At 39.8% G+C, this 102,133-nt stretch carries 67 protein-coding genes, 1 rRNA gene and 1 riboswitch; of the genes, 54 read left to right on the forward strand and 14 right to left on the reverse strand.

Annotated features, from left to right (window positions below; genetic code table 11):
* Window positions 1–117 precede the first annotated feature (117 nt).
* Window positions 118–234: ribosomal RNA gene (rrf, locus tag PH210_RS22700) — 5S ribosomal RNA — on the forward strand.
* Window positions 235–456: 222 nt separating this feature from the next.
* On the opposite strand, the gene PH210_RS22705 is transcribed toward rrf, so the two are convergent.
* Window positions 457–762 carry a DUF4359 domain-containing protein gene (locus PH210_RS22705; protein ID WP_289988642.1) on the reverse strand — a complete coding sequence of 102 codons (306 nt, stop codon included), beginning with the start codon at window positions 760–762 and terminating at the stop codon, window positions 457–459.
* 351 nt (window positions 763–1,113) lie between these two features.
* Between PH210_RS22705 and PH210_RS22710 the strand changes: the two genes are divergently transcribed.
* The 10 genes from PH210_RS22710 to PH210_RS22755 all read left to right on the forward strand — a co-directional run bounded on the left by PH210_RS22710 (window position 1,114) and on the right by PH210_RS22755 (window position 26,103).
* Window positions 1,114–2,040: a CPBP family glutamic-type intramembrane protease gene (locus PH210_RS22710; protein WP_289988709.1), complete on the forward strand. Its 927-nt coding sequence runs from the start codon at window positions 1,114–1,116 to the stop codon at window positions 2,038–2,040.
* A gap of 469 nt (window positions 2,041–2,509) precedes the next feature.
* A complete protein-coding gene (locus PH210_RS22715; RefSeq protein WP_289988643.1) occupies window positions 2,510–7,405 on the forward strand; it encodes a 5'-nucleotidase C-terminal domain-containing protein in 4,896 nt (1,631 codons plus the stop codon).
* 469 nt (window positions 7,406–7,874) lie between these two features.
* Window positions 7,875–12,053: a S8 family serine peptidase gene (locus PH210_RS22720; protein ID WP_289988644.1), complete on the forward strand. Its 4,179-nt coding sequence runs from the start codon at window positions 7,875–7,877 to the stop codon at window positions 12,051–12,053.
* A 205-nt stretch (window positions 12,054–12,258) separates the two neighbouring features.
* Window positions 12,259–12,678: a VanZ family protein gene (locus tag PH210_RS22725; protein ID WP_289988645.1), complete on the forward strand. Its 420-nt coding sequence runs from the start codon at window positions 12,259–12,261 to the stop codon at window positions 12,676–12,678.
* Between the two features lie 354 nt (window positions 12,679–13,032).
* Window positions 13,033–17,250, forward strand: coding sequence for a S8 family serine peptidase (locus tag PH210_RS22730; protein WP_289988646.1), 4,218 nt, complete (start codon window positions 13,033–13,035; stop codon window positions 17,248–17,250).
* 425 nt (window positions 17,251–17,675) lie between these two features.
* Window positions 17,676–20,510 carry a glucosaminidase domain-containing protein gene (locus tag PH210_RS22735; protein ID WP_289988647.1) on the forward strand — a complete coding sequence of 945 codons (2,835 nt, stop codon included), beginning with the start codon at window positions 17,676–17,678 and terminating at the stop codon, window positions 20,508–20,510.
* 126 nt (window positions 20,511–20,636) lie between these two features.
* Window positions 20,637–22,388: a M14 family zinc carboxypeptidase gene (locus PH210_RS22740; protein WP_289988648.1), complete on the forward strand. Its 1,752-nt coding sequence runs from the start codon at window positions 20,637–20,639 to the stop codon at window positions 22,386–22,388.
* A 153-nt stretch (window positions 22,389–22,541) separates the two neighbouring features.
* The gene (locus PH210_RS22745) at window positions 22,542–24,422 is read left to right on the forward strand and encodes an NTP transferase domain-containing protein (protein WP_289988649.1); all 1,881 of its coding nucleotides are present in this window, start codon (window positions 22,542–22,544) and stop codon (window positions 24,420–24,422) included.
* Complete coding sequence (locus tag PH210_RS22750) at window positions 24,406–25,377, forward strand: DMT family transporter (protein ID WP_289988650.1); 972 nt, start codon at window positions 24,406–24,408, stop codon at window positions 25,375–25,377. Before PH210_RS22745 ends, PH210_RS22750 begins: the two co-directional genes overlap by 17 nt.
* 33 nt (window positions 25,378–25,410) lie before the next feature.
* Window positions 25,411–26,103: an NTP transferase domain-containing protein gene (locus tag PH210_RS22755; protein WP_289988651.1), complete on the forward strand. Its 693-nt coding sequence runs from the start codon at window positions 25,411–25,413 to the stop codon at window positions 26,101–26,103.
* A gap of 493 nt (window positions 26,104–26,596) precedes the next feature.
* Here PH210_RS22755 and PH210_RS22760 read toward each other — a convergent pair whose 3' ends face one another.
* Window positions 26,597–27,502 (reverse strand): nuclease-related domain-containing protein, encoded by a 906-nt coding sequence (locus tag PH210_RS22760; RefSeq protein ID WP_289988652.1) that lies wholly within the window; start codon window positions 27,500–27,502, stop codon window positions 26,597–26,599.
* Window positions 27,503–27,675: 173 nt separating this feature from the next.
* Here PH210_RS22760 and PH210_RS22765 point away from each other — a divergent pair, with 173 nt between their 5' ends.
* The 7 genes from PH210_RS22765 (at window position 27,676) to PH210_RS22800 (ending at window position 38,389) form a co-directional block, all read left to right on the forward strand.
* Window positions 27,676–29,169 (forward strand): glucosaminidase domain-containing protein, encoded by a 1,494-nt coding sequence (locus PH210_RS22765; RefSeq protein ID WP_289988653.1) that lies wholly within the window; start codon window positions 27,676–27,678, stop codon window positions 29,167–29,169.
* A 335-nt stretch (window positions 29,170–29,504) separates the two neighbouring features.
* Entirely contained in the window at window positions 29,505–30,251 is a 747-nt protein-coding gene (locus tag PH210_RS29805) for a C40 family peptidase (RefSeq protein ID WP_354670011.1), read from the forward strand.
* A gap of 152 nt (window positions 30,252–30,403) precedes the next feature.
* The gene (locus tag PH210_RS22780) at window positions 30,404–32,440 is read left to right on the forward strand and encodes a leucine-rich repeat domain-containing protein (RefSeq protein WP_289988654.1); all 2,037 of its coding nucleotides are present in this window, start codon (window positions 30,404–30,406) and stop codon (window positions 32,438–32,440) included.
* Between the two features lie 283 nt (window positions 32,441–32,723).
* Window positions 32,724–34,001, forward strand: a complete 1,278-nt coding sequence (locus PH210_RS22785; protein ID WP_289988655.1) for a nucleotide sugar dehydrogenase — start codon at window positions 32,724–32,726, stop codon at window positions 33,999–34,001.
* Window positions 34,002–34,075: 74 nt separating this feature from the next.
* On the forward strand, window positions 34,076–34,783 hold the full coding sequence (locus PH210_RS22790) for a WecB/TagA/CpsF family glycosyltransferase (protein ID WP_289988656.1): 708 nt from the start codon (window positions 34,076–34,078) through the stop codon (window positions 34,781–34,783).
* A gap of 215 nt (window positions 34,784–34,998) precedes the next feature.
* Window positions 34,999–36,327 (forward strand): polysaccharide deacetylase family protein, encoded by a 1,329-nt coding sequence (locus tag PH210_RS22795; protein ID WP_289988657.1) that lies wholly within the window; start codon window positions 34,999–35,001, stop codon window positions 36,325–36,327.
* 163 nt (window positions 36,328–36,490) lie between these two features.
* Entirely contained in the window at window positions 36,491–38,389 is a 1,899-nt protein-coding gene (locus PH210_RS22800) for a metallophosphoesterase (RefSeq protein WP_289988711.1), read from the forward strand.
* 124 nt (window positions 38,390–38,513) lie between these two features.
* Here the strand turns inward: PH210_RS22800 and PH210_RS22805 are convergent, their stop codons facing one another.
* Together PH210_RS22805 and PH210_RS22810 are read right to left on the reverse strand one after the other, a co-directional pair.
* A complete protein-coding gene (locus tag PH210_RS22805) occupies window positions 38,514–39,980 on the reverse strand; it encodes an oligosaccharide flippase family protein (RefSeq protein WP_289988658.1) in 1,467 nt (488 codons plus the stop codon).
* A gap of 53 nt (window positions 39,981–40,033) precedes the next feature.
* Window positions 40,034–40,804: a LicD family protein gene (locus PH210_RS22810; protein WP_289988659.1), complete on the reverse strand. Its 771-nt coding sequence runs from the start codon at window positions 40,802–40,804 to the stop codon at window positions 40,034–40,036.
* 648 nt (window positions 40,805–41,452) lie between these two features.
* Between PH210_RS22810 and PH210_RS22815 the strand changes: the two genes are divergently transcribed.
* The 3 genes from PH210_RS22815 to PH210_RS22825 all read left to right on the forward strand — a co-directional run bounded on the left by PH210_RS22815 (window position 41,453) and on the right by PH210_RS22825 (window position 45,038).
* Window positions 41,453–42,826, forward strand: coding sequence for an O-antigen ligase family protein (locus PH210_RS22815; RefSeq protein ID WP_289988660.1), 1,374 nt, complete (start codon window positions 41,453–41,455; stop codon window positions 42,824–42,826).
* Between the two features lie 217 nt (window positions 42,827–43,043).
* A complete protein-coding gene (gene galU / locus PH210_RS22820; RefSeq protein WP_289988661.1) occupies window positions 43,044–43,928 on the forward strand; it encodes a UTP--glucose-1-phosphate uridylyltransferase GalU in 885 nt (294 codons plus the stop codon).
* A gap of 12 nt (window positions 43,929–43,940) precedes the next feature.
* Window positions 43,941–45,038, forward strand: coding sequence for a glycosyltransferase family 4 protein (locus tag PH210_RS22825; RefSeq protein ID WP_289988662.1), 1,098 nt, complete (start codon window positions 43,941–43,943; stop codon window positions 45,036–45,038).
* Between the two features lie 37 nt (window positions 45,039–45,075).
* Here the strand turns inward: PH210_RS22825 and PH210_RS22830 are convergent, their stop codons facing one another.
* Both PH210_RS22830 and PH210_RS22835 read right to left on the reverse strand, forming a co-directional pair.
* The gene (locus PH210_RS22830) at window positions 45,076–46,329 is read right to left on the reverse strand and encodes a glycosyltransferase (protein WP_289988663.1); all 1,254 of its coding nucleotides are present in this window, start codon (window positions 46,327–46,329) and stop codon (window positions 45,076–45,078) included.
* Between the two features lie 69 nt (window positions 46,330–46,398).
* Entirely contained in the window at window positions 46,399–47,721 is a 1,323-nt protein-coding gene (locus tag PH210_RS22835; protein WP_289988664.1) for a metallophosphoesterase family protein, read from the reverse strand.
* A gap of 282 nt (window positions 47,722–48,003) precedes the next feature.
* On the opposite strand from PH210_RS22835, the gene PH210_RS22840 reads away from it, so the two are divergent.
* On the forward strand, window positions 48,004–48,879 hold the full coding sequence (locus PH210_RS22840; RefSeq protein WP_289988712.1) for an N-acetylmuramoyl-L-alanine amidase: 876 nt from the start codon (window positions 48,004–48,006) through the stop codon (window positions 48,877–48,879).
* A gap of 50 nt (window positions 48,880–48,929) precedes the next feature.
* On the opposite strand, the gene PH210_RS22845 is transcribed toward PH210_RS22840, so the two are convergent.
* Entirely contained in the window at window positions 48,930–50,033 is a 1,104-nt protein-coding gene (locus PH210_RS22845; protein ID WP_289988666.1) for a hypothetical protein, read from the reverse strand.
* Window positions 50,034–50,045: 12 nt separating this feature from the next.
* Window positions 50,046–51,488, reverse strand: coding sequence for an MBOAT family O-acyltransferase (locus PH210_RS22850; protein ID WP_289988667.1), 1,443 nt, complete (start codon window positions 51,486–51,488; stop codon window positions 50,046–50,048).
* Between the two features lie 186 nt (window positions 51,489–51,674).
* On the opposite strand from PH210_RS22850, the gene PH210_RS22855 reads away from it, so the two are divergent.
* The 3 genes from PH210_RS22855 to PH210_RS22865 all read left to right on the forward strand — a co-directional run bounded on the left by PH210_RS22855 (window position 51,675) and on the right by PH210_RS22865 (window position 54,550).
* Window positions 51,675–52,787, forward strand: a complete 1,113-nt coding sequence (locus tag PH210_RS22855) for a glycosyltransferase (RefSeq protein WP_289988668.1) — start codon at window positions 51,675–51,677, stop codon at window positions 52,785–52,787.
* A 227-nt stretch (window positions 52,788–53,014) separates the two neighbouring features.
* A complete protein-coding gene (locus PH210_RS22860; RefSeq protein WP_289988669.1) occupies window positions 53,015–54,073 on the forward strand; it encodes a glycosyltransferase family 4 protein in 1,059 nt (352 codons plus the stop codon).
* Window positions 54,074–54,163: 90 nt separating this feature from the next.
* A complete protein-coding gene (locus PH210_RS22865) occupies window positions 54,164–54,550 on the forward strand; it encodes a GtrA family protein (protein WP_289988670.1) in 387 nt (128 codons plus the stop codon).
* A gap of 12 nt (window positions 54,551–54,562) precedes the next feature.
* Here the strand turns inward: PH210_RS22865 and PH210_RS22870 are convergent, their stop codons facing one another.
* Window positions 54,563–55,645: an LCP family protein gene (locus PH210_RS22870; protein ID WP_289988671.1), complete on the reverse strand. Its 1,083-nt coding sequence runs from the start codon at window positions 55,643–55,645 to the stop codon at window positions 54,563–54,565.
* 406 nt (window positions 55,646–56,051) lie between these two features.
* Here PH210_RS22870 and PH210_RS22875 point away from each other — a divergent pair, with 406 nt between their 5' ends.
* Together PH210_RS22875 and PH210_RS22880 are read left to right on the forward strand one after the other, a co-directional pair.
* Window positions 56,052–60,422 (forward strand): bifunctional 2',3'-cyclic-nucleotide 2'-phosphodiesterase/3'-nucleotidase, encoded by a 4,371-nt coding sequence (locus PH210_RS22875; protein WP_289988672.1) that lies wholly within the window; start codon window positions 56,052–56,054, stop codon window positions 60,420–60,422.
* A gap of 126 nt (window positions 60,423–60,548) precedes the next feature.
* Complete coding sequence (locus tag PH210_RS22880; protein ID WP_289988673.1) at window positions 60,549–61,613, forward strand: glycosyltransferase family 4 protein; 1,065 nt, start codon at window positions 60,549–60,551, stop codon at window positions 61,611–61,613.
* Between the two features lie 53 nt (window positions 61,614–61,666).
* Here the strand turns inward: PH210_RS22880 and PH210_RS22885 are convergent, their stop codons facing one another.
* Entirely contained in the window at window positions 61,667–62,308 is a 642-nt protein-coding gene (locus PH210_RS22885; RefSeq protein ID WP_289988674.1) for a YigZ family protein, read from the reverse strand.
* 279 nt (window positions 62,309–62,587) lie between these two features.
* Between PH210_RS22885 and PH210_RS22890 the strand changes: the two genes are divergently transcribed.
* From PH210_RS22890 to PH210_RS22935, 10 genes are all read left to right on the forward strand, one after another.
* A complete protein-coding gene (locus PH210_RS22890; protein WP_289988675.1) occupies window positions 62,588–63,721 on the forward strand; it encodes a sensor histidine kinase in 1,134 nt (377 codons plus the stop codon).
* Between the two features lie 17 nt (window positions 63,722–63,738).
* Window positions 63,739–64,422 carry a response regulator transcription factor gene (locus PH210_RS22895; protein ID WP_289988676.1) on the forward strand — a complete coding sequence of 228 codons (684 nt, stop codon included), beginning with the start codon at window positions 63,739–63,741 and terminating at the stop codon, window positions 64,420–64,422.
* Between the two features lie 113 nt (window positions 64,423–64,535).
* A complete protein-coding gene (locus tag PH210_RS22900) occupies window positions 64,536–65,381 on the forward strand; it encodes a DegV family protein (RefSeq protein WP_289988677.1) in 846 nt (281 codons plus the stop codon).
* A gap of 658 nt (window positions 65,382–66,039) precedes the next feature.
* Complete coding sequence (locus PH210_RS22905; protein ID WP_289988679.1) at window positions 66,040–67,032, forward strand: nuclease-related domain-containing protein; 993 nt, start codon at window positions 66,040–66,042, stop codon at window positions 67,030–67,032.
* Window positions 67,017–68,504: an ATP-dependent helicase ComFA gene (locus PH210_RS22910; protein ID WP_289988680.1), complete on the forward strand. Its 1,488-nt coding sequence runs from the start codon at window positions 67,017–67,019 to the stop codon at window positions 68,502–68,504. Before PH210_RS22905 ends, PH210_RS22910 begins: the two co-directional genes overlap by 16 nt.
* Before the next feature lie 175 nt (window positions 68,505–68,679).
* On the forward strand, window positions 68,680–69,396 hold the full coding sequence (locus PH210_RS22915; protein WP_289988682.1) for a ComFC family protein: 717 nt from the start codon (window positions 68,680–68,682) through the stop codon (window positions 69,394–69,396).
* Window positions 69,397–69,747: 351 nt separating this feature from the next.
* Window positions 69,748–70,296: a ribosome hibernation-promoting factor, HPF/YfiA family gene (gene hpf, locus PH210_RS22920; protein WP_289988683.1), complete on the forward strand. Its 549-nt coding sequence runs from the start codon at window positions 69,748–69,750 to the stop codon at window positions 70,294–70,296.
* Between the two features lie 136 nt (window positions 70,297–70,432).
* On the forward strand, window positions 70,433–71,278 hold the full coding sequence (locus PH210_RS22925; RefSeq protein ID WP_289988684.1) for a DUF1028 domain-containing protein: 846 nt from the start codon (window positions 70,433–70,435) through the stop codon (window positions 71,276–71,278).
* Between the two features lie 161 nt (window positions 71,279–71,439).
* Window positions 71,440–72,504: a DUF5667 domain-containing protein gene (locus PH210_RS22930; RefSeq protein WP_289988685.1), complete on the forward strand. Its 1,065-nt coding sequence runs from the start codon at window positions 71,440–71,442 to the stop codon at window positions 72,502–72,504.
* A gap of 188 nt (window positions 72,505–72,692) precedes the next feature.
* Complete coding sequence (locus PH210_RS22935) at window positions 72,693–73,127, forward strand: cytochrome-c oxidase (RefSeq protein ID WP_289988686.1); 435 nt, start codon at window positions 72,693–72,695, stop codon at window positions 73,125–73,127.
* Between the two features lie 181 nt (window positions 73,128–73,308).
* On the opposite strand, the gene secA is transcribed toward PH210_RS22935, so the two are convergent.
* Window positions 73,309–75,822: a preprotein translocase subunit SecA gene (gene secA / locus PH210_RS22940; RefSeq protein WP_289988688.1), complete on the reverse strand. Its 2,514-nt coding sequence runs from the start codon at window positions 75,820–75,822 to the stop codon at window positions 73,309–73,311.
* Between the two features lie 503 nt (window positions 75,823–76,325).
* Here secA and PH210_RS22945 point away from each other — a divergent pair.
* The 7 genes from PH210_RS22945 to PH210_RS22975 all read left to right on the forward strand — a co-directional run bounded on the left by PH210_RS22945 (window position 76,326) and on the right by PH210_RS22975 (window position 85,335).
* A complete protein-coding gene (locus tag PH210_RS22945; RefSeq protein WP_289988689.1) occupies window positions 76,326–77,714 on the forward strand; it encodes a cytochrome c3 family protein in 1,389 nt (462 codons plus the stop codon).
* A gap of 21 nt (window positions 77,715–77,735) precedes the next feature.
* Entirely contained in the window at window positions 77,736–78,896 is a 1,161-nt protein-coding gene (locus PH210_RS22950; RefSeq protein ID WP_289988690.1) for a cytochrome c3 family protein, read from the forward strand.
* A gap of 118 nt (window positions 78,897–79,014) precedes the next feature.
* Window positions 79,015–79,722 carry a tetratricopeptide repeat protein gene (locus tag PH210_RS22955; RefSeq protein WP_289988691.1) on the forward strand — a complete coding sequence of 236 codons (708 nt, stop codon included), beginning with the start codon at window positions 79,015–79,017 and terminating at the stop codon, window positions 79,720–79,722.
* 16 nt (window positions 79,723–79,738) lie between these two features.
* Window positions 79,739–80,701 (forward strand): 6-bladed beta-propeller, encoded by a 963-nt coding sequence (locus PH210_RS22960; protein ID WP_289988692.1) that lies wholly within the window; start codon window positions 79,739–79,741, stop codon window positions 80,699–80,701.
* 99 nt (window positions 80,702–80,800) lie between these two features.
* Window positions 80,801–81,913 (forward strand): cytochrome c3 family protein, encoded by a 1,113-nt coding sequence (locus PH210_RS22965; RefSeq protein ID WP_289988693.1) that lies wholly within the window; start codon window positions 80,801–80,803, stop codon window positions 81,911–81,913.
* Window positions 81,914–82,087: 174 nt separating this feature from the next.
* Entirely contained in the window at window positions 82,088–83,239 is a 1,152-nt protein-coding gene (locus PH210_RS22970; protein ID WP_289988695.1) for a cytochrome c3 family protein, read from the forward strand.
* A 230-nt stretch (window positions 83,240–83,469) separates the two neighbouring features.
* Window positions 83,470–85,335 (forward strand): cytochrome c3 family protein, encoded by a 1,866-nt coding sequence (locus PH210_RS22975; RefSeq protein WP_289988713.1) that lies wholly within the window; start codon window positions 83,470–83,472, stop codon window positions 85,333–85,335.
* A gap of 31 nt (window positions 85,336–85,366) precedes the next feature.
* Here PH210_RS22975 and PH210_RS22980 read toward each other — a convergent pair whose 3' ends face one another.
* Window positions 85,367–87,289 (reverse strand): SEC-C metal-binding domain-containing protein, encoded by a 1,923-nt coding sequence (locus PH210_RS22980; protein ID WP_289988696.1) that lies wholly within the window; start codon window positions 87,287–87,289, stop codon window positions 85,367–85,369.
* 268 nt (window positions 87,290–87,557) lie between these two features.
* Between PH210_RS22980 and prfB the strand changes: the two genes are divergently transcribed.
* From prfB to PH210_RS23030, 10 genes are all read left to right on the forward strand, one after another.
* Window positions 87,558–88,659 (forward strand): peptide chain release factor 2 gene (gene prfB / locus PH210_RS22985; protein ID WP_289988697.1). Its coding sequence is split into 2 segments (ribosomal slippage): window positions 87,558–87,629 and window positions 87,631–88,659, totalling 1,101 coding nucleotides; the frame shifts between segments, so codons are not numbered across the junction.
* A gap of 190 nt (window positions 88,660–88,849) precedes the next feature.
* Entirely contained in the window at window positions 88,850–89,716 is an 867-nt protein-coding gene (locus PH210_RS22990) for a YitT family protein (RefSeq protein WP_289988698.1), read from the forward strand.
* A 53-nt stretch (window positions 89,717–89,769) separates the two neighbouring features.
* Window positions 89,770–90,096, forward strand: a complete 327-nt coding sequence (gene cccB, locus PH210_RS22995; protein WP_289988699.1) for a cytochrome c551 — start codon at window positions 89,770–89,772, stop codon at window positions 90,094–90,096.
* Between the two features lie 484 nt (window positions 90,097–90,580).
* On the forward strand, window positions 90,581–91,267 hold the full coding sequence (ftsE, locus tag PH210_RS23000; RefSeq protein WP_289988700.1) for a cell division ATP-binding protein FtsE: 687 nt from the start codon (window positions 90,581–90,583) through the stop codon (window positions 91,265–91,267).
* Window positions 91,257–92,150, forward strand: coding sequence for a permease-like cell division protein FtsX (ftsX, locus tag PH210_RS23005; RefSeq protein ID WP_289988701.1), 894 nt, complete (start codon window positions 91,257–91,259; stop codon window positions 92,148–92,150). The genes ftsE and ftsX overlap by 11 nt, the downstream gene beginning before the upstream one ends.
* Window positions 92,151–92,358: 208 nt before the next feature.
* Window positions 92,359–93,657, forward strand: coding sequence for a murein hydrolase activator EnvC family protein (locus PH210_RS23010; protein WP_289988702.1), 1,299 nt, complete (start codon window positions 92,359–92,361; stop codon window positions 93,655–93,657).
* A 187-nt stretch (window positions 93,658–93,844) separates the two neighbouring features.
* A complete protein-coding gene (locus tag PH210_RS23015; RefSeq protein WP_289988703.1) occupies window positions 93,845–95,299 on the forward strand; it encodes a S41 family peptidase in 1,455 nt (484 codons plus the stop codon).
* Window positions 95,300–95,644: 345 nt separating this feature from the next.
* Window positions 95,645–96,838, forward strand: coding sequence for a PDZ domain-containing protein (locus PH210_RS23020; protein ID WP_289988704.1), 1,194 nt, complete (start codon window positions 95,645–95,647; stop codon window positions 96,836–96,838).
* A gap of 206 nt (window positions 96,839–97,044) precedes the next feature.
* A riboswitch (cyclic di-AMP (ydaO/yuaA leader) is annotated at window positions 97,045–97,185 on the forward strand.
* Between the two features lie 140 nt (window positions 97,186–97,325).
* A complete protein-coding gene (kimA, locus tag PH210_RS23025) occupies window positions 97,326–99,236 on the forward strand; it encodes a potassium transporter KimA (RefSeq protein WP_289988705.1) in 1,911 nt (636 codons plus the stop codon).
* 196 nt (window positions 99,237–99,432) lie between these two features.
* Window positions 99,433–100,026 carry an NADPH-dependent FMN reductase gene (locus tag PH210_RS23030; protein WP_289988706.1) on the forward strand — a complete coding sequence of 198 codons (594 nt, stop codon included), beginning with the start codon at window positions 99,433–99,435 and terminating at the stop codon, window positions 100,024–100,026.
* Window positions 100,027–100,068: 42 nt separating this feature from the next.
* Here the strand turns inward: PH210_RS23030 and PH210_RS23035 are convergent, their stop codons facing one another.
* Both PH210_RS23035 and PH210_RS23040 read right to left on the reverse strand, forming a co-directional pair.
* On the reverse strand, window positions 100,069–101,124 hold the full coding sequence (locus PH210_RS23035; RefSeq protein ID WP_289988707.1) for an ABC transporter permease: 1,056 nt from the start codon (window positions 101,122–101,124) through the stop codon (window positions 100,069–100,071).
* A complete protein-coding gene (locus PH210_RS23040) occupies window positions 101,121–101,846 on the reverse strand; it encodes an ABC transporter ATP-binding protein (RefSeq protein ID WP_289988708.1) in 726 nt (241 codons plus the stop codon). Before PH210_RS23040 ends, PH210_RS23035 begins: the two co-directional genes overlap by 4 nt.
* Window positions 101,847–102,133: the final 287 nt, after the last annotated feature.

The raw sequence follows: 102,133 nt of genomic DNA on the forward strand, positions 1-102,133 counted from the left end.
GGAGCTGACTGATACTAATCGTTCGAGGACTTAACCAAGTCATTAAGGTGAACTCGTTTTTACACTACTTCTTCTGCATTATCTAGTTTTGAGAGAATGAATTCTCAATTAAAATTGTCTGGTAATTATGGCGAGAAGGTCACACCCGTTCCCATACCGAACACGGAAGTTAAGCTTCTCAGCGCCAATGGTAGTTGGGGCACGCGCCCCTGTGAGAGTAGGACGTTGCCAGGCACGAAAAGGGACAGCTAATGAACGAGCTGTTCTTTTTTGTTTTCATTTCCAAATTTATTGAAGCGGTGGAGAAATCCAACGTTTTTTTGTGTCAAAAATTTCTTCCATTAATTCCTTCGCTAAATAAACACTTTTTTCCTTCTTCTACTGTCATCGGTAGGTCCAAGTGGAAAAAAATCGAATAACATCAAAAGGCCGAGTGGATTACCATTCGGCCTTTTATTATTGCTTATCAAAACTCGACAGCGGAATAAATTGATGAAAAATTCCAATAGATTTCACTTTTCCCATGCCTACATCGGAAAAATCGGTTTCATAAATAGAGAAAATAAAATAATCGGATTTTTTAGTGCCTGCATCGAAAATAGGTTTTCCAGCAAGTGAGAGAATGCCTTTTTGCAGCAGATTCGAGGACTTGTCCATCGTTTTGTGATTAATCCAGTCGATATATTCTGCTCGACCCGGATTGGTGGAAGATAAGACAAAAATCACTACAACTAGAAGAATAATAGAAGCAAACTGTTTCATTTTTTTAAGACCCCTATTCGTCATAAAATGTGTAAACTAGTATAAGATGTATTAATAATTTGGAAATGAACTCACACTGCTTGTACATTCTTATGTTAAAAGGGCAGAAAAAATGACGGTTAAATGATGAAATGGAAACAATATTTTGGTGATAATTGCCTGTCGGTATGTTAAATTATTACTATTATAATCTTGTAAAATGTTAAGGGGAATTGCCATGACAAGAAAATGGAAGTGGGCCATTGCCTGCTGCGTATTCCTGCTTTTATTTAACGGACTCGGAATCCTGGCAGCCAATATTCTTGGTAAGTAACAGGAGATTTTTCAAATCACAGGCAAGGAGTGACACGGATGACATCAAATTTAACAAAACCGATATCGAAAAAGTTACTCTTTGCAATGCTCATTGTGGCGGTTGGCGCTGAAGTCCTTCTTTATCTGGCCCGTTACAGCTATTTGGCCAGTACCCTGTATGATGCGGTCATGGTTTCATCTTTTTTTGTTGGCTGGAAGCTATACCGGCGGCTGGGTTATGAGAGTGTCCAACAGAAAACCAAGCGCCAGCGGATTCTACAATTCACCAGTGCTTTTCTGATTTTTTTCGTCGGCAGCACGATCATCAATATTTACTCCAGTGCGATGTTTACAGATTTCAACGATGATTATGACCAATATGTTGAAGATTATACCGATAGTCAGTCATTCGCAGCGGAAGACGATGAGGCAGTCGCAGCGGATGGTCCCGTTTGGGCCTTTTTTGATAAGGTCGATACGATTGGCGGGGATTTATATACGGATGCCCTCGCTGGTTTAGAAGAGGTATGGCGCCTATGTTATATCATTTTGCTGCTGATGGTGTTTAAAAAAGTATTCCGCCGCCGCTGGGAAAGCGGCTCTAGAGATATATTCCTGATGTTGGCCTTGTTCTTAACCTCAATTATCTTCGGAATTGACCATACATTGGATACGGAGCAGCCGTGGTCGATTAAATTAGGGGCAATCGTCACGTTTGGCAACATGGGTTTATTGTTGGGCCTCATCCTTCTATGGACACGAAGCCTGTGGTTAACGGTTATTGTCCACTCGCTTTATGATATCACGGCTACCTTGTCATGGTATTATATCGATTATGCATTAGAATTTTTTGCGCTTGTTGTTCTTTTTGTGCATGTGGTGCTGTTTTCAATGGAAAAGATGCATCAAAAGCGACCGGAACACCAGGTGGGTATGCAGGAACTATCAAATTTGCCCGAAGAAAAAGGTACGGAATCATTTTGATTCCGTACCTTTTTCTGTTTTTTTATGCCTTAAGAAAAAATTTTTTTCCGAGGTCTGTTCCAGACCTTTATGTAGGTATTACCTTCTTTACAGCGAAATACCTTAATCCCTATTAGTTTTAGGGGAGTGAATATCTCTTTCATATGCAAAAGCGGCATACTCTCAGCCTCCTAAAATAGTAGTTATTTCCATCATAACGGATTTGGAGGAATCAGGAAACTGATAAGACTCGATAATTATCGACTTGATTTCCCAGGAAATAACGATTTTTGACAAAATGCTTTGTAAAGATAAAGTAAGTATAGTGTGTTAATATGGTAAAATTGTTAAATTTTGTAGATTAGCAGTTTGTTTTAAAGTAGAATAGTAGGTGTACGACAAAGGTTACTAGAAGGGGGAATGCCTATTTAGTTTGTTTACTACCATTTAGTCGCAGGTATAAACATTCAAAAATGAGGAGGCGTAGAGATTGAGGTTTATTAAAAAACAGCTTTTTATTGTAACCACTATTTTAACATTATTAGCAAGCTACGTGTTGCCTTACCTTCATCATGCAAGTGCAGCAGAAAATTACATAACGGTAGCACAAGCCATTGCCAATAACTCTGGAACGGCAACCGTGAAAGGGTATATTGTCGGCTATGCGAAGTCAGGAACAAACTATCAAACGGCAGCACCTTTTCCAGATGATTTCAATTTTGGTATTGCCGATAGTGCAACTGAAACCGACCCGGCAAAAATCCTTCCAGTTCAAATAACTTCAGGCTTAAGAGCGGAGTTCGGGTTAAAAACGAATCCTGCGAATATTGGGAAGGTTGTATTTGTTACCGGAACATTAACAGCCTATTTTAGTGTTCCGGGATTAAAATCCCCAACTGCCATGAGCTTTACAGCTCCAGACGGAGGCGGCACTGTTGACCCGCCGCCAGTCCCAGAAGATGGCTTCAAAATCAGTGCCATTCAAGGGGAAAGCCATACTTCGCCATACAATGGCAAAAATGTTACTGGGGTGACCGGAATCGTCACTCAAGTGATGGACGCAAACAATTTTTACATGCAGGACCCATCTCCGGACAATAATCCGAAAACCTCCGAAGGAATCCTTGTTTACAAAAAAGCGCACGGCTTTGTGAAAGGCGATAAAGTGGCCATTGATGGATTAGTTAAGGAATGGGTCATCGATGGATACAGCGACAAGCTGGAAACGGATCTTCCTTCCACGGAAATCGATGCAAATGCAGGGAAAACTACTAAACTTGCGAGCGGACAAGAATTACCGCCTGCCCTCGTTTTTGGCAAGGACATCAATCCGCCGACACAAGTCGTTGATAATGACAAATTTGCCAGCTTCGATCCTGAGGAAGACGGAATCGACTTTTTTGAAAGTATTGAAGGAATGCGAGTGGCCATTGAAAATCCAGTCGCAGTTGCGCCGCAGAGATACGGCGAGGTTCCAGTCATAGCCGGGAAAGTGGATGGTAAGACCTATACAACTCCAGGAGGTATTCCGATTACAAAGGACAATATGAACCCGGAAAGACTGCACCTTCTGTTTGGCAACAAAAACTTTGTTTCTAAAACCGGTGATCGCTTTGATGGTACCGTTTATGGCGTTGTAACGTATACTTTCCAAAACTATAAAATTCTTACTGATGAAGCATCATTGCCAAAGCTGGTGGAAAGTGATTATAAGCAAGAGATAACGGATATCGTCAAGAAAGAAGATAGGCTGACTGTGGCTTCATATAACATGGAAAACTACACAAAAGCCGATGCAGCGAAAACAAATAAAATCGCCCAGTCCATTGTCCAAAACTTGAAAACACCTGACATTGTCGGTTTAGTAGAGGTTCAGGATAACAATGGTGAAACAGCAGGCGGGGGAACAGATGCTTCGCAAAACTACAAGGCGCTTATCGATGCGATTAAAGCGAACGGCGGTCCTGGGTATCAGTGGACAGATATTGCGCCGGTTGACAATCAGGACGGCGGCGCTCCAAATGGAAACATTCGTGTCGGCTTCATTTACAATCCTGATCGCGTTTCCTTAAAAGCAGGAGCAGCAAAAGGTACGGCCACTCAAGCTGTCGGCTATGAAAATGGCTCGTTAACCTTGAACCCAGGAAGAATTGATCCGGCTAATGCTGCGTTATCTTCCAGCCGTAAACCGATTGCTGCAGAATTTATGTTTAAGGGCGAAGACGTGATTGTCATTGCCAACCACTTTAACTCCAAGGGCGGCGACCAGCCGATTTTTGGAAAAAATCAACCGCCGGTACTGGGCAGTGAAGCGAAACGGGTGCAAATCGCCGGCATCGTGAACAATTTTATTAAAGATGTAAAAAGTAAAAATGCAGATGCAAATGTCGTCGTTCTTGGTGACTTGAATGACTTCGAATTCTCCAAGCCATTAACAGCATTAAAAGGGGCAGAATTAACAAACTTAATCGAAAAAGTTCCTGCACCTGATCGCTTTACCTATAGCTATCAAGGAAACTCACAAGTGCTTGATCACATGCTCGTGTCTAACAATCTAGCAGATCGTTCCGAAATTGACATCGTCCATTTGAATTCACCATTCACGGCCGCACAGGGACGTGTCAGTGACCATGATGCCGTACTAGGTCAGTTCAACCTGAAAACAGAAACGGCGCCTTCCGCACCTAAGGCCATTGACCTGTCAATCATGCACGTGAACGATACACATGCTAATGTGGAGCAGTATCCAAAGCTGACGACAGCAGTCAACCAAGTAAGAGGCGAGAAACCAAATGCCATGCTTGTTGACGCAGGGGATGTGTTTTCAGGAACACTTTACTTCAATCAATATCTTGGAAAAGCTGATTTAGGATTTATGAACACGCTTGGCTATGATGCGATGACATTTGGGAACCATGAATTTGATAAGGATTCTGCCACTCTGGCAAGCTTTATTCAAGACATGAAGTTCCCAATGTTAAGTGCAAACGTCAACGTAACCAATGATCCTATTTTAGGACCGCTTTTCAAAAATCAAATCAGTGACTCACCAAAAGGCGGCAATATTTATCCGGCCATCATCAAACCGGTTGATGGTGAAAAGGTCGGCATTTTTGGGTTAACAACGGAGGATACTTCTTACCTTGCCAATCCATCGGATAAGATTGTGTTTGAAAATGCAACAGAAAAAGCGAAAGCAACAGTTACGGAGCTTAAAGCAGAAGGAGTCAATAAAATTGTCGTCCTATCCCATCTAGGCTATGGACCAGACCAGGAGCTCGCAAAAGCGGTGGATGGAATTGATATTATCGTGGGCGGACATACCCACACGAAGCTTGATCAGCCAGTTGTAATTGAAAAAGCAGAACCAACCGTCATTGTTCAAGCGAACGAATACCTCAAATACTTGGGTGTATTAAATGTAAGCTTTGACGAAAATGGTGTGGTGACAGCACAGGACGGCAAGCTGATTGATTTGGGGCCAAATTCTACGGTTGTGCCTGATGCAGCAGCACAGGAGAAGGTTGACGAATTAAAGGCTCCGCTAGAAGAATTGAAAAAGACTGTCGTGGGATCTTCTAATGTTGTTCTAGACGGTGAGCGTACTAATGTACGTTACAAAGAAACAAACTTAGGTAACCTTGTCGCCGATGCGATGGCCCAGAGAGCGAATCAACTAGTGCCTGGTACCTTTATCGCGATGCAAAATGGCGGCGGCATCCGCGCCTCGATTGACCAGGGAGATGTCACGCTTGGCGAGATTTACACGGTTATGCCATTTGCTAACTTACTAGTTACATTAGATTTGACAGGAGCTGAAATCTGGCAGGCACTTGAACATAGTGTCAGCAAGGTGGAAAGCGGAGCAGGTCAATTCATGCAGGTTTCTGGTATTCAATTTAAATATGACCCTGCTAAACCTGCATTTGATAGAGTTTGGGACGTGAAGGTTAAAACTGCGAACGGCTTTGAGCCTATCGATTTGGCGAAAACCTATTCTGTCGCTACGAATGCGTTCGTTGCGGATGGCGGTGACGGTTATACAGTCTTCAAACAAGCGAAAACAGAAGGACGCATTCACGAACTGCTTCTTGTCGACTATGAAATTTTAACGGATTATTTTGCAAAGAATAGCCCGGTTTCTCCAACAGTTGAGGACAGAATCACGGCCGGAGCAGAGCCGCAGCCACAAAATGGCTGGGTGCAGGCAGACGGTAAATGGTATTACTATGAAAATGGGGTCCTCCATACTGGATGGTTAGAATTAGAAGGTAAAAAATATTATTTTAACCAAGATGGCGTGATGCAGACAGGCTGGATGAAACTTAATGAAAGCTGGTTCTACTTCGGCATAGACGGCGTCATGCAAACCGGCTGGCTAGCACTTAATGGAAACAAGTATTACTTGGGAACGGACGGTGTTTTAAAAACTGGCTGGGTAACAATTGAAAAGATAAACTATTTCTTCGGTCCAAATGGTGTCATGAAAACGGGCTGGGTTTATGCTGCTGGAAAGTGGTATTTCCTTGGTGCAGATGGTGCCATGCAAACCGGACTTGTTGAAATAAATGGCAAAAAATATTACCTCGGAACGGATGGGGTAATGCAGACTGGCTGGATCACAATCGAAGGAAATGTCTATTACTTTAATGCCAGCGGCACTATGCAAACAGGATGGCTCGATTTAGGCGGCAATCGTTATTATCTTGGAACGGACGGCGTTTTACAGACAGATTGGGTTGAAATCGAGGGCAACTGGCATTTCTTCGATGAAACTGGCGCCATGGTCACCGGCTGGGTACAAATTGACGATGAGTTCTATTATTTCGATCCAGATGGCATCATGGCAATTGGATTGAACTACATTGATGATGAACTTTATTATTTTGACGAAGATGGTGTAAATCAAATTGGCTGGGTCGATATCGATGGACAATGGTACTACTTTAACGAGGATACAGGGGCCTTAAAGCTAGGCTGGGTATTATCAAATAAAAAATGGTACTTCCAGGATGAAGATGGAATTGTAACAGGCTGGGTGAAGGATAAGGGTAAATGGTATTTCTTGCACTCAGATGGTGTTATGCAAACAGGCTGGGTGAAGGATGCCGGCAAGTGGTACTTCTTAGCCTCTTCTGGTGCGATGCAAACCGGCTGGATTAAACCGGATGGGAAATGGTATTATCTTGACGCTGCTGGTGCCATGAAAACTGGATGGGCCTATGTCAGTGGTTCCTGGTACTTCATGAATAACAGCGGCGTTATGCAATCCGGCTGGCTGTATACAGGCGGCAAGTGGTATTACTTATATGCAACTGGGAAAATGGCGAAAAACACCACGATTCAGGGCTATAGGCTCGGCGCAGACGGCGCTTGGATCCGCTGATAAACTCTTAATGAAACAGGCCAACTCTACTTAGTAGGGTTGGTTTTTCTATTTTAATATAGAAATAACATTCCCCAAACTGGAAATAGACATCTTGTTTTATTATTTAAAAACCCTATTATTATGCAATTCCGACATAATCAGATAACATGCCCCGCGTCTATTCTTTCAATTTTTACAAAAAGTTATCCTCAAAAATGTGACAAGATGAATCTATAAAAAACATGTAAATACAATTTTTTTCCCAATATGCCTTAAAGTGGAGACATAAACCCATATATGACTATAGTCGCACTCCTTTTTGTCGAAAATTGCGAAAAATACTTCTTCGTTCTCCGAATAATCTATTGCCAATTCTAGACAAAAATACTAAAATTATATTTGTATATTCCGACTTTTCTAACTTAATAGAAAAAGGGATAAACATATATGTAGAATTACATATTTCACATTAGGGGGGGAATCTTTAATGAGCAAAAAGAACCACAATAAGAAGCGCAAAATTGCTACATACGCATTAGCGTCAGCTCTAGTTCTGACAAACTTCGGTTTTGTTTCCCAAACAAATGCCGCGACTAATAAGCCAGGTGATTTAGAAGCGAAGCTTAAGCAATTCAAGCAAAATCAAACAAGAACATCATTTAAAAAAGCGGCAGCTAAAACTAACGCACGCGATAATCTTAAAGCGACTGACAAAGTTCGTGTCATCGTTGAGGTTGACGGACAAACTCCAGTTGAATATGCAACCCAGCAAGGTGTTCTATATAAAGAATTATCAGAAGATAAAAAATCTTCACTCGTTTCTAAAGCGGAAAGCCAGCAAAAATCTGTAAAGGCTAAAATCGCGGGTAAAGGTGTAGCGATTAAGTACAAGCAAAATTATTCCACGGCCTTCAATGGTTTCAGCGGTGAAATGACTTACGGCGACATCGCAAAGGTTGAAAGCGTTTCCGGTGTTAAAGCGGTTTACTTATCAAATGAGTATAAAAAGCCTGAAATGGAACCAAATCTAAAAACGAGCCACAATTTTGTTCAATCCCGGACAACTTGGAAAGATGCCGGATTTAAAGGCGAGGGTATGGTTGTAGCGGTAATCGACACGGGTGTGGATCCAAGCCACCGTGACTTTAAATTGACTGATTCTTCCAAAGAAGGATTAACAAAGAGTTCGGTTGATAAAATCGTTGCTGACAAGGGCTTAAAAGGTAAATTCTACACAGACAAAGTCCCTTATGGTTACAACTACTATGATCAAAACAACACCATCCTTGATTTAGGGCCTGGCGCAAGCATGCACGGTATGCACGTTGCTGGTATCGTAGCAGCAAACGGTGACGAAGCAAATGGCGGTGTTAAAGGGGTTGCTCCGGAAGCGCAAGTTCTTGCGATGAAGGTATTCTCTAACGACCCAATTTACCCATCAACATGGTCTGACGTCTATCTTGCAGCGATTGATGACTCTATTAAACTAGGTGCCGATGTTCTAAACATGAGCCTTGGTGATGTTGCTGCATTCTATCAAGAGAACGGAGCAGAAGACCTTGCAATTCAACGTGCAACAGCTAACGGAATCGTTTGTGCGATGTCTGCTGGTAACTCCAACCATATCGGCGACGGCTGGGATGACCCATATGCGCAAAATCCTGATATCGGTGTTGTAGGTGCACCAAGCTTAAATCCTGATGGTATTTCCGTTGCTGCTTCGGGTAATGAAGCATACTTGTATCAAACGAATGTTACGGTTGATGGCCTAGCAGGATTCACTGCATTAGGTAAGGGTATTGACGACTGGTCGAAGCTCTCTGCAGACAATGGCGGCAAACTTGAACTTGTCAGTCTTGGTGCCGATAAGCTTGGCTCTCCAGAAGACTACGAGGGTCTTGATGTAAAAGGTAAAGTGGTACTTGTTCCACGTGGTACTTTATCTTTCTTTGATAAAACTAAAAACGCAGCTGCAGCGGGTGCAGCAGGAATCATTGTTTACAATAAGACAAATGGAGTCTGGTTCGATAATCAAGGCGGTTGGGATGTTCCATTCATGTTGATTCCTGGTGCAGAAGGCGCTACACTTGAACAGCAAATCGCAAATGGACCAGTGTTCATCAATGTTGCTACAGCCAATAAGCAAGAAAGCCCTGAAATGGGTCGTATGACTAGCTTTACTTCATGGGGAACTACACCTTCTTTAGAACTGAAGCCGGAAATTACAGCTCCTGGTGGAAATATTTATTCTACCGTTAACAACAATCAATACGAAGTAATGAGCGGTACTTCGATGGCATCTCCACATGTTGCTGGGGGATCTGCTTTAGTTCAGCAATATTTACAAGGTGATGCCCGCTTCAAGGATCTTTCTGTTGCAGACCGCACGCATCTTGCAAAAGTATTATTGATGAACACTGCGCAAGTGATTAAAGACTTAAACGGCCAGCCGTTCTCACCACGCCGTGAAGGTGCAGGAATGATGCAAACATATTCAGCTGTGACAACACCTGCTTATGTTGTAAACAAAGCCAATGGCGCTCCAAAAGTAGAATTGAAGGATTTCCAATCTAAGCAATTCTCCATGACGTTCACAGTAAAAAACATCTCAAAAGACAAATCCGTGACTTACAATGTAGATACTAGCGTGTTAACAGATACTATTCAAAATTTTGGCAAGGACATTCCTGAATACAATGCACTAATTGCAGGTAATCTAGAAGGTGCAAAAGTCGAAGCTCCTAAAACTGTAACAGTTCCAGCTGGTAAATCAGTTGATTTTACAGTAAATGTGAATTTCACTAATGCAAAAATTCCTGGGCTTGATGCAGAAGGAAATAAGACACTTTTCGATTTAAGACCGAACATCTTTGTTGAAGGATCTGTTAATTTAACTGGCTCTGATGCAACTATTCCTAACTTAACTGTTCCATACGTAGGCTTCTATGGTCATTGGGATGAGCCGCAAATTGTAGATGGATTTAAAGATCTTGGTGAAGTTCGTTATTATGATTTAGAGTATGGCTTTAAAAAATATTATAAAATCCCAGATGGTTCTGATGTGTTAATGGATGATGAAGAATATTTCACAAAGCCAGTGCCTGAGAAGAATTTCTATGCTCTTTCACCAGATGGGGATAATTATCATGATAGCATGAACATACTTCCATCATTCCTAAGGAATGCAGCCGAAGTTCAATTTAACATTTTAGATAAGGATTTCAATCAAATTAAACGTGTGAAGTCTGAGTCAGATGTTATTAAAACTGCATTTGATGGTGGAAATGGTAATTTCTTTAACTATAAGGCTGACCGGGTATGGGATGGAAAAGTAAAAGGCGAACCTGTTAAAGACGGCTTGTACTATTATGAAATTAAATCAGTAATTGACTATGCTGGTGCTAAATGGCAATCGAAGAAGATTCCAGTTTATGTAGATACTACTAAGCCAGTGGTTGCTGCTACCTTTGATTCTGAGAAGCAAGCGGTAACTTGGAAGACAACTGAAAACGGATCTGGTGTTGAAAGCTACGATATTTATGTAAATGGTGAGCCTGTTGACTCTGTCGATGGCAAAGCAACTTCTTTCTCATTTGCAGGATTAGAAACACCTGTACCAGATAAAGCTGTTGTTGAAGTAATGGCTTGGGACTACGCTGGAAACGTCGGTACTGATACAGCTGCAAAAGGCGATGTGGATCTGCCATTAATCATTATCAGCGATGGTTCAAAGGATAGTACAGGAGAATACGTTCCAAATTCACCAGAGCCATGGGGAGCTTACAGTACAAAAGAAGTTCCTGTAAAAGGATTTGTTTCTGATGATACTGGTATTAAAGCCATTAAGGTAAATGGAAAAGACGTTGAATTTTCGCAAGGTGAAGATGGCAAGTTCTACTTTGATACTACTGTTAAGTTTGATAAGGATGGCTTATATGATGTAACAGTTGAAGCGACTGATCACTCTAATAAGTCCTTCTCAATTGCACGTAAAGTCTTTATCGATACAACAAAACCAGTGATTAACGTAAACGCACCTTCACGCGTAGATAAGAATGTGGACAAGGTTACCTTAAATGTGAACCTGCAAGATAACTTCCACTACTTAAGCTTCTATGTAAATGAAGATAATGAGTTTGAAGTTCCAAAGGTAAGCCCAATTGATGATATTCAACCATTGAATAAAAACTATTCCGTAACTGTACCTCTTATGGAAGGCGAAAACAAAGTAACCCTTAAGGCGAAAGACCTTTCTGGTAACGAAACAGTGAAGGAAGTTGTCATCAACCGTCAGGATGCTGTTGTACAGAAGAATGGCTGGAAAATGGAGAACGGTTTTTGGTTCTATTATGTGAACAATGTTAAAGCTACTGGCTGGGTAAAAGACGGCGGTAAGTGGTATTTCTTGAAGAAAGACGGCCAAATGGCTACTGGCTGGGTATTTGATGGTGGAGTTTGGTATTACCTAACTAAATCTGGCGATATGAAGACTGGCTGGTTATTAGAAGAGGGTAAGTGGTATTACCTAAACGCTAACGGTTCCATGGCAACTGGCTGGAAACTAATTAACGGCAAATGGTACTACCTAAACAAAAATGGCGTTATGGCTGCTAACACAACTGTTGATGGCTATAAGCTAGGAAAAGATGGAGCTTGGATTAAGTAATCATCAGATCCAATGAAGGCGAACAGATTATCATCTGTTCGCCTTTTCGCTTGATAAGCGTATAATTGTCGACTTTGAGAATTGTCCAGCTCCAGCGCCTAGCCCCTCGAGGTTTCTTGTCGGGGCTTACCAAGACGCTTCCGCTTTTCTTGTGTATACTTTTCACCTTCGGAGCCGAAAATGGATTCTGAAGGAGGAACCATTCATGAGAGTAATCTTTATCCTATCTTGGACATTATTGATTTTTGTTTTTACCTGTACCGCAAACTTCTCAGAATTGATGGCATCAGGAGCGGTTTACTTCGAGTGGGATGCGCACCCGCAATTTACTGAATTACTGGAACCCCTTCCTGTTAGTATAAACATGGGATTCATCATCCAAAAAGTAGGTCATCTAACCGCTTTTTTCATCTTAGCGCTATTACTTCAGACCAAAGTTCACTCGAAATTTGAGGTCTTTATTTTTGCGGCCTCCTATGCAATATTAACCGAGTTTCTTCAATTATATTTCACCAGGGACGGCAGGCTGTTTGATATCGGAATTGATAGTGCCGGCATACTCCTGTCAATTGCCATCGGCAGCTTCGTGAACGCAAGGAATTCAAAGGAAATCAGTCATTCCTAAATGAGGGAGTGGCTTTTTTCATGCCCATAACGGAGGAATTTTCCAGTTTATATCCAGCAAATGTTGAAAGTTTCGCAAAATCGGTAGTAAATTCCTGAAAATATGTAGTAAGTGCCCAAAAATGTGTCAAAAGCTCCTCGAAATATGTAGTAAGTGCCTAAAAACATGTCAAAAGCACCTCGAAATATGTCATAGGCTCAACCAGCACCTAATTAATTATTAATACCATTGACCCAAACCTCTTACTCTACTAAAATTAAATTAACATTTGGATTTTTCTAGCAAAAATGTAATTGACTACTAGAATAGAACAGTTTAAGTGTAAGTGGTGCCTATTAGGGGGGAAAATGGATTATGAGTCTAAAGTCATTAAAAAAGAGAAAAAAAATGACTACTTACGCGTTGGCGTCCGCATTGGTGTTATCTAATCTTGGTTTTGCGGCACCATCCAAAGCGGCAACAACACAAGCGCAGGTTCCAAAAAAAGATTACACTGCAATGGTAGAGCAATTTAAAAAGAAGCTAAATGTAAAAAGCGGCGAAAAGTTTCAACTAAAGAATAAGGTTAAGGATCAATTTAATGCACAGGACAAAGTCCGCGTGATTGTCGAGGTCGAAGGACAGACTCCCGTCGAGCTGGCTACCCAGCAGGGGAAATTATACAAAGAATTATCACAAAGCACAAAATCCTCTGTTAACGAAAATCTTGTCAAACAGCAAAAAACGGTAAAAGACAAAATTAAGGCTAAAGGAGTCAAGTTTACATACAAAAACCACTTTTCCACTGCCTTTAATGGTTTCAGCGGTGAAGTGCCATTTGGTGATATTGCCAAGCTTGAAGAAATTGACGGAATTAAACATATTTACTTGGCCAATGAATATAAACGTCCCGAAGAAAAACCAGATATGAAAACGAGCAAATCATTTATCCAAACGAGCCAAACATGGGCCGACGCCAAATTAAAAGGTGAGGGTATGGTGGTGGCGGTCATCGACACAGGCATCGACCCAACCCATAAGGATTTTGTCCTGACTGATCCGTCTAAAGAAGGTCTTACAAAGGATAATATAGCGGCGATTGTTAGCAAAGATGGGTTAAAGGGAAAATTTTTCACGGATAAAGTCCCATATGGGTACAACTACTTTGATCAAAACGACACGATTCTCGATAAAGGAGCTACGGGCATGCATGGTATGCATGTGGCTGGGATTGTAGCCGCTAATGGAAACGAAGAAGACGGCGGCATCAAAGGGGTGGCACCGGAATCCCAGGTGCTGGCGATGAAGGTTTTCAGTAACGACATCCTGTTCCCTTCCACATGGTCTGATGTGTACTTAGCGGCCATCGACGATTCGATTAAGCTTGGGGCCGATGTCCTGAATATGAGTCTTGGCGAAGTGGCTTCTTTTTATCAAGAGCAAAGTGCTGAAGATGTTGCGATTGCAAGAGCCACCAATAATGGTATCGTTTGTTCGATGTCAGCAGGAAACTCAAATACGATTGGTTTTGGCTGGGACAACCCTTTCTACAAGAATCCAGATATCGGAGTAGTTGAAGCACCGGGAATCAATCCTGACGCAATTTCAGTTGCGGCCTCAGGAAATGTGTCTATGGAATATCAGCATTCCCTCACGATCGATGGCGCAGAGGTTACTACCTTCACAGGGTATGGAATTGATGACTGGACTAAGCTTGCTTCAGAAAACGAGTCATTAGAGCTAGTAAGTTTGAATGGAGCACCTGGTTTTCCCGAAGACTACGAAGGATTGGATGTTACCGGTAAAATTGTTGTCCTCAAACGCGGTGATTTATCTCTTGCGGATAAAGCCTGGTTCGCCGCAGAGGCAGGTGCTGCCGGAATTATTGTCTACAATAGCGACGGCGAAACCCTTTATAAAAATCAAGGCGGCTGGGATATTCCATTTATGATGCTATCAGAAGAAGAGGGTGCTGCCCTTGAGACTGCGATTGAAGAAGGGCATACAACTCTTCACGTAGCTAAATCGGGTGAGCAGCTCGATCCGGAAACTGGCAGGATGACGGAATTTTCTTCATGGGGCACTACGCCTTCCCTTGAGTTAAAGCCGGAGATCACCGCTCCTGGGGGAAGAATCCTTTCGACGTTAAATGATAATCAATATGGGGTATATAGCGGTACGTCGATGGCAGCGCCGCATGTGGCCGGTGGTTCAGCGCTTGTACAGCAATATTTACAGAATGATACGCGTTTCAAGGGTCTTTCAGTAAGCGAACGCACCCATCTTGCCAAGACTTTATTAATGAATACGGCAAAAGTCATTGATGATGTTAGTGGAAAGCCATTCTCGCCTCGCCAGCAGGGTGCTGGGATGATGCAGACTTATAATGCGGTGAAAACTCCTGTTTATGTTGTTAACAAAAGTACTGGTACAGCGAAGGTTGAGCTGAAGGATTTTACCACTAAAGATTTCACCATGACCCTGAAAGCTAAGAATATTACAGATAAAGATGTGACGTATAATGTCAGAACGGATGTGTTAGCCGATACTCTTAAAGAGAATCCAGAAGGCGAAGCGCAAAACGCCTTGAATGAAGGGCGATTGCAGGGAGTGAAGTGGGATGGCCCGAGAACCATTACCGTTCCTGCAAACGGATCCAAAGATCTAATTATTCATGTTGATTTAAGTGAAGCAAAGGTACCTGCCATTGACGCAGATGGAAACAAAACGAGCGTCCCTTTAATGGAAGATATGTTTGTTGAGGGGTTTGTCCGATTAACAGATGCGGACAAGACCGCAGAAGGTAAAAAAGAGCTAAGTCCTGACCTGACCATTCCTTATGTTGGTTTTTACGGAAAGTGGGATCGTCCATCGATACTTGACGGCTTTAAGGATTTAGGGGAATCTCGTTTCTTTGATCTAACAGGATTGTTTGACGGGGAAGATGAAGAGGGGAATAAATATGAGGAGCCGGTGCATGATATGCTCTCCGATGACTGGTTCTTAGAACCTGTTCCTGAAAAGAATGTCTACGCATTCTCGCCAAATGGTGACTGGATGCACGATGATATTAATACGCTCCCATCATTTTTAAGAAATGCTTCAGATGTACAGTTTAATATTTTAGATGAAAATAAAAAATTGCTCCGCCGTGTAAAAACAGAAAAGGACGTATTTAAAAATTATTTTGATGATGGTCTTGGCATTCCTTTCTCCTACAACTATGACCGGACATGGGATGGAAAAGTGAATGGGAAAACAGTCAAGGATGGCTTGTACTATTATCAAATCAAGTCCGTCATTGATTATGCAGGAGCACAATATCAAACAAAGGATATTCCGGTATTGGTTGATACGACCGCACCGCAAATTGAAGCTAAGTATAACGAAAAAACCTCATCCGTTGTTTGGGATACCGTAGAAGAGGGCTCTGGGGTAAAGGCGTATGCCATCTTTGTTAATGGCGAATTCATTAATGAAGTCACGCCTGAAGTGAACCGCTATGTGTTGAAGGACCTGCCGGAAAATGCGATTGTTGATGTCCTTGCTGTCGACTATTCCTTTAACTTTGGCGGTGATTCGGTTCCGATTGGCGAGGTTGAGGACGCGGAACCACTGATTATCATTGATCCTTGGTCCACGATGCCATATGGTGCTTACAATGCTAAAGAGGTTCCAGTTGGGGGCTTTGTTATAGAGGATTTGGGTTTAAAATCTCTAACGGTAAATAATAAAGAAGTTTCGTTTTCGCAAACTGGACCTGGCATGTATTTCTATTCGACAACAGCTACCTTTGAAAAAGATGGGTTCTACGATATCATTGTGAAAGCGGTGGATAACGCTGGTCAGGCGTCGTCTATTTCCCGAAAAGTATTTATTGATTCAACGGCACCAATCATTGATGTGAAAGCGCCAAGCCTTGTCCCTGAAAGTGTGGATGAAATCACGCTTAAACTTAACCTGAAGGATAATTTTAACTATCTATCCTTATTCGTGAATGATAATCACGAATTTGAGAAGGCTGTTGTCGGCCCTGTTGATGTACTGGCACCGGCAAATGACTCAGTCGAAGTTAAGATTGCCTTAGAACCGGGGCAGAACAAGGTTAGCTTAAAGCTGCGTGACCTGGCAGGAAATGAAACCGTAAAAGAACTTTCCATCCAAAGGGCAAATGTCAATGGCTGGGTGAAGGAGAACGGTTTCTGGTATTTCTTAACCAACAGTGTCAAAACGACAGGCTGGGTGAAGGATAAAAATGCCTGGTATTACCTAAATGCCGATGGAAAAATGCAAACCGGCTGGTTAAAGTACAAAAACAAATGGTATTTCTTAAATAAAAACGGCGCGATGGCCGTCAATCAATGGGTTTACGAAAATCATAAATGGTATTTCCTGAGCGCAGACGGTACGATGCAAACAGGCTGGATTGCCCCGAACGGCAAATGGTACTATTTAAATTCCAAGGGTGAAATGGTAACCGGGTGGATTCAGCTGAGCGGCAAATGGTACTACTTCTACCAATCCGGCCAACTCGCCGTCAACACCACCATCAGCGGCTATAAACTAGGCAGCGACGGAGCTTGGATTAAATAATTTATGGTGTCTTTTATGGTGTCAGGCACCCCTTGTGGACACTTGTCCACGCGGGACGGACAGAGTGATCTGTTCGTCTTTTTTTGTTCCAATTATTAACTTGATATGACAATTTTGCTAAAAACGACACAATTTTCAATTTTTTGTTGAAAAAATGTGACAAAATGAGACAATATAGGTATACATAATTGATTGAATGAGAAAGTTGTCCTAGGAAGGATTGGCTAGCAGATTATTTACTAGATTTCCCATATCCATAAATTTGGAAGTTTAGTATAATCGTCATAGTGATATTTAAATTTAATTAATTAATTAATTAATTAATTTGACCTATTTTCCGCGTAACATCCTCATCCTTTAGCAACTTTTTCAAAAAGTAAAATGATAGTTTAATAGATAAAGAAATTTAAGTGGGGGGAAAGAGTTTGAAGAAAAAACGGATCACTGCTTTGGTCCTGGCAGGCATGTTGTTCTCCTCGTCTGCATCAGGTACTCAAGCGGCTGTGACCTATACATGGAAGTTTCAGAATAACAATTGGTATTACTATACTTCAACAGGCAAAGCTGTAACTGGCTGGATTCAATACAAAAACAGCTGGTATTATCTCGGAAGTAACGGGGTGATGAAGACCGGCTGGCTAAAGTATAACAATCAATGGTACTACCTTGATAAGAATACTGGAATTATGAAAACTGGCTGGCTCAAAGAAAATAATCTTTGGTATTTTCTGCAGCCGAGCGGTGTGATGAAGACTGGTTGGTTACTTAATGCAAACAGCTGGTACTTCCTCGACCAAAGCGGTGCCATGAAAATCGGCTGGATCGTAGATAAAAATGTAAAATATTACTTAAGCACAAGCGGAGCTATGGTCACCGGTCAAAAAATCATTGATGGTAACCCATATGTTTTTGCCTCCTCAGGTGCCCTTAATACTGCGCCGCTTACCGGCTGGTTCCGAGATGGAGCGTATGTAATGTATTTCGACCAGGACGGTACGGTGCATAAAGGCTGGCTGGCCGATGGTGATAAGAAGTATTATTTTGACCAGAATGGACAAGTTTATTCTGGCTGGCTGACCGAAAATGAAAAAAAATATTATTTCGCTAAGGACGGTACGATGCAGGTCGGCTGGATTAGCGATGGTGATAAACGCCTTTACCTTGGTGCTGATGGAGCGCTGCAAACCGGATGGCTCGAAGACGGCGGAAACTCCTATTATCTAGGAACAGATGGAGTCATGTTCAAGGGCTGGCTGACCGAAGGAGATAAAAAGTATTACTTCGGTTTGGACGGCGTGATGACAAAAGGCTGGAAAACCATTGATAGTGTACGCTATTATTTTGCTCAAGACGGAACACTAAAAACAGGCTGGCTGGCCGAAGGAGAGAATTCTTACTATCTCGGCACAGACGGCGTCATGTATAAAGGCTGGCTGACCGAAAACGATAAAAAGTATTACTTTGCTCAAGAGGGAACGATGACAAAGGGCTGGCAAACCATTGATGGAGCCCGTTATTACTTTGCACCGGCAGATGGCGTTATGCAGACAGGCTGGCTGCAAGATGGCGGCAGCACCTATTACCTTGGCACGGACGGTGCCATGTATAAGGGCTGGCTGACCGAAGATGAAAAAAGCTTTTACTTTGATTCAGAAGGAAAAATGCTGACTGGCTTGCAAACCATTGAGGACCAAATATACTATTTTGGTGCAGATGGCGTTATGCAAACTGGCGGCTGGATGCAAATTGAGAATAAAAAGTATTATCTTGGTACGGATGGTAAGGCCTTAAAAGGCTGGCTGACCGAAGGAGATAAAAAGTACTTCTTTGGTTCCGATGGAGCGATGGTAACCGGTTGGCTGACGGATGGCGGCAGGAAGTATTATTTTGATACGAATGGAATGATGATTTCCGGCTGGCTGGCTGCCGATGGCAAATCCTATTACTTTGGAGCTGATGGGGCTGCCCAAACTGGCTGGCTGGTCGATGGCGGTTATCGTTATTATTTTTCTGCTACTGGCGAGATGCAAACCGGCTGGCTGCTGGAGAATAATAAGTGGTACTATCTGAACAGCGACGGGAAAATGTCTACTGGCTGGGCATACGTCAATGGGAAATGGTATTGCCTGAACACAGACGGCATTATGCAAACCGGCTGGTTAACGGATAACGGCGCTACGTACTATTTAACCAAAAGTGGCGATATGTCTATTGGCTGGCTGTTTCTGGATAATAAATGGTACTATTTTGACGCTAATGGAAAAATGGTTACCGGCGAGCAAGTCATCGACGGCAAGACCTATAACTTTTTCGATAATGGTGTCTGGAACCCTGGTCCAGTTATAAAAACCACAACATATAACGTAACGTTGCAGCAAATGATTGACATGGAAATGCAAAAAAGTCCACAAACGGATAAATATCGAAACAGCCCGGCATATGTCAGCAGTACGTATGTATTAAAAGATGCCAAGGACCCAACAAAGGGTGTGGTCACTTCATCTACGTTAAATGTTCGCGAAGAGACAAATGCAACTTCCTTTGTTTTCGGTGCCTTAAAGCAGAACGCTCAAGTCCAAATTGTCGCAACTGTCGGTACCTGGTATCAAATCAAATATGACACATGGCGGAATGCGAAAGAATCGGATGTTTCTTATTATGTGAATCCAAATAACTTTAGTTCAACAAGTGCAGATTATTTCCAGTTCCTGCTCTTAAATAAGAGTCCTGGTGTCGATCCTCAGGATATCAATACAAAAGTCCTGGCTGGAAAAGGTGTTTTACAGAATATGGGCGCCGCGTTTATTCAAGCCGGCAAGCAAAACAATATCAATGAAGTATATCTCATTTCACATGCCTTGCTTGAAACCGGAAATGGTACCTCTCCACTATCAACTGGAAAAATTATCGTAAGTACGGTCGATGGTAAACCAGTAGAACCAAAAGCTGTTTATAACATGTATGGCATTAATGCCTTTGACAGCTGCCCAAATACGTGCGGAGCAGAATATGCGTATAAGCAGGGCTGGTTTACACCGGAAGCAGCGATTATCGGCGGTGCAGCTTACATTGGCAATGGCTATATTAACGCTGCCACCCCTCAGAACACACTTTATAAAATGAGATGGAACGCACTCAATGTGAATCATCAATATGCGACCGATATTGGCTGGGCAGTCAAGCAGGTCACTAATATCAAAAAAATCTATGATTCTTTAAGCTCGTATACTTTATATTTTGATGTTCCTGTATATAAATAGGACTAAAAGGACTGTGCGTTTGCACAGTCCTTTTGTCACTTTTTCTCGAAATTTGTCTATGATATTCTGAGAAATGGTGAAATTAGAGTTTCGTAGTTTCATATATTTTTATTTGGGAGATTGAGAATGAAAAAAATTTTGATTAACCTTTTACTGTTTAACCTATTGGCTTTTCCAATTGAAGCGGCGGCTGAGGAAACGGTAAATACAGGAGCAGTATCTCCTGGAAGCGAAAGTGTGCCAGTAAAAGATGAAACTTTAAATGGACAAACAAATGCCGATGCCAAAACTCCAACGGTTGATTCAAGCGAACAATCGGTTACTAAGGATTCCACTAGCGTAAAGGCAGAAGTTATGCCAGCTGGAAGATGGGTTGAGGAAAATGGAGTTACCTACTATTATATCGGTGAGGAAAGAGCAAAAGGCTGGATGGAAATCAGCGGACAAAGATATTATTTTGATCTTGAGTCTGGGGCTCTTCAGAAAGGTTTTTTTCAAGAAGGAGAGCAAACGTATTACCTTGATGCGCAAACTGGTGCCATGCAATTAGGCTGGGTTCTCATTGATGGGAAATGGTACTATTTCAATCCAGACTCAGGGGCCATGCAAACCGGCTGGATTAAGGACCAAAATACATGGTATTACCTTGATGAAAAAGGTGTTATGCAAACTGGTTGGTTACTTTATCAAAACCAGTGGTATTTTTTGAATAAAAATGGTGCGATGGCGACCGGCTGGGTGTTTGTGAATAACCAGTGGTATTATCTTAGACAAAATGGAATAATGCAATCTGGCTGGCTCTATAATCAAAACAATTGGTATTACTTGAAAGCCTCTGGTTCAATGGCAAAAGGGTGGCTGATGGTTGACGATGCCTGGTATTATTTTTATTCCAATGGAATAATGGCCAAAAATACGACGTTCCAAGGGTCCACGTTAGGAAGCAATGGTGCCTGGGTTGCCAATTTAGTGAATCCAAAGCAGACCTATTCCTACAATGACATGGCAGCAGACATTAATAAATTTCAAAAGAATTTCCCGGGTTTTATCAAGACTCAGATAATTGGAAAGTCAGTCGATGGCAGAAACATTTATGCGATAAAGCTGGGAAAAGGGAATAAAGAAATCTTTTTAAATGGCTCCCACCATGCCCGAGAGCATATGACCACGAATGTTTTAATGGAAATGCTAGATCAATATGCATCCTCGTATTCAGCAAATCGCAATTTCAATAGTTACAATGTTAAAGCTCTTCTCAATAAGGTTTCCATTTGGTTCGTACCGATGGTTAATCCAGATGGTGTCATGCTTGTCCAGGAAGGGCGCTTCACGGCGAAAAACCCCAACTATGTATTACAACTAAATGGGAACAAGACTGATTTTTCCTCATGGAAAGCGAATATCAGAGGGGTAGATTTAAATCGTCAGTATCCAGCGGACTGGGCGAACATTGCAGGTAACACAGGCAAGCCGTCCCCTGAAAACTTTAAAGGATATCAGCCATTAAGCGAACCAGAAGTACAGGCGGTTTACAATTTTACGAAAGCCCATCAGTTCAAAGCGGCTGTTGCCTATCACTCTTCAGGACGTATCCTTTATTGGAATTTCCATCAAGCTAAGGCAGAGTATGACCGAGATTATAAAATTGCCGTAAAGTACTCCAATTTAACAGGTTACAGTCTGGTTTTTCCAGGCCCTAATCCAAGCGGGGGCGGCTTTACAGATTGGTTTATTCAAGACATGAAGATGCCGGGCTTCACACCGGAAATTTCTACTCATACGTTTAGTAAACCAGTGCCGCTTGCTAATTTTGATACTATTTGGAAAGAAAATCAGGCAGCAGGACTTATGGTTGCACAGGAAGCACTAAATCTTTAATGGAGATGGATTATTCCATCTTCTTTTTTATTTCCTCTTTATATTGCGAATACTAACCACAAAACGACTTTTTTATTTACAGAATTTCTGGGCTGCGTTACAATGAAAATGCATTCAAATATTGAATTCATCAGAGGAGGGGGCCGACCCCATATGGAACAGCACTTACTTCAATTATTAGAAGCAATTAATAAAAATTCGAACATAAATCAAAAGAAAATGGCCGAGCTTTGCGGCATCTCTATCGGTAAGGTGAATTATTTAATCAATGATTTAACCCACGGGGACTTTATATATAGTGAAAAAAAAGGCAGAAATATCAGCTATTATTTAACCCAAAAAGGAATTGATTTTTTACAAAGCGGAATCGAAGCTTACCATCACAAAAAGGTTAATATCCATCAAGAACCATTAACGGAAATTAAACAGGCCGTGATTTTAGCAGCCGGTTTACGCAAGGAGTTCAACAAGCCGGCCGGACTAATGGAAATCGATGGCATCACACTCCTGCAAAGGAATTTGGATATCCTTCAGGAAAATGGCATCAACCATATCGTATTGGTTACTGGATACAATCCGGAAGCATTCAAGGATCATCCTGAATTCAGCCACATCCAGTTTGTCCATAATTCTAAATACAAATGGACTGGATCGATGGCATCCCTGGCAGCGGCTCAGCCATTTATCAATAGCGATTTTTTGTTAGTCGAGGATGATATTTTAATTGAAGAGCGGGCGATTAGAGAAATCCTGCAGCATCCGCAGCGTGACACGGTCCTGATCAGCAATGAAAGCGGCTCCGGAGACGAGGCGTTTGTCGAAATCCAAAATGGCTATCTTCATAAAATTTCAAAAGACGTTCATCAATTTAACCGCATCGATGGCGAAATGATTGGAATCAGCAAGATTTCCTATGATGTGTATTCTAAAATGGTCAGCGAATATCAACAAAACAATAGAAACCCACTTATACACTATGAATATATGCTGCTAGACATTTCCCGCCACTTCAATATTGGCTACTTAAAGATGCATAATCTGATTTGGGGCGAAATTGACACTCGGAAGCACTATGAAACAGTTATCGAAAAAACCTATCCGATGTTAAAACGGAAGGAAGCGGAATTCCGGGAAATTTTTATTAAAAGTCATTTAATGGAAGCTCTTGACCTTGCCTATGAGGATATCGAGGACATCCAGCCGTTCGGCGGCATGACGAACAAAAACTTTAAAGTCGTTATAAAGGGAAAAGAGTATGTGCTCCGAATCCCAGGCAATGGAACGGAATCGATGATTAACCGCCGTGAGGAAAAATTCAATGCCGCACTGGTAAGTAAATTAGGCATCGATACCGAGCTGCTGTATTTTAATGAAGAAACCGGCGTTAAGATTGCCGAACTGATTCCAAATGCCGAAACAATAAACAGCAAAATGGCAAAGCGCCAGGATATCATGGAGTTGTCAACGGCTAACTTTAGAAAGCTGCACAACTCGGGTCTTGAGATGGCTAACCGCTTTGATGTGTTTGAAAAAATGGACGAATACGAGCGATTGATGATTGAGGCGGGCGGACAGCCGTATCACCCATTTAAGGAAGTAAAAGAACAGGTTATGGTTCTGAAGCGAATTTATCAAGGAATGGATATAAAACTTACACCGTGTCATATTGACCCGGTGCCTGAAAACATGGTGAAAAGCGGCGAAGATAAGCTTTATCTCATTGACTGGGAATACAGCGGCATGAATGACCCAATGTGGGACCTCGCTGCACATTCCATGGAATGCAGCTTTACACCTGAAGAAGAGGAACTATTTTTATCCCTTTATTTGCAGCAGGATGAAATCCCGCTTGAAATTCAACAGCGAGTGCTGATGAATAAAATTTTCCAGGATTTCCTTTGGAGCACTTGGACCGTTATTAAAGAGGCGAAGGGCGACGACTTTGGCACCTACGGAATTGATCGCTTTAATAGATGTAGAGAGAATTTAAAACACGACTTAATTAGGGAGATGGCATATGAATATAAAAAATAAAGGATTACTTTTCGGATTGTTTTCCGGATTCACTTGGGCGCTCGACACGGTTTTAATCGGAATGGTTTTATCAAAAGCATTGTTCGTATCCTCTGATTTGGTGATTTTCCTTGCGCCGCTAGTGAGTACCTTTTTCCATGATTTATTGTCCAGTGTCTGGATGCTGATCTATATGACGATTAGAGGGGAAGTCAAGGTTCCTTTTCAAAAATTAACGACCCGAAGCGGACGGTTCGTCATGCTGGGCGCATTACTCGGCGGACCTATTGGTATGACAGGCTACGTGCTTGCGGTTAAGTATTTGGGTGCTTCCTTATCGGCTTCCGTTTCAGCCGTTTACCCGGCGATTGGTGCATTTTTTGCCTTTGTGATCTTAAAGGATAAATTAACGTTAAAAAACTGGATTGGACTTTTTATTAGTATTTTATTTATTTTCTTATTAGGCTTTGCAGGCGGCGAACCGTCACCAAGCTACATTCTTGGTTTCTCGTTTATCCTTTTATGTATTTTCGGCTGGGGGATGGAGTGTGTTATTCTTGCGTATGGTATGAAGGATGATGAAATCTCACCGGAGCAAGCGCTGCAAATTCGTCAATTGGTTTCAGCTGTTACGTACGGCGTGTTGATTTTACCATTTTTCAAGGCGTATCCGCTTGTGGGTGAAGTGTTCAAGAGCAGTGAGTTTTTCTTGATCGCGTTGATTGCCCTTTCCGGAACAGCCTCGTATGTATTTTATTACAAAGCGATTTACGTTATGGGTCCAACCCGTGCGATGGCCTTGAATATTACGTATGCTGCCTGGGCGATTCTGTTAAGCTTTATCATTTTAGGCACACCAATTACCTTTAAGCTTGTGTTCTTTAGTATAATGATTTTATTAGGATCCATTATTACGGTTGCCAGCCAAGAGGAACTCAAATGGATGAATGTTCTTAAAGGCAGGAAAACGGCGTAATAAAATTTTTAAAGAGGAAGGAATTACAGCTTAATGAGAGCAATTATTCTTGCAGCAGGGATGGGCACAAGATTACGTCCACTAACGTTGACAACACCTAAAGCACTTACTGTCGTAAACGGGAAACCAATGCTTGAGAGACAGGTGGAGTTTTTACAAGAAGTCGGCGTTTCGGAAATCATCGTGGTAACCGGCTACTTAGCGGAAAAGTTTGAGTATTTAAAAGAGAAGTACGGTGTGAAGCTCGTTCACAATGATAAATACGATGTTTATAACAATATGTACACGATGTATTTAGTGAGGGATTATCTGCCGGATTCATACGTCATTGATGGCGATAATTACTTGGACCGCAATTTCATGTTAAAGACACCAAAGACATCCATGTATTTCAGCGCCCGCAAGCCGGATTTTAAGGGTGAATGGATTATCCGTTACGATGATCATTATAAAGTAACCGATATCGAGGTTGGCGACGGTGATCATGAGTACATTCTTTGCGGCGTGTCCTACTGGTCCGAGCAAGATGGACGTTATATTGTAGGGAAACTTGAAGAAGCTGTCGAAGGCGGCAATTTTGTGGAGTTCTGGTGGGATGAAATCGTCAAGAATAACCTGCCTAACTTAAATGTCTACCTTCAAGAAATCCACCCTGATGACAGCTATGAAATCGACTCCGTAGCAGACCTTGAAAAAGTAAATAAATTGTTAGCAGCGAAAAAATAAACGGGCACTTGGTGCCGGTTTATTTTTTTTGTGTCCGAAGCATTTGAAAAAAGTGTAATTTTTGGTGGCTCCTAATGTCTGTTGTTATGAAAAAAGAGCTTAAGCGGTAATTAGGAGAAGGTCCAAATGCCCGTTAAGTTGAAAAAAGCACGCAAGCGGTAATTAGGAGAACGTCCAAAATCCCGTCGAGTTGAAAAAAGCACGCAAGCGGTAATTAGGAGAACGTCCTAATTACCGTCGAGGTGAAAAAAACAGGCAATCGGTAATTAGGAGAGCGTCCTAATACCCGTCGAGGCGAAAAAAGCAGGCAATCGGTAATTAGGAGAGTGTCCATATGCCCGTCAAGAAGAAAAAAACACGTAAGCGGTAATTAGGAGAGCATCCAAATGCCAGTCAATACAAAAAAAGCTTGGGTGTAGTAATTAATAATGGTCACACAAATGGAAGCTTCTCCGCGATCCTAAAAGAGGACTCAATTGCCTAGAATTTCAAATTACTCATAATAACAAAATCTTGTATTACCTTTAGTTGTAAGGTTTTGCTTTAAAATCCTTCTGATTGACTTAATAGAAACTTCCCCGTTGCACCATTCATGTACTAGGTTCGTGGTAATTTTCATCTCTGGAAAAAGCACTTTTAATTCCGAAACACCCCGAATTACAGCGGTATCAATAGCTTCTTCATGCCCACAATCAGCACAAACGCATTTCTTCTCACTGGCGGAAAACGACAATGAGTCGCAAGCACAACATGAAAGACCTTTTCGCAGTATCCCATAATTATATTTAGGACTATGAGTATATGGAGATTTTGTTATATGTAAAGAAATTAATTGGTCAGCTAACTTTTTGTGCCGGCTATTTAGTTTTGATGGAATCATATCTAACTTTTTCTTAAAACGATCAAGCTGCGTTGGAAAAATAATGGGCTCGTTTAGTGGGTTTTGATATAGGGTAAACGCGGGGTTAATAAAAATAACATTTGATTCAATATTAAAATGATATCCAAGATTATGGAGTAGTAGACGGAACAGTGATGTACTTCTTTTTAGCTGTTGTAAAGGATTCTTAATATCTTTTCGGGACATCGTGAAGAACTCTCCAGATTCAAAAATATAATCTCCCTCATGATTTTTAACATCCAACAGGTAAATAGTGTCTTGAAAAATAAGGGTAGTATCAATTTGGAATAGGGTGTTGTTAACCTCAAGCAATAAATCATTTAATACTAAGCATTCACTAGAAATTTTCTTAGTCAATAAATCAAACTTTACCTCCCCTTCATAGCCTTTTTTTAGAGTTAAATAATACTGTTTCTCATTTTCTGAAAGTACCATTCTTCCATCTAAATAATGAAGGATTTTTAACATTAAGGGTTCAGTACGAGGTTTATAAGCCATGTTTCACTTCCTTCCTAATTCACTATTAATCTTATAAAAAAACATCCGCGAAAAATAAAAAATGTATGAATATTCTATAACATTTCTTGGCAGCAATTGTCGAACTAAGGGTGGAAACCGTTGGAAAATATGATACTCTTATAGAGAGAATAATAGATTGAGAGGAGAAAAAAGTGAAAAAAGTAGTTTTTCGTAGTTTTTTAGTTGTCCTATTGTTGATGGGGATCTTTCATAGCAAGGCTTCAGCAGCACAAACAACAGCCGCATCAGTCCCGAACGAAATGAGTGTATTTGTCACAGAGCTGCCAGTTTATCGCAGTTATGAGGAACTATCGGATTTTCGAATTCATTTGGACCCGAATTATCAACCATATGCTGAATTGAAGTTTAACGACAAAGTAACCATCCTCAGTCAAAAAGACTATGCGGCTGAAATTCAAATGGCCGACGGCAGAACGGGCTGGGTACATAAAGACTATTTAACCAGTGACCTATCCAAACAAACCTGGCTTGTGAAGGAGTGGAGAAATGTCAGAGACAACCCTGCTACCCCTCCAACAAGTGGAAAAATCATTCCTAATCATTCAAAAGTATATGTCCTTGATTATGACCCGGCAAGTAATTATTTTAAGGTACGGACTGCAGATGGCCTACTAGAAGGCTGGATCTATGGTTTGTACTTGAAGGATGAATCATACAAACCAGGTGCAGGAAGCAATATTATTCCATATGAATTTGAAAATGAAGGAAAGGTCACAAACAATATTACGATTTTTACCCCCTTAAATACGAAAGCCAATGTTACGGTTAATCAACTTAATGAGTTTATTAACTATAAAACTGGATGGAAACCAACCTTAATGACGGGAATGGGTTCAGCTTATTTGGAAGCCCAAAATAATTACAGCGTCAATGCCATCTATCTTTTGGCACATTCCGGTCTTGAAACCAAATGGGGCACATCAGATATCGTGAAAACAAAATTCAATTTCTATGGAATTGGAGCAGATGATAATCAGCCTGCTGCCAATGCAGATACGTTTTCGGCAGCAAGAAGTGGAATCGTGGATGGGGCAAAATGGATCAATGAGAACTATATTAGTAGAGAAAAATCCAATGTAGATTATCCATTTTCACAGCCAACGCTTGATAATATGAGATTTAACCATACATTCCATCAATATTCAACAGACCAAGCATGGGCTGGAAAAATAGCTCAAATAACAAAAGAGTTTAATGCTTTTACGGCTAATGCAGGCTGGAAAAATTTAAACGGTGAATGGTATTTTTATAATAGCAACTGGGCACTCAAAACGGGATGGCTGCAATCAGGCGGCAAATGGTACTACCTCAATTCATCTGGCGTCATGCAAACAGGCTGGCAATATATTAGCGGCAAATGGTATTATTTAAATCCTGCTGGGGATATGAAAACCGGCTGGCTGAATTCTGGCGGCAAGTGGTATTTCCTTGATCAAAGCGGTGCCATGAAAACGGGCTGGGTAAGCACTGGAGGCAAATGGTACTACATGAACAACAGTGGTGTTATGCTAACAGGCTGGGTCAAGGTTAGCGGCAAATGGTATTACTTATACACTGACGGTCATATGGCGGCCAACACCACTATTGGCGGATACCGTCTAGGAAAAGACGGTGCGATGTTATAACCAAAGAACCACTCCTTTCAAATGAAAGGGGTGGTTTTACTATTAATGAATAATATATTTGAATTTATAGTCGATAAGTCTTTGTTTTATTTTTGACATATTTCATCGGTCCCCAGTAATCAATAGGATAAAAAGCATAAAACAGCTGTGTCGTAAAGCCTGTTTTTCTATTTTTTTTGACGTTTTTCTGAAAAATTCGATAATAAAGTCGAAAAAGGTCAATTTTTGAAACATTCCTGTAATAATATTAAAAAATAACTGTAAATTAAATCTATTAAATTTTATGAGATACTAGAATTAACAAAAAAGAGAGAAAAAGAAACACGGGGGTTATCATGAAGAAGTTAATAGTTACAGGTCTACTATCATGTTCTTTACTCTTGAGCGGATTAATCGGCGGACATAAAACAGAAGCGGCATCCTTTGGAGATACGGTTACAGATATTGCTCTTGATTATATTGGCGTACCATATGTATGGGGAGGAACATCTCCAAGCGGATTTGATTGCTCTGGATTTACAAGTTATACATATAAGAAAGCTGGGGTTACTTTACCACGAACTGCTGCGGACCAATACACAAAAGGACAAGCCGTTTCAAAAAGTAATCTAGTAGATGGCGATTTAGTTTTCTTTAGCACATATAAGGCTGGAGCATCGCACGTTGGAATTTACATAGGTGACAATAAATTTGTACATGCATCTTCTAATGGGGTTAAGGTCAGCTCTTTATCAGAGTCTTACTATACTAGAACCTATATTGGTTCAAAGCGGATTGGTAACACTAAATATGGCTGGGTACTATCGGAGGGCTCTTGGTACTTTTACAAAAACGATGTAAAACAGACTAGCTGGATAAAAGATGGGGCTACATGGTATTACTTAGATTCAAACGGTAAAATGAAAACTGGCTGGTTATTATGGGATAATAATTGGTATTATTTAGGATCTAGCGGTGCAATGCTAACTGGCTGGATTTATTCCGGCAGCCACTGGTATTTCCTAAACTCAGACGGCTCAATGGCCAAGAATACAACAATTGATGGATATGTAATCGGAAGCGACGGAGCTTGGATTAAATAAATTGTTTATAAAAAGCGAAACCACACTCAAGATGGTTTCGCTTTTTTTATGTTGAATTTATTATTTCTATTATTATAAATTATTTGATTTTTTCCATTTTATTCCGAATAATTTGATATAATGTACCTAGTAAATTTAGGGGGTTAATAGAGATGCAGAAATTTAGCAAGATCATGCTGGCCTCTGTTCTATCGCTTTCATTCATGGCTTCATTGAATACGAAAGCAGCCGAACAAACCAAAACGGTTACACAAACCGCGCCAGTCGCTGCCAAAACGGCAAAATGGATTAAAGAATCCTTTAAGCAAAAAGCACTCAATGATTTGCAGAGGCAACAACCAGGATTAAGTCAGCAAACACCAAACGCAGTCACACAAGGAACAAACGATGTGGTTACGTTCAAAGATACCAATTTGGCTAACGCTGTGCGTGAGGTTTTAGGAATCAACTCCTCAACACCCATCACCCAAGGTAAACTAGCAACTCTAACAGAATTAGATGCAACAGAATTAAACATTACGGATTTAACAGGTCTAGAATTTGCAGTAAATTTAAATTACCTTAATCTATCATTTAACAATATTAGCAATCTAACACCATTAAGCAAATTAACCAATTTAATGGATGTAGGTCTAGATCATAATAAGCTTGTTAACAGCAGTATAGGTTCACTTAACGGGCTTTCGCAATTACATTATTTAGATCTATCAAACAATATGATTAGTGACGCCTCAGGATTAACGAATTTGCCAGGCTTAGAATACTTAGGTTTGGGATATACCAAATTTGTGAACAGCACCCTGTCTACGCTTAACGGGTTAACAGTATTAAAATATGTAGATTTATCTGGTAATAATATAAGTGATTTCTCTGGGTTGAGCGAAGTACCACAATTAACAGGCCTAGGAGTTACAGAAAGCAACTTCACCGATCTTTCTTCTCTTAGCGGGCTGACAAACCTAGAAAATTTAGATTTAACAAACAATGGTATTACAGATATTTCCGCATTAAGCAGCCTTACGAACTTGACTTCTTTAACGCTTTGGGAGAATAATGTTACCGATCTTTCACCGATTGCTAATTTAACATCTCTGACCTCTCTAGACATAGAATCTAATCAAATTACGAACCTACAGCCATTAAATGGCCTAACAAATCTAGTGGACTTGTATATTTCATCAAATCCCGCATCTGATATAACACCATTATTAAATTTAGCTCAATTGCAATTTGTCTGGATGACGGAAATGCCAAATCTTGATTTGACTAAGGATTCAGGAGCCATGCAGGTAATCGGCGAGCTTCTAGCCAAGGGTGTTGATTTAATTTATGATGGCAACTATGACCCAGGAATCGAATATGGCTGGACAGTAGATGAAGACAGAAATCTCTACTACTACGATGAAGATGGCAATATGGTTACCGGCTGGTATAATATTGACGATGTGAGATATTATTTTGATCCGGTAACTGGTGTGATGGCCTCTTACAAATGGATTTTCGATGGCGGCAAATGGTATTACGTTGATGAAGAAGGTATGATGGTAACGGGTGGTGTTATGGAAATTGACAATGCCCACTACTTCTTTGATAACAATGGTGTCATGAAAACCGGCTGGGCCTATGACGGCTACTCTTGGTACTATTCCAACAGCAAAGGACAGTTGTTAACTGGCTGGCTCAGCCTTGGCGGAAAATGGTACTATTTAAAACCTAATTTTCAAATGGTAACAGGTGTATTTTTGGTTGGCAGCACACCATACTATTTTGATGGTAATGGTGTCATGAAAGCAAATGGCTGGTATTTCGATGGCACCTATTGGCATTATGCTAAGAGCAGCGGCACTCTATACAACAAAACCTGGCTACTTTATAAGAACAAGTGGTATTACTTCAATTCTTACGGCAACTCTGTTTCAGGCAGAAACCAAATCAACAATACGTACTATTACTTTAGTAAAAACGGTGCAATGGTTACTGGCTGGGTTAAACAAGAAAATTCTGCATACGATTATCGCTATTATAAAAGTAACGGAGCCGAGCTTCGCGGCTGGTTAAAATACGGTAAATATTGGTACTATTTTAACACGGATGGCTTAATGGTACACGGAGTTTATTTAACAATTGGCAAAGAAGTTCATTATTTTAACAATAATGGAGCTTGGGGCGGATCAAAACCAATTAATTAATATTTCAAATTAGCAGGCGGGAATTTTCCTTCCTGTTTTTTCTTTTTGTTTTCATACTCTATCCGGTCGCTTTTTTTTGAAAATATTCAACATTTTCGTGAACTTATGACAAAAGGAGCAAAATCCGACATCGTTCCCATCTGAGAGTTTCATTTACTTAAGTTTTTTGTTAAAATTAGTGAGGTAAAAATTTAATCGTCATACTTTTTGGTGGCTAGACTGCATCAATAAAGTAAAATATAAGCTTATAGGTTTTTAAAGCTTGGCAACGAAAGGAAGTCACTTGATGAATAAAATTTGTGTTATTGGCCTTGGTTATATCGGTCTTCCAACATCTGTTATGTTTGCCAACAACGGCATCCATGTTCATGGTGTGGACGTAAATTCTGCAGCTGTAGAAAAAATTCGAAATAAACAGCTTCATATTGAAGAGCATGGGCTGCAAGAACGCCTAAATGTGGCAATTGATAGCGGCAATTTTACCGTTTCAACTACACCAGAAAAAGCTGACGTATTTATTATCGCAGTTCCTTCACCAATTAACCCTGATAAAACGGCAGATATGAAATATGTCGAGTCCGCAACCAAATCAATTGTGCCTTTTCTTGAAAAAGAAAATCTTGTTATTCTGGAATCAACGGTTCCACCAAGAACAGTTGAGGATGTCATGATGCCGATTTTAAAAGAGAGCGGACTAGAAATGGGCACTGAATTGTTAATTTCCCACTCTCCAGAACGAGTTATTCCAGGACGGGTATTCGAAGAACTCGTCAATAACAGCCGTATTGTCGGCGGAATCAACGAAGAGTCGGCCGAAAAAACACGTGATCTGTACCGTGCTTTCGTAAAAGGCGAAATTTTCATAACTGATGCGACAACAGCCGAAATGGTGAAGGTTATCGAAAACACATATCGTGATGTCAATATTGCTTTTGCCAATGAACTTGCCCGTGTTAGTGAAAATATCGGGGTCAATGTGTGGGAGGCCATTAAGCTTGCGAATCACCACCCTCGTGTAAATATCCATCTGCCAGGTCCTGGTGTTGGCGGTCACTGTATCGCGGTCGACCCATGGTTCCTTGTCGAGCAGGATCCGGAAAATGCGAGAATCATTCATCTTGCACGTCAGACTAATGATTCCATGCCGTTGTTTGTTGCCAATAAAGTGAAAACCATCGCTGAGCAGCAACAAATTAAAAATCCGAAAATTGCCGTCTTAGGCTTGTCCTTTAAAGCGAATATCGATGACATGCGAGAAAGTCCGTCTGTAGAGGTTGTCCATCATCTAAAGGAAATGTACTTAGAGCTGACTGCTTTTGATCCGCATATTAAGGAGCAAAAATTGCCTCAGCAAGCCTTAAACCTTGAAGAGGCTTTACAGAATGCGGATATTGTTGTTATTTTGACAGAGCATGATGAATTTAAGATTTTAGATCCAAAGCAAATAGCGAATCTTGTGCGTTCGAAAATTGTGCTCGATACAAAAAATTGCCTTCCGCGCGATGCCTGGGTTAAAGCAGGTTTTGATGTCCGCGTGTTAGGTGATGCTAAACATAGTTAGGACTGAAATATTCACTGCGGCCAGAAACCTGAGCCGCAGTTCGTTCATATGTGAAGTCTAAAAGGTGGTACGTTATGAAGGAAAACTTTCTCGGGGTAGATGTCTGTAATTATGATTACGACCAGCTCGCCTCGTTATTAATGCAGGATATCGAAAAGAAGAAGAAGTCATTTATTGTGGCAATTAATCCGGAAAAAATCATGAAGGCCCAAGAAGATGAAGAGTTAAGAAAGCTTCTGAACCGCGCTGATTACCAAATTCCAGATGGAATTGGCGTTATATTGGCCTCAAAAATAAAAGGCGGCCAGGTAAAAAGCCGTGTAACCGGTATCGATATGATGCTAAAGCTTTGCAAGACAGCAACAGAAAACGGGAAACGGATTTTTTTGTTTGGTGGCAAGCCCGGAGTCGCTGATACTGCAAAAGCGGAGCTAGAAAAACAAATTCCCGGCATTCAAATTGTCGGTACGCTGCATGGCTATGAAAAAGACGAAAAGGTTGTTGTCGATACCATTAATCAACATAACCCGGAAATTATTTTTGTGGCATTAGGAAGTCCGGCACAGGAATATTGGATCGTCAATCACATGAACCAAGTTACACCATATGTTTTCCAAGGGGTGGGCGGTTCATACGATGTGATTTCAGGCAATCTAAAGCGGGCCCCGGAGCTGTTCCAGTCACTCGGCCTCGAATGGTTCTACCGTCTAATGAAAGAACCATGGCGCTGGAAAAGACAGTTGATTTTGCCGAAATTTCTGCTGAAAACCTTAAAAAAATAAAAATAAAAAGAGCAAAACGAGTCGAATTTAACTCGTTTTGCTCTTTTTATTTTTATTAATTTTTATTAATAAAAGGATAAAAAGATAAATTGAATAATATATATTAATCTATTAAAATAATAGTAATAACAGTGCTAAATTGCTATAAATTTAAATTAAATAGCTATAAAAACAATAGCGATAGTGCTAATAATACTAGTATTGGTGGTTTCAAAGTGAAGGCAATTAGGATAATGTTCATGTTGTTATTTTTATTTAGTAATCTTTTATTTTCCTTTGCAATTCCCTCTCATGCTGAAGAGGTTAAAGGTACACAGAAAGGGATTCCTGTTCTTTTATATCATCATATTTTAAAACTGAGTGAAAATTCTTCTCCTAATAACACAGCTGTGATTAACTTGGAAAAGTTTGAAGAACAAATGAAATATTTGAGTGACCAAGGTTATTACACTGCCTCTATATCTGAATTAGTTTCCTATATGAATGGGGAGAAAACACTTCCGGATAAAACTGTAGTGATTACTTTTGATGACGGGCATAAAACCAATTATTTATATGCCTATTCTGTTCTTAAAAAGTATGGTTTTAAAGCTGTAAGCTTTTTGATAACAAATCGTATCTCTGAATCGCCTGTCCCATTCAATCCAGCGGGCTTGCAGTTCTTAAGCTGGCCTGAGATTAATGAAATGAAGGATGTATTCGAATTTGGCAGTCACACACATGGTCTTCATTATACTACTAACGGGATTGCTGCCATATTAATTCAGCCTGAACAAGTTGTCCTGGAAGATTTAGAGACGAGTAGAGACCTATTATCAACGGATTATTTAGCATATCCTTTTGGTGACTATGATGCTGGTACAATTGAGCTTTTAAAAGCTGCTGGCTATAAATACGCCTTTACGACTATGCCCTGGAATGTAAAAAGGGGTGATAATCCATTTGAATTAGGTAGGAAATGGGTATCTCCATCTTTTTCTTTATTAGAATTTGACCGCCTGCTTAAGGATGGTTGGATGTGGTATGGAAACTACTGGCATTATATTGACGAAAATCGAGTATCGTTGCAAGGCTGGCAAAAAATTGATGGCTACTGGTATTATTTTTCTACGTATGGAAAAATGCTCACTGGGTGGATAAAATTAGCAGGAAAATCGTATTACCTGGATGAGACGGGAATAATGAAGACCGGCTGGATAAAACAAGGTAACAAATGGTATTTTCTAAGTGAAAATGGAGTAATGAAAACTGGATGGCTAAATTGGCGCTATAAATGGTATTATCTCGACAGAAGCGGTGTAATGAAGACTGGCTGGTTAAAAGAGGGGGATAAATGGTATTTCCTTGATAATAATGGAGCAATGAAGATTGGGTGGTTAAAGGAGCGGGATAAATGGTATTATCTCGACAAAAATGGAGCAATGATATCCGGTTGGTGTTTAATAAATCAAAAGTGGTATTATTTCTATCCAAATGGAAGCATGGCAGCAAATACATCTATTGGAGGCAATAAATTAGGAAAAGATGGTTCTTGGATAAGGTAGGTAAGAAATGGGAAGATACAAAGTGTCTTCCCATTTCTATCTTTTTATCATTATTATTTTATCCTTGTAATCACTCTATCATTGTTATAAAATCCTCTCTAGTGAATAGTTATATATTGGAATATTGAAATAAAGTAGAATTGGAGAGTTTCCTTTGAAATCTATGCATCTTATTTTGTTATTTTTGTTCAGTTTACTTACTTGTGCTATTCCATTAAATTCGGCTAATGCGGATGAACTTCCTCCAAGTAACGAGCCCTTGCTGCAATTCCCGGTAATCAGCGATATTCATATTGGAAATGACCTCCAAAAGGATCTATTTACGAAGGCGTTAAGTGATCTGCGAAAGGTTGCTCCTGATTATCAAGCCATTGTAATGGTGGGGGATATTACAAATAACGGTACTGAACAAGATTATGATAATTTTAACCTGATCCTAAATTCTAATATCAACCCGAGTGCCGAAAAAGTCATTTCAATGGGGAACCATGAATATTTTGAAGGGGTCTTTTCCGGGGGAGAATGGAACAAAGACGACTATATAAATAGGTTTGTAGATAAGACCGGAATGCCTGGCCTTTACTATGATAGTTGGATCAATGGGTATCATTTTATTACCCTTGGGGGAGAAGGGTTTCCAAGTCAATATGACCATGACCATGCCAATATTTCGGATGAACAATTTAGATGGCTAGAAAGAACACTAGCAAAAGGAGCGAATCTAGCACAGCCCATATTTGTCTTTTTGCATCAAGCAATCGATCATACAGTGTATGGCAGTGATGACTGGGGTGCTGGATTTAAGGATAGTAGGCTGATGGAGATATTAAAACGATATCCTCAGGCCATCTTGTTTTCAGGACACTCCCATTACTTATTAAATCATCCAAGAACGATATACCAGGACGGGTTTACCATGGTGAATACTGGTTCAGTTGCCTATGCCTTTTCTGATTTTGGTGCCCATAGGTTATCACAGGGGCTCCTGGTGAAGGTATATCCAGACAGAGTCGAGATTAAAGCAAGGGAGTTTACGGATCATACATGGATTCAATCATTTACGGTTCCCATTCCTTTTCAAAAAACTTATGAGGATGAAGAAAAACCATTTTTCGCCGAAAGTTCAGCGGTAAGGGTGGAGAAAAATATAAATGGGGATTCTGTCACCCTTTCGTGGGATGCCGCTATCGATAATACCTTGGTTGACAGATATCTGATTAAACATAATGGCAAAGTCATTTATACCAAATATATGAAGTTTTGGGAAACTGGTACCCCAGAGGCAAAGGTAACGTTGGAGATCCCGAAATTGACTCCAGAGACGGCATATAACCTGGAAATAACCGCGGTAGATGCTTGGAAAAATGAATCCGAAACAGGACTATCTGTGTCCTTTAACACTCCTAAATTATTTGGGTGGAAATTAGAGGAAGGAAAATGGCACTTTTATAAAGAAGGGCTACTTGTCACTGGATGGCAAATTATAGATGGAAAATGGTATTTCTTCTCAACAGATGGGTATATGGCTACAGGTTGGATTACATCAGGAAATAAAAAGTATTATTTGAATGCTGACGGTGCGATGCAAATTGGCTGGAAGGAAATTGACGGGAAGTTTTACTATTTCAATATTGACGGAAGTGTCCGTGTTGGCTGGTTACTCGATCGTGGAAATTGGTACTATCTAAAATCTGAGGGCATGGTAACAGGTTGGCTGCTTGACAAGAATAACTGGTACTACTTTTCTGACCTGGGCATGATGAAAAAAGGCTGGATACAAGTAACTGGAAAATGGTACTATTTTGAAAGCAGCGGAGCGATGAAGACTGGCTGGGTGCAATTAAATGAAAAATGGTACTTTTTGGATATAGAAGGTGTTATGAAAACCGGATGGCTTCTTTTCAAGGACGATTGGTATTATCTGCAGTCCAATGGAGCAATGAAAACGGGCTGGTTAAATGAAACTGGCAAATGGTATTTCTTTAAAGCTGACGGTACGATGGCAAAGAACACAAAAATTCAAAGGTATGTCTTTGATAAGAATGGAGTATGGATAAAATAAATAGGCCGTTTTAATCTTGGCTGTTGATTTCCACTCCACATAGGTACAAAACCATCATTGACCTTTAACATAGCAAAAAAATAAATAAAAAGAGGGTATCCCCTAGATACCCTCTTTTAGTATATTATGACTTTGCCGGCCTTCCGAAACGGCCTTTTATCTTATTAAGAAACATGAAAAGAACTTCGTCTTTTGTGAGAAACAAAATGGCCACATAAACTCCTATACAAACAATCACCGTTACTAAAAATAATGGAATGTAATGAGAAATGACCATTTGTAATAGATAGTGAATTGGGATGAAAATTAACGAATAAAAGAAGTATTTTATTTTTGTAATACTAAATATAGAAAAATTCACCTTTAAATATTTTTTGATAAAGATATATTCCATTCCCAATAATAGAAAATTCGATATCGCTGTAGTCAAAATGGCTGTTGTTGGATTGAAAATCTTCAATTGAATCAATGAAATATTAAAAATAAGGTTTAGAATCCCACAAATAAATACTAATCTAACCAGGATATTTTCCCTTTTCTTAACATAAATAACCTGATTCGATAAAATCGACTCAATCCCAACTGAGATCATATAAATCGCAAAAATCTTAAGGGGCGTCTGGGCACTGATGTATTTATGTCCTCCATATAGTAGAATTCCAGCATCTGCGGTGACGAAAAGACCAATCGATGCAGGAAATAAGAAGGCAAAATAGACCTTAGAAATATTGTTTAACAGTTTGACATAAGAGTCTTCGTCTTCATTTCCAGTTAAATAAGATAATCTTGGAATCGTGACTTGTATAATACTGAGCATTAACGTATTGATGATACCCATAATCTGCTGGGCCATAACATAGTAGGAAACGGTCGCTTCATTGATGAATGACCCAAGCATAAAGCGGTCAAGCTGATTATATAAAATATTGGCGTTGGAAAAAAAGACAACTAATAAAAGAGGCTTAATATGTTTTTTAATACTGATATTGCTAAAATCAAGTTTAATTTTCCTTTTAATGTAAATGAAACTGACGATATTATTAAGAAAAGTGGTTAAAATTAACAGAAAAGCATAGGTCTTATAGTCATGGGAGGTTTTTACAAGGGTAAACAATAATGAAATATAAACAATCTTTATCAAGATGGTTTTAAGTGTGATAAAGTTGTACTTTTCACTTGCTTCATTTACCCACTCGACATAAAAAATGTTCCCGATAAGGTTGACTGCATAAATCATTAATACCGGGAAAATTGCCCGGTCACTATATCCAATATAGCAAAATACCAGATACACTATCAAAGATAAAATGCTTGTTCCTATGCTAATCGTCAGCATACTTGTAAAGAATTGGTTAACCTTTTTCTGGTCAGTCTTGATTCGACTCATTTCTCTCAAGCCATAATTGTAAACTCCAAAAACGGCAAATATAAAAAAGTAGTTAAAAATTGTTTCGGAAAGCTGTACCTTTCCGATGGAAGTCGCCCCTAGAGTTCGATAAACATAGGGCCCCACTAATATGGGGATAACGATATTAAACACGTTCAATAACATTTTATAGATAATGTTTTTAATTAAAGAAGTTTTTTGCATAAAACACCAGCTTGCCCTTTCTCCTATAAAGAATGCATAAAATAGGAATAAAATTATTCTTTAATTAAGGTAAGATTTGTCATATGGCTTTGCCGTTTGTGTTCCTCTGGAATCTCCATATAATCTTCCCCATAAAGAGTTGTTAAGTAATGTTTAGGGTTCGCGGGCACTTTAAACCGCTCATTTTCAAAAATTCCTTCTTTCAAAGGGAAAATATCGTGAATATTATAATACGCCCATCCAAAATAAGGTGTTTCAATCCCATAGGTCACATAGTCCGACTTAGGGTTAATTTGTGAATAAACATCTTGTAATTGAAGTTTGTTGATGACTCTTCGTAGCTTATTTTTCATATTATTTGCCTCTGAAGGATATTTAATGCTGGCAATCCGATGGACAATTTTCTCCTTCATTGACATTTTATTTGGTGCGTTAACGAAATCATATGGAAAAATATCGATTGAAATGCCCCGCCGTTTGATCCCATGCCAATCAATCCAATCAAAATCTTCAAGATAAAGAATCTTCAACCAATTGTGCTTTCCATGTGTATGTACGGTTTCTGTTTCCAACTTGAATTTTTTTGGTAGCTTCGATTCGACCACCTTTTTAAATCTGGTATAATCCTTTCTCAGCATACCAATATCGGCATCATCATCCCATGGGATAAATCCTTTATGCCTTTCAGATCCAAGTAATGTGCCATCCGTTATCCAATACGGAATCTCTTCCGTTTTACAAATATTATCAACTACTAGCAACATTTCTAGCATAGTGATTTGGGCACGTCTTAAAGGGCTATTTTGTTCTTTGTCTATAGCCAATTTCATTCCCCTCCTGTTTCCAAACCATCAGGTAATGGCTTTAACTCCTAGCAGTTAATTTTACACAAATCGGGCATGCAAATCAACCAGTATCCCCGATACCCTAGGAGTGGCTCAAAAGGGTGATGGGATAAAACTGGACATGAGTATTCTATTACCATATTCATACATTTACGAAAAAGCAACAGTAGTGTATCCTATCTTTATAGAGAATAATATTAGTGAGTTAATATAGAAAACCAATTACTCATCATGAAAAAATAAAAGGTGATACTATGTGGAGGAAAAGGAACGGAGCCATTCTCTCCTTTTCTATTACAGCGTTAAAAGTTTATAACAAACGATCAATATACAAGAACGGAATCATTCGATGAACATGAGATTCGTGTAAAATTGCCAGATAAAAACGAACAAATGAAAATTGTTGTAAAAGTGGTAGATTCTAATTTCAAGATCTTTCCCAAAGCAACACATTTGAGGTAGAAAAATAACTAAAAAAACCTGGGATTTCTCTGAAAAACCTAGGTTTTTTCTTGTTGAAATAACACAAAATACCAAAAGGCAGTTTTTATTAGATTTCTTCGCATCACCTTGATATACTAATAAAATGAAAAAAAGATGAAAAGGAAGTAAAAGGGCGTGTACGGATTGAATTTAAGTTTAGAAAAAAGGAATTTTATGGAACGGATGTTGATTATCTTTATTGCCTTGCAGCCAATATTGGATTTGCTGACAAGTTTTTCGTTGCATTATTTAAAAAGCAGCTTAACGGTTGGTTTGATTACCCGAACCCTGATGTTTGGCATTACAGCTATTTATATTACTTATTCAGCTATTAAATATAGACAAATAAAGATTCTCGTTTATTTTCTATTTTTAGCACTTGTCTTAATATTGAACTTATTTATTGGTCATCAATTAAAATCAACTTTTAATTTAGTCGAAGAAATAAAATATATCACAAAAACTGTTTATTTCATTCTCATGCTTTTCTCCTATTATTTTGTTTGGGAATATATCAAAAATAAACAAACCGATGTCCTTTTAAACAAAATTGTGGTAGGGATGCTGATTGTCGGGATCGTCATGATTGTTTCCTTGTTAACCGGTACGGCCATTAAAAGTTATACGTACGGTTTTGGATCAAAAGGATGGTTTTCGTCGGGAAATGAAATTAGTGCAATTATGGCGATATGTTCACCATTGGTGATTATTTACTCTTTCAATCATACCAATTCGTGGAAAGACTTTTATTACTGGATTCCGACGTTATTGTTGCTCACTTCATCATTAATTGTTGGAACAAAAGTAGGGATGATTTCTGCATTTTTCTTCATTATTGTTACGATAGTGATTCTATTAGCTCAGTTATTCTTAAAGTCTAAATACAATAGAAGAAAATTAATCGTAAATATGCTTATATCCGTTTTTGTATTGGCATCAATTGGAACGTTGTCGCAAAATACAGGGGCTGTGAGTAATATCAAACAAAACAGCCAACGACTGGAAGCAAAACAACAGGCTGAGGAAGAAATGGATGCCGGGACTGATACCGGTAATGAACAAGCAGACACGACCCAGCAGACCGTAAAAACAAATAAAATCATTAGACTTCTTTTAAGCAGCCGGGATATTTTCTTAGTGGCAAAGAATAATGAGTTCAAACAAGCGAGTCTCGGACAAAAATTATTTGGCCTAGGCTACTCCACCACAAATGAAAAGGGTCATACTAAAATGATTGAGATGGACTTTTTTGATTTGTTCTACTCCTTTGGCATTGTCGGATTTCTTGTGTACATCATCCCGATTCTTTACTTCTTGTACTCATTTTTCCTAGCATTGCTTAGGAATGGTCGCGCCTTTTTCAACTTTGATAATATCTTGATGTTCTTAGGCCTTGTCATCGGAATGGGGATTTCAGTAGTGGCAGGACATGTATTTTCCGCTCCGGCTGTCAGCATATATGTTGCTATCATCATGGTTTATCTCTATCGGAATAATCAAACCAAAATGATCAATTAATCGGAAGAGAGGTTTGCAGAATAAGTCTGCAGGCTTTTTTTCATTGCTTGTCTAACATTTTATGTTATGAAATAATATATCGGAGGAAAATTTTTTACATATAGGCTGTATTTTAGGTTAAGTTGGATTTTGTAGCTATGTGGAGCGGAACTTCAACAGCGAAATTTAGCACAGCCTACACATAAAAGCGATTACGTTTGAAAAGGAGATTTCTCAAATGAGAAAAGTTAAAAAAGCGATCATTCCGGCTGCAGGTTTAGGGACACGTTTTTTGCCGGCAACGAAGGCGATGCCAAAGGAAATGCTCCCAATTGTGGATAAGCCGACCATTCAATATATTGTAGAAGAGGCCATTGCATCGGGCATTGAAGATATTATTATTGTTACGGGTAAAGGAAAAAGAGCGATTGAAGATCATTTTGATCATGCTTTTGAATTAGAACAAACGTTGTTCGAAAAGGAAAAGTTTGAGTTGTTGGAAAAAGTGCAAGCTTCTGCAAATTTAGTGGATATTCATTACATCCGCCAAAAGGAGCCGCGTGGACTTGGTCATGCCGTCTGGTGTGCTCGTAATTTTATTGGCAATGAGCCATTTGCCGTATTGTTAGGTGATGACATTGTTCAAGCTGAAACGCCTTGCCTCCGCCAGCTTATTGATGAATATGAAAGAACTCTTTCCTCTGTCATTGGGGTAATGAAAGTCGCTGAAACCGAAACACACCGCTATGGGGTCATTGATCCATTGGCACAGTTTGAAAGAAGATATCAAGTCCGACAGTTTGTTGAAAAACCAAAGCCAGGGACTGCCCCATCCAACCTCGCCATTATTGGAAGGTATATTTTAACGCCTGAAATTTTCATGTTTCTTGATAGACAAGAAGTTGGGGCAGGTGGAGAAATCCAATTAACAGATGCAATTCAAAAGCTTAATGAAATTCAACGGGTTTTTGCCTATGAGTTTGAAGGTAAAAGATATGACGTTGGAGAGAAGTCAGGCTTTATCGAAACAACGATTGAATTTGCGCTGCAAAATGATGAAATCAAAAATGGTCTGCTTGAGTTTATGGCTGAGAAGTTAAAAGAACATCGTCTATTAGAGTAAAGGGGTAAAGAAATGAAAAAAATTAAAGTTCTGCATGTTTGCGACGCCCTAGATAAAGGCGGCTTGGAAGAAGTTATCTACAATCTAGTCAAAAATACAAATGATGAGGAATTCGAAGCCGGTGTTGCCTATTTTAGAGGAGGCGTCGTGGCAGATCGCCTTAAAGAAAAAGGATTCTCCTGTAAGGAAATCAATGAAACAAGTAAATTTGCCCGGATTAACCAATTGAAAAACTATATTAAAGATGAAAAGATTGACATTGTGCAAGCTCATTTTTGTTTTCATGGCATTTTGGCTGCAAAACTTGCAGGGGTAAATGTAGTAGAGACCACCCACAATACCTATCACTTTTTTGAAAATCCATGGGGGAGTATAAAGTATAGTTTTTATCTCAACCTCGTGGATTCCATCGTCTCAGTCTCAAAAGCGGTAGAAAATTTCAATTTAACTAATTTTAAAGTGATGAAACAAAAGAAATGTACGGTTATTAGAAATTCCATTGATTCAGAAAGAATTATCCCAACAGAACGTTCGAAAGAAGAATTGAAACAACAATTCGGATTGCCCGAGAATTCATTTGTGATTAGCACTCTATCAAGGCTCGATGTTCAAAAGGGATTGGAATACTTTATTGAAGCTGCGAAGAAATTGAATCAAAAATACGACCATCTTGTCTTTTTAATACCTGGCGAAGGCTCTAAACAATATTCCAAGTCATTGCTCAAAGAAGCTGAAGGTGAAAGCAATATTCGTTTCATTGGTCACGTTTCCAAAGTGAATGAATTGTTTAAGGTGATGGATGTTTTTGCAATGTCGTCATTATGGGAGGGTGCCCCGCTTACGTTACTGGAGGCGATGGCGTACGGGAAAGCTGTAGTCGTCACCAATGTTGGAAATACAGCGGAAGTGATTCAGGACGATGTCAATGGCTTTATTGTGGAGAAAAAAGATGTTGACTCCTTTGTTGAACGGCTTAGCAGATTTATCGATCATCCCGAAAAACGTGCCGAACTCGAAAAGAGGGCCAAAGAGGACTTCGCTGAGAAATTCAGTAATCAAATTATGATCAGTCATTATAAAAATTTATATAAATCATTACTAAAGGTATAAAAAGAAGAGTGGCTGAATTAAATAGCCACTCTTCTTTTTATTTTGTATCAAGCACGTGTAAAATTTCCTTAAAACGCTCATCCCATGTTGTTTTTGCCAAAAAAGCATCTAAATTCCCGTAAGGCAGCTTTGCATGGATCAATTGTTTATAATCATGCAAGATGGCTGCTCTTGCTTCTGCTTCAGTGTCACAATGGGTAACGAGTGGGTATTTTCCGATATGCGGAATACCGGTTGACACGGTTGGAAGCCCAAAATATAAGTATTCATAAATTTTTATCGGATCGACGGCATCGGAAAGCTTACTTGTTTTAAACGGAATGATGCCGATATTCCATTTCTCGACAAACTGTTGAAGCTTGCTTGGATGTACTTTTCCATAAAATTCACAGTTCGGAAGTGCCTCGATTTTGGATAAAATCTCATCGGTTGCGCCGTGGCCGATAAAATGGAATACGAATTGTTGGTTTTTTGCAAGGGCAAAAATGAGATCCCAATCAAACCAGGATGGTGTCATATGTCCAAAATAGCCGATATGAATTTTATTATCAGGGGCTGCTTGTTTTAAAGAAACATTTCTTTTCCCAGATAAGGCGGCGTTATATCCATTTCCGATCACATAAATATCATTTCTGATTGATGCGAATTTGTCCTTTAAAGGCTGTGATACAACTGTTACCAAATTAGAATGTTGAACAAATGCTTCCTCAATGCTGCGGTTATACCATGGTGCATCACCTGTTTTATAAAACTCTTCCCACTCATCCATGATATCATAAACAATTTTATAATTTGATTGATTGAGTTGGCCAAGGCATCCATAAAACAGCTTGGCAGGGAACGTTGTAATATACGTTTTCTTGGCAAATTCATCGAGCACTTTTAATTTCTCAATATCATAAATGAAGTCGTATACAGGTATTTGGAAAATATTTTTATAAACCTGTTGATAGCTCTTTTCAAGCTTTTCTTGATCATCCCATTGCCAAGCAACAAAGAGTACAGCAAATCCTTGGTCAGATAAATACTTTGCAAGATTAATAGTCCGTTGATTATACAACTCTTCAAACTCACGACCGGATGTTAAAATGACAAGTCCTTTTAATTCCTGGCTTTTATTCAAATCGATGAGTTTTACATAAAGATCATGAAGCTGGGCGTTATTTCGTTTGAATACTTTGTTGACTCCTAGTTTCGTAAACACCCGTCTTTGTGCTCTTTGAAAAGTATTTTGTAACCCATTTTGCTGTATGGATTTAAGACTTTTCCGTAATACATGTTTAACTGACATTTTCTTGCCCCTTTATTTAATAGTGGTTCCATTATACCTTATTCACATGGGATTTGAAATTCTGTCTAATTATCCGATATTTTGTCCTTGCTGATTAAAGTACTCCATTTTTCCATAAACCATCGTATTGGTTGTAGTCATCATCCCATTTTCCTTGAGGAAATACCAGTTATCTTTCTCAAAGTACCAACCTACTCGCATAATACCAATCGGATTGAAATTGTACCACCGTCCATTTAACTTTTTCCAGCCTGTTTGCATTTCTCCTTTTTCATTAAAGTAATACCAATCATATTCAATATTTACCCACCCGGTTTTCATCATTCCGCTTTCTTTATCAAGATAATACCAGTGTCCATCAGAATGTAACCAGCCTGTCTTATAATTCCAGTTGGAATCATAGTAGTACCAATTATTTTCGTCCGACACCCATTTTCCCGTTTGCGTAGAACTCGATTCATTTAACGGCAACGTAACCGTTCTAATCCATGCCCCATTACTGAATTCTCTTGCTTTAATTTCTACTTTGTCATTGTAAACATTGATGACATAGCCTTGTGATTGATCATAGTTTTCTTTGCCTTGTGGGGTATACGTATAAGCCACAGAGCTTGTATTTACCATCGTTATGCCATCCCGATAGATGCTTTTAGGATTATTTAATGGAAAGTGTGAATGTCCGGAAAGAAGAATGACTTGTGGATACTTCTTTAGTAATGTTAGAATCTTTTGGTCATCAAGGCCAGCTCCCCATTCGCTCCCGTAAACAGTATTGGTAATCGGCTGATGAAAGAAAACAAAAATCGGTTTACTTACATCAGCATCTACCTCCAATGTTTTCTGAAGCCATTGAAACTGTTGATCAGAGATATAGGCAGAATCCCGTTCTTTATCTCCATATTCTGAAAGCACCGTTTTCTCTGATTTCTCGCCAGCAATGGTAATAAAATGATAGCCCTTGATCCACTTATCATAATATAGATTGGAAACGTTCATCTTATTTAAAAATCTATTTTTTAATTCCACATCCGTCACAGCAGGATTCAAATGGGATTCCAGCCATTCGTGGTTGCCCATTACCATAAATTCTTCTGCATTCCGATTTTTATTGGCTTGGAATATGGAGTTAAACAAATTATATTCTTTTACTTTTCCAAAATTGGTCATATCGCCATTGACCGCAATGACATCGTAGTCAGGGGCAACCGTGTTCAAATCCTGCAGGGCCTTACCCAATTTCTGATTAACCTTTGGGGTGGTTGTATCAATATGCGAATCACTTATAACTGTAAGCTGTAAATTTGGCGTATCAGTGATTGCTTGTACTGATTCAAAACTGCATCCAAACAGTCCACCTAGGACTAGACCAATTGATAATAAATTCTTATACATGACCTCTACCTCACAACAATTTATTGATTAATTGTTTATGATTATAGAATCGTTTTCTTAATTCTTTCTTAAGAGATATATCTATTATTGTTTGTACTTAACCTTCTAGATATAAAAGCAATTATTGTAAAAAAGCACTAAATTGAGCCTAAGTCCTAACCATTTGCTCTCCTTTTGCATAAATAAAAAGTAAAGGAGAGGATAAGCAATGAATATTATTCAAAGACTCATTCCTGCTTCCCATACCGAAACCCGCCCGGGGTTAAAAATGGTCCCAAATACATTACCATTCACGAAACAGATAATACAAGCAGGGGAGCTAATGCGGAAGCGCACGCACGATTACAGGTGCGGGGGAACAGCCGGACGGCATCCTGGCATCTGCAAGTCGATGACCAAGAAATCATTCAGTCAATCCCCTTTGATGAAGTGGCCTGGGCTGCCGGAGATGGCAGCAATGGACCTGGAAATCGAACCTCTATCCATATCGAAATGTGTGTAAATGCGGATGGTGATTATGAGAAAACTATCTCTAATACAGTTGAAGTCGTCCAATATGTAATGAGCAAATTCAATATACCAATTGATCGCGTTGTACCTCATAAACATTGGACGGGTAAGAACTGCCCACGAAATCTTTTGCCAAATTGGGATAGTTTTATTAAAAGATGCCAGCAAAAAACAAATGGCTGGGTAAAGCAAGGGAATCAGTGTTTTTACTATAAAGGCGGCCGCAAGACGACGGGATGGATGAAAGTCGCAAATCAAATTTATTATTTTGATGCCAATGGAGTCATGAAAACCGGCTGGGTGGAAGTGGACAACAAGTGGTATTATTTTGATGAGAAAGGGCCCATGAAGACTCGTTGGGTACAGGTAAAAGGAAAATGGTACTACCTTGGAGCCAATGGAGTCATGCAGACTGGCTGGGTGAAAGTGGCCAATAAATACTACTATCTTGATTCAAGTGGAGCAATGCAAACCAGCTGGATTAAAGTCAATGGAAAGACCTATTATTTTAATGCTAAAGGTGAAATGGTAACTGGAGAACAAACGATTGATGGGAAGACATACAATTTTGGAGATAATGGACTGTTGATTAAAACACCTTCAGCCGAAGAAAATAATAATAATCCATCAAGTGAACCGACTCCTTAAGAGAAAAACAGGGCATGATTTGAAAAATCATGCCCTGTTTTTTTCTAATATTAATTTTCTATAGCATATTGCTGTTTAATGGAACTAACTTTTTTCAGCTGAAGGACGTCAAAGTTCGTGATTTGATGTTCAAAATTTTGAAGCTTTGCAACGTATTCCTTTTCAGATTGAACAGGTTTATGGGTTGCTAGGTAATCAATAATCCAGTTATTGATGAAATTATAATAATGTACGGTATCACCCTGATAATTATCGATGTTAAAAGTAATGTCGTGCATATCCTGGAAGTCGTATAGTTCTACATTAGGATATTTATGCATCAGGTCAAATACTTCTTTTTTAAACTTCAATCTTTCTGTCAAGTATTCTTTATTCTTTTTATAAAAAGAAACATGATTATAAATCGGATATGGTGCATAGAAAAACGTAAATTTGGTGTTAGGATGTGCTTTCACCAGCGGTATTACATTTTCTTTAAAAGATTCCATTTGGACTGATGCTCTCTCATATGAAGGAAGCTCATCCATTGGTTGAACTCCTTTTAAGAAAGCATCAACGTGCTCAATTGACTCGACCGGGGCGACTTGTCCAAATTTATAAAGTGTTTCCACTTCCCGTCTTTGCTCGTTTCCCTCTTTATTCGCCATCAGATTTTTATAAAGGATTTCTACAGAATAAGAACTGAACAAATACCTTAGATCATTGATTTTGGATTTATCGTACATATATGTTGGAAAATCACTAGGCGGACCGGCTACCCAGTCGGGATCTCCAGCAAAGGAATAGTAATTCAATTCCCAAATGACCCTTTTTAAATTTGGTTTGTCGCGAAAGGCTGCTTCTGCTACCATCGATTGCTCTTTTGCGGTTGATGCTGGTAATGATCCATTAAACGATTTAGTGCCGAGCTTTTCATTTGCAAAACTTTCACGGAAATTCCGTCCCATCGATGTGGCGGTGAAAAGTGTATCGTAATCTTGGTTTTTTAACAGCCCCGGCATTTGATACCGTTCAGCCGCTAGATATTGTGGCCTGTATAAGTCTGGTTTTCGAAAATAAAATAACGGGTCAATATAATACATCACTATCGAAACAATGCCAATAAGTGCAGCTGACATGATGCCCGCTGCTGTAAGGAATTTTTTATAGGACATGAGGCTAACTCCTTAAAATTTAAAATATAAGAATTCACTGACGCGGTTTAAATACAATAACGAGATTACCGCAATCAAACTAACAAACACAGCCATACGATAGCTTGGTTTGAATGTATTCAAACGATCAATTGAGTTTTTCGCGAACAGGACAATTCCGAACATAAGCACAAATAGCAGTACCATTTTTAAATCAAAGTAATAAACTCCAGGAATGAAGTGGGTGCCAAGTCTTTCGTTGAATAGTGCAGTCAGCCCAGCTGGAAAATGGAACGCTTGAAGACTGAACATCTTTGTCAGCATTAGCTTGGCTGTTGTCAAATCCGGTGAACGGAAGAAAACCCAGGCAATATGGACAAACATGAATGTAATGAACCAGGCAACAAACTTTGGCAGCGTAATATTAAAGGTTTTCCAGAACCTGTAGATCACACTAGCAACTCCATGCATAATTCCCCAAATGACAAATGTCCAGCCTGCACCATGCCAAATGCCACTGACAAAGAAAATGATAAAAAGGTTTATATAAGTTCTAATATTGCCTTTTCTGCTTCCGCCAAGTGGAATATAGAGATAATGAGTGAAGAAGCGGCCCAAGGTCATATGCCATCTGCGCCAGAAATCTTGGATATCCAACGATTTATATGGTGAATTAAAGTTTATTGGCAGCTTAATATTGAAAAATAGACCTAAACCAATGGCCATATCACAATATCCGCTAAAGTCAAAATACAATTGGAAGGTGTATGCCAGGGTAGTGACCCAGGTGTCAAAAAACGTTAAGTGAGCGAGATTGCCATAACCAGTATTCGCCCAACCGGCCAATGTATCCGCAATGATTACCTTTTTAAAAAGTCCGATTGAAAAAATATACAGCCCTGAGCCAATATTATTCAATTTGATTTTATAATTTGTGCCGTCTCTTAGCTGGTCGATGATTTCCCTGTGATGGACAATCGGTCCAGCAATCAAGTGAGGGAAGAAGGTAACAAAGAATGCATAATCAAGCAATGAATATTCCTTCGTTCCTTCGCGGAAGGTGTCGACTAAATATGCAATTTGCTGAAACGTAAAGAAACTAATGGCTAATGGCAGTGCCAGATGTAACAGCGAAATGTCCGTCTTGAAAACAGTATTGACGTTGGTCATAAAGAAGTCATAATACTTGTAATATCCAAGCAAGCCAATGTTAAAAAGAATGCCCATTGTTAAAACGGTTCTTTTTATCGCCAGCTTTTGAATTTTATTTAGGATGGTTGCCAAGGTAAAATTGATGGCAATCGATGAAAGAATAATCGGCAAATACTTGACATTCCAATAGCTGTAAAAATAAAGATTCGCAATCACGAAAAAGATCTTCGCGATATTTTTATTCTTTAATTTCAAAAGCAGATAGTAGCCTGCGAATACTATTGGAAAGAAAACGAGAATGAATATGTAGGAATTGAATAACAACTTTCGAACCTCCTATTGATGATAAAAACAACAAAGATATTATATCATAGTAAAGGACAACTTCGCATTTTGTTGAAAAATGTCAAATGATAAGAAATTGAAACGAATATGTAACTTTTAGTTTGTGTAATTCGTCAAATTTCATGGTATATTAATAAGAACTATGTAGGTCCAACAGGAGATTTCATGAAAAAAAAAGTAACTGTCATTTCTAACATGTATCCGACGAGCGAGCATAAGAGCTTTGGAATCTTTGTGAAAAATCAAGTAGAAGCACTGCGCAGCAAGGGTTTGGATGTGGATGTCCTTGCGATAGACAATCCGAACAAAGGTAAGCTGAATTTGCTGAGGAAATATGGGAACTGGATGCTCAATTTTGGAGTTCATCTGCTTTTTAAAGGGAGCAAAACATCCGTTGTCCATGCCCATTATGTGTTCCCAAGCGGCTGGCTTGCGAAGTGGTACAAAAAGCTTTTCGGAGCCCGTTTTATCGTCACTGCACATGGCGGCGATATTGATAAAATGGTGAAGAAAAGCGGACGCATTCAAACTATGACAAGAAGCATTTTAGCAGATGCCGACCACGTCATTGCGGTTGGCCAAGAATTATTTTCCACCCTGGAAAAAGACTTTGGGGTGCCGCGGTCAAAACTTTCTCTCATTAATATGGGGGTAAACCTGAATGTTTTTAAGCAGGTTGATAAAGTGCAGGCTCGGAAGCAATGCGGAATTTCAGAGGGGAAGACTCCATTATTGTTTGTGGGAAATATCATTGAACAAAAAGGTGTTAATGAATTGATTGAGGCTTACAGCCTTCTCAAAAATGATTATCTAGATTATGAACTGTACATACTTGGTTCGAATAAGGACCATGGCTATTATCAAAAAATCAAGTCGCTGATAGTAGAAAATGGGCTCTCAGAAAGCATTCATTTTCTTGGAACTAAGAACCAAGCGGAGGTTGCTTTATGGATGGCCGCTGCAGAAGTGTTTATTCTGCCTTCCCATATTGAAGGGTTCGGGCTTGTGGCCCTTGAGGCGATGGCTTGTGGAACACCAGTGGTTGGAACCAATGTAGGCGGACTGAAATATCTGCTCGATGAAGGCAATGGAGTTCTGGTGGAAGTAAATAACGCCGATTCACTAAAAAAAGGAATTCTAACGGTCCTTGAATCGGCAGAGATTAAACAGGAACTTATTCGAAATGGTTTAGAAATGGCGAAGGAGAACGATCAAGACATCATGACCGACCGCGTCATTCAGTTATACCAAGTGGAAAATGTAAGGGGCTTAAGCTAATGCCCTTTTTATTGAATTCCATCTATTAAAATAGTAATTATGAAGTTTATGGAAAATATGAAATAATTAGTCATTTGCTTGAAAAGGAAAATCTATTTAAAATAAATTTTACCTGTGTTATAATCCACATGGTACATTTGTTAAGTTGTTATGTAATTGATTGTTAAATAGATAACTAACTTTCTAGTAACCTAGATGGTTACTCCAACTATATGAGGAGGATCATGATGATCTACATCACCCTGATATTATGTTTTATTAGTTCTATTCTTCTTACGCCTTTAGTAAAAAAACTTGCCTTTAAAATTGGGGCTACTGATAAACCAAATCAACGAAAAGTCCATCAAAAAATCATGCCACGTCTTGGCGGATTAGCCATATATCTAAGCTTTATCATCGGAATGCTAGTAATGCGTCCTGGAGGGCCGTATGCGCTGCCGATTATCATTGGCAGTATTATCATTGTCATTACTGGAATACTAGACGATATGTTAGAGCTATCGGCGAAAATTAAATTCATAGCTCAAATAGCTGCTGCAGCCATTGTGGTGATTTGGGGCGGCGTTCATGTCCAATTCATCAACCTGCCATTTGGCGGCCAAATCGAATTCGGTTATTTTAGTATCCCACTGACGATTATTTGGATCGTCGGGATAACCAATGCGATCAACTTGATTGACGGTTTAGACGGACTAGCTGCCGGTGTTTCTTCCATTGCCTTGATTACCATTTGTGGAATGGCGATTATCATGGGGGATGGCTTTGTAACAGCTGTTGCCTCTATCGTTCTAGCAAGCACGCTTGGATTTTTGCTATACAATTTTCATCCAGCCAAAATCTTTATGGGTGATACAGGTGCCTTATTTTTGGGATATATGATTTCCGTTTTATCCTTGTTAGGTTTTAAAAATGTAACACTGATTTCCTTTATCGTTCCTGTTATTATTCTTGGTGTACCGATCTCTGATACCTTCTTTGCCATCATTCGCCGAATTGTGAATAAGAAGCCATTATCTGCACCAGATAAATCGCATTTACACCATTGTCTGCTCCGTACTGGCTTTACCCATCGTCAGACAGTGTTAATCATTTATGCAATGGCAGCATTCTTCGGTCTTGCGGCAATCATCTTTTCACAGGCAAAGCTTATGGGAGGATTCTTCCTCATCCTTGTCTTATTAATTCTAATAGAATTGATTGCGGAAACCGTTGGGCTTGTCGGCAAGAACTACCGCCCATTAATCAAAATGATGCGCGTTTTACTAATTAACCACAGTACGAAATAGATAAGCTGTAAAGCCTGGCCAAAGCGGTCAGGCTTTTTCTTCGTTATAAAAAAATGTATAATGTTTCTAAAAAATGGTGGAATTATTAATATGACGAAGTTTTTAAAGTTTGGTGCTGTTGGTATTTTCAATACTCTCATTACTATAGGGAGTTTCACTTTGTTCGTTTATCTAGGAATAAATTATATCTTAGCGAACACCCTTGCCTATGGCTTGGGGACAATAAACAGTTTTTTTTGGAACAAAAATTGGGTATTTCAAGAAAGGTCAGGAAATCTGACGCTTTTTGTAAAATTTGTTATCGTTAATATTGTAATGCTTGGATTTAATACATTAACACTATACTTATTAGTTGATCAATTTAAAATTGGTTCTACCGCAGCTCAAGTCTTTTCTACATTTTTAGGAATGATGATAAATTTTTTATTTAATCAAAAATGGACTTTCAGTAAGAAAAAGCCGCATCACGGAATATGATGCGGCTTTTTTCTAATTATTGTTTTCGCTTGAATTTGTGTCATTATTATTTGAATCTGAATCACTGCTAGCATCTGTACTGTCTGTTGTACTGGAGCCACCGGCAGTTGAATCGGATGCTAAATGCGCTTTTAAGATTGATTTTGTTTCTTCAAGTGAAGCATCATCGAGCTTGTAATAGTAAATTCGATTGATATATTCATCAGCACCCTTTAAGTTCAAGGTGTCGATTTTCAGCCCGCTGCCTGCAAGGCCGTAATCCATCAACGACTTCATATCATTGAAGGACATATTTGTCTGCATATTGTCGCCAACCGCTTCAATCATGTCAGCATGTTTGGTAATCGAGCCAAGTGAAAGAGCTTTTTTAAAAATTGCCTTAATAATTTCCTGCTGTCTCATTCCGCGCATTACGTCAGAATCTTTATGTCGCGTTCGGGCAAGGGCCAAAGCTTGTTCTCCTGTCAGCGTTTGTAAGCCCGGTTTTAAGCGGATGGCATTGTGATGGTCTTCAGAATCCTTTTCTGAAATCGCATAAGGTACGTCAACATCAATTCCATCTAAAGCATTCACCACATCGATAAAGGCATAAAAATTAACTTTTACATAATAATCAATCGGAATATCGAGCAATTCTTGAACGGTGTCAATCGTATATTTAGGTCCGCCGTATGCGTGAGCATGAGTGATTTTATCATATTTGTCCTTATCCGGAATATAAACATACGAATCACGAGGGATACTTAACAGCTTTACTGACTTTTCCTTTTTATTTAAGGTAGCTACTAGAAGTGCATCAGATCGAACGGCATCACCATATTGCTTTTTCCTGCTCTCACTTTCATCGACCCCAATAAGAAGGATGGAGATGTTATCTTTTTCTGGGTCAACCTGGGTAGCACGTTTTGACACGGTTTTAACAGGATTATACGATTTATTGACAACTGACTCCGCTTTTTTAAGCAAAAATGTTGCATATGCTGCACTACATAGGGCAACAATTAAAACCGGAACGAAAATCCACATAAAAACTCGCTTTTTCCGGATCTTTTTCTTCTTCTGCGCTTTACGCTGTGAGCGTTGAATTTCGGACATATATTTTCTCCTTTATATCAATATCATCATGATTCATTTTTTTTAAGTATAAAAGACCAATTTACATTTTACCCTTTTTTTACAGTTACGTAAACTGTAGTTTAGTGTCGAAATTTGAAAAATAAAATTCTTCTATTTTTCCACCTTTCCTGCGGAAAACTTCCCCATAATAGACGTTTTTCAGATTGGAATTGTTACATATGATTTTAAAGCCTTAAGCCGCTAGAACCCTTGAAAATTCTAAATATTCGGGCTAAAAATAATTTACGAACTTTCAACAAAATACCAACAATTATTTTACAAAAAAGACTATGAATCTATTGGAAAAATTAGTAGAATAGTCTTGCAATACAAATATTTTTTGTCGAAGGGCGGAAAAAGTGTGAAGAGAAAGATAAAGAGAAGCATGAAGAGACGCATGCTTAATAGTTCTCTAGCTGTTGTGATAGCGCTTACAACGGTTCCATTTAATATTTTCCCACATGTGGCAAAAGCCGCGGGAACAGTTGAGAGCACTGTAAATCTTCGTTTAATGGAAACAACAGATTTGCATGACAATGTCATGGACTACGATTACTATAAGGACGCTCCAACTATTGAGTTTGGACTTGACAGAACTGCCCAGCTTATTCACCAAGCTAGAGCAGAAGTAAACCAAAGCAACTCAATGTTATTTGATGCGGGTGACCTGCTCCAGGGTAACCCTATGGCAGATTATGTTGCAAGAGTTAAAAAACTAGGGGCAACAGAACAACACCCTATGTTTAAAGCTATGGGCATGCTGGGATACGATGCTGGTATTGTTGGCAATCATGAATTTAACTATGGTTTAGATTTCCTTAATAATGCATTAGAAGAATCCCCTTATAATGTTGTAAATGCTAATATTTATGATGCGGTAACGGGCAAAAACTATTTCCAACCTTATAAAATTATTGATAAAAAAGTAATAGATGATGCCGGAGTTGAACAAACCATTAAAGTCGGTGTCATAGGTTTTGCCCCACCGCAAATTTTGCAATGGGATCATGATAATTTAGCAGGTAAAGTAACTGTAAAAGGCATTGTTGAATCAGCTGAAGAGTTCATTCCTAAAATGAGAGCAGATGGTGCAGATGTTATTGTTGCAATCGCACACTCTGGTTGTGATGTAGCAGCACCTAACCAAGCAGAAGCAGAAAATGCTGTGTATGCTTTATCTTCAGTTCCTGGAATTGATGCTCTGCTTTTTGGACATGCACACGTGAACTTCCCGGGTGACGCAAAGTTTAATGGTAACAATACGATTGATAACGTAAATGGACATATCAATCAAGTACCTGCAATGGAAGCTGGTTTCTGGGGTAATAACCTTGGTGTTATGGATTTAAACTTGCAAAAAGCAGATGGAAAATGGCAAGTGGCAAGCTCTAAAGCTGCATTGAGACCAATCTTTAAGAAAGTTCCTGATGCAAACGGTAAGTTAGTTTCTGTAGAGACGGTTGACGGGCCAGACCAACAAATTGTTGATGCTGTAAAAGACTATCACCAAGGTACGTTAGACTATGTACGCGGCAAAATTGGTACAACTTCAGCTCCACTATACAGCTTCTTTGCACAAGTACAAGATGATCCAACTATTCAAATTGTTAATAATGCGCAAACAGAATATGTTAAAAAGGCAATCGCAGATAAGCCAGAACTAAAAGACCTTCCAGTATTATCTGCAGGTGCGCCTTTTAAAGCTGGAGGAAGAAGCGGAGTCTCTTATTATACTAATATTCCAGCTGGTGAACTTTCTATTAAGAGTGCTAACGACTTATATTTATATCCTAATACCTTAAAAGCAGTTCAGGTTACTGGTGCAACAGTAAAAGAATGGCTTGAAATGTCCGCTGGGCAATTCTTTCAAGTAGACCCAACCAAAGCAGAACCTCAAAATATTGTTAATGATGACTTCCCATCCTATAATTTTGATGTAATTGATGGTGTCAAGTACCAAATAGATCTTACACAAAAACCTAGATATGACAAGAATGGTAATCTGATTAATCCAGATTCACATCGCATTGTTAACTTAACAATGCCTGATGGCACAGCCGTAGATCCAAATCAACAGTTTATTGTTGCAACTAATAACTACCGTGCTGGCGGTGGCGGAAACTTCCCAGGACTAAAAGGCGGAGTTGCTAAAATAGTTGTGGATTCACCAGACGAAAGCCGTCAAGTTTTAATTAACTATATTACAGCTAAAGGTACTGTAAATCCTTCAGCAGATAACAACTGGAAGTTTGCTCCTGTTGGCGGAAAAGCAGTTTTACAATTTAATTCTTCTCCAGATGCGAAGATTTATGCAGATGCTTCCCCTAATATAAAAGATGCTGGTGCAAATCCAGATGGTTCTGGCTTTGAGCAATATACTCTTGACCAAAACGTCCACATTCAATTATTAGGTATTAATGATTTCCATGGTCAGCTTGATACTTGGAGACAAATAAAAGACAGTTCTGGTAAAGTTGTAGATTACTCTGGGGGTATTGAATACCTTGCTGCTTACTTGAAGCAAAGAGAAGCAACAAACCCTGCCAATACCCTAATGGTTCAAGCCGGTGACCTTGTTGGAGCAAGCCCTCCAGTATCTGCTCTTATGCAAGACGAACCAACTATCCGCATGATGAATGAAATCGGCATTGACGTTGGTACAATCGGTAATCATGAATTTGACGAAGGCGTTGCTGAAATGAAGCGTCTGATTTATGGCGGCAGCAATCCAAAGACTGAGAAATACGAAGCGAAGTATGGCAAGTTTACAGGCGCTAACTTCCCTTATGTAGTAGCAAACGTTGTGGATGAAAAGACTAATCAAAATATTTTACCTCCATACGTGGTAAAAGAAGTTGATGGCGTGAAAATTGGCTTTATCGGTGTTGTAACAACTGAAACTCCAACAATCGTTACTCCAAGCGGCGTTGCAGGTGTAAAATTCACAGATGAAGTAACTGCTATTAATAAATACGCAAAAGAATTAACAGATAAAGGTGTAAAAACAATTGTCGTTCTTGCACACGATCCAGGAACTTCAAAAACAGATGGTACAGCAGCAACTGGTAAAGTTGTTGACATGGCTAAAGCAATTGATCCTTCTGTTGACGTTATTTACGGTGCGCATGACCATAAATATCTAAATACAACTGTTGACAACAAGACATTAGTACAATCATGGTCATATGGTACAGCATTCTCAGATATTGACTTAACTATTGATGCTGTTTCTGGCGATATTATTGACCGCAAAGCAGAAGTTGTAGATACACTTCACAGCAAAATTACTGCTGATGCAAAAATCAAAGCTGAACTTGATGGCTACCAAGAAGACATCAAACCGATTGTCAGCCAGGTAGTTGGTTCTATTTCTGCTCCAATCACAAACGTGGCAAATGCTTCTGGTGAATCTGCACTTGGTAATTTAATTGCTGATGGAATGCGCAAAGTCACTGGTACTGAATTAGGATTTATGAATTCCGGCGGTATCCGTAATCCGCTTCAAGGTGGACCTGATGGAAAAATCACTTGGGGCGATTTATTCAAGGTTCAGCCATTTGGTAATGACTTAGTAACAATGACTGTCACTGGTGACCAAATCAGAACCTTATTAAATCAACAATTCCAAGCACCGCCAAGCTATAACAAAATCATGGCAGTCTCTGGTCTTCGTTATACTTGGACCGATTCACAGCCTTATGGCAGTAAAGTGCTTGATATTTATTTAGAAGATGGTTCACTAATCGATCCAGAGGCTGAATACACAATTACTGTGAACAACTTCATGGCAGATGGCGGAGACGGTTTCTCAGTCCTTAAGTCTGGTAAAAATCGTGTAACAAACGTGGTGGATTTAGACGGTTTCATTCAGTACTTCAAATCCTTACCGCAGCCGGTAAGTGCACAAATTGAAGGCCGGATCTTAATTGACAACTTTGTTGAAGAACCGCAAGTTTCAGTAACAAACTATGACGATACACTTTATGGTACAACAGAGCCAGGTGCAAAGGTTGTAGCAAAAGTTAGCGGAAAAGTTTTAGGTACTGCAACTGCTGATGACCAAGGTTACTTTGAAATCCCAATGGGACAAACATTTGCAAAAGGTACAGTAATTCGTTTAGACATCACTGATAGAACTGGAAACTTAACTCCATTTGATATTACTGTTGAAGCACAAACAGGCTGGATCTATTCCCAGGATGAAGATGGAAACGACGTTTGGTCTTATGTTGATCCTGAAACGGAAGAGCTTTACACTAATAAGTGGCTTCACGATGAAGATGGTTTATGGTATTACTTCGATAATGACGGTATCATGGAAACTGGCTGGGTGAAAGTAAATGGCAAGTGGTACTTCTTAAGCGAAGATGAAGAAACTGCTGGTGCTATGCAAACTGGCTGGTTTAAAGAAGGTAACATAAAGTACTATTTAGATGCAGTTAACGGCGACATGAAAGTTAACTGGGCACAAATAAATGGCAAATGGTACTACTTTGATATTCACGGTGTTATGCAAACTGGTTGGGTCCTTGTGAACAAGAAGTGGTACTTCCTTGATACAACTACTGGTATCATGAAAACTGGCTGGGTATTATCTGGAAAGAACTGGTATTACTTAGCGAACAGCGGTGCTATGCTAACAGGCTGGGTACAAGTTAGCAATAAATGGTACTATCTATATAATGATGGTAAAATGGCGGCTAACACTACTATCGGCAAATACAAACTAGGTAAAGATGGCGCTTGGATTAAGTAATCTTTCTTAAAGAAGAGGCAATTCCTTCAGGGATTGCCTCTTTTTATTTTTTCCGATTTTTACTATGATTTGTTTGTTTTTGATTTCTGTTTAATGGACAAACTTACTATCAAGGAGGATTTTTTTATGCTTTTTCTTACCTTGATAGTATGTTTTTTCGTATCAATACTTATTACTCCACTCATAAAAAAATTTGCCTTCCTTATTGGAGCCACTGATAGGCCAAACCAGCGTAAGGTCCATCAATCGATTATGCCAAGACTTGGAGGCTTAGCAATATTTATCAGCTTTATGATTGGAATGATCCTCTTAAGGCCTGGAAATCCCTACTCGTTTGCGATACTTCTCGGCTGTTTAATTATCATCCTTACCGGACTATGTGACGATTTGTTTGAGCTGCCCGCAAAATATAAACTAATTGGACAGCTGGCAGCCGCCTGTACCGTTGTTTTTTTCGGAAATCTGCAAGTCGTTTTTATTAATCTGCCGTTTGGCGGTCAGCTGCAATTTGGTTTTTTAAGTATTCCGATTACAATCCTTTGGATTGTTGGAATCACCAATGCCATTAATCTCATTGATGGATTGGACGGATTAGCAGCTGGGGTATCGTCTATTGCGTTAATAACGATTTCGGGGATGGCGATTATTCAGGGGAATTTATATGTTGTTGCGGTTGGGTTAATTGTACTGGCAAGTACTCTAGGATTTATTTTTTACAATTTCCATCCAGCCAGTATTTTTATGGGAGATACCGGGGCATTGTTTTTAGGATTTATCATTTCTGTTTTGTCTCTTCTCGGCTTTAAAAATGTCACCTTTATTTCCTTTGTAATTCCTGTAATTATTCTTGGAGTGCCGATTTCGGATACTTTTTTCGCAATACTTCGGCGTATTATTAACAAAAAGCCTTTGTCCGCACCTGACAAATCTCATTTGCATCATTGTATGCTGCGCATGGGCTATTCACACCGCCAGACTGTTCTGCTTATTTATGCAATGTCAGCGTTTTTTGGACTAGTTGCTGTCATTTATTCACAAGCCCGAATTGGCGGTGCCTTATTTTTAATCGCTGTAGTTATTCTTTTTATTGAAATTATTGCCGAAAAAATCGGACTTATGGGACGAGACTACCGCCCATTACTAAATATCGTCCAGACGCTAAAAACAACCACTGCAAAAGACCGCTCATGACAAAAGGGACTCATACTTTGAGCCCCTTTAAATTTTCCCAATTGTAATCTATCTCAAGACCTAATATAATCTTCCTCAAGGTATACTCTTTCACCTTTTTCGATGGTGCATTGGCCGTTCGTGAGTTCGATCATCCATTCGACAAAGGTTTCGACACTATTTTCCTCGACAAACGTATCAATGATAACGTTATCTAGGTAGTGAATTTCTTTCAATTTAAATTCCGACGCCCTAAGTTCTTTTTCTAACTTCCCAAGCCAAGTGTAGTCAATTTTTACATGGATGACTTGGGCAAGTTTTCTTTCGACGATTCCGACGGTATCAAGACCTTCAGAGGTGGCTTTGCCATAAGCGCGAATAAGGCCGCCGGCGCCTAATTTGATTCCGCCAAAATAACGGGTAACTACCACGGCACTGTCCTTTAGCCTTCTCTTTTTCAAAACTTCAAGGATCGGGACACCGGCCGTTCCGCTTGGTTCCCCGTCATCATTGGCTTTTTGAATCTGATCCTGCTCGCCAATCAGATAGGCAGAGCAATTGTGGGTGGCGTCCCAGTGCTTTTTCTTAATGACTTGAATAAATTCCTGGGCTTCCTGTTCCGTTTCGACTCTTTTTATATGAGCAATAAACCGGGATTTCTGGATTACAATTTCGTGTTCTCCTGTTTCTTTTACTGTAAAATAACTTGCGAGCATGTTAAACTCCTTTCTATTTTTAAAAAATATAAAATATGGTTGTAATATACCTTTAATATGATAGTAAAATTCGAATGATATAATAATCATAGTTCAGTGATGTTAATATAGGTTATAGGATGAAAGTAGTAGAATAATATTATCATTATACTACTTTTTACTGAACTTTGAGGGTTGAGTCTTTAGATAGTGCCTTCAAAATAGCAAAACGCTCCATATATAGGTAAAATATGTTAGAAGGCCTAAAGGGAAAAATATGCAATCCCTGGAGGAATGAAAATGAAAATTAAACAGATTAATGTGAAGTCTATTGATGAAATCCGCGAAGAAATGATTGAGACAGTAACCTGCAGTAAGAGTGACATCTTTCGCATTAGTGAAAAATGCCGTCAAGATTACGACAACATGACAACAGAATTAGACAATATCAAACAAATGATGGTCAAGCTTAATGATGAAGGAGAACAGCTCGAAAAGCAAGTGCACCAAGCGAGAGTCATGCTGTCTGAAGTTAGTATGAATATAAAGAAGTATTCAGAGGAAGAGATCCGTGATGCCTATGAAAAAGCGCATCAGTTGCAAATGGATCTTTCTATAAATTGGCAGTATAAAAAGCAGCTTTTGGATAAACGCGATGATCTCGAACGACGGCTATTTGGATTAGTTGACACAATTGATCGGGCTGACCAGCTCATTTCACAAATTTCTGTCGTCATGAACTATTTGCAGAGTGATTTAAAACAAGTTGGCGAGGTAGCCAAAGCAAAGCAGGATTTTGGTCTGAAAATTATTGAGGCACAGGAGGAAGAGCGGAAGCGGCTGTCTCGTGAGATTCACGATGGACCCGCACAAATGCTCGCAAACGTTATCGTCCGTTCTGATTTAATTGAACGTGTCTATCGGGATAGGGGTGTTGAAGAGGCATTTTTAGAAATAGATAGTTTCAAAAAAATGGTCCGTTCAGCCCTATATGAGGTACGGCGAATTATTTACGACTTACGTCCTATGGCTTTAGATGATTTAGGTCTCGTGCCTACCCTCAGAAAATATCTGCGTACTATCGAAGAATATCATAACCACTCGAAAATTAGTTTTGAGAACATTGGCCTAGAACGTCGGCTTCCGACTAAGTATGAAGTCGCATTGTTCCGCATGATTCAAGAATCAGTGCAAAATGCACTTAAGCATGCGAATGCCTGTGAAATAAAAGTAAGACTCGAAATAACCAATTCGTCAATTAGCGTTTTGATCAAAGACAATGGCGTAGGTTTCGATATTAACCATAAGAAGCCAGAGTCTTTTGGAATGATTGGGATGAGAGAGCGGGTCGACCTGCTCGATGGTGAAATTTCATTTGATTCAAAAATTGGAAAAGGAACAGCAGTATTAATTCATGTTCCATTAATCAACTAAATGAGGGGGCGTAGCAAATGACTACTAAAATTGTCATTATTGACGATCACCAACTATTCAGAGAAGGCGTTAAAAGAATACTAGAATTTGAAAAATCGTTTCAAGTCGTGGCAGAAGGCGACGACGGCAGTGAAGCGTTAAACCTTGTACAAGAATATCGTCCGGATGTTGTCATCATGGACATCAATATGCCAGAAAAAAATGGTGTCGAAGCGACACGTGAATTAGTCGAGAAATATCCTGAAACAAAGGTAATCATTTTATCGATTCATGATGATGAAAACTATGTGACCCATGCACTGCAAACCGGTGCCTGCGGCTATCTATTAAAAGAAATGGACGCTGATGCTTTAATCGAAGCAGTACGTGTCGTGGCTGATGGTGGTTCCTACTTGCATCCAAAGGTCACTCACAACTTAGTCAACGAATATCGCAAGCTAGCTGCTGGTGTGGTCCGAGCAGGTTCCTACGTGCAGACGATCGAAATTCGTCGTCCATTGCATTTGTTAACTCGCCGTGAATGTGAAGTGCTGCAAATGCTTGCAGATGGAAAAAGCAACCGCGGTATTGGTGAAGCTTTATTTATCAGTGAAAAAACGGTCAAAAACCACGTATCTAACATTTTGCAAAAAATGAACGTAAATGACCGTACACAGGCTGTTGTTGTTGCAATTAAAAATGGCTGGGTGGAAGTACGTTAATAGTTTCGTCATGAGCATGCTCTAAATGGGCATGCTCTTTTTTGTGGTGCATTTTTTAGGATTTTCATATAAAATAGTCATACTGTATTTATAGACAAGGATGGTAGACATATATGAAAACGGCAGTTGTCACGGATAGCACAGCGTACATAACGAAAGAATTGCGAGAAAAATTTAATATACATATGATCCCGTTAAATGTCATTTTCGGGAATGAGGTTTATCAGGAGGAAATCGATCTCTCGTGGAGCCAGTTCTACGAGGAGGTGCGGATCAAGGCGCTCCCAACGACCTCCCAGCCGCCGATTGGTGGATTTGTTGAATTGTTTGAGCAGCTTGCATCTGCAGGTTACGACGCTGTTATCAGTATTCATTTGTCCAGTGGAATCAGCGGCACCTATCAAGGGGCGGTTTCCGCTGGAACGATGGTTGAGGGAATCAAGGTGTATCCATTTGATTCAGAAATCAGCTGCATGGTTCAGGGGTTTTATGCCTTGGAAGCAGCTGGGATGGCGTCTTCGGGCATGGATGCAGATGCCATTTTGGCTAGGCTTTCGCAATTAAAGCAGACGGCACGTGCTTATTTTATGGTCGATGATCTGGCACATTTGCAGCGCGGCGGCCGTCTTTCAAGCGCCCAAGCTTTCATCGGCAGCCTATTGCAAGTGAAACCATTGCTGCATTTTGTGGACAAGGTTATTGCTCCGTATGAAAAAATCCGCACCCGCAGGAAAGCGATGAAGCGGATTGCCGATTTGCTTGGCGAGGATGCCTTGAGCGGTGGCGATTGGCGGGCCGTCATCATCCACGCTAATCGCGGGCAGGAAGCTGAGGAGTGGCGTCAGGAGCTGATTGGTCTATACCCCAACGCAGAATTCTCTATTAGCTACTTCGGCGCCGTCATCGGCACCCACCTTGGCGAAGGCGCCATGGGCTTGGGCTGGATGAAAAAACTTTAAGATTGGATACCCGCCATTTCGGCCTTTTGGTCGGAATGGTTTTTATTTTGAGGTTTCGTCGTTTATAGTGAGAGTATTTCATTGTTTGGCGGAAATCAAAGGGAAGTTCGCGGAATCTCGGCACGAGATCGCGGAATAAATTCAGGGATCTGCGGAATAAATCCGAAACTTCGCGGAATCCCAGCCTGAATCCGCGGAATCTCAGTGAAGATGCAGCACTTGAAATTTATGCAATCTAAGCTGGGTTAAAAAAAGGTAACTTTAAAAAGGGCTTTGCGGAAAAAGAAGAGATATTGGCGGAATTCCGTTGTGGGTTCGCTGAATAAATATAAAATTTTGCGGAATCAAATCGGAACTTCGCGGAATCCCAGCCTGAATCCGCGGAATCTCAGAGAAGATGCAGCCTTTGAAATTTGTGCAATCTAAGCTGGCTTAAAAAAAGGTAACTTTAAAAAGGGTTTTGCGGAAAAAGAAGAGATGCTCGCGGAATTCCGTTGTGGGTTCGCTGAATAAATACAAAGTTCTGCGGAATAAATCCGAAATCTCGCGGAATCCTCATTCCCTCTAACCATAAGTTCAAAATATCGACAATTTTCTTCCGCAGGAATTTCAGAAAACACGTAGAAATTTATCAAAAAAGACAAAGGAGTGATTCATTTTGATATGTAAAGAATTACCGGTACCACTTATGCTGATATTAACCGAGATAATGAAATATCGATTAATTCCCGGCCATTTCAAACATGCAGAAATTGAAAGGGATTTAGCCAAAAGATGGGCAGGTTTCTGGGGCGAAATTACTTTAGCCACTTATGTAAAAGAACTTCCTCAAGATAAATACCTCATTTTTCACGACATCCAACTTCAACTCAATGGAATTCATTTTCAAATTGATACACTTCTAATCTCAAAAAGCTACATACTCATCTTAGAAGCAAAAAACATAATAGGTACTTTGTTTTTTGATAATTTATTTAAACAGCTGATCCGTAAAAATGAGGACGGATCCGAAGAAGCATTTGAAGATCCACGGGTCCAATGCCAACGCCTTCAATCCCTATTGAAACGTTGGATGATCAAAAACGGTCTAAATTTACTGCCAATCGACTACCTTGTATTTTTTAAGAGCGTCAATACCATTTTAAAAACTACCCCCGGAGAAATAGCTGATTTTAGTAGAGTGTGTAAAGCAAGAGATATTTTTAACAAAATAGAAGTAATGGAAAATCGTTACACTCACGAATGGATTGATAATCAGGCGCTTAACAGTATGAGCAAAATCCTGCTAAGTCAGCATTCCCAAAAGCAAATTAATATATTAGAGAAATATGCCCTTATGCAAAAAGACATCCGCAGTGGTGTTCGTTGCCCCGAATGTTTAAATATTGCTATGAACTACAAAAGGGGGAAGTGGAGATGTCCGATATGTAAAATTTCTTGCAAAGATGCCCATATCGAAAGCCTTAATGATTACTTTTACCTGTATAAGCCATTCATTTCTAACAGCGAATTTCGACATTTCCTCCATATCTCATCCAATGATATTGCTCAAAAAATACTATTATCATTAAAATTACCATCCACCGGCACAACCAAAGATCGCAAATACCATCTTCACCCCAAAGGAGATTCCCTATGCGTTTTACCTTAAGAAGCCAGCAATTAACGCCAGTCAAATTTCCACATGAAGATTCATTTAGAATTTCCCAAATCCCATTTATCCCACAGCCACTGCTAAACCCAGATTTTCCTTACAACAAAGACCTGCAGCAGCTTCTTACCGGAAAACAGCTTCTTCTTGAGGACATCCCATTCCCCCTCAACGAAATTCATACACATTATGAAAATGGATATATTACTTACCGCTCCGGAATCCAATACAAGGGTAAAAAGCCTTGCTGCGGTCGGTGTGGAAATAAAGATCCGCAGTGGTTTTCTGCTTACCCTTGCAAAAGGTGCGGTGAAACCTGCCTCTATTGCCGGCACTGTATCATGATGGGGCGGATAAGCGAATGTACCCCGTTGCTTGGCTGGAATGGCCCGGTGCCTGACACCGCACTCCCACAAAAAATTATGGCTTGGGAGGGGAGACTATCAGAGGGACAACAAGTCGCATCCGACCATGTGGTCAACGCCATCCAACAAAATAAAGAGCATTTAGTCTGGGCTGTTTGCGGGGCTGGAAAAACCGAAGTGCTGTTCGCGGGAATCCAAGATGCCTTAGCCGACCAAAAAAGAATTTGCATCGCCACACCGAGAACGGATGTGGTTCTTGAGCTCACCCCTCGATTAAAGGCAGCATTTCCTGAAATCACCATAGCCTCTCTATACGGAGGCAGCGAAGACCGACATTTATTCGCCCCGCTCACGATTGCGACCACTCACCAGCTGCTCCGTTTTTACCATGCCTTTGATGCAATCATTTTAGATGAAGTCGATGCCTTTCCCTTCACGGTCGAGGAATCACTCCAGTATGCTGCCATTCAGGCGCGGAAACCAAACTCGGCCATGATCTATCTAACCGCCACACCCAACCAAAAATGGCAAAGAGAATGCCGGACTGGAAAAAGGGCCTTTACCACGATACCTGCCCGCTTTCACCGCCACCCGCTTCCTGTTCCTGAATTCATTTGGTGCGGCAACTGGCAAAAGCAGCTTCACAAAAATAAATTACCCCCGAGTATCCTCAAATGGATAAAAGACAGGACCGTCTCAAACAAACAAGCCTTACTCTTCTTTCCACACATCCCGCTTATGGAAAAAGCACTTCCAATCGTGCGTGGGCTTGCCCTGGATACTGAGGCTGTCCATGCAGAAGATCCCGTCAGGAAAGAAAAGGTTCAAAAAATGCGTGCAAAAGAAATTCCTCTCCTTCTTACAACGACAATCCTTGAACGCGGCGTAACGTTTCCCAATATCGACGTTGCCGTAGTTGGGGCTGAGGATGATATTTTTACAGAGAGTGCCCTAGTTCAAATTGCTGGAAGAGCGGGGAGGAGCAAGGATCACCCGGGAGGAATAGTGACCTTCTTTCATTACGGAAAAACGGAAGAAATGCTGAAAGCCAAAAAACAGATTGTCGGAATGAATCGTGAGGGCATAAGAAAGGGATTAATTGATTAGTTAAGGCTATTTTCGCATAAATTGTTGTTTTTCGTATAAGTTTATAAGCCCGTATAAATAGTGTGTCGTGGCATCTTTTCGTAAGCACTTAGAGGACTTAGTAAACGAACCTTATTAGGTTTCAAAAACAACATAGTTTACGAAAAGAGCCTTAGTTAGATAAAGGATGAGAAGAATGAATTTATTTCTGCAAGACCGCTGTTTAATATGTCACGAACTAATCCGCCCCAGCATCAGCTGGCGAGCCATGATTTCAGTAGAAAAAGAGCATTCTATTTGCACAGCATGTGAAAGTAAGCTAGAAAAAATAGAAGGGGAAACATGCCATATTTGCTGCCGCCCCTTTATTTATTTAGACGAGAAATTTCGTCATGGAAATCTATGCAATGATTGTACGCGATGGGAGGAGGACCCGGAATGGCAAGGTTTTCTTGATAAGAATATCTCCCTTTTTCTCTATAATGACTTTTTAAAAGAAGTGCTTGCGAAATTTAAATATCGTGGAGATTATGCGTTGGTAAAAGTATTTTCAGAACTTATGAAAGACAAGTTGATAAAAATGGAACCAGACTTGTTTGTTCCGATTCCATTAAGTGATGAGCGCCTTTATGAGCGGGGGTTTAATCAAGCGAAAGCAATACTCTTAGTGTCAGGCTTTACCCCATCAGAAATCATTACCCGAATTCATACCGAAAAACAATCGAAAAAATCAAGGTCTGAGAGAATCCATCTACCCCAAGTTTTTAAGCTTTGCCAGGACTTAAATTTAAAGGACAAAAACATTGTAATTATCGATGATATCTATACAACAGGCTCAACCCTAAGGCATGCCGCAAGGCTTTTAAAAGGTGCAGGGGCTGCAGCTATTCAATCATTAACGATAGCGAGATAAGTGCCTGACACCCTTCGTGGACAATACAAACAATTGTCCATGTGGGGTGGATATTAGATTGGTGTACGCCTCCAGTGGACAAAGGTGGGGAAATGTCTTTTTATGGTGCCTGACACCAAAAACATATTTATGGCAAATTATCCCAACTAATATTAATATAAAACTTAAGATGAATAACTATTCATTTTAGTAAATGTTTCATATCAATGTCAAAGGCTGTGCCAAACATTGTCACTATTTACCTATTGTTTTTGTCAATAATTCGACAAAATTTTTGTTCTGATTTAGCAGGATTATCATAGGGTAGAATAGAAATGTTATTACATAGCCTTAACTAAAGGAGGAGTCCACATGAATTATAACGTTCGTGGCGAAAACATTGAGGTTACTCCAGCAATTAGAGAGTATGTAGAAAAGAAAATTTCAAAATTGGAGCGCTATTTTACGGAAGCTCCCAACGCAAAAGTAAATGTGAATCTTAGATTCAATCAGGATAAAACTTCTAAAGTTGAGGTAACCATCCCGCTGCCGCATTTAGTTTTACGTGCTGAAGAAACAAATGTTGATATGTACGCAGGAATTGATTTAATTTCTGACAAGCTTGAGCGTCAAATCCGCAAGCACAAAACAAAAGTAAACCGTAAATTCCGTGAAAAAGGTGATTTTCCTATTACCTTTGCAACTTCAGAAAATACCGAAGTACATGATTTAGATGAGGAAGATTTAGAGTTAGTGCGTACAAAGCGCTTCGACCTTAAGCCAATGGATAGCGAAGAAGCGATCCTGCAGATGAACATGCTGGGTCACAGCTTTTACGTTTTCACGAACTCAGATACTAACCGTACTAATGTTGTTTACAAGCGTAAAGATGGCCGATATGGCTTAATTGAAGCCCATTAATATGAACAAGAACGTCGCACCGGATAGCCGGAGCGGCGTTCTTTTCAATAAAGGATTCCTTTATATAGTAAAACGAAAATAATAAAAGTATCCTTATTAAGGAACAATTAAAATACATAGTTTGTGAGGGAATAACATGACATTTTCAATCGTAGGTTATGATCCAATTGAAAAAGAATGGGGTATAGCTGTACAATCCAAATTTTTAGGTGTTGGAGCTGTTGTTCCTTGGGCCAGGGCAGGCGCTGGAGCAGTCGCAACGCAATCATATGCGAATACCTCTTATGGCCCAAAGGCTCTGGAATTAATGGAACAGGGTAAATCAGCCGAAGAAGCGCTTCAAACGCTTCTGGCAGAAGACACTGAAAGAGAGATGCGCCAGGTCGGTCTTATTGATGCAAATGGAAACGCAGCAACCTTTACCGGAAAAGAGTGTTATCATTGGGCAGGCGGGGTGACGGGCCCCCATTTTGCTGCACAAGGAAACATTTTAGTAGATGGAAATACGGTTGAAGCGATGGCGCACGTTTTTACTGAGACCAAGGGTACCCTTGGTGAAAGACTTCTTGCCGCACTTGATGCCGGACAGGAAGCAGGCGGTGACAGCAGAGGAAAACAATCAGCGGCACTATATGTTGTAAAAGAAAATGGCGGTTATGGCAGCTTTAATGATCGCTATATCGATTTACGAGTGGATGACCATCCTGATCCAATTAAAGAATTAATTCGAATTTATCACCTCCAGCAATTATACTTTGCTCCTTCCAAACCGGAACAAGTTGTCGCCATTGAAGGCGAGGTTATGCGAGAATTGACTGCTTGCCTTACCAATTTCGGCTATCTCACCAATGGTCAAGATAATGAGGATGACCTTTTAAAAGCTCTTACAGCCTATATTCATACTGAAAACTTTGAAATGAGAGAACAACCGGCAGGATTCATTGATTTAGAAATTCTTCAATATATGAAAAAAGAGTGCTAAAAAAATGCCCCCTAAAATTTAGGGAGGGCTAATTTTCCATGGGGAAAATTTCAGATTCAAAGTTCTGTAAAATATAGACAAACTTTTTTAATAGTACCGCCGTAAATTCAAATTGATATGCGTAATTTTTAGTAGGCTTTTATTAGGGGGACAAATGTCATATGAAACACAAAAAGATTAGTAATTTAGTAACAAGTGGTATGCTTGCTTCAACTTTAATTTTTTCATTTGGTGCAGGCAGTGCGTTCGCAAATGGCGATGGCACGGAAGCAACAACGGATTCAACGGTTACAACTGATCAAGTTCAAAATGGAACAGACCAAATCGAAACTAAAACGGATCAAAACGGAACGGATCAAGTTGAAGGAGAAGCAACAACAGAACAAGTGAAAGTAGAAACTCCTTCCTTAGTTCCTGGTGACTTCTTCTATTTTGTTAAAACCTTGACAGAAAAAATCCAGCTTGCCTTCACTTTTGATGATTATAAACAAGCTCAACTTTTAGCGGATTTTGCGTCTGAACGTATTGCTGAAGCCAATGCATTATTTGCAGATGGCAAAACGGAAGAGGCAGCAGCGCTGTTAAAAGAAGCCATCGCCACACAGGAGGAAGCTAGTCAAACATTACCGGCAACTAAAACAAATTCTACCGATGACTCTCAAAGTGCTGAGGAGGGCGAAGTAGAAACAAAGCTTGCCCATAATATCGATGCTTTATGTGCAGCAGTGGCACACGTTAAGAACCCTACTGCACAGCAAGCGATTATGAAGAACGTTCAAAAATCATTTGCTAAATTAGCAAAAAAGGCAACTAAACTGGAAGAAAAAGATGCCAAATTTGCTGAAAAAATGGGCCAAATTGAGGACAAGTTTGTAAGTGGAAAAGTTTCAGATGATGAAGCCGTAAAGGCAAAGCATAAGCTTCCAAAAGAGCATAAGCAGGAAGAAGAAGCAACAGAAGTAGAGAAAACCGAACAAGAAAGAACGAATGTCGCTGAAGACCACGCTAAAGGACAGCAAATACAGGCGGCAGCTAACAAGGCTGAAGCAGCAAATAAAGCGGTAGAAAAGCAGCAAGCAGCAGTGAAAAAAGCAGATGCTAAACAACAAGAAGCAGCAAGTAAGGTCCAAGTAAAGCAGCATGAAGCAGTTAAAAACTCCAAAGAAAACAAGCAAGATAATGATGATAACCAGCATGGACAAGGTAACGGAAAAGGTAATCATTAATTTAATAATCATACCAAAGGGTGCAGCCAAAAAATGGCGCACTCTTTCTTTTTTTTGGCAATGAAAAGATACTAGGTAGTTTGCACTATTTTAATAGGAAAAACTATTGAAAATATGGAAAAAAATCCATTGAATTGTAAAAGTACATAATTATTTTGAGAATTTAGGACTATGGAGGTAAGAACAAAGTGGGGAAAAGGTATTTACAGGCCGCAAGCGTCTATTTACCAATTCGGGTTTTGGCTGGGATCATAATGGGGATTATTCATGACTTTCGACTAGCATCCGTGCACGCCCATATCAATCTATTAGGCTGGGTATCAATGGCGCATTTTGGACTAATCTATCATTTTTATCCACAGGCGGCAAATTCGAAGCTTGCAAAAACGCAGTTCAGGTTTCATAACATTGGCGTTCCGGTTATGTTGGGAGGAATTGCGGTGCAAGTCATTACCGGAAGTAATGCGGCACTTCCAGTTGCAATTATAGGATCCATCGTTGTTGTAGCTGGCGTTATTTTATACACAAATAACTTGTTCAAACATATTGGCAAGGATTCACAAACTATGATTCGAATAATAAGTTTTCCGCCTAAGAAGGAAAATATTGCGACCTTCAAATAAGATGGTCGTTTATTTTTGAAAGTTATCCCCATGTGGATATCTGCAAATCCAGAATGAATATCCACAAAATTCAGAGAGTTATCTACAATTTCGCATCACTTATCTACAAATCCACAAAAACCATACCTAAAATAGGAAAAGAGCCGGCGATTTCTATGCCAGCTCTTTTTAAATCGATAATTTATTTCGCTGCTCCACAACAGTTCTTATATTTCTTGCCGCTGCCGCAAATACATGGGTCATTGCGGCCGACTTCTATTTGGTTAACTTTCGGCTTCTTCTTAACAGCTTCTCCGTCTTCCTTTGGATTCACGGCTTGGCCTTTCGCTACCTCTTGGCGCTCCAAATTGTTACGGATTTCAGCCTTCATGATATACATGGCTGCTTCTTCCTCAATTGATTGAATCATCGCTTCAAACATCGCGAAGCCTTCATGCTGGTATTCACGAAGCGGGTCGATTTGGCCATATGCACGTAAATGGATACCTTGGCGAAGCTGATCCATCGCGTCTATATGGTCAATCCATTTGGAATCAACCGCACGAAGAGTAACCACTTTTTCAAACTCGCGCATTTGCTCAGGGAAAAGAATTTGTTCCTTTTCCTCGTAGCGCTCCTTCACTTTTGCATAAATGGTATTGACCATTTCTTCTGGATCCTTGCCTTTTAAATCCTCTAACGTGATATCACCTTCCTGAAGCAGGTTGGCATGTACGTAATCCACAATTCCCTGGAGGTTCCATTCTTCTTCATCCTCATGGTGGGATGCGTGGGCATCGACTGTACGTTGAATGGTGCTTAAGATCATCTTTTGAACAATTTCCTGAAGGTTTTCTGATTCTAACACTTCGTCACGCTGAGTGTAAATAATTTCACGCTGCTGACGAAGAACATCGTCATATTGGAGAAGCTGTTTACGGGCATCAAAGTTGTTGCCTTCAACGCGTTTTTGCGCAGATTCAACAGCCCTGGATACCATTTTACTTTGAATCGGCTGGGTATCATCCATGCCTAGACGCTGCATCATGGTCTTCATATTATCTGAACCAAAGCGGCGCATCAATTCATCTTCCATGGATAAATAGAACTGGGTAACCCCCGGGTCCCCTTGACGTCCAGAACGTCCGCGGAGCTGATTGTCAATCCGGCGGCTCTCATGGCGCTCTGTACCGATTACAGCCAGACCTCCTAATTCAATTACTCCCTCGCCAAGCTTAATGTCGGTACCGCGTCCTGCCATGTTTGTCGCAATTGTAACCGCACCTTTGTGACCGGCTTCTGCGATAATCTCGGCTTCGCGTTCATGGTTTTTCGCATTCAAGACATTATGATGAATACGCTTTTTGAATAAATAAGTGGAAATTAGCTCAGATGTTTCAATCGCTACCGTACCAACTAGAACAGGCTGTCCCTTTTCGTGGCGTTCAGCAATATCCTCGACCACAGCTCTAAACTTGCCGTCCATCGATGCATAAATTAAATCCGGTCGGTCATCACGGGCAATTGGTTTATTGGTTGGAATCACGATAACGTTCATATTATAAATGTTACGGAATTCTTCTTCTTCCGTTTTAGCCGTACCTGTCATACCAGCCAATTTTTCATACATACGGAAGTAGTTCTGGAATGTAATAGTTGCCATTGTCATGCTTTCATTTTGGACTTCAAGGCCTTCTTTTGCCTCAATCGCCTGGTGTAAGCCTTCGCTGTAACGGCGGCCCTTCATTAAACGGCCGGTGAACTGGTCAACGATGACAATTTCGCCTTCTTGCACAACGTAATCAACATCGAGGTGCATACTGACATTTGCTTTTAACGCTTGGTTAATATGATGGTTTAAGGTTACATGCGACATATCAAAAAGGTTTTCAATGCCGAAAGCTTTTTCCGCTTTGCTGATTCCTTCTTCAGTCAGCATAACGCCCTTCGTTTTTTCATCATAGGTATAATCCTGGTCTTTCGTTAACATTCGGACAAAAGCATTGGCTTGAATATATAGCGCAGCGGATTTTTGTGCGGAGCCAGAGATAATTAATGGTGTCCGCGCTTCATCGATTAAAATGGAGTCAACCTCGTCAATGACCGCATAAAAAAGCGGGCGCTGCACTTTTTGCTCTTTATAAAGAACCATGTTGTCACGAAGGTAGTCAAATCCGAATTCGTTGTTTGTACCGTAGGTGATATCACAGGCATAGGCAGCCTGTTTTTCATCTTTATCCATGCTGTTTAAGTTAAGTCCGACCGTTAATCCTAAAAATTGGTAAAGCTGACCCATTTCGTTCGCATCACGGCTGGCTAAGTATTCGTTGACAGTAACAACGTGCACGCCTTTTCCAGAAAGTGCATTTAAATAAACCGGCATCGTCGCTGTTAACGTTTTACCTTCCCCGGTCTTCATCTCCGAAATGTTCCCTTCGTGAAGTGAAATACCCCCCATCAGCTGAACATGGTAAGGATACAGGCCAAGCACGCGGCGCGCACCTTCACGAACGACTGCAAAGGCTTCCACAAGGAGGTCATCAAGGGTTTCGCCATTTTGATAGCGGGCTTTAAATGCCTCCGTTTTTTCACGAAGCTGATCGTCTGTCAGCTTTTCAGTTTCTGCCGCTAATGCGTCAATTTGTATAGCAAGCTTTTCCAGACGCTTCAGCTCACGCTTATTAAGATCAAATACTTTATTTAAAATCCCCATCATGTGATGAACGCTCCTTTTTATCGAGACTACAAGAACATTTTTTCAAAAAAAATCATATCAAACTTTTTCGATAATTTCCCTTTTCATCTTACCATTTCCTCTATGCAGTGACAACATTGATGGTGTAGAAGCAAATATTGTCAGCCTACTATTAAGACCAATGCTCCATTAAAGATAAGTTCTTTTTTTCGTCAAATATGACAGATTGATGGCTTTTTATGGAAAATCCAATCTAAACAAGATTAATAACGAAATAACCAATCAAATATTTGCATAAAAAGAACAACGTGTGGATATTTATTCAACATTTCACTACCGCCATGGTGCTAATTAAACCTTTTAAAACAACATATTAATAGTGTTTTTAGAGATAATGAACCAACTGATTGGAATGAAGAAATATTCACAAATTGTACATTGGAATAACCTTTCCCAATGTTAGATACTACCTTTAGAGAGGTTAAAATGGAAAATAAATAGATAATGAATCCAGGATGAGAAGGGTGAGAAAAGTGGCCTTTTGGGGGAAAAAAAATAAAGAAAATAATCCCGATACTAGAGAAGAAAGAAAAAAAGTTGGCCCTATTCGCAAACTTTGGCAAAAGTTTCGAAATATAGATTGGAAGAATCCAGTGAACAGATGGAAATTACTCTTTGTCTCACTGATTGGCTGCATTGTTGTTTTTGGCGGGGGATATGGAGTTCTTTCCTTAACCAACTCACCAACCTTCTGTGCCAGCTGTCACGAGATGGCACCAGAGTATTCAACTTATACAGCAAGTGCGCATAACCAGATTTCCTGTGTTCAGTGTCATATTAAGCCAGGGTTCACGAACATGATCACACATAAAATGAAATCTATGAAGGAAGTGTACTACCACGTTACAGGCGTTCCAAAACAAATTGTGCAAACTGAGGAAGAGGCTGTTTCGAACGATAACTGTTTACAATGTCACTCGAAGAACCGGTTGGTTACAGCGTCAGGGGATTTAAAGGTAAATCACAAACAGCATATTGAAAAAGATATCCCATGTGTCACTTGTCACGCTGGTGTCGTTCATGCCAAAATTGCCGGACGCGGTATTAACGTTGAAGAAGCACGCGGTGAATGGACAAAAGAAAATGCAGAAAAATTAATCGAGAAAAAATACCTGCAACCAAACATGGGAACCTGTATTGATTGCCATGACAAGGTAAATAACGGTGAAGAACCTTGGAAGGATGTTGCTTATATTGTTCCTCCAAATCCAGAAGAACTAGAAAAAAAACTTGAAGAGAACAATCAAGAAACTGTAAAAGACACCTCCGCTGAAGCAACAGCTGAAGGAGAAAAGACCGAAGCCGCCTCTTTAGAGCATGAGCAAAAAACACAAGATATCATTTTGCAGGCAATTGGAAAGCAGAAGAAAAATGTGAAAATTTCAATGGAATGTAAGACTTGTCATAAACAAACAGTGATTCCTAAATCACATAAAAAAGTGAATTGGAACCAAAACCACGGCGAAACTGCTGTCCAACAGCTTGATAAATGTATGAACTGTCACCAAGATTCCAAATGGGTACGGGAAATTCCAAAAGAGGATATCATTTCGCTTCTGAAAATGGGAAATCAAAAGATTAAGTACACACCGAATATGACTCTAGCAAAAGATCAAGCGCGAACCAACAATTTCTGTGCAGCCTGTCACGCCGATCGTCCGGATGGACATGGCGAAAGTAATCAATGGTTGACAGGTCACGCTTCTAAAGCCAAAACAAGTGATCAGAAAGCAGAATGTTTCGTCTGTCATGACCAAGATAAACCAAAAGCGGACACTAACGCAGCTAAAGCACCAAAAGATGTTTATTGCAAATATTGCCATAGAACCGGTTTTAAAGATGATAAGAATTAAGGTTTAAGAGGAGGGAAAATAGTGGAAGAAGAACACATAAAACAGACCTCTCCTCCACGGACTCGCTACAAACTATATAAATATTTAACAGTATCACTGTTAGTTATCGTCGTCTTTTTCGCATTGGGATTGATAGGAGTGGAATCTACTTCGAGTTCAAAATTCTGCTCCTCGTGCCATGAGATGAAGCCGGAGTATTACACGTGGAAGGCGTCCACACATAGCGAAGTAGATTGCGTTAAATGTCATATAGGCTCAGGTACAAAAGAATATGCTCAAGCGAAGGCCAATGGTCTTCTACAGGTATACAAGAAAGCGACGCAAACGTACACAGCGCCTATTCGAATGCCTAAGGAAATACCTGATAGTGCCTGTGAGAGCTGCCATGATGTATCCAAACGCGATGTCACAGCATCCGGGGATATTATCATCCCCCATGATAAACACAAAAACAAAGATATTGAATGTATCCAATGCCATAACGGTGTTGCTCACGGTAAAATTGCCGATCGGAAAATGACGTTCCAAACCGACTATGATAAATGGGATTCTAAAACCGGTGTTTCTGCGATGGCGGATTTCAAATTCATCCGTCCAGATATGGACACCTGTGTGGAATGCCATAAGGCTCGTAAAGTAACCACTGAATGCTCAGCCTGTCACAAAACGGGTATGATCCCTAAAAGCCATAAAAAAGCTGATTTTAAAACAAAAACGCATGGAAAGCTGGCGGAAGAAAATTTAAAGAAATGCCAACAGTGCCATAATGATATGTCGAAGGAACCTTTAAAAGGGTATGAGGATCCATCTGTAATTGATAGTTTCCTTAATCAGGATAATACTCTCACAAAACAAAAGAACCAATACGACTATGCAAAAGAGAATACATTTTGCAAGGACTGCCACAGCAAGCGTCCGGCTAGCCATGATAGCAGCTTTTTCAGCAGTCATGGATCGATTGCAATCAAAAATCAACAATCTTGTATCGCATGCCATGATGTGAAAAAGTCTAGTACCGCAACTGGAAATCAAGTGAATTGCTCAAGCTGTCATCCGAGCAAACATAGTCAAAAGAATTTCAAAGAAAACCATCCTATTCCGTTAGAGGGAGTTAAGAGACCCTCAGAAAAATGCTATACGTGCCATTCAAAACCAAAGTGTACAGCATGCCATAAGCAATAGTGCAGTATAAACCCGTGTAACAGTCAGTACCTGTGATTTAGAGCGATATAGGTTCTGAAAGTACCGATAAGGCGATCATGGGTAATCAGAAAATACAAGTGAATTTGAGGTGGATATTATGGAAGCTAGAGAGCTGCCAATCAATCCAGAAAAAGAAATAAACGAAAGAGCAAAGTTGAAGGAAAAAAGTAAGTATTTTACTAAATTACAAGCTTTTATGCTTTTATTTGCTACTTTAATTCTAAGTGTAGGCGGAGGCTATTTTGTAAGTGAAAAATATTTATGGTCCAATTCAGACCAAAGCCGGCTTGATAAACAAATCGATTATTATCAAGCATTAGTGGATGATAAGCCAAATAATGCTGAAAACCGGGTGAATTTAGGCTACTCCTACTTTGTAAAAGGTGATAACGACAATGCCATTAAACAATTGAAGGTGGCAACCGACCTAGATAGCAAATACTTTGGTGCCTATTTTAACTTAGGTCTTGTTTATATTAAGGAAGAAAGATACAACGATGCTTTAAAGCAGGCTCAAAAAGCAGTAGAGTTAGGACCTCGTAATTTTAAAGCACATCTGCTATCAGGAATGGTTTATCGCAATTTGAAAATGTATGACGAAGCGAATAAATCTCTTAAAGAAGCCCTAAAGTTAATGCCGACTAATACAGATATCATCACCGAAATTGGACGAGTGGCAGAGGATCAAGGCAAAAAGAAGGAAGCTGAGAAGTTTTTCAAAGAGGCTTTAACCTATGATCCGCTTTATAAACCTGCCTCTGAAGGTCTGGAGAGAATTGCTGCAAAAGGCAAAGACAACAAATAGAAGGAGCTGACCACACTTGAAAAAGAGAACTGTTTATATATTGATGAGTAGTATTGTCGCACTTTCCGTTGCCTTTTTTGCAGCAATCTATTTCTTTAATTTAGAATCGACGATCAAACCGATTGTTGCCAAAGTAGATCCGAGCGGACCGCCGATATTTACGAATGCCCTATACGGGGAGTTTAATGCACCGCTAAATAAACCAATGGATGTAACAAAAATTGGGGAATTTGTTTATGTAAGTGATACAAATAACAAACAAGTGCAAGTGTTTGACCAGTCAGGTACTTCGGTGTTTAAGTTCGGGAAAGAAGGTACAAAAGAAGGCGAATTTAAATTCCCATATGGAATAGCAGGAGATAAAGATGGCAATGTTTATGTTGCCGATTTATACAATGCCAATATTTCTATTTTCGATTCGAAAGGTAAGTTTCTCAAATACTTTAATGATAAAGAAAAATTGCTAAAATCACCCGGCGGGCTGCGGATTGTTGATAAAAAGCTCTATGTTACTGATATTAAAGCAAATAAATTGTTTGTTTTTAATTTAAGTGGAGAGAAACTACTGGAAATCGGCGGCGCTGGTATGGAAGAAGGTAAATTCATCGCACCAAACGCGGTAGCGGTCGATAATGATGATCATATTTACGTTACAGATTCAGGGAATAATAGAGTCCAAGTTTTTGATAAGTCTGGCAAATTCATCAAAATTATCAATGGATCAAAAGACGGAAAAGGGGATCCTACCTTCCTAAATCCAAGAGGGGTTGCCGTCGATTCTAAGGGCAATGTTTTTGTGGTAAACAATCTTGCACATAATATTTATGCTTTTGATAAGAATGGAAAGGAATTATATGAATTAGGTGGAATGGGAACTGAAAATGATAAACTCTATCTTCCAAATGGGCTGTTTATTGACGATCGAGACACCTTGTTTGTGACAGATACTATCAATCAAAGAGTATCCGTTTTCTATTAAAATTCCCCTTCCAAGTAAGGGAGGTGAGCCGGAAAAAGTAAAATTCTTGCATTTTACAATTAAATAAAGAGAGAGAGAGAAATTTGGGAGGTTTTAGAAATGAGTAAGTTAAGAATTGGGTTATCAACTGTCTTTATGCTTATGTTATTGAGCATATTCAGTGCAGTTGCCTTTGCGGAGGATGGCGTACCGCCTACTTCTACAAACCCTGCACCTGGAATCCATGTTGGTGATGTTGATAACTTTGGTAATCAAAGTACTCACAGAACACATGGTAATTTCCAAAACAACACGAACTCTTGTGCAAACTGTCACAGTACGCACAACGGTGAAGATGAAATGTTGTTAATGAAAGATGGAGAATATGAGCTTTGCATGTCCTGCCATGATGGAACAATGGGTTTTTATGATGTTACAAAAGGAAGCGGTGCAGGAACTTTTGATGATTCCCATTTAAGTTCATCAATGCACAATGTTGATTCAGACTTGTTAGTGAAACAAGCACCTGGTGCAGTAAAGAATACCTCGACAGATATTTTAGAATGCTCTAGTTGTCATAATCCACATGGTTCAGCTAATGACAGATTATTGAAAGAAACAGTGATTGGAACTACACCTTTCGCTTACAATCCAACCACATTTGTGTCGGTTCCAGTGGGCACTAAAACGATTAATCTTGCCTTGACAGAGGATCCTGACTATACGGCTATCAACACACTTACAGGTGGCGGATTAAAAATCACAAAATCAATCGGTCCAAAAGATACACTTGATAAACAATACTATTCTCAATTCTGTTCTGCCTGTCACGATGACTACTATGGAAAGAGATCATCAGGCAGACCTAGCAATGCAACGAAAACAGATACACATGACTATCTGTTCTCACATACTACAAACTCTACATCACAAGGAAGAAACTGTGCTGCCTGTCACTATGCACACGGTACAGATGTAACAACTTTAACAGATGCATTAGGACAAAAAGTTGCTGACCTTACTAAGCCGGTTGCGGATGGCGGAAAATATGGCTGGACAGAAGAAAAAGCTGAAGCATATATGAAAGATGTAAGCGTTAAAGGCTCTTCATTAAAGAAATACACGAACATGGCAATCTGTTTTGCTTGTCACGCAACTAGTATTTCAAATCAAATTGATCCAAAATACATCGGTCCAGACGGCCGTTTCATCGGAAGAGGACTAATCAGATAATATTTTAGCAGTTTATTGGCAAGAAAAAGTTGATTTCAGAACAAGGTAGCAATTTTAGTATTGTTACCTTGTTTTAAATTAAGGGGGTGGTGAAGAAAAGAAAGTCTATTATTCTGTTCACCAAACAAAAAAGAGAGAAAACAAACAGAGAGAGATTTTAGGGAGGTTTTTAGAGTGAGTAAGTTAAAAATCAGTGTGTCTGCACTATTCATGCTTATTTTACTAAGCATGTTCGGCGCTCTTGCTTCTGCAGAAGAAGTGAAACTACCATCTAATGTTGGAACTGTAGATAACTTTGGAGACAACAATACGCACAGAACACATGGTAATTTCCAAAACAACACAAACTCTTGTGCAAACTGTCACAGTACGCACAATGGGGAAGACGAATACCTGTTAATGAAGAGCGGCGAATATGAGCTCTGTATGTCCTGCCATGATGGTACAATGGGCTTCTATAACGTTAAAGCAGCAAGTGAAGCTGGTGTTATGGGTTCTCATGAAGAAAGTGCTTCTATGCACAATGTAGATTCAGATTTAGCAGTCAGTGCTGCCCCTGGTGCATTAAACAATAAATCTACTGCTGTATTTGAATGCTCAAGCTGTCATAATCCACACGGATCAGCTAATGACCGTTTATTAAATGAAACTGTTGCCGGTAAGCAATACGGTAACAACTATAATGTCACTATCGTTGGCTACGCTGAAACAATTACGAAATTGAATCAGGTTCCAACTGGTACAAAAGCTATTAAGCTTAACTTAGTAGAAGATCCTGCATACGCTGCTATTAATAGTGCTACAGGTCTATCAGGCTTAAAAATTTACAAATCAAATGGTATCTATAATAAACCTGCTGATGGATTAACACAAGCACAGGTTTATGATTACAAATTGAACTACTCTGAATTCTGTGCAAGCTGCCATGACGATTACCTAAAAAATAGAGAAAATGGCCCTAGAGCAGACGGAGTACACTATACACATACTACAAACAGCACTAAGCAAGGCAGAAGCTGCGTGGCATGTCACTATGCACATGGTACAGATATTACAACATTAAGAGATACAGCTGGTAACACAATTGCTGATTTACAAACTAAAAAAGGGTGGACTGAAGTACAAGCTAAAGCTTATATGAAAGATGTAAGTAAAAAAGGTTCTTCCTTAAAGAGATTCACAAATATGGCTGTATGTTGGGCTTGTCACCAATCTACACACCAAATCGCCAATACTCCGGGAACAACAAATTATCCTAATACTACAGATGCTAGCAAGTACTTTGTTCCTGGTGGAGATTACTCCGGTAAGAACTTAATAAAATAAAAAAATGCTAACAAATAGCCTCACTATTTGTTAGCCCTGATTAATATCATAGTAAACAAGGTGACAATATCACTATTGTTGCCTTGTTTTTATTATTGCATCTGGACTAGAAACTGTCAAAAATATTTAATTTAACCATGAAAATTAATGTTTAATCAGTTGATATAATTAAATAAAAAGCCTTTACTTTTTGTAAAGGCAATTAGAAAAGGATGAATACCGTGAAAAGGATGAACTTCAAACGAAAAATAATTTCATGCATTGTCATATGGGGCGTAATTATTGGTTCCCTCCTTTCCTATTCTCCTGATACTCATGTTCTATCGGCTGGGGGTGTACCGGAAATCAGTATCATCGCCCCCCCAGAGGAATCGGTGTTTGATGCTTCAGCGGTCGAAGTTACCGGCACCATTACAGATGATGATACACCGCCTGAAAGCCTTCTTGTAAAAGTATTTGATCAGCAAAGCGCTGCCCAGCAGCCGAGAGAGATTACAAATGAAGGAACGCTGACGATCAAACCAAACGGTCCTTCTGCTGATTTCACTTATGTGAAGAATGATTTTAGTGTGGGAAATCATACAGTCTCCATTATAGTCACAGATAAGGATGGCATTAGCAGTTCGCCTATTGAACGGACCTTTACGGTAAATCAGTCTGGATCCGAGGAGACGACAGGCACTGAAATAGGAGCTGAAAATCAGGCTGCCGATACAGGACAAACTTCAACAACTACAGAATCAAGTACCAGCCAACTATCTATCGTAACCGGTGTTCTAGCTGCAGACACACTGGGAAAAAGACCTTACCTGGCAAAAATGTATCTGATTCCAATTGATGCTTCAGAGGAATATGTACCAGATGGAGACGTTCCTAGCAGCTATTTACCAGTAGAGGATATGACTCGTGTACCATTGGATTATAAGATATTACTAGATATCAGAAGCACAGAACCATTAATCGATATTAAAACGCAGCCATTGTTCACTTCTTTTGGTGATATTACAGGAGTTGAAAGGTTAGTAAAAACGGCCGCATTGTCGAATGATCTTAAATCCTATGTATATTCATTTACACCAGATAAGGATTTTTTACCAAGAACTACTTATAATGTTTATTTAAATCCAAAATTCAGTACTGTATCACAAATTCCCATTATTCCTAGGTTCCTAAAATTCACTACTGTCAGTAAATATGAAGAATATCAATTTCCTGCTGACAAAGGAGACACTTCGACTAATTACAGGGATAACGACTATGTTCATGGGCCGTTTTCCGTTGTAACCAATGCATGTTCATATTGCCATAGTACACATAATGGTACCAATGAATTTCTCATAAATGGTAAAAAAGGTGAAAATGAAAATGATATGTGTATGGCGTGTCATGATGGGACTGGTTCACCAAAGATTGAAGATAATAGTCAGCATAGTAAACATTTTGAGAGTACAAGTGTTTCATGTTCTAGCTGTCATGACCCTCATACCCCAGGGACAAAAGATAATCCAAATAGCATTCACCGAATGGCGAGTGGAAATGGTCCTTTATATAGCTACAAAAAAGCAGGAACAGCTGCAGGGATTTCAATGGACTTCTCATTATGTTTTAGTTGTCACAATGGAAGCAAAGCAAAAAATATTGAAAAGTATTATACAGACGGGACCTTTAAGAGCCAATCCGGACATAATATACAAGCAACAATTGACAGCGGAAGTTCGCTAAATGGCCAGCTTCCATGTGCTGATTGCCATGAAACACACGGAGCAGCTAATTTGAACATGCTCAGAACAGAGCTTGGCAACGAAAAGCTGCAGGGTGAAAAACCTAAGACTGATCAGCTTGATGATAATTGGTTTAGTAAGACAGATGGTGATTGGGACATCGATTCGCAGCGTAAATTTTGTTTATCGTGCCACAATGGTCAAACCGTATTATATGGTGAAACAGGCAAAGCCATCTATGATAAAGAAACAGGGATAAGCCTGACAACTACTGTTGAACATAATAGAAAAAGTACAACAGCATGCTCAGAATGTCACAGCGATAGCAAATCATTTATTGATACTGCACATGGACCTAAAAGGATTACTCCATAAAAAAGAGCGGAACTTTTCCGCTCTTTTTAACTTATTTAATACTTTTTAACCACTCTTTCAGCCCCTCAATCTTCCTCCACAAATGCAAATGCATGTCGGCATATACAATTGCTTCATTTTCATCTCCAAACCCGTAAAATTCTGGGGTGTAGGCCGGAAGAAGTTTTCGTCCCGTTAGATAGGAAATGACATGTTTGTTCTCTTTTTTTGCCGCCTTTAAGAGCTTAGCTGCATTTGCTGTAAAACCATTATTGTGCAGCTCAAGCAACAGCTTATTGTAATAATATTGGGCAGATTCCTCTTCGTATTGTTCGAGCAAAACCCTTGCCTTATTCATTTCACCCAAATCGATATAGGCTACAAACAAAGAGTAACGAACACCTTGATTATCCATAGGGTTTAACTCGAGCAATTCTTCATACTGCGTGGCTGCCTCAGGGATTTTTCCTAAGAGAGATAGGGACTCAGCATAATGGAGTTTTGCCCGCATAAACGGTCTTGTTTCGACTAGCCCCCAGAAGTAGCCGGAGTTTTCTTTGAAAAACGCTTTGCCTAGTTCTCTCTCACCGGCTTGAATTCCTTTTTCATAGAGAAGAATCGCTTCTTCAAGACTCTTTGTTTTTTCTGCGAGAATGACGTAGGCATCGGCACAATCTGGATTAAGCTTTAGTGCTTCTTCAGCTAGTTTATATCGATGTTTTCCTTCTGTCTGCATGGCATCGTAGATCATATTTCTAGCTCGTTCTTGAGCGCTTCTCGATATCTTTTTCGAAGGGCTTTTTCCTTTTTTCGCAGCCTTTTCAGCACTTGGCAATGTCAGCACATTGGATTCAACCACATTTATACTCCGGCTTTTAGGAAACTCAATCACGGTTGCTTCCTCAAATGGCGGATCTTCGCCGTCATTGAATACGAGTCCCATCAGCTCAGTAATTTCTGATGATAGTGCAGATTCCAGCTCTGAATAAATTGAGCTGATACCTCCTGGAGAAACTTCATAAAGTTCAGCTAATTCCTTTTGAGTAAACACTTTTTCCATAGGAGCGATGGTAGAAAGTAAATAATGAAGGGCAGCTGCATAAAGGTACGGATTTTGGATGCGTTTTTGTTTTTTTAGGCAAAAATTCAGCCAAAGAATAACGCCTGTATCGACAATCGGGGTCGGCACGCCAAAGGCATCAAGCCTATTTTTGAAAATATCCGCGACTTCTTTATAAATCGGTGCTGGCCAATCCATTTCGTCAATATCAAGCAAGCCGCCAATCATCGGAAGTTCACTCAAAATCTCCATGAAAAAATCAGTCAGGTACTCTTGTGGAGAATCATAATCTTCGTCTTTGCTGCCATCCTTAATATATTGGAAGGCATGTTCGGGCTCTATTTCCGGCAAATCAAATGGGGATGGGAAAAAGACATAGTTTTGTTCGTAGGGCATCAAAATTCCAACGAAGAAGGAGCCTTCCTCAATGGTAACCGGCATGCCTGTAACGACCGCATCCATTTGTTCGCCAGTAAACCCGTCTTCAATGGTCATTTTGTTATTTTCCAGGGTAATGACCTGTCCGGCAATGGCTCTGGCATTCGTCCAGGTTTGTAAAATTTGCTTTAGTTTCGGACGCTTCATTTTGCCAGTTTCCGAAGCAATAAATTTCTTGATGATTGTCTCTCCGTCTTCTAATTCTTCAAAAAGCGAAAACCAAATGGTATGGATCAATTCATAAAAATGCAATTCCTGTTCATTATCAATGTCCGTGAAAGTCTCGAAGGCTTCAAAATCCTCTTGAATGTCACGTCCATAGTGATAGACAGCAAAATGAATCAGCTGCTTTTGCAGGTCATCAATTTCCCCTTCAAGGATTTGCGAGATAGAAATAGCTTCATTTGCGCCGCAGCACTTTTTATACTTTTTCCCGCTGCCGCAAGGACAAGGGTCATTACGGTTTATTTTCTCCAACTCACTCCGCTCCTTTATATCCTGATTTTTGTGAGAATGTTATGTAGAAAACTAAAAGAATTTATGTGCATTTTGTCCAATTTGTTCATATTTAATAGTACCATTTTTGACAGGATGGTAGATGAAATATACGAAGTATTTTTTCTATCAAACGGTCAAGTTTTGAATTTTATACGGCAATCACGCTATAATGGATAAGAACTGAGCGATGACTTCAGAATATACTAAAATACAGGGTATGATTTTTACTTTTATAGAGGTGACGAAAATGGAATTAGCAGAAATTCGTAATGAACTGGAAAAAACAGCTAAGAAATTAGCGGACTTTAGGGGGTCTCTTTGACCTTGAAAATAAAGAAGCCAGAATCGCTGAGCTAGAGGATGCTATGCTGCATCCTGATTTTTGGAATGATCAGCAGGCTGCACAAACTGTTATTAGTGAAGCTAACGGTTTAAAAGATCAGGTGAATGAGTTCAATGAATTAAATGACTCATTAGAAAACTTGGAACTGACCTATGAACTGGTCAAAGAAGAAAATGATGCCGAACTGTTTGCAGAGATGGAAGACGAGCTTCTGCAGTTAACCGGCCGCTTAAATCAATTTGAACTGCAGCTTCTTTTAAGTGAAGAGTATGATAAAAATAATGCGATTTTAGAGCTTCATCCTGGTGCCGGTGGAACGGAATCACAGGACTGGGGATCAATGCTTCTTAGGATGTATACACGCTGGGCCGAAAAGAAGGGCTTTAAGGTGGAGACACTGGATTACCTGCCCGGCGATGAAGCGGGGATAAAAAGTGTGACTTTGTCGATAAAAGGTCATAATGCTTATGGCTATTTAAAAGCAGAGAAAGGTGTTCACCGGCTTGTGCGGATTTCGCCGTTTGATTCCTCAGGGCGTCGCCATACTTCGTTTGTCTCTTGTGAAGTGATGCCTGAATTGAACGATGATATTCAAATCGAAGTCCGGACAGAGGATTTAAAAATTGATACGTATCGTGCGACCGGTGCGGGCGGACAGCATATCAATACAACGGATTCAGCGGTGCGGATTACTCACCTTCCAACTGGTGTGGTAGTGCAGTGCCAGTCAGAGCGCTCACAAATAAAGAACCGTGAAGCTGCCATGAAAATGCTAAAAGCCAAGCTCTATCAACGGGAAATTGAGCGACAGGAACAAGAACTATTGGAAATTCGCGGTGAACAAAAGGAAATCGGCTGGGGGAGCCAAATACGGTCTTATGTCTTCCATCCTTATTCAATGGTAAAGGATCACCGAACCAGTACGGAAAGTGGTAACGTTCAGGCTGTAATGGACGGGGAATTAGATCAGTTTATAAACGCTTATTTGCGTTCAAGAATTTCATAAAAATGTTAAGGCCTTTGTCGATAGGTTCGGCAAAGGCTTATTTATTTTTCATGAAAACTATTGCAATAGTAAATGCTAATAAAAATTTAATCCTTTAATACGTCAGCCCAATGCCATTTACAGCCTAATTGGGTCATGCTATACTCACTCTCGGTTAGTGAAATGAAGAATTTTAGAGGAGAAAGCAATCATGAATATTTTAAGCAATATTACCAATACATATCCGAAAACGAGAGTGGCGATTGATTATGTATTTGTCTTAATCGGCTCTGCAATCATTGCGGTTGCCTTTAATTTGTTCCTGCTGCCAAACCAAATCGCCTCTGGGGGTGTAAGCGGCATCAGCACGATTCTGAAAACGGTCCTTGGCTGGGAGCCGGCATATGTACAGTGGGCATTTAATATTCCGCTGTTTATTGCCGGTGTTATTTTATTAGGAAAGCAATTTGGGGTAAAAACCTTAGTTGGTACGATTTTTCTGCCGATGGTTGTATTTGCTACAAAAAATTTAGAACCATGGACACATGATGCGCTCCTTGGAGCTTTGTTTGGCGGAATTGGTGTCGGTCTCGGCCTTGGAATTGTTTTTAGAGGGAAAGCATCGACAGGAGGAACGGATCTAGCCGCCCAAATTATTAATAAATACACAGGATTTACGTTGGGTAGATGTGTGGTTATGATTGATGGAATTATTGTTCTAAGTGCTGCCATCGTATTCGATATCGAAAAAGGGCTGTATGCTTTAATCGCTCTCTATGTGACAAGTAAAACAATTGACTTGATACAAGTTGGATTTGGCCGGTCGAAAATGGCGATGATCATTACCAATAAGCAGGAGGAAGTTCGGGAAGGTATTTTGAAAAAAGTTGACCGGGGAGTGACCAAGCTTTCTGCACATGGGGGATTTACTGATAATGAACGTCCCGTGTTAATGTGTGTGGTCGATCAATCGGAGTTCACAAAATTGAAACAATTGGTTAAAACTCTTGATCCATCTGCATTTGTCGTTGTTATGGATGCGGCAGAGGTGCTAGGTGAGGGTTTTAAACGGGCCTAGTACTAGTTTATACTATTATAGTAATGGAATTTTTTTCTGTAGGGGGAAAAATAATGAAAAAAAAGCTACTAACGCTATTAATGGGGACATCTTTAGTAATGGGACTTGCAGCGTGCGGCGGCGGCTCAGACGATGACAATGGCAAGGATACTGCTTCTGGCGGTGAGGCAGTAAAGATTGTTGATCAAAAATGCTCAGGCTGCCATGGCGGGGATTTAAAGGGGGCAATGGGGCCGGACTTAACTAAGATTGGATCTAAATACTCTAAAGATGAAATTTTAGACATTCTTAAAAATGGCAAGTCAGGCGGAATGCCAGCGAACCTAGTGGAAGGCGATGACGCTGAAACCGTAGCGGCATGGCTTTCAGAAAAAAAATAAAAGGATTGAAAAACGTTCTGTCAAATCACCAGAGCGTTTTTTTATTTATCTGAAATGTGCAGTTTTCGCGAGATTATGTAGGAAATCAGCGAAATAAATGCTAATTTCCGCGGAATAAAATTGAAAACCCGCGAAATAAACCAACAATTCCGCGAAATCCCCGTTAAAACCCGCGAGATCCCCGAATCCCTCTAAAATTAATAGACCTTCTTTCCTACCGAATAAATATGCAAGCGAAAAAAATCGACAAAACCATCTTGGTATTTTTAAAAAAAAGAGCATTAACATTAGATAATTATGGCGGATTTTGTATTCTTTGAAAAGAAACTGTAATATTTTTACCGCTTTTTTTGACGATTTATGATGTTATAATAATATCATGCGCAATTTTGCACACATTGTCTTGGAAATTGGCCGTTTTTGAAAATAAAAGAAGAATTTTGTCGAATTTTCTAAAATAAACTCTAAAACTAGGTGATATAAAATGATAGAACTGCAAGAGGTATATAAAAAGTACCCGAACGGCGTAACGGCCGTAAATGGAATAGATGTCCGGATCAACCAGGGCGAATTTGTTTATGTCGTTGGCCCAAGTGGTGCCGGGAAATCGACCTTCATTAAAATGATGTACCGTGAGGAAGTACCAACCTCAGGAACCATCATGATGAACGGTGTGAACTTAGCAAAACTAAAGATGAAAAAGGTTCCCCTTTTCAGACGGAATCTAGGTGTTGTTTTCCAAGACTTCAAGCTGCTTCCTACTCTAACAGTCTATGAAAATGTTGCGTTTGCATTAGAAGTAATTGAAGCACAGCCGAAGTATATTAAAAAACGGGTTATGGAAGTTCTTGACCTTGTGAACTTAAAGCATAAGATTAAAATGCTGCCTTCCGAGCTTTCCGGTGGTGAGCAGCAGCGTGTTTCCATCGCTCGCTCCATCGTCAACTCACCGAAAGTTGTTATTGCAGATGAGCCTACTGGAAACCTGGATCCTGATACGTCTTGGGAAATTATGAAGATTTTTGAAGAGATAAATGAAAGAGGAACAACAGTTGTGATGGCAACCCATAACAGGGAAATCGTTAATACATTAAGGCATCGCGTGATCGCTATTGAAGGCGGAAAAATCGTACGTGATGAGCAGAAAGGTGATTACGGTTATGAAAATTAGAACAATTGGCCGTCACGCCCGCGAAAGCATAAAAAGCATTGGCAGAAATGGCTGGATGACCTTTGCATCCGTTAGTGCTGTTACCGTTACATTAATTTTAGTCGGCGTCTTTTTCGTTATTATGATGAATCTTAATAGAGTGGCAGAGACCATTGAAGAGGACGTGCAAATCCGCGTTCACATCGACGTTGCTGCAAACAAACAGGATCAGCAAGCTTTAAAAAGTGAGATTGAAAAGATTCCTGAAGTAAAAAGTGTCAAATTCTCACCAAAGGAACAAGAATTAAAAGACTTAGTGCAAAGCCTTGGTGAAGAAGGAAAGGCCTTTAAGCTATTTGAACAGGATAATCCGCTGAACGATGTATTTATCGTAAAAACGAAAAAACCGACAGATACCATGAAGGTTGCAAAACAAATTGAAAAAGACAATTTCGTGGCAAAAGTAAAATACGGGCAGGGCAAGGTTGAAAAATTATTTAAATTTATCAAGGCAAGCCGAAATGTCGGGATTGTCTTAATTATCGGCTTATTCTTTACAGCGATATTCTTAATCTCTAACACCATTAAAATTACCATTATTGCTAGACGCAGAGAAATTAAGATTATGAGATTAGTAGGGGCTACCAATAATTTCATTCGCTGGCCATTCTTCCTTGAAGGACTGTGGCTTGGAATACTTGGTTCAATATTACCGATCATCCTGATCGCAATTGCCTACTATCGTGCTTATGACTATATCGGACCGAAGCTTCAGGGAACGTTTATCAAAGTTCTGCCATTTGATCCATTCGTCTATCAGGTTTCCGGCATCCTCATTTTAATGGGGGCTTTGATAGGAGTATGGGGAAGCGTCATGTCCGTTAGGAAGTTTTTAAAGGTTTAGGCTGTATAAAAGACTATTGTTGATTTTTAGCACTGTTGATTGGAGCGAAGCGTCTGGAGCGCAAATCAACTACTATTTTAAAAGACCCAAGGTTTAAAAATCATCAGGGAGGGCTCATTACGTAGTCCTTCCTGATTTCTTCGTGTTAATAAACAGACAGATAAAGAACGATTTACCTGTACATAGAGAAATGGGAGGAGAAATCGAGATGAGGAAAACATTAATAACTCTCGCTACCGTTGCCGCAGTGGGAATTGGAACCATTTTTGCGGGAGTTCCGGCTAAGACAAGCGCAGAATCCATCTCTAAACTAAAAGGCGACCAAAATAAAATCCAAGAGCAGCGTTCCGATGTGAAATCAGGAATAAATGCATCAAATGATAAAATCAGTAACCTGCAAAGTCAGCAGGCAGACGTAAAGGACGAAATGAAGCGCCTGGACTATGCCATCACAGACGCGACTAATAAGATTAATAATGAAACGGCTAAAATAGAAAAAACCAAAGTAGAAATTACAAAACTTGAAGAAGAAACAAAGGTTTTAAAGGATCGAATTAAAAAGAGAAATGTACTCTTAAAGGACCGTGCGCGCAGTTATCAGGAAAATGGCGGAATGGTCAACTATCTCGATGTCTTAATGGGCTCCGAAAGCTTTAGTGATTTCATTGACCGTGCCAATGCGGTCGCCACCATCATGCAAGCGGACCGGGATATTTTAAAGCAGCATGAAGCCGATAAAAAGGAACTTGAAACAAAGCAAGCACAAGTGGAAAAAGACCTTGCCAGCCTCCAGGCCATGGTGGCAAACTTAGAACAATTGAACAAGCAGCTGGCTGCTCAAAAGGCGGAAAAAGATAAATTATTAGCCAGTCTTGTGGAGCAGGAACAAGAAGAACACGATCATGTTATGGATTTAAAAGAGCAGGAAGAAATCTTGGCAGCACAAGAGGCAGCGGTTCAAAAGGCCATTCAATTAGAACAAGAAAAACAAGCTCAGGCGGCAGCAAGGGCAGCAGCCAATAAAAACAACTCCTCAAGCTCAAGCTCAAGTTCAAGTTTAAGCAGCGGCGGCGGAGCGAGTTCTGGAGCCGTACCGGGTGTTTCCAGCGGCTATTGGACACAGCCGGCTGTCGGAACATTCACTTCCGGATTTGGCGGACGCGGTTCAGAATTCCATTATGGTGTAGATATTGCCAATCGAACTCAGGTTCCAATTGTGGCTGCGGCAGATGGCGTTGTTATTCGATCCTATCTGTCCAGCAGTTATGGAAACTGTATTTTCGTTTCGCACTCCATTAATGGACAAGTTTATACCACTGTCTATGCCCATATGAGCTCTCGGATGGTTGGTAATGGAGCTGTTGTGAAGAAAGGCCAGCAAATCGGTGTCATGGGTAACACTGGTGATTCTACTGGACAGCACTTACACTTTGAACTTCATAAAGGTCCGTGGACACAGGATAAGCGTAATGCCATCAATCCTGTAGGAATTGTTCCACTGCCATAATAAAAAATAGGAGAAGCTTTGATGCTTCTTCTTTTTTTATATTCTTTTTTAATCCCTCATATGGTTCGTCCACATTTCTATTCATAACTCGTCCATTTCTTTCATATATGTTAATAATCGGGCAGGAAAATGATGCCTTTATATAAAAATAGATAGGAAATAGGCAATTAAGCTGAGGAGGATCTCAATGAATCGAAAATGGATTGCCCTGTTAATGACGGGTTCGCTTCTCACGGGAGCGGGGGGCACATATGCAGGAATGCAGTTTTTTGAAAAAAAACAATCAAGCTCCGCCCTCGAGCAAGCATTATCTCCAAAAAATAAAGCTGTAAATTCTGCATCGGAAACTGCCGACTTGGGAAAGGTCGAACAAGCCTATGAGTTGATTTCAAGCCGATACGTTGAAAAAGTAGACAATGACAAGCTGGTTGAAGGGGCCATTCAAGGGATGCTTTCCGTTTTAAAGGACCCTTATTCGGTTTATATGAACAAGGAGACAGCCCAGCAATTCACCCAATCTTTAGAATCATCTTTTGAAGGAATCGGCGCTGAGGTCGGCATGGTGGATGGCAAAATTGTTATCGTCTCTCCTTTTAAAGATTCCCCAGCTGAAAAAGCAGGCATTAAGCCAAACGATCAAATTCTAAAGGTAGACGGCAAGAGTGTGGAAGGACTTGACCTAAATAAAGCGACGTTAAAAATCCGCGGCAAAAAGGGCACCACTGTAAAGCTGGAGATAGCCCGTAATGGATTAAAAGAACCGCTCACTATTGAGGTGAAGCGTGATGAAATTCCCCTTGAAACCGTCCACGCTTCGGTTAAAAAGCAAGATGGCAAAAAGGTCGGTTATATTGAAGTGACGTCATTTTCAGAAGATACAGCAGCAGATTTTAAAAAGGATTTAAAGGCTTTGGAGAACGATCATATCAAAGGTCTGATTATCGATGTCCGGGGAAATCCGGGTGGATTTTTGGAGAGCGTCGGTGAAATCTTAAAAGAATTTGTGCCGAAGGATAAGCCATATGTGCAAATTCAGGAACGAAACGGTGATAAGAGACGCTATTTCTCTACTATTTCTCAAAAGAAGGATTATCCAGTAATTGTTTTGATAAACAAGGGCAGTGCATCAGCTTCGGAAATCTTGGCTGGATCCCTTAAGGAGGCCGCTGGTTACCAGCTGGTCGGTGAAACCACTTTTGGCAAAGGAACGGTGCAGCAGGCTGTACCAATGGGGGATGGAAGTAATATTAAATTAACCCTAGCTAAATGGCTGACCCCAGATGGAAATTGGATTCATAAAAAAGGCATTAAACCAGATGTCGCCATCAAGCAGCCGGCCATTTTTGGAACTCATCCGCTTCAGGTTGAGAAGCCGCTTGTGGAGGACATGAACAATGAGCAAGTAAAGAGCGCCCAAGAAATTCTTGACGCCCTTGGATTTGCTCCAGGCCGGACAGACGGATACTTTAGTTCCGAAACAAAAATTGCTGTAAAAGGTTTCCAGCAACAATATAATCTGACACCGACAGGAAAAGTGGACAGTAAAACAGCTGCTAAACTGGAGGAAATTGCGATTAAAGAAATGAAAAAAGAGAAAAATGATCTCCAGCTTCAGACGGCGTTAAGGCTGATTACAAAATAGGAAACAGGGGCTTTTGGCCTCTGTTTTTTTGTCATTTTTTTCTACTATCGAAGTTGATTCGCGGAATAAACTGCTTTTTTTGCGGAATTTTCGAGAATTTCCGCGGAAATAGCGGCTAAGTTTGCGGAATAAATCTAAAATTCCGCGGAATTCCGGCAAAAGTCCGCGGAAAGTAGTGGCAGTTGCTCGCAAAGACACAAAAAGGCCTGCCGAAATTAGTAAGAAAGACATTTTTTCATTTTTCTAGAAACTAGCAATATGTTTTATGGTTGTTATTTGGTAAAATAATCTTTAAGAGATTTTTTACTAGAATGCTAGAAATTTAATAGAGGCAGGTGACAGGAATTGGTGCAAATATGGCTTGTAGAGCTTCTTAAAGGGACAGGCAAGTTATTTCTTAATCCTGTTTTATACTATCTCGTTTTCCTTGCAGGGATTTTAGGTGTCATGAGGGTGAAACGTGAAAGAAAAAATTTTCATATTCGGGCATATGATGCCTATTTTGAACTCCGGCAGTTGTTTCCAACTGGCCTTTTAATTGGTCTTGTGCTTTCCATTATTGTTGTCGCGGCAGGTATTGTCGTTCCTTTTGCCGCAATCTTGCTAATCGCCGGGTTTACGTTTTTGTGGTCTCTTACAACAAATGTTCGTTGGGTTTCACCAGCCTATACGGTAGGCGCAGCCTTTTTTGCTATCATTTTGTTTGCGGAAAATAACTGGTCCATTCCCCCATTTACGGATGCCTTTCATTCCATTGGTGATAAGGTGTATCCTTCCATGGTCATCATATTGGGGCTTTTGTTAATCGCGGAAGGGATGATGATTGTTAAAAATGGAAGTATTGGGACCTCTCCTAAACTAGCAAAAAGCAAGCGAGGGCAAAGCATTGGAGTCCATGAAGTGAAGCGAATCTGGATGCTCCCAATGTTTTTCCTGATTCCAGGTGATGTTCTTCATCTTCCATTCGAATGGTGGCCAGTCTTTCATATCGGTGCGAAGGAATTTTCGCTTATCCTTGTTCCTTTTGCGATTGGTTTTCACCAACAAATTAAAGGAATGCTGCCAAAAGAAGCTGTTGAGCTGCATGGCCGGAGAGTCATCTTCCTTGGAAGCCTTGTTACGATCCTTTCCACAGCCGGCTATTGGAATCCGCTATACGCCATTGTGGTTGCCTCATTGGCTATCATTGGCCGTGAGTCTTTAGCATTACTTGCTTATTTGAAAGATGAAGGACTTCCATTTTATTTTTCAAAAAAAAATCAAGGCCTGATGATTATCGGGATTATACCGGAATCACCTGCCGATAAAATGGGACTTCAAGCAGGGGAAATCATCGCAAAAGTCAACGGAATGCTGGTACTTGATGAAAAAGTGTTTTACGAAGCCCTGCAAAAAAACCGTGCCCATTGCAAACTCGATGTTCTCGACACAAATGGCGAAATTCGCTTCGTTCAGCGGGTTTTATTTGAGGGGGATCACCACGAGCTGGGGATTCTTTTCGTGCATGATGAACGTAAATATGATGAGAAAATTGGTTAGAGAAGGGCTGCTTCCGGCAGCTCTTTTTTTATTGGTAAACCGATAAAAGTAAAAAATGATTAGAGTGTGGAGAAAAATAGAGCTTTTCTTAGAATAATTAAGCAAAGTAATATATTTTATATCTTTTCCCCCGATTACGGACCTTTTAAAGTAAATTTAATCATTTACATTCCAATCATTAAGGAATAAAATTGCTTCAAATGAATTTAATAAATCGGCTTAATCCTGAGGAATCTCAGGAACGGAGGAACCAATTATTTGGGGTTAATTCTGGAATCAGAAGGGATGAGAAACTCTTTCGCCATCCTACCCGTCAGCTAACTTCGTCGGCTAAAGCGAAGGAGGTCAAAGACCGCCTAATTCAGGGGGCTTTTTTTGTTTTGCAAAAATAGCTTCTTAAGAAAAAATGTGGTCTTTTTATTATGCCTTTTTTTGCTAAGCTGGGCCGCGGCGCTTCATTTATTCCATAAAAAGAAGGGATTTTACCGTGACACATCCATCACAGATTTTAGAATTTATTTTTGCCGCCATTGCTTTAATCGCAATTTGGTTTTCCATCACTAATTTCAGCAGTGTTAAACGAATATTAATTGGAAGGCCGATGCGAACAGCAGAATTGAACGCCCAGCACAATAAATTGCTTTGGTATATTGCGCTTCCTATATTGTCAGCGGATCTGTATTCCTCTGTTTCCTACGGACCCGAATCTGGGATCACCGAGCTGATAAATTTAGGATCAGAAGCAAAATGGTATATTATACCAATAACGATTTCTACCATCATCCTTTTGGCCATTTTGATCCTTTCCTATATTATGGGAATACTTGCCTATCCCAATGGCGGAGGAGCTTATGCGATTGCAAAGGATAACTTTAAGCAACGCTGGATATCTCTAGTGGCATCCAGTTCATTACTGGTGGATTATATCTTAACCGTAGCGGTTTCCGTTTCTGCTGCACTGGAAGCAGTCTCATCCGCCTATCCTGTTGTGGCTCCCTATGAAACAGTGCTTGCTATTTTTTGTGTTTTTATTTTATTAATAGTCAACCTTCGGGGTGTGGCAGAATCGGCTAAAATATTTGCCTGGCCAACCTTGGGATTCATGGCCTGTATGTTGATTTTGATTGGTTTTGGTTTTATCGATGAGGTTAATCATGGATTTGTTCAACGTGCCACGCCGCAGTTTGGCACGGTTCCAGACGGATTGACGCTCTTGGTATTATTAAAGGCATTTAGTTCCGCATGTTCTGCGCTTACAGGAATCGAGACCATTTCAAATGCGATTCCAGTTTTCAGGGAACCACAACAAAAAAGTGCAATCAAAACGTATATTGCCTTAGGAACGATTACATCTATCACTCTCTTAGGGTTTGCGTATCATTTGTATGTTAGAGGTATTTCTCCTGACCCTCATAATACCATGTTATCACAATTAACCCAGTATTATTTTGGACATGGGATTGTCTATCAAATTATCATTTGGTTTACATTTATCGTATTAATTCTGGCAGCCAATTCCACCTTTACAGGCTTTTCACAACTAGCTGCCATCGTAGCTGCCGACGGTTATTTACCGCGTGGACTTACAAATAGGGGAGACAGGCTGGGATATTCAAATGGAATTATTGCTTTGGCTGCAACAGCGAGCCTGCTGATTCTTGCCTTCCACGCTCATACGAACGCTTTAATTCCTTTATACGCCATTGGGGTTTTCTTATCCTTTACCGTAGCACAATTTGGCTTAGTGAAAAGGTGGAGACGTGTTAAGGGATCACATTGGAAAATGAAATTTGCCATTAATACTGTTGGTGCTTTTATCACGAGTATAGTAGCGGTTATTTTTGCAGTCACAAAATTTACAAGCGGGGCTTGGGTAGTTTTAGTCGTTATACCTGTGTTTATTCTCGGTTCCATTTATGTGCAGAGACATTATAAGGCTGTTGCAGCCGAGTTAAGAATAGATCTTAAAACGGAACATCCTGAAACGAACAGAGTCATAACCATCGTACTTGTTTCGGGAATTCATCGAGTCATCATAAATACATTATCTTTTGCCAAAAGTTTAGACCAGGAGAATTTATTAGCCGTTTATGTAGGCTTTGACGATGAGTCCATGAAAAAGATGGAAGCCAAGTGGGAAGAGTGGGGGACACCTTGCCGATTACTTACATTAAAAAGTAAATATCGGTCCATATTAGAACCACTAACAAGGTTAATCCATATTATTGAAGAAAAAGAACAATATAAAGCTCAAATCCATATTATTATACCTCAATTTATTCCTAAAAAATGGTGGCATAACTTATTGCACAATCAAACAGCATTACTGCTTCGTTTATGGTTAATAAGGCATAAAGATGTTGTCATTTCCACTGTACCTTATCATTTAAAAAAATAACTTAACAATATTAGGGCAAAATCCACCACAAGCGATTCTGCCCTATTTTTTTAAACCCTTAACAGGATAAGATAAAAATGGTTGACAAAATGTGAAATGTATTATATTATTATTTCGAATTAAAGATATTTAAATTTGAGATGAGATAAATCAAAATATCTCAAATTGAGATTTTTACTTTTAGGTGGTGCTAATAATGGGATTATTAGATAAATTATTTGGAAAAACATCCGAGGAGGAAAAAACTGTGGAAAAATTAAACATTGGTATAATTTTAGGAAGCACTCGTCAAGGACGCGTAAGTCCACAAGTGGGAGAATGGATTAAAGGAATTGCTGACAAACGAGGCGATGCTAATTACGAAATCGTCGATATCGCAGATTTCAATTTACCATTCTTAGGCACAACTGACGGTTCTGAACCAGGCATTGCTGCATGGAACCAAAAGCTTGCTGAACTTGATGGTTTTGTATTCATCGTTCAAGAATACAACCACAGCATCACAGGCGCATTAAAAAATGCTCTTGATTTTGCTCGTGAAGCTTGGAATGACAAAGCTGCTGGAATCGTCAGCTATGGATCAACAGGAGGAGCGCGTGCGGCTGAACACTTACGCGGCATCTTAGGAGAATTAAAAGTGGCTGATGTTCGTACACATCCAACATTGTCATTATTTACTGATTTCGTTAACGGAAGTGAATTCAAGCCAGCTGAATTACACCTTACAAATGTAACGGCTATGCTTAACGAAGTCGTTTCTTGGAGCGGTGCATTAAAAACAATCCGATAAAAAACTTGAGGGGATGATTATATTAATCATCCCCTCTCTTTATTATAATTTCCGGTATTTTTTCATAGATAAGATATTTAAAATGACAAAAATCAGTGCGAAAATGACCAAAGCCAAAAGATCACCGCTGATTTCACTAAAACTAAATCCCTTATACATAACGCCCCTTAAAGCGTCCCCGGCATAAAACATTGGGAACAGCTTTGCAATTACCTGCAGCCAATCGGCCATTCCTTCAAGCGGGAAAATCCCTGCAAAAAAGATTTGTGGAACGACCGCGATGGGGATAAACTGCATCATTTGAAATTCAGAAGCGGCAAAAGTTGATAACAAGGTTCCTAAAGAAAGAGCGACCAAGGCTAACAGCAGATTAATCAGCAAGACATTCCAAATCGATCCGACCAGCACGATATTCAAAACATTAATCGCATAAAAAACGACGATACATGTTTGAATCACTGCAAACATGCCATAACCGGCGAGGTAGGCTGTAACAATTTCTCCCCTGCGAATGGGAGTCGACAATAACCGTTCCAATGTTCCGGTCGTCCGCTCGCGCAATAAACCAATTCCTGAAATGATGAATACAAAGAAGAAGACAAAAAATCCAACTAATATCGGGCTTAACACATCAAAAAAGACTGTATCTTTATTTCCATAAACGTAGTTTGTTTCAATCTTTTTGGGCATCATGCCTGCGAGTGCCGGATTTTGCTGGATCAGTTTGGACTCTGCGATAGCCACAACAGTTTGATTAACCTTTGCCTGCAAACCCCTAGCTGACGTAGGATCATCATTTTGAAGTGTCAAATTCATTTGCCCGTCTTTCTGGACCAGCAGCCCGTTCAGATCATCATCCACCACTGTATTTTTTGTTACATTCTCATATTCCCTTACCTTTATATCGGCATTCTTTAGAGCTTTTATTAGACTGGTATCCACACCCGATACGCCTAATTTCGGTTCAACTGTATTCCCATTAAATAAAAAATACATCAAGGTCAAAATCAACAGCGGTGCAACAAACATTAAGGCTAACGTTCGTTTGTCACGAACCATTTGCTTTATGATTCTTTTGATTAGCGCCATCGTTCTCATGACTGCTTCACCCCGGCTTTCCGGAATACCTCATCGAAATCATCTGTACCGTATAATGCTTTTAACTCATTAGGCGTGCCGCTTGTCAATATGCGGCCGTCGCGAACCATGGCGATATAATCACATTTAACAGCTTCATCCATCACGTGGGTGGTCACAATAATCGTTTTTTCATCCTCATTTTTTAAACGTAATAATTCATTCCAAATCGACAACTTCAATTCGGGGTCAATCCCAACTGTAGGTTCATCCAAGATTAAAATTTTCGGATCTTGGATGAGCGCTATCGCCAGGGAAAGCCGACGCTTCATCCCGCCAGAATAAGCTGCAACCCGTTTCTTGAGATCACCCGTCAGGTTGACTAAGTCCGCAGCATAAGCAATTCGCTTCTTTCGCTCTTCTTTATTAAGCTTATATAGAGAAGCAAAAAATTTAAGATTTTCTTCACCGGTCAGTTCTACATACAAGGCATCGGATTGTGCCATATAGCCTATTTCCTGCAACAGGGCAAGATTTGGCATCGGTACATCTAATACATGAATCGATCCGGCATCCGCTTTTTCCATGCCAACAATCATTTTAACTAATGTGGTTTTCCCTGCCCCCGATGGACCGATTAGTCCGTATAATTGCCCCTTCTCAATCGTCAAATTGACGTCATTTAAAACGGGCTTTTTTCCGAAGCTCTTGCTAACCTGCTCCACTTTAATGGTTGGATTCATCAAAAAACGCCTCCTTATCAAGCACTGTAATGAACACCGTGTTGACCATCTATACCTTAATATTAAAATGCCATAGCAGGAAATACAATGAACAATAATGAGGAAAGTGTTCATTGTTACTGGTTAGACTCCGAAGATTGCTTTTTCTTCGATTCGCCGATAAAAGGCATGGATTCGCCGATAAATCCAAATATTGATGCTAGCATAAAAAGTGGACACAGGTAGTGGCGTCATGTTTAAATCATAATCAACAATATTAAGGACGTGTTTTACATGGCGAAAAAACA

Source organism: Paenibacillus sp. BSR1-1 (assembly GCF_030403775.1).
GTDB lineage: Bacteria > Bacillota > Bacilli > Bacillales > Cytobacillaceae > Neobacillus.

Coding starts and splice junctions, on each gene's coding strand:
- PH210_RS22750 (WP_289988650.1), top strand. CDS start 24,406: ATGAATATAAAAAATAAAGGATTACTTTTCGGATTGTTTTCCGGATTC.
- PH210_RS22825 (WP_289988662.1), top strand. CDS start 43,941: ATGAAAAAAATTAAAGTTCTGCATGTTTGCGACGCCCTAGATAAAGGC.
- PH210_RS22855 (WP_289988668.1), top strand. CDS start 51,675: ATGAAAAAAAAAGTAACTGTCATTTCTAACATGTATCCGACGAGCGAG.
- PH210_RS22730 (WP_289988646.1), top strand. CDS start 13,033: ATGAGTCTAAAGTCATTAAAAAAGAGAAAAAAAATGACTACTTACGCG.
- ftsX (WP_289988701.1), top strand. CDS start 91,257: ATGAAAATTAGAACAATTGGCCGTCACGCCCGCGAAAGCATAAAAAGC.
- PH210_RS22925 (WP_289988684.1), top strand. CDS start 70,433: ATGACATTTTCAATCGTAGGTTATGATCCAATTGAAAAAGAATGGGGT.
- PH210_RS22915 (WP_289988682.1), top strand. CDS start 68,680: ATGAATTTATTTCTGCAAGACCGCTGTTTAATATGTCACGAACTAATC.
- PH210_RS22790 (WP_289988656.1), top strand. CDS start 34,076: ATGAAGGAAAACTTTCTCGGGGTAGATGTCTGTAATTATGATTACGAC.
- PH210_RS22845 (WP_289988666.1), bottom strand. CDS start 50,033: ATGTCCTATAAAAAATTCCTTACAGCAGCGGGCATCATGTCAGCTGCA.
- PH210_RS22860 (WP_289988669.1), top strand. CDS start 53,015: ATGATCTACATCACCCTGATATTATGTTTTATTAGTTCTATTCTTCTT.
- PH210_RS23015 (WP_289988703.1), top strand. CDS start 93,845: ATGAATCGAAAATGGATTGCCCTGTTAATGACGGGTTCGCTTCTCACG.
- PH210_RS22955 (WP_289988691.1), top strand. CDS start 79,015: ATGGAAGCTAGAGAGCTGCCAATCAATCCAGAAAAAGAAATAAACGAA.
- PH210_RS22890 (WP_289988675.1), top strand. CDS start 62,588: ATGAAAATTAAACAGATTAATGTGAAGTCTATTGATGAAATCCGCGAA.
- secA (WP_289988688.1), bottom strand. CDS start 75,822: ATGATGGGGATTTTAAATAAAGTATTTGATCTTAATAAGCGTGAGCTG.
- PH210_RS22780 (WP_289988654.1), top strand. CDS start 30,404: ATGCAGAAATTTAGCAAGATCATGCTGGCCTCTGTTCTATCGCTTTCA.
- PH210_RS22880 (WP_289988673.1), top strand. CDS start 60,549: ATGCTTTTTCTTACCTTGATAGTATGTTTTTTCGTATCAATACTTATT.
- PH210_RS22835 (WP_289988664.1), bottom strand. CDS start 47,721: ATGTATAAGAATTTATTATCAATTGGTCTAGTCCTAGGTGGACTGTTT.
- PH210_RS22725 (WP_289988645.1), top strand. CDS start 12,259: ATGAGAGTAATCTTTATCCTATCTTGGACATTATTGATTTTTGTTTTT.
- PH210_RS22800 (WP_289988711.1), top strand. CDS start 36,491: ATGCATCTTATTTTGTTATTTTTGTTCAGTTTACTTACTTGTGCTATT.
- PH210_RS22875 (WP_289988672.1), top strand. CDS start 56,052: ATGAAGAGACGCATGCTTAATAGTTCTCTAGCTGTTGTGATAGCGCTT.
- PH210_RS22910 (WP_289988680.1), top strand. CDS start 67,017: ATGCGTTTTACCTTAAGAAGCCAGCAATTAACGCCAGTCAAATTTCCA.
- PH210_RS22895 (WP_289988676.1), top strand. CDS start 63,739: ATGACTACTAAAATTGTCATTATTGACGATCACCAACTATTCAGAGAA.
- cccB (WP_289988699.1), top strand. CDS start 89,770: ATGAAAAAAAAGCTACTAACGCTATTAATGGGGACATCTTTAGTAATG.
- PH210_RS22930 (WP_289988685.1), top strand. CDS start 71,440: ATGAAACACAAAAAGATTAGTAATTTAGTAACAAGTGGTATGCTTGCT.
- PH210_RS22710 (WP_289988709.1), top strand. CDS start 1,114: ATGACATCAAATTTAACAAAACCGATATCGAAAAAGTTACTCTTTGCA.
- PH210_RS23040 (WP_289988708.1), bottom strand. CDS start 101,846: ATGAATCCAACCATTAAAGTGGAGCAGGTTAGCAAGAGCTTCGGAAAA.
- PH210_RS22745 (WP_289988649.1), top strand. CDS start 22,542: ATGGAACAGCACTTACTTCAATTATTAGAAGCAATTAATAAAAATTCG.
- PH210_RS22705 (WP_289988642.1), bottom strand. CDS start 762: ATGAAACAGTTTGCTTCTATTATTCTTCTAGTTGTAGTGATTTTTGTC.
- PH210_RS22720 (WP_289988644.1), top strand. CDS start 7,875: ATGAGCAAAAAGAACCACAATAAGAAGCGCAAAATTGCTACATACGCA.
- PH210_RS22805 (WP_289988658.1), bottom strand. CDS start 39,980: ATGCAAAAAACTTCTTTAATTAAAAACATTATCTATAAAATGTTATTG.
- ftsE (WP_289988700.1), top strand. CDS start 90,581: ATGATAGAACTGCAAGAGGTATATAAAAAGTACCCGAACGGCGTAACG.
- PH210_RS23010 (WP_289988702.1), top strand. CDS start 92,359: ATGAGGAAAACATTAATAACTCTCGCTACCGTTGCCGCAGTGGGAATT.
- PH210_RS22965 (WP_289988693.1), top strand. CDS start 80,801: ATGAGTAAGTTAAGAATTGGGTTATCAACTGTCTTTATGCTTATGTTA.
- PH210_RS23035 (WP_289988707.1), bottom strand. CDS start 101,124: ATGAGAACGATGGCGCTAATCAAAAGAATCATAAAGCAAATGGTTCGT.
- PH210_RS29805 (WP_354670011.1), top strand. CDS start 29,505: ATGAAGAAGTTAATAGTTACAGGTCTACTATCATGTTCTTTACTCTTG.
- PH210_RS22740 (WP_289988648.1), top strand. CDS start 20,637: ATGAAAAAAATTTTGATTAACCTTTTACTGTTTAACCTATTGGCTTTT.
- PH210_RS22755 (WP_289988651.1), top strand. CDS start 25,411: ATGAGAGCAATTATTCTTGCAGCAGGGATGGGCACAAGATTACGTCCA.
- PH210_RS22900 (WP_289988677.1), top strand. CDS start 64,536: ATGAAAACGGCAGTTGTCACGGATAGCACAGCGTACATAACGAAAGAA.
- PH210_RS22885 (WP_289988674.1), bottom strand. CDS start 62,308: ATGCTCGCAAGTTATTTTACAGTAAAAGAAACAGGAGAACACGAAATT.
- PH210_RS22990 (WP_289988698.1), top strand. CDS start 88,850: ATGAATATTTTAAGCAATATTACCAATACATATCCGAAAACGAGAGTG.
- PH210_RS22870 (WP_289988671.1), bottom strand. CDS start 55,645: ATGTCCGAAATTCAACGCTCACAGCGTAAAGCGCAGAAGAAGAAAAAG.
- PH210_RS22830 (WP_289988663.1), bottom strand. CDS start 46,329: ATGTCAGTTAAACATGTATTACGGAAAAGTCTTAAATCCATACAGCAA.
- PH210_RS22975 (WP_289988713.1), top strand. CDS start 83,470: ATGAACTTCAAACGAAAAATAATTTCATGCATTGTCATATGGGGCGTA.
- PH210_RS22760 (WP_289988652.1), bottom strand. CDS start 27,502: ATGGCTTATAAACCTCGTACTGAACCCTTAATGTTAAAAATCCTTCAT.
- galU (WP_289988661.1), top strand. CDS start 43,044: ATGAGAAAAGTTAAAAAAGCGATCATTCCGGCTGCAGGTTTAGGGACA.
- PH210_RS22865 (WP_289988670.1), top strand. CDS start 54,164: ATGACGAAGTTTTTAAAGTTTGGTGCTGTTGGTATTTTCAATACTCTC.
- PH210_RS23030 (WP_289988706.1), top strand. CDS start 99,433: ATGGGATTATTAGATAAATTATTTGGAAAAACATCCGAGGAGGAAAAA.
- hpf (WP_289988683.1), top strand. CDS start 69,748: ATGAATTATAACGTTCGTGGCGAAAACATTGAGGTTACTCCAGCAATT.